The sequence below is a fragment of the Streptomyces sp. NPDC051217 genome (assembly GCF_044455465.1).
Taxonomy (GTDB): domain Bacteria; phylum Actinomycetota; class Actinomycetes; order Streptomycetales; family Streptomycetaceae; genus Streptomyces.
In genome coordinates this window covers 339,026-451,076 of sequence record NZ_JBITEV010000001.1, presented here as the reverse complement: position 1 = coordinate 451,076, position 112,051 = coordinate 339,026, and the positions used below count along the sequence as shown (strand labels likewise).

Annotated in this window: 103 protein-coding genes (2 of these 103 cut by a window edge); 40 read left to right on the top strand and 63 right to left on the bottom strand. The window is 71.3% G+C overall.

The genetic code is table 11. The features are described 5' to 3' along the window. From ACIBBB_RS02175 to ACIBBB_RS02140, 8 genes are all read right to left on the bottom strand, one after another. A protein-coding gene (locus ACIBBB_RS02175) for a substrate-binding domain-containing protein (protein WP_398977781.1) crosses the window boundary here: on the bottom strand, positions 1-775 show its 5' portion. Its footprint begins 260 nt before the window's first position; 775 of the gene's 1,035 nt are visible here — the first part of the coding sequence; its start codon is at positions 773-775; its stop codon lies beyond the left edge, outside the window. A gap of 92 nt (positions 776-867) precedes the next feature. Continuing rightward, positions 868-1,935, bottom strand: a complete 1,068-nt coding sequence (locus tag ACIBBB_RS02170; protein WP_398977779.1) for an ABC transporter permease — start codon at positions 1,933-1,935, stop codon at positions 868-870. Continuing rightward, entirely contained in the window at positions 1,932-3,464 is a 1,533-nt protein-coding gene (locus ACIBBB_RS02165) for a sugar ABC transporter ATP-binding protein (RefSeq protein WP_398977777.1), read from the bottom strand. Before ACIBBB_RS02165 ends, ACIBBB_RS02170 begins: the two co-directional genes overlap by 4 nt. A 222-nt stretch (positions 3,465-3,686) precedes the next feature. Beyond that, positions 3,687-4,868, bottom strand: a complete 1,182-nt coding sequence (locus ACIBBB_RS02160; RefSeq protein WP_354606233.1) for an ROK family transcriptional regulator — start codon at positions 4,866-4,868, stop codon at positions 3,687-3,689. Positions 4,869-5,128: 260 nt separating this feature from the next. After that, on the bottom strand, positions 5,129-5,812 hold the full coding sequence (locus ACIBBB_RS02155; RefSeq protein WP_384316674.1) for a GntR family transcriptional regulator: 684 nt from the start codon (positions 5,810-5,812) through the stop codon (positions 5,129-5,131). A 93-nt stretch (positions 5,813-5,905) separates the two neighbouring features. Further along, complete coding sequence (locus ACIBBB_RS02150; RefSeq protein WP_398977773.1) at positions 5,906-6,853, bottom strand: beta-ketoacyl-ACP synthase III; 948 nt, start codon at positions 6,851-6,853, stop codon at positions 5,906-5,908. Between the two features lie 197 nt (positions 6,854-7,050). Beyond that, positions 7,051-7,197: a hypothetical protein gene (locus ACIBBB_RS02145; RefSeq protein ID WP_398977771.1), complete on the bottom strand. Its 147-nt coding sequence runs from the start codon at positions 7,195-7,197 to the stop codon at positions 7,051-7,053. Next, positions 7,160-8,536, bottom strand: a complete 1,377-nt coding sequence (locus tag ACIBBB_RS02140) for an OFA family MFS transporter (RefSeq protein WP_398977770.1) — start codon at positions 8,534-8,536, stop codon at positions 7,160-7,162. Before ACIBBB_RS02140 ends, ACIBBB_RS02145 begins: the two co-directional genes overlap by 38 nt. A gap of 185 nt (positions 8,537-8,721) precedes the next feature. On the opposite strand from ACIBBB_RS02140, the gene ACIBBB_RS02135 reads away from it, so the two are divergent. From ACIBBB_RS02135 to fdhD, 5 genes are all read left to right on the top strand, one after another. Further along, on the top strand, positions 8,722-9,693 hold the full coding sequence (locus ACIBBB_RS02135) for a 2-dehydropantoate 2-reductase (protein WP_398977768.1): 972 nt from the start codon (positions 8,722-8,724) through the stop codon (positions 9,691-9,693). Positions 9,694-10,016: 323 nt separating this feature from the next. Next, on the top strand, positions 10,017-11,975 hold the full coding sequence (locus ACIBBB_RS02130; protein WP_398977767.1) for a molybdopterin oxidoreductase family protein: 1,959 nt from the start codon (positions 10,017-10,019) through the stop codon (positions 11,973-11,975). A gap of 6 nt (positions 11,976-11,981) precedes the next feature. Further along, positions 11,982-14,018, top strand: coding sequence for an NAD(P)H-dependent oxidoreductase subunit E (locus ACIBBB_RS02125; protein ID WP_398977764.1), 2,037 nt, complete (start codon positions 11,982-11,984; stop codon positions 14,016-14,018). After that, a complete protein-coding gene (locus tag ACIBBB_RS02120) occupies positions 14,015-14,872 on the top strand; it encodes a 2Fe-2S iron-sulfur cluster-binding protein (protein ID WP_398977762.1) in 858 nt (285 codons plus the stop codon). The genes ACIBBB_RS02125 and ACIBBB_RS02120 overlap by 4 nt, the downstream gene beginning before the upstream one ends. Before the next feature lie 56 nt (positions 14,873-14,928). Further along, entirely contained in the window at positions 14,929-15,768 is an 840-nt protein-coding gene (gene fdhD / locus ACIBBB_RS02115) for a formate dehydrogenase accessory sulfurtransferase FdhD (protein ID WP_398977761.1), read from the top strand. A gap of 145 nt (positions 15,769-15,913) precedes the next feature. Here the strand turns inward: fdhD and ACIBBB_RS02110 are convergent, their stop codons facing one another. Beyond that, positions 15,914-17,038 carry a bile acid:sodium symporter family protein gene (locus tag ACIBBB_RS02110; RefSeq protein WP_398977759.1) on the bottom strand — a complete coding sequence of 375 codons (1,125 nt, stop codon included), beginning with the start codon at positions 17,036-17,038 and terminating at the stop codon, positions 15,914-15,916. A gap of 185 nt (positions 17,039-17,223) precedes the next feature. Here ACIBBB_RS02110 and ACIBBB_RS02105 point away from each other — a divergent pair, with 185 nt between their 5' ends. The 3 genes from ACIBBB_RS02105 to ACIBBB_RS02095 all read left to right on the top strand — a co-directional run bounded on the left by ACIBBB_RS02105 (position 17,224) and on the right by ACIBBB_RS02095 (position 21,226). Further along, positions 17,224-18,120: a LysR substrate-binding domain-containing protein gene (locus ACIBBB_RS02105; RefSeq protein WP_398978781.1), complete on the top strand. Its 897-nt coding sequence runs from the start codon at positions 17,224-17,226 to the stop codon at positions 18,118-18,120. Between the two features lie 360 nt (positions 18,121-18,480). Beyond that, positions 18,481-20,280, top strand: coding sequence for an AMP-dependent synthetase/ligase (locus tag ACIBBB_RS02100; protein WP_398977757.1), 1,800 nt, complete (start codon positions 18,481-18,483; stop codon positions 20,278-20,280). 106 nt (positions 20,281-20,386) lie between these two features. Then, on the top strand, positions 20,387-21,226 hold the full coding sequence (locus tag ACIBBB_RS02095; protein WP_398977754.1) for an aldo/keto reductase: 840 nt from the start codon (positions 20,387-20,389) through the stop codon (positions 21,224-21,226). 279 nt (positions 21,227-21,505) lie between these two features. On the opposite strand, the gene ACIBBB_RS02090 is transcribed toward ACIBBB_RS02095, so the two are convergent. From ACIBBB_RS02090 to ACIBBB_RS02075, 4 genes are all read right to left on the bottom strand, one after another. Further along, positions 21,506-21,808, bottom strand: coding sequence for a 4a-hydroxytetrahydrobiopterin dehydratase (locus ACIBBB_RS02090; RefSeq protein WP_398977751.1), 303 nt, complete (start codon positions 21,806-21,808; stop codon positions 21,506-21,508). A 4-nt stretch (positions 21,809-21,812) separates the two neighbouring features. Next, the gene (locus ACIBBB_RS02085; RefSeq protein ID WP_398977750.1) at positions 21,813-23,132 is read right to left on the bottom strand and encodes an NAD(P)/FAD-dependent oxidoreductase; all 1,320 of its coding nucleotides are present in this window, start codon (positions 23,130-23,132) and stop codon (positions 21,813-21,815) included. 159 nt (positions 23,133-23,291) lie between these two features. Beyond that, on the bottom strand, positions 23,292-24,257 hold the full coding sequence (locus ACIBBB_RS02080; RefSeq protein ID WP_398977748.1) for a LamG-like jellyroll fold domain-containing protein: 966 nt from the start codon (positions 24,255-24,257) through the stop codon (positions 23,292-23,294). Beyond that, positions 24,247-25,644: a PQQ-dependent sugar dehydrogenase gene (locus tag ACIBBB_RS02075; protein WP_398977746.1), complete on the bottom strand. Its 1,398-nt coding sequence runs from the start codon at positions 25,642-25,644 to the stop codon at positions 24,247-24,249. Before ACIBBB_RS02075 ends, ACIBBB_RS02080 begins: the two co-directional genes overlap by 11 nt. Positions 25,645-25,975: 331 nt before the next feature. Here ACIBBB_RS02075 and ACIBBB_RS02070 point away from each other — a divergent pair, with 331 nt between their 5' ends. Further along, positions 25,976-26,596: an LAETG motif-containing sortase-dependent surface protein gene (locus tag ACIBBB_RS02070; RefSeq protein ID WP_398977744.1), complete on the top strand. Its 621-nt coding sequence runs from the start codon at positions 25,976-25,978 to the stop codon at positions 26,594-26,596. A gap of 173 nt (positions 26,597-26,769) precedes the next feature. Here ACIBBB_RS02070 and ACIBBB_RS02065 read toward each other — a convergent pair whose 3' ends face one another. From ACIBBB_RS02065 to ACIBBB_RS02050, 4 genes are all read right to left on the bottom strand, one after another. Next, positions 26,770-27,315: a bacterioferritin gene (locus ACIBBB_RS02065; protein ID WP_398977742.1), complete on the bottom strand. Its 546-nt coding sequence runs from the start codon at positions 27,313-27,315 to the stop codon at positions 26,770-26,772. A 6-nt stretch (positions 27,316-27,321) separates the two neighbouring features. Beyond that, positions 27,322-27,600: a DUF5133 domain-containing protein gene (locus tag ACIBBB_RS02060; RefSeq protein ID WP_398977740.1), complete on the bottom strand. Its 279-nt coding sequence runs from the start codon at positions 27,598-27,600 to the stop codon at positions 27,322-27,324. A 157-nt stretch (positions 27,601-27,757) separates the two neighbouring features. After that, positions 27,758-28,291, bottom strand: a complete 534-nt coding sequence (locus ACIBBB_RS02055) for a type 1 glutamine amidotransferase domain-containing protein (RefSeq protein ID WP_398977738.1) — start codon at positions 28,289-28,291, stop codon at positions 27,758-27,760. A gap of 91 nt (positions 28,292-28,382) precedes the next feature. Beyond that, a complete protein-coding gene (locus ACIBBB_RS02050; protein ID WP_398977736.1) occupies positions 28,383-30,227 on the bottom strand; it encodes a transketolase in 1,845 nt (614 codons plus the stop codon). 206 nt (positions 30,228-30,433) lie between these two features. Between ACIBBB_RS02050 and ACIBBB_RS02045 the strand changes: the two genes are divergently transcribed. Next, on the top strand, positions 30,434-31,276 hold the full coding sequence (locus tag ACIBBB_RS02045) for a helix-turn-helix domain-containing protein (protein WP_398977735.1): 843 nt from the start codon (positions 30,434-30,436) through the stop codon (positions 31,274-31,276). A 59-nt stretch (positions 31,277-31,335) separates the two neighbouring features. Here the strand turns inward: ACIBBB_RS02045 and ACIBBB_RS02040 are convergent, their stop codons facing one another. The 4 genes from ACIBBB_RS02040 to ACIBBB_RS02025 all read right to left on the bottom strand — a co-directional run bounded on the left by ACIBBB_RS02040 (position 31,336) and on the right by ACIBBB_RS02025 (position 34,737). Next, positions 31,336-31,497, bottom strand: coding sequence for a hypothetical protein (locus ACIBBB_RS02040; RefSeq protein WP_398977733.1), 162 nt, complete (start codon positions 31,495-31,497; stop codon positions 31,336-31,338). 91 nt (positions 31,498-31,588) lie between these two features. Beyond that, entirely contained in the window at positions 31,589-31,951 is a 363-nt protein-coding gene (locus ACIBBB_RS02035; RefSeq protein WP_398977732.1) for a hypothetical protein, read from the bottom strand. A gap of 147 nt (positions 31,952-32,098) precedes the next feature. After that, entirely contained in the window at positions 32,099-34,174 is a 2,076-nt protein-coding gene (locus ACIBBB_RS02030; protein WP_398978779.1) for a phage holin family protein, read from the bottom strand. Positions 34,175-34,332: 158 nt separating this feature from the next. Next, positions 34,333-34,737 (bottom strand): hypothetical protein, encoded by a 405-nt coding sequence (locus tag ACIBBB_RS02025; protein WP_398977730.1) that lies wholly within the window; start codon positions 34,735-34,737, stop codon positions 34,333-34,335. A 250-nt stretch (positions 34,738-34,987) separates the two neighbouring features. On the opposite strand from ACIBBB_RS02025, the gene ACIBBB_RS02020 reads away from it, so the two are divergent. Both ACIBBB_RS02020 and ACIBBB_RS02015 read left to right on the top strand, forming a co-directional pair. Next, positions 34,988-35,779: an MBL fold metallo-hydrolase gene (locus ACIBBB_RS02020; RefSeq protein ID WP_398977728.1), complete on the top strand. Its 792-nt coding sequence runs from the start codon at positions 34,988-34,990 to the stop codon at positions 35,777-35,779. Between the two features lie 11 nt (positions 35,780-35,790). Beyond that, complete coding sequence (locus ACIBBB_RS02015) at positions 35,791-36,504, top strand: DedA family protein (protein WP_398977725.1); 714 nt, start codon at positions 35,791-35,793, stop codon at positions 36,502-36,504. Here the strand turns inward: ACIBBB_RS02015 and ACIBBB_RS02010 are convergent. The 3 genes from ACIBBB_RS02010 to ACIBBB_RS02000 all read right to left on the bottom strand — a co-directional run bounded on the left by ACIBBB_RS02010 (position 36,484) and on the right by ACIBBB_RS02000 (position 39,542). Next, entirely contained in the window at positions 36,484-37,575 is a 1,092-nt protein-coding gene (locus tag ACIBBB_RS02010) for an MBL fold metallo-hydrolase (protein WP_398977723.1), read from the bottom strand. The two genes, ACIBBB_RS02015 and ACIBBB_RS02010, sit on opposite strands and share 21 nt — an antisense overlap. 80 nt (positions 37,576-37,655) lie before the next feature. After that, entirely contained in the window at positions 37,656-38,879 is a 1,224-nt protein-coding gene (locus ACIBBB_RS02005; RefSeq protein WP_398977721.1) for an aminotransferase class I/II-fold pyridoxal phosphate-dependent enzyme, read from the bottom strand. Positions 38,880-38,969: 90 nt separating this feature from the next. Further along, complete coding sequence (locus ACIBBB_RS02000) at positions 38,970-39,542, bottom strand: TIGR03086 family metal-binding protein (protein WP_398977719.1); 573 nt, start codon at positions 39,540-39,542, stop codon at positions 38,970-38,972. A gap of 103 nt (positions 39,543-39,645) precedes the next feature. Between ACIBBB_RS02000 and ACIBBB_RS01995 the strand changes: the two genes are divergently transcribed. The 4 genes from ACIBBB_RS01995 to ACIBBB_RS01980 all read left to right on the top strand — a co-directional run bounded on the left by ACIBBB_RS01995 (position 39,646) and on the right by ACIBBB_RS01980 (position 43,128). Then, on the top strand, positions 39,646-41,148 hold the full coding sequence (locus ACIBBB_RS01995) for a bifunctional phosphatase PAP2/diacylglycerol kinase family protein (protein ID WP_398977717.1): 1,503 nt from the start codon (positions 39,646-39,648) through the stop codon (positions 41,146-41,148). Between the two features lie 85 nt (positions 41,149-41,233). Next, on the top strand, positions 41,234-41,791 hold the full coding sequence (locus ACIBBB_RS01990) for a GNAT family N-acetyltransferase (RefSeq protein WP_398977715.1): 558 nt from the start codon (positions 41,234-41,236) through the stop codon (positions 41,789-41,791). An 88-nt stretch (positions 41,792-41,879) separates the two neighbouring features. Then, positions 41,880-42,689 (top strand): methyltransferase domain-containing protein, encoded by an 810-nt coding sequence (locus ACIBBB_RS01985; protein ID WP_398977713.1) that lies wholly within the window; start codon positions 41,880-41,882, stop codon positions 42,687-42,689. A 79-nt stretch (positions 42,690-42,768) separates the two neighbouring features. Further along, positions 42,769-43,128: a VOC family protein gene (locus ACIBBB_RS01980; protein ID WP_189109647.1), complete on the top strand. Its 360-nt coding sequence runs from the start codon at positions 42,769-42,771 to the stop codon at positions 43,126-43,128. A gap of 289 nt (positions 43,129-43,417) precedes the next feature. Here the strand turns inward: ACIBBB_RS01980 and ACIBBB_RS01975 are convergent, their stop codons facing one another. Both ACIBBB_RS01975 and ACIBBB_RS01970 read right to left on the bottom strand, forming a co-directional pair. After that, entirely contained in the window at positions 43,418-45,421 is a 2,004-nt protein-coding gene (locus ACIBBB_RS01975) for a DUF5107 domain-containing protein (protein ID WP_398977710.1), read from the bottom strand. Positions 45,422-45,529: 108 nt separating this feature from the next. Continuing rightward, on the bottom strand, positions 45,530-46,426 hold the full coding sequence (locus tag ACIBBB_RS01970) for an arginase family protein (RefSeq protein ID WP_398977708.1): 897 nt from the start codon (positions 46,424-46,426) through the stop codon (positions 45,530-45,532). Positions 46,427-46,493: 67 nt separating this feature from the next. Between ACIBBB_RS01970 and ACIBBB_RS01965 the strand changes: the two genes are divergently transcribed. Continuing rightward, on the top strand, positions 46,494-46,841 hold the full coding sequence (locus ACIBBB_RS01965) for a DUF6204 family protein (RefSeq protein WP_398978777.1): 348 nt from the start codon (positions 46,494-46,496) through the stop codon (positions 46,839-46,841). Here ACIBBB_RS01965 and ACIBBB_RS01960 read toward each other — a convergent pair. The 9 genes from ACIBBB_RS01960 to ACIBBB_RS01920 form a co-directional block, all read right to left on the bottom strand. Further along, on the bottom strand, positions 46,822-47,154 hold the full coding sequence (locus ACIBBB_RS01960; protein ID WP_398977706.1) for a hypothetical protein: 333 nt from the start codon (positions 47,152-47,154) through the stop codon (positions 46,822-46,824). The genes ACIBBB_RS01965 and ACIBBB_RS01960 overlap by 20 nt on opposite strands. A 29-nt stretch (positions 47,155-47,183) precedes the next feature. Continuing rightward, positions 47,184-48,155 (bottom strand): LD-carboxypeptidase, encoded by a 972-nt coding sequence (locus tag ACIBBB_RS01955; protein WP_398977704.1) that lies wholly within the window; start codon positions 48,153-48,155, stop codon positions 47,184-47,186. Beyond that, complete coding sequence (locus ACIBBB_RS01950) at positions 48,152-50,167, bottom strand: prolyl oligopeptidase family serine peptidase (protein WP_398977702.1); 2,016 nt, start codon at positions 50,165-50,167, stop codon at positions 48,152-48,154. The genes ACIBBB_RS01955 and ACIBBB_RS01950 overlap by 4 nt, the downstream gene beginning before the upstream one ends. Before the next feature lie 11 nt (positions 50,168-50,178). Further along, positions 50,179-51,531 carry a M20/M25/M40 family metallo-hydrolase gene (locus ACIBBB_RS01945; RefSeq protein ID WP_398978775.1) on the bottom strand — a complete coding sequence of 451 codons (1,353 nt, stop codon included), beginning with the start codon at positions 51,529-51,531 and terminating at the stop codon, positions 50,179-50,181. Position 51,532: 1 nt separating this feature from the next. Next, entirely contained in the window at positions 51,533-52,366 is an 834-nt protein-coding gene (locus tag ACIBBB_RS01940) for a M55 family metallopeptidase (RefSeq protein ID WP_398977700.1), read from the bottom strand. Positions 52,367-52,420: 54 nt separating this feature from the next. Further along, on the bottom strand, positions 52,421-53,140 hold the full coding sequence (locus ACIBBB_RS01935) for a class I SAM-dependent methyltransferase (protein ID WP_398977698.1): 720 nt from the start codon (positions 53,138-53,140) through the stop codon (positions 52,421-52,423). Between the two features lie 45 nt (positions 53,141-53,185). Continuing rightward, on the bottom strand, positions 53,186-55,663 hold the full coding sequence (locus tag ACIBBB_RS01930; RefSeq protein WP_398977696.1) for a SpoIIE family protein phosphatase: 2,478 nt from the start codon (positions 55,661-55,663) through the stop codon (positions 53,186-53,188). A gap of 146 nt (positions 55,664-55,809) precedes the next feature. After that, entirely contained in the window at positions 55,810-58,242 is a 2,433-nt protein-coding gene (locus tag ACIBBB_RS01925; RefSeq protein WP_398977694.1) for an MFS transporter, read from the bottom strand. 284 nt (positions 58,243-58,526) lie between these two features. Beyond that, entirely contained in the window at positions 58,527-58,985 is a 459-nt protein-coding gene (locus ACIBBB_RS01920; protein WP_398978773.1) for an SRPBCC family protein, read from the bottom strand. A gap of 130 nt (positions 58,986-59,115) precedes the next feature. Between ACIBBB_RS01920 and ACIBBB_RS01915 the strand changes: the two genes are divergently transcribed. From ACIBBB_RS01915 to ACIBBB_RS01900, 4 genes are all read left to right on the top strand, one after another. Continuing rightward, the gene (locus ACIBBB_RS01915) at positions 59,116-60,153 is read left to right on the top strand and encodes an Rv2578c family radical SAM protein (protein ID WP_398977692.1); all 1,038 of its coding nucleotides are present in this window, start codon (positions 59,116-59,118) and stop codon (positions 60,151-60,153) included. Positions 60,154-60,191: 38 nt separating this feature from the next. Beyond that, complete coding sequence (locus tag ACIBBB_RS01910) at positions 60,192-60,698, top strand: O-acetyl-ADP-ribose deacetylase (RefSeq protein ID WP_398977690.1); 507 nt, start codon at positions 60,192-60,194, stop codon at positions 60,696-60,698. Between the two features lie 215 nt (positions 60,699-60,913). After that, complete coding sequence (locus ACIBBB_RS01905; protein WP_398977688.1) at positions 60,914-61,318, top strand: RidA family protein; 405 nt, start codon at positions 60,914-60,916, stop codon at positions 61,316-61,318. A 5-nt stretch (positions 61,319-61,323) separates the two neighbouring features. Further along, on the top strand, positions 61,324-61,872 hold the full coding sequence (locus ACIBBB_RS01900) for a GNAT family N-acetyltransferase (protein ID WP_398977686.1): 549 nt from the start codon (positions 61,324-61,326) through the stop codon (positions 61,870-61,872). Here ACIBBB_RS01900 and ACIBBB_RS01895 read toward each other — a convergent pair. After that, positions 61,856-62,425: a HEAT repeat domain-containing protein gene (locus tag ACIBBB_RS01895; protein ID WP_398978771.1), complete on the bottom strand. Its 570-nt coding sequence runs from the start codon at positions 62,423-62,425 to the stop codon at positions 61,856-61,858. The two genes, ACIBBB_RS01900 and ACIBBB_RS01895, sit on opposite strands and share 17 nt — an antisense overlap. 514 nt (positions 62,426-62,939) lie before the next feature. Here ACIBBB_RS01895 and ACIBBB_RS01890 point away from each other — a divergent pair. The 9 genes from ACIBBB_RS01890 (at position 62,940) to pssA (ending at position 73,872) form a co-directional block, all read left to right on the top strand. After that, a complete protein-coding gene (locus ACIBBB_RS01890) occupies positions 62,940-64,727 on the top strand; it encodes a 3-hydroxyacyl-CoA dehydrogenase family protein (protein WP_398977684.1) in 1,788 nt (595 codons plus the stop codon). 94 nt (positions 64,728-64,821) lie between these two features. Next, the gene (locus ACIBBB_RS01885) at positions 64,822-65,640 is read left to right on the top strand and encodes a TetR family transcriptional regulator (protein WP_398977682.1); all 819 of its coding nucleotides are present in this window, start codon (positions 64,822-64,824) and stop codon (positions 65,638-65,640) included. 458 nt (positions 65,641-66,098) lie between these two features. Further along, positions 66,099-67,436 carry a crotonyl-CoA carboxylase/reductase gene (gene ccrA / locus ACIBBB_RS01880; protein WP_398977680.1) on the top strand — a complete coding sequence of 446 codons (1,338 nt, stop codon included), beginning with the start codon at positions 66,099-66,101 and terminating at the stop codon, positions 67,434-67,436. A 1-nt stretch (position 67,437) separates the two neighbouring features. After that, positions 67,438-69,501 carry a protein meaA gene (locus ACIBBB_RS01875; protein ID WP_398977678.1) on the top strand — a complete coding sequence of 688 codons (2,064 nt, stop codon included), beginning with the start codon at positions 67,438-67,440 and terminating at the stop codon, positions 69,499-69,501. Beyond that, a complete protein-coding gene (locus ACIBBB_RS01870; RefSeq protein WP_398977676.1) occupies positions 69,498-70,490 on the top strand; it encodes an HpcH/HpaI aldolase/citrate lyase family protein in 993 nt (330 codons plus the stop codon). Before ACIBBB_RS01875 ends, ACIBBB_RS01870 begins: the two co-directional genes overlap by 4 nt. 3 nt (positions 70,491-70,493) lie before the next feature. After that, the gene (locus tag ACIBBB_RS01865) at positions 70,494-71,006 is read left to right on the top strand and encodes a MaoC family dehydratase (RefSeq protein WP_398977674.1); all 513 of its coding nucleotides are present in this window, start codon (positions 70,494-70,496) and stop codon (positions 71,004-71,006) included. A gap of 3 nt (positions 71,007-71,009) precedes the next feature. Next, positions 71,010-72,215, top strand: a complete 1,206-nt coding sequence (locus ACIBBB_RS01860; RefSeq protein WP_398977672.1) for an acyl-CoA dehydrogenase family protein — start codon at positions 71,010-71,012, stop codon at positions 72,213-72,215. A 168-nt stretch (positions 72,216-72,383) separates the two neighbouring features. Next, the gene (locus ACIBBB_RS01855) at positions 72,384-73,031 is read left to right on the top strand and encodes a phosphatidylserine decarboxylase (protein ID WP_329392193.1); all 648 of its coding nucleotides are present in this window, start codon (positions 72,384-72,386) and stop codon (positions 73,029-73,031) included. After that, a complete protein-coding gene (gene pssA / locus ACIBBB_RS01850; RefSeq protein WP_398977670.1) occupies positions 73,018-73,872 on the top strand; it encodes a CDP-diacylglycerol--serine O-phosphatidyltransferase in 855 nt (284 codons plus the stop codon). The genes ACIBBB_RS01855 and pssA overlap by 14 nt, the downstream gene beginning before the upstream one ends. Before the next feature lie 79 nt (positions 73,873-73,951). On the opposite strand, the gene ACIBBB_RS01845 is transcribed toward pssA, so the two are convergent. From ACIBBB_RS01845 to ACIBBB_RS01825, 5 genes are read right to left on the bottom strand one after another with little or no spacing between them, the layout of a single operon-like run. Then, a complete protein-coding gene (locus tag ACIBBB_RS01845) occupies positions 73,952-75,235 on the bottom strand; it encodes an ABC transporter substrate-binding protein (protein ID WP_398977668.1) in 1,284 nt (427 codons plus the stop codon). Further along, a complete protein-coding gene (locus tag ACIBBB_RS01840) occupies positions 75,232-76,326 on the bottom strand; it encodes a branched-chain amino acid ABC transporter permease (RefSeq protein ID WP_398977666.1) in 1,095 nt (364 codons plus the stop codon). The genes ACIBBB_RS01845 and ACIBBB_RS01840 overlap by 4 nt, the downstream gene beginning before the upstream one ends. After that, positions 76,319-77,209: a branched-chain amino acid ABC transporter permease gene (locus tag ACIBBB_RS01835; protein ID WP_398977664.1), complete on the bottom strand. Its 891-nt coding sequence runs from the start codon at positions 77,207-77,209 to the stop codon at positions 76,319-76,321. The genes ACIBBB_RS01840 and ACIBBB_RS01835 overlap by 8 nt, the downstream gene beginning before the upstream one ends. Continuing rightward, on the bottom strand, positions 77,206-78,135 hold the full coding sequence (locus tag ACIBBB_RS01830; protein ID WP_398977662.1) for an ABC transporter ATP-binding protein: 930 nt from the start codon (positions 78,133-78,135) through the stop codon (positions 77,206-77,208). The genes ACIBBB_RS01835 and ACIBBB_RS01830 overlap by 4 nt, the downstream gene beginning before the upstream one ends. Beyond that, a complete protein-coding gene (locus ACIBBB_RS01825) occupies positions 78,132-78,932 on the bottom strand; it encodes an ABC transporter ATP-binding protein (protein WP_398977660.1) in 801 nt (266 codons plus the stop codon). Before ACIBBB_RS01825 ends, ACIBBB_RS01830 begins: the two co-directional genes overlap by 4 nt. A gap of 207 nt (positions 78,933-79,139) precedes the next feature. Between ACIBBB_RS01825 and ACIBBB_RS01820 the strand changes: the two genes are divergently transcribed. Further along, complete coding sequence (locus ACIBBB_RS01820; RefSeq protein ID WP_398977658.1) at positions 79,140-80,339, top strand: PucR family transcriptional regulator; 1,200 nt, start codon at positions 79,140-79,142, stop codon at positions 80,337-80,339. Here the strand turns inward: ACIBBB_RS01820 and ACIBBB_RS01815 are convergent. The 4 genes from ACIBBB_RS01815 to ACIBBB_RS01800 form a co-directional block, all read right to left on the bottom strand. Then, entirely contained in the window at positions 80,257-81,063 is an 807-nt protein-coding gene (locus tag ACIBBB_RS01815) for a CE1759 family FMN reductase (protein WP_398977657.1), read from the bottom strand. The two genes, ACIBBB_RS01820 and ACIBBB_RS01815, sit on opposite strands and share 83 nt — an antisense overlap. Beyond that, the gene (locus tag ACIBBB_RS01810; RefSeq protein WP_398977655.1) at positions 81,060-81,545 is read right to left on the bottom strand and encodes a MarR family winged helix-turn-helix transcriptional regulator; all 486 of its coding nucleotides are present in this window, start codon (positions 81,543-81,545) and stop codon (positions 81,060-81,062) included. The genes ACIBBB_RS01815 and ACIBBB_RS01810 overlap by 4 nt, the downstream gene beginning before the upstream one ends. Before the next feature lie 2 nt (positions 81,546-81,547). Next, on the bottom strand, positions 81,548-82,735 hold the full coding sequence (locus tag ACIBBB_RS01805; RefSeq protein ID WP_398977653.1) for a CE1758 family FMN-dependent luciferase-like monooxygenase: 1,188 nt from the start codon (positions 82,733-82,735) through the stop codon (positions 81,548-81,550). Between the two features lie 224 nt (positions 82,736-82,959). Further along, complete coding sequence (locus tag ACIBBB_RS01800; protein ID WP_398977651.1) at positions 82,960-84,114, bottom strand: glycerate kinase; 1,155 nt, start codon at positions 84,112-84,114, stop codon at positions 82,960-82,962. 188 nt (positions 84,115-84,302) lie between these two features. On the opposite strand from ACIBBB_RS01800, the gene ACIBBB_RS01795 reads away from it, so the two are divergent. The 3 genes from ACIBBB_RS01795 (at position 84,303) to ACIBBB_RS01785 (ending at position 87,066) form a co-directional block, all read left to right on the top strand. Next, on the top strand, positions 84,303-84,803 hold the full coding sequence (locus tag ACIBBB_RS01795; RefSeq protein ID WP_398977649.1) for an NUDIX domain-containing protein: 501 nt from the start codon (positions 84,303-84,305) through the stop codon (positions 84,801-84,803). Positions 84,804-84,972: 169 nt separating this feature from the next. Further along, a complete protein-coding gene (locus ACIBBB_RS01790) occupies positions 84,973-86,283 on the top strand; it encodes a hypothetical protein (RefSeq protein WP_398977647.1) in 1,311 nt (436 codons plus the stop codon). A gap of 57 nt (positions 86,284-86,340) precedes the next feature. Continuing rightward, positions 86,341-87,066 carry an SIR2 family NAD-dependent protein deacylase gene (locus tag ACIBBB_RS01785; protein WP_398977645.1) on the top strand — a complete coding sequence of 242 codons (726 nt, stop codon included), beginning with the start codon at positions 86,341-86,343 and terminating at the stop codon, positions 87,064-87,066. Between the two features lie 37 nt (positions 87,067-87,103). On the opposite strand, the gene ACIBBB_RS01780 is transcribed toward ACIBBB_RS01785, so the two are convergent. The 7 genes from ACIBBB_RS01780 to ACIBBB_RS01750 all read right to left on the bottom strand — a co-directional run bounded on the left by ACIBBB_RS01780 (position 87,104) and on the right by ACIBBB_RS01750 (position 95,700). Next, entirely contained in the window at positions 87,104-87,640 is a 537-nt protein-coding gene (locus ACIBBB_RS01780) for a methylated-DNA--[protein]-cysteine S-methyltransferase (RefSeq protein ID WP_398977644.1), read from the bottom strand. Between the two features lie 25 nt (positions 87,641-87,665). Next, positions 87,666-89,147, bottom strand: a complete 1,482-nt coding sequence (locus ACIBBB_RS01775) for an AlkA N-terminal domain-containing protein (protein WP_398977642.1) — start codon at positions 89,145-89,147, stop codon at positions 87,666-87,668. 102 nt (positions 89,148-89,249) lie between these two features. Next, positions 89,250-90,068 carry an alpha/beta fold hydrolase gene (locus ACIBBB_RS01770; protein WP_398977640.1) on the bottom strand — a complete coding sequence of 273 codons (819 nt, stop codon included), beginning with the start codon at positions 90,066-90,068 and terminating at the stop codon, positions 89,250-89,252. 306 nt (positions 90,069-90,374) lie between these two features. Beyond that, positions 90,375-91,793 (bottom strand): phytoene desaturase family protein, encoded by a 1,419-nt coding sequence (locus tag ACIBBB_RS01765; protein WP_398977638.1) that lies wholly within the window; start codon positions 91,791-91,793, stop codon positions 90,375-90,377. Positions 91,794-92,006: 213 nt separating this feature from the next. Next, a complete protein-coding gene (locus tag ACIBBB_RS01760; RefSeq protein WP_398977636.1) occupies positions 92,007-92,885 on the bottom strand; it encodes an inositol monophosphatase family protein in 879 nt (292 codons plus the stop codon). A gap of 102 nt (positions 92,886-92,987) precedes the next feature. Further along, entirely contained in the window at positions 92,988-94,799 is a 1,812-nt protein-coding gene (locus ACIBBB_RS01755; RefSeq protein WP_398977634.1) for a gamma-glutamyltransferase family protein, read from the bottom strand. Positions 94,800-94,917: 118 nt separating this feature from the next. After that, positions 94,918-95,700 (bottom strand): PIG-L deacetylase family protein, encoded by a 783-nt coding sequence (locus ACIBBB_RS01750; protein WP_398978769.1) that lies wholly within the window; start codon positions 95,698-95,700, stop codon positions 94,918-94,920. Positions 95,701-96,039: 339 nt separating this feature from the next. Between ACIBBB_RS01750 and ACIBBB_RS01745 the strand changes: the two genes are divergently transcribed. After that, on the top strand, positions 96,040-96,459 hold the full coding sequence (locus ACIBBB_RS01745; protein ID WP_398977632.1) for a hypothetical protein: 420 nt from the start codon (positions 96,040-96,042) through the stop codon (positions 96,457-96,459). A gap of 331 nt (positions 96,460-96,790) precedes the next feature. Here ACIBBB_RS01745 and ACIBBB_RS01740 read toward each other — a convergent pair whose 3' ends face one another. After that, complete coding sequence (locus tag ACIBBB_RS01740) at positions 96,791-97,252, bottom strand: DUF2269 family protein (RefSeq protein WP_398977630.1); 462 nt, start codon at positions 97,250-97,252, stop codon at positions 96,791-96,793. An 86-nt stretch (positions 97,253-97,338) separates the two neighbouring features. Between ACIBBB_RS01740 and ACIBBB_RS01735 the strand changes: the two genes are divergently transcribed. The 3 genes from ACIBBB_RS01735 (at position 97,339) to ACIBBB_RS01725 (ending at position 99,525) form a co-directional block, all read left to right on the top strand. After that, entirely contained in the window at positions 97,339-97,689 is a 351-nt protein-coding gene (locus tag ACIBBB_RS01735; RefSeq protein WP_398977628.1) for a helix-turn-helix transcriptional regulator, read from the top strand. A gap of 5 nt (positions 97,690-97,694) precedes the next feature. Then, positions 97,695-98,366: a permease prefix domain 1-containing protein gene (locus ACIBBB_RS01730; protein WP_398977627.1), complete on the top strand. Its 672-nt coding sequence runs from the start codon at positions 97,695-97,697 to the stop codon at positions 98,364-98,366. A gap of 106 nt (positions 98,367-98,472) precedes the next feature. Continuing rightward, on the top strand, positions 98,473-99,525 hold the full coding sequence (locus ACIBBB_RS01725) for a biotin/lipoate A/B protein ligase family protein (protein ID WP_398977625.1): 1,053 nt from the start codon (positions 98,473-98,475) through the stop codon (positions 99,523-99,525). 43 nt (positions 99,526-99,568) lie between these two features. On the opposite strand, the gene ACIBBB_RS01720 is transcribed toward ACIBBB_RS01725, so the two are convergent. Together ACIBBB_RS01720 and ACIBBB_RS01715 are read right to left on the bottom strand one after the other, a co-directional pair. After that, a complete protein-coding gene (locus ACIBBB_RS01720; protein WP_398977623.1) occupies positions 99,569-100,261 on the bottom strand; it encodes a response regulator in 693 nt (230 codons plus the stop codon). After that, positions 100,258-101,403, bottom strand: a complete 1,146-nt coding sequence (locus tag ACIBBB_RS01715) for a sensor histidine kinase (RefSeq protein WP_398977621.1) — start codon at positions 101,401-101,403, stop codon at positions 100,258-100,260. Before ACIBBB_RS01715 ends, ACIBBB_RS01720 begins: the two co-directional genes overlap by 4 nt. Positions 101,404-101,570: 167 nt before the next feature. Here ACIBBB_RS01715 and ACIBBB_RS01710 point away from each other — a divergent pair, with 167 nt between their 5' ends. Next, positions 101,571-102,599 (top strand): carboxymuconolactone decarboxylase family protein, encoded by a 1,029-nt coding sequence (locus tag ACIBBB_RS01710; RefSeq protein WP_398977619.1) that lies wholly within the window; start codon positions 101,571-101,573, stop codon positions 102,597-102,599. Here ACIBBB_RS01710 and ACIBBB_RS01705 read toward each other — a convergent pair. The 7 genes from ACIBBB_RS01705 to ACIBBB_RS01675 form a co-directional block, all read right to left on the bottom strand. Further along, entirely contained in the window at positions 102,577-103,578 is a 1,002-nt protein-coding gene (locus tag ACIBBB_RS01705) for a TIGR03842 family LLM class F420-dependent oxidoreductase (protein WP_398977617.1), read from the bottom strand. The two genes, ACIBBB_RS01710 and ACIBBB_RS01705, sit on opposite strands and share 23 nt — an antisense overlap. 20 nt (positions 103,579-103,598) lie before the next feature. Continuing rightward, positions 103,599-105,002, bottom strand: a complete 1,404-nt coding sequence (gene hydA / locus ACIBBB_RS01700; RefSeq protein WP_398977615.1) for a dihydropyrimidinase — start codon at positions 105,000-105,002, stop codon at positions 103,599-103,601. 333 nt (positions 105,003-105,335) lie between these two features. Then, positions 105,336-106,622, bottom strand: coding sequence for an aspartate aminotransferase family protein (locus ACIBBB_RS01695; protein ID WP_398978767.1), 1,287 nt, complete (start codon positions 106,620-106,622; stop codon positions 105,336-105,338). A 92-nt stretch (positions 106,623-106,714) separates the two neighbouring features. Further along, positions 106,715-107,557: a nitrilase-related carbon-nitrogen hydrolase gene (locus ACIBBB_RS01690; protein ID WP_398977613.1), complete on the bottom strand. Its 843-nt coding sequence runs from the start codon at positions 107,555-107,557 to the stop codon at positions 106,715-106,717. Between the two features lie 228 nt (positions 107,558-107,785). Further along, the gene (locus ACIBBB_RS01685; protein WP_398977611.1) at positions 107,786-109,387 is read right to left on the bottom strand and encodes a hypothetical protein; all 1,602 of its coding nucleotides are present in this window, start codon (positions 109,385-109,387) and stop codon (positions 107,786-107,788) included. A 226-nt stretch (positions 109,388-109,613) separates the two neighbouring features. Further along, positions 109,614-109,994, bottom strand: a complete 381-nt coding sequence (locus tag ACIBBB_RS01680) for a PPOX class F420-dependent oxidoreductase (protein ID WP_398977609.1) — start codon at positions 109,992-109,994, stop codon at positions 109,614-109,616. Positions 109,995-110,061: 67 nt separating this feature from the next. Then, complete coding sequence (locus tag ACIBBB_RS01675) at positions 110,062-110,313, bottom strand: helix-turn-helix domain-containing protein (protein ID WP_398977607.1); 252 nt, start codon at positions 110,311-110,313, stop codon at positions 110,062-110,064. Between the two features lie 42 nt (positions 110,314-110,355). Here ACIBBB_RS01675 and map point away from each other — a divergent pair, with 42 nt between their 5' ends. Beyond that, a complete protein-coding gene (map, locus tag ACIBBB_RS01670) occupies positions 110,356-111,123 on the top strand; it encodes a type I methionyl aminopeptidase (RefSeq protein ID WP_398977605.1) in 768 nt (255 codons plus the stop codon). Between the two features lie 264 nt (positions 111,124-111,387). Here the strand turns inward: map and ggt are convergent, their stop codons facing one another. After that, positions 111,388-112,051 carry the 3' portion of a gamma-glutamyltransferase gene (gene ggt, locus ACIBBB_RS01665; RefSeq protein WP_398977603.1) on the bottom strand. Its footprint extends 1,163 nt past the window's final position, so 664 of the gene's 1,827 nt are visible here — the last part of the coding sequence; its start codon lies beyond the right edge, outside the window — the gene reads right to left on this strand; it ends in the stop codon at positions 111,388-111,390.

The following is a 112,051-nucleotide window of genomic DNA, read 5'->3' as shown; positions in this document are numbered from 1 at the left end:
GGCCGGCCTGGTCGATGGCGCGCAGCGCGCCGACACCCTGGTCGTCGTCGTGGTTCCACAGGGCGTCGAACTTGGACTGCGCCTGGAGCAGCTGGGCCATCTTGGCCTGGCCGGACTCGACGGTGAAGTCGGCCGCCTGGCGGGCGACCTTCTTGATGTTCGGGTAGTTCTTGAGCGCGTCGTCGAAGCCCTGGGTGCGCTGCTTGGTCAGCTCCAGGCTGTCGGGGCCCGACAGTTCGATGACGGTGGCGCCCGCCTTGTCCTTCAGCTTCTCGCCGATGTAGTTGCCGGCGTTGACGCCCATGCCGTAGTTGTCACCGCCGACGTAGCAGCGGAACGCCTGCGGGTCGGCGAAGATCCGGTCCAGGTTGATGACGGGGATACCCGCGCGCATCGCCTTGAGACCGGCCTGGGTGAGGGCCTTGCCGTCGGCCGGCAGGATCACCAGGACGTCGACCTTCTTGTTGATCAGGGCGTCGATCTGGCCGATCTGGGCGGCGGTGTCGTTCGAGCCCTCGGTGATGTCGAGCGTGACGTCCGAGTACTTCTTCGCCTGCGAACGGGCGTTGTCGTTGATCGCGTTCAGCCAGCCGTGGTCGGCCTGGGGGCCGGCGAAGCCGATGGTGACCGGCTTGCCGGGCTTGTCGTCGGCCGCGGGCTCGTTGTTCGCCGCGGGCTCGTCGTCCTTCTCGTTGCTGGTGCAGGCGGTGAGGAAGGCACCCGCGGAAATCGCGGCGGTGCCGAACAGCAGGCCTCTGCGGCTCGTCTCTGGCATGGCGGTTCGTCCCCTTCAAGAGAGCGGATGGAGCGGTACGTCGGAAGCGGTGCGTAGGAAGCGGTACGAGGCGGAGCCCCGGGGCAACGAGGTCAGGCCTCGCCGTGGCGCGCCGTGCGGCGCTGGACCAGTACGGCGGCGACGATGATCGCGCCCTTGGCGATCTGCTGGACGTCGCTCTGCAGGTTGTTGAGGGCGAAGATGTTGGTGATGGTGGTGAAGATCAGGACACCGAGGACGGAGCCGACGATCGTGCCGCGGCCACCGCTGAGCAGGGTGCCGCCGATGATCGCCGCCGCGATGGCGTCGAGTTCGTAGAGGTTTCCGTTCGTGTTCTGGCCGGAGCCGGAGAGCACGATCAGCATGAAGGCCGCGATACCGCAGCAGAGGCCGGAGAACAGGTACAGGTACAGCCGCTGCCTGCGGACGTCGATACCGGCGAGCCGGGTCGCCTCCGCGTTGCCGCCGACCGCGATCGTGCGGCGGCCGAAGGTCGTACGGTTCAGCAGCAGCCAGCCGACCACCGTCACCACCGCGAAGATGATGACGAGCGGCGGGATCCCGAGGATGTATGAGTCACGGGCGCCGAGGTCGAGCACCGACTTCAGGGTGACGATCTGCGTGTTGCCGTCGGTGATCTGGAGGGCCAGACCACGGGCGGACGCCATGATCGCGAGAGTGGCGATGAACGGCGCCATGCCGCCGTACGCGATCAGTACGCCGTTGACCAGACCACAGGCCAGACCCACGAGGATCGCGGTGAACAGGATGCCGGCGAAGCCGTACTCCTGGGTCGCCACGGTCGTCGCCCACACCGAGGCCAGGGCCACGATCGCGCCGACCGACAGGTCGATGCCGCCGCTGGTGATGACGAACGTCATGCCGACGGTGACGACACCGATGATCGACGCCTGGGTGAGGACCAGCTGGAGGTTGCTGGTGTCCAGGAACTGTTCGGGCTTGGTGATACCGCCGACGACTATCAGCGCGGCGAGCACGCCGAGCAGCGAGAGCGTACGGAAATCGAGACGCATCCCGAGCGCCGGCCGGCCCTTGGACCCTCCCGGGGTCTTTCCGGCGGTCTTGGTCAGCGGCACGGCGTCGGCGGCGGGTGCGGCGTCGGGCCCGCCCTGCTGCGCCTCAGAGGCAGGCTGTTTCATGGCGTCGGGCTCCCTTCCATCACAAGGTCGAGTACACGGTGCTCGTCCAGCTCCTGGGCCGGTGACGTATGGACGACACGGCCCTCCCGGAGCACCAGCACCCGGTCGGCGAGGCCAAGGACCTCGGGGACCTCGCTGGAGACGAGAAGTACGGCGAGGCCTTCGTCGGCCAGGCGGCGGATCACGGCGTAGAGCTCGGCGCGCGCGCCGACGTCGACACCGCGGGTGGGTTCGTCGAGAAGCAGCACCCGGCAGCCGCGCAGCAGCCAGCGGGCCAGGACCGCCTTCTGCTGGTTGCCGCCGGACAGGGTGCGGATGACCGCGTCGGGGTTGTCGGGGCGCAGGGAGAGCTCCTGGGTCGCGGCCCTGGCGGCCTTGCGCTCCGCGGAGCTGTCGAGCCAGCCGCCCCGGGAGAACCGGGACAGCGACGACACCGACACATTGCGGGTGACCGACTCGATGAGCAGCAGGGCCTGGGCCTTGCGCTCCTCGGGGGCGAGGCCGAGTCCGGCGCGTACGGCGGCGCGGACGCTGCCGGGCTTCAGCTCCTGGCCGTCGACGAGCACCCGGCCGGCCGTGGGCTTGCGGGCGCCGAAGATGGTCTCCAGGATCTCGGAGCGCCCCGAGCCGACGAGTCCCGCGAGTCCGACGATCTCGCCGGGCCGCAGTTCGAGGTCGACCGGTTCGAACTCGCCTTCCCTGGCGAGTCCTTCGGTCCGCAGCACGGGCTCGCCGCGCGGGGCGTCGGCGACCGCGGGGCGGTCGGGAAAGACGTACGCGACCTTCCGGCCGGTCATCAGGGAGACGACCTCGCTGGTCGGGGTCTCCTTCGCGGGCAGCCCGACGGCCACGGTGCGGCCGTCCTTGATGACGGTCACCCGGTCACCGATCCGGCGGATCTCCTCCAGGCGGTGGGAGATGTAGATGACGGCGACACCGTCGGCGGTGAGCGTGTCGACGATACGGAAGAGGTTGTCGACCTCGTCCGGGTCGAGCGCGGCCGACGGCTCGTCCATCACGATGAGGCGCACGTCGTGGGAGAGCGCGCGGGCCATCGAGACGATCTGCTGGTGCGCGGCGGAGAGTTCACCGACCGGCCGGCCCGCGGGGATCTCGGGGTGGCCGAGCCGCGCGAGCAGCGCGGTGGCGGCGGTCCTGGCCTCGCCGCCCCTGACGATGAAACCGGCGGAGGTCGGCTCATGACCGAGGAAGATGTTCTCGGCGACCGACAGGCCCTCGACCAGGTCGAGTTCCTGGTAGATGGTCGCGATGCCGAGCTTCATCGCCGCGATGGGTGACTTGAGCTGGACCTCTTCGCCGCGCCAGGTGATGACACCGTCGTCGGGCTGGTGCGCGCCGGCGAGCACCTTGATGAGTGTGGACTTGCCGGCCCCGTTCTGGCCGAGCAGACAGTGGACTTCGCCTGCCTGGACCTCCAGGTCCACGCCGTCCAGGGCGCGGACACCCGGGAACAGCTTGGTGATGCCGGACATGGTGAGCAGGTGGCCTTCGGGTGGTGCTGGTGCCATGGCGTATCCCCTCGGCGGATGCGGCCGGTGAGCGGGCTTGCGGGCGTGCGGAACAGGGCGGTGCGGGGTGCGGGTGGTGCGGCTCGGTGCGGGTGGTGGTGCGCGTGGCGCCGGGAGCTGGGTGACGCCGTGACCGGTGATGCTTTTGTTATGTCTTTTGCTGTTATTTCGGTTGTGCGGATGAAGCGTGTGCCGTACAGCCCGGCGCCGGGGACACCGGTGTCAGGCCGGGGAGAAGAGATGGTCGCTGATCAGGCGGGCCGCCCCGGTGACTCCGGCGGTCGGTCCCAACTCCCCCAGCACGATGGGGAGATTGCCGGTGGCCAGCGGTAGCGACTGGCGGTAGACCTGGGTGCGGACGCTGGCCAGCAGGGTGTGGCCGAGGCCGGTCACCCCGCCGCCGATCACGACGAGGCCCGGGTTGAAGAAGCTGACGAGTCCGGCGATGACCTGGCCGACCCGGTTGCCGCCCTCGCGGATGAGGTAGAGGGCGGTGGGGTCGCCGGCCGCGGCGGCCACGGCGACGTCGGCGGCGGTGAGCCGGCCGGCCGCTTCGAGGCGCGCGGCGAGTTCGGCGGAACGGCCCGTACGGGCGGCGTCCTCGGCGTCCCTGGCCAGCGCGGCACCACTGAAGTGGGCCTCCAGGCAACCCCTGTTGCCGCAGACGCAGGCGCGCCCGTCGGGCTCGACCCGGATATGCCCGATGTCGCCCGCGCTACCGGTGGTGCCCCGGTAGACCTCGCCGCCGACCACGATGCCGCAGCCGATACCGGTACCGATCTTGATGCAGAGGAAGTCACCCACGGAGCGTGCGACGCCCGCGTGCTGCTCGCCCATCGCCATCAGGTTCACGTCGTTGTCGACCATGACGGGGCAGCCGAGGTCCTGGCTGAGGGCCTCGCGTACGGGGAAGCCGTCCCAGCCGGGCATGATCGGCGGCGCGACCGGTACGCCTTCGGGGAAGCGGACCGGGCCCGGGACGCCGATGCCGGCGCCGTCGTACCCGTCGGCGAGGCCCGAGGCCTTGAGCTTGGCGGCCATCGCGAGCACCTGCTCGAAGACGGCGACCGGGCCCTCGCGGACGTCCATGGGGTGGTTGACGTGTCCGAGCACTTCGAGTTCGGCGTTGGTGACGGCGACGTCGATGGACGTGGCGCCGATGTCCACCCCGAGGAAGCGGAGGGCGGGAGCGAGCCGGATGTTGTGGGAACGGCGGCCGCCTCGCGACGCGGCGAGTCCGTCGGCGACGACGAGCCCGGTCTCCAGCAGCCGGTCGACCTCCACGGCGAGCTTGGAGCGGGAGAGGTCGACCTGATCGCCGAGCTGGGCGCGGGAGTTGGGCCCACCGTCACGCAAGAGCCGGAGCAGTCGCGCCTGATGAGCGTTCGCGGGTCGTGCGGTCATACGTCTCACGCGCCCCTCCCCGCCTCTCGGCTGTGTGATGCGTCGCTACGTCGGTTTCGTTTCGACGGGCTTTCGAGGGGAACGTAGCAGCGCTTTCCCCGAGTGGGAAGAAGTTGAGCATGAATCGCTCCTAACTTTCTCCACAGTCAGGACAAAGGCGTTTCGCGTATCTGCCTCGACACGGGCCGCCGGGCATACGAAAGGCGCCTCCGCGACCGGCCGGAGGCGCCCTGCTGTTCATCTGCACACGTGCGAATCGGTCAGACCTGGGTGTCCCCGCGGTGGTGGTACGTGGTGCGCGTCTGCTCCGTGTGGGCGCGCATGACCTCGGTGGCCGCCCGCTCGTCCCGTGCCGAGATCGCCGCGATCAGTGCCCGGTGCTCGATCCAGGACTGCTTGCCGCGCTGCCGCGCCACCGGCGTGTAGTACCAGCGCACCCGGCGGTCCACCTGCGCCGCGAGCTCCGCCAGGACGACGTTCCCCGCCAGCTCCATCACCTTCGCGTGGAACGCCGCGTTCGTCGCGACCGTGAGATCCACGTCGTCGTCGGCCACCGACTGCTCGCCCTTGGCGCAGAGCGCCTCCAGCGCCGCGATGCCCGCCGACCCCGAATTCGCGGCAGCAAGCCTCGCCGCCTCGGCCTCCAGGAGCGTACGGACGGAGAGCAACTGGTCCGCCTCCGCCTCGGTCGGCTCGTGGACGAACGCGCCCTGAGCGGGGCGGAGATCGACCCACCCCTCGGTGTTCAGCCGCTGGAGCGCCTCGCGTACGGGCTGCCGGGAAACGCCGAGATGACCGGCGAGTTCGCTCTCCACCAGATGCTGTCCCGGCCGCAGCTGGCGGACGGTGATGAGCTCCAGCAGGGCCTCGTAGACGCGCTCGCGCAGCGGGCCGGGGCGTTCGAGTTTGGGCACTGAGCCCTGTGGCAGTCCTGCGGACAACATGCGGTCCCCCATCCTGGCTGATCTACGGCAAAGGCCCCGGCAACAGACGGCAACGATTGGCTATCGTCTACAGTCTACCGAGAACCGTAGCGGTCAGGGGCAGCGGATGACTTGGCCGGCGTAAGAGAGATTTCCGCCAAACCCGAAGAGGAGCGCCGGTGCGCCCGATTCCACCTCACCGCGCTCCACCAGCTTGGACAGCGCCATGGGGATGGACGCGGCCGAGGTGTTGCCGGAGTCCACGACGTCGCGCGCGATGACGGCGTTGACCGCGCCGATCTTCTGGGCGACGGGTTCGATGATCCGCAGGTTGGCCTGGTGCAGGACGACGGCGGCCAGATCCTCGGGGGCGACGCCCGCGCGTTCGCAGACCCTGCGGGCGATCGGCGGCAGCTGGGTGGTGGCCCAGCGGTAGACGCTCTGGCCCTCCTGGGCGAAGCGGGGCGGGGTGCCCTCGATCCGTACGGCGTTGCCCATCTCGGGGACCGAGCCCCACAGCACCGGGCCGATACCGGGCTCCTCGTCCGGCCCGACCGCCTCGACGACCGCCGCGCCCGCGCCGTCACCGAGCAGGACGCAGGTGGAGCGGTCGGTCCAGTCGGCGATGTCGGCCATCTTGTCCGCGCCGATGACCAGCGCGCGGGTCGCCGCTCCGGCCCGTACGGCGTGGTCGGCGGTGGCCAGCGCGTGGGTGAAGCCGGCGCAGACCACGTTGAGGTCCATCACGGCCGGTGAGCCCATGGAGAGCCGGGCGGCCACACGGGCGGCCATGTTCGGCGACCGGTCGATCGCCGTGGACGTGGCGACCAGGACGAGGTCGATGTCCGTGGGCATGAGGCCCGCCGCGGCGAGGGCCTTGGCGGCGGCGTGCGCCGCCAGCTCGTCCACCGGCTCGTCGGGCCCGGCCACATGCCGCGTTCTGATGCCGACGCGGCTCCTGATCCACTCATCACTGGTGTCGACCATGCCCGCCAGGTCGTCGTTGGTGAGCACCTTGGCGGGCTGGTAGTGCCCGAGCGCGGCGATACGAGTGCCGGTCATCCCCGGGACCTCCTTCTCGGTCGACGTCAGGAGATTCCCAGTCTCGTCAGCGACTCACGAGATAGGGGGCAGGCGACCCAACAGGATTCCCTGCCTCCTCTTGGAGACTCCGGATCATCAGGCGTCGTCCGAGTGCCTGTCGTTCGGATCGTGCCGGGGCCCGTGAGCCCGGCCTGATCCGAACGACAGGCCCTGGGTCACCCGGTGAACAGCTGGGTGGCCTTGCGGACCAGTTCGTACAGACCGTACGCGAGTGGGACGCCCACCCAGAGCCAGGCGAAGACGATCAGCGCGGTTCGCCGGGACTCAGGCACTGCGCTCCCGCTCTCCGGTGCTGTGCTCATCGGCGGCCTCCTTCGGTTCTGCCGGCTCCGTGCCGGTGCTGTTCTCCGGCCGGTGGTGGCGCGGGTGTACGGGGCGGACCAGCTCGTTCGCCACGAAACCGACGACAAGCAGCCCGATCATGATGGTCAGCGAGAGCCCGTAGAGGCCGGGCCCGCTCTTGCCCGCCTCCTCCTGGCTGTCGGCCACCCGGTTGACGATGAGCGGGCCGAGGACGCCGGCCGCCGACCAGGCGGTGAGCAGCCGTCCGTGGATCGCGCCCACCTGGTAGGTGCCGAACAGGTCCTTGAGGTACGCGGGGACGGTCGCGAAGCCGCCTCCGTAGAAGGAGAGGATCACCAGGGCGCAGATGATGAAGAGCGGCTTGGAGGAGTCGCCGAACTGCGCGATCAGCAGATACATCACGGCGCCGACGCCCAGATAGACGCGGTAGGTGTTCTTCCGGCCGATCACGTCGGAGGTGGACGACCAGCCGATACGCCCGGCCATGTTGGCCGCCGACAGCAGGGCGACGAAACCGGCCGCGGCCGAGACGGAGACCGGCGTGTCGGTGTCGGCGAAGAAGTCCGTGATCATCGGCGCGGCCTTCTCCAGGATGCCGATCCCCGCGGTGACGTTCATACAGAGGACGACCCAGAGCAGCCAGAACTGCGGTGTGCGGACAGCCGAGTTCGCGGAGACCTGGGCCGTGGTTATCAGGGCCGACGCGGGCGCGGGTGCCGCCTTCGGCGCCGCGTCCGGGCGCGGTACGCGGATCAGCAGGACGCCGAGCAGCATGAAGACCGCGTAGACCAGGCCGTGCACGAGAAAGGCCTTGGCTATGCCGTCGCTGGTGGAGCCGAACGACTCCAGCATCTGCGCGGACCACGGTGACGCGATGAGCGCGCCCCCGCCGAAGCCCATGATCGCGATGCCGGTCGCCATCCCCGGCCGGTCGGGGAACCACTTGATCAGAGTGGAGACGGGCGAGATGTAGCCGATGCCGAGTCCGATGCCGCCGACGAACCCGTAGCCGAAGACGATCAGCCAGAACTGTTCGGTCGCGGCGCCGAGCGCGGACAGCAGGAAGCCGGACGAGAAACAGATGAGGGCGACGGTCATGGCCCAGCGGGGGCCGTTGCGTTCGACGAGGGTGCCGCCGAACGCGGCCGAGAGGCCGAGCATCACGATGCCCAGCTGGAAGGGGAGGGCGCTCTGGGTGCCTGAGAGGTCGAGAGCGGATTCCAGCGGCGGCTTGAACACGCTCCATGCGTAGGCCTGACCGATCGAGAGGTGCACCGAGAGCGCGGCGGGGGGTACCAGCCAGCGGCTCCAGCCGACCGGGGCGAGTGGTGGGGTCATGGTCGCGAACTCTAGGAACCGTTCCCACCGTTTGGGAAGATCTTTTACCTGTTCCAGGTCGACCGTATGCCGACGGCAGACCTCTTGTCGGCAGTTATTCCATACTGTAGACAATATATCGTCGGCAAAGTGTGCCCCTTTCCGCGCTTCTCTCAACACCCTCAAAGCGAACGGAGAGCCCCACGGTGAAAGTCGCAGTCGTCGGCGCCGGTGCGATCGGCGCCTATGTCGGAGCCGCGCTGGATCGCGCAGGCGCCGAAGTCCATCTCATCGCCCGTGGACCGCATCTGGCGGCCATGAGGCAGCACGGAGTCCGGGTGTACAGCCCGCGCGGCGATTGGACCGCGCGGGTGCACGCCACCGATGACCCGGCCGACATCGGGCCGGTCGACCATGTGTTCCTGGGCCTCAAGGCGAATTCGTACGCGGCGTGCGGGCCGCTCATCGCGCCTCTGCTCCAGGACCACACGGCGGTCATCGCCGCGCAGAACGGTATCCCCTGGTGGTACTTCCACCAGCACGGCGGCCCGCACGACGGCCGCCGTATCGAGAGCGTCGACCCCGGCGGCTCGGTCAGCGCGGTCCTGCCGCCGGAGCGCGCCATCGGCTGTGTGGTCTACGCGGCGACGGAGCTGGAAGGGCCCGGAGTCGTACGGCACCTGGAAGGCACCCGGTTCTCCATCGGGGAGCCGGACCGGTCGCTCTCGCCGCGCACCAAGGAGTTCAGCGAGGCCATGCGGGCGGGCGGGCTCAAATGTCCGGTCGAGGCCGAACTCCGCAATGAAATCTGGATCAAGCTCCTCGGCAACATCTCCTTCAACCCGATCAGCGCGCTGACCCGCGCCACGATGCGGGAGATGTGCCTGCACCGCAGCACACGCGAGGTCATCCAGCTAATGATGACCGAGACGCTCCGGGTCGCCGAGGCACTCGGCTGCCACCCCGACATCTCCGTCGAGCGCCGGCTGGCCGGCGCGGAACGGGTCGGGGACCACCGGACCTCCACGCTCCAGGACCTGGAGAAGGGGAAGCCGATGGAGCTCGACGTGCTGCTCGCGGCGGTCGTCGAACTCGCCGCGATGTGCGACATCGAGGTGCCGACGCTCCGCACGGTCGACGCCATCTCGGACCTGCTGGCACGGGGCGTGGCCGCCTAGAACGTGTGGTGGAAGTAGCGTCGTCCGCCCGCAGGGGGGGTCACGGCGGCTGGTGCGAGCGATCGCAAGGCGGAGGATCGCTCTCGTACCGGGCGTACTCGGGCGACCGAAGACAACGCGGCGAGCGTGCGCGCCAGGCGTCGTGAGCCGGACGGGCTCGACCGAGCCCGTCCGGCGATCGAGGACGAACCGGCCCGCCGGACGGACCCGGCACTCCCCGGTCCCGCACAAAACCCGTACGCAAGACTTCCGCTTCACGACGGCCATCGGGATACTGTATGCAATGGCGCGGCCACAAGCCATGACTCATGAGGGAGCGCAGCGTGAAAAGCAGCGCAAGAAGGCGGGATCGCACGCCGAAGACCTACGCCAGGCTCGAACACCCGCTGGTACGGGACGAGAAGGGCGGCCCGTTCCGGCGGGCGACCTGGGAGGAAGCACTGGACCGGGCAGCCGCCGGGCTGGGTGCCGCGCGCGGCGCGTTCGGCATGTTCTCGTGCGCGCGGGCCACGAACGAGATGAACTACGTCGCGCAGAAGTTCGCGCGAGTGGTGATGGGCACCAACAACGTCGACTCCTGTAACCGGACGTGTCACGCACCGAGCGTCGCGGGCCTCTCCGCGGCCTTCGGATCCGGCGGCGGCACCTCCTCCTACGAGGAGGTCGAGCACACGGACCTGATCGTGATGTGGGGCTCCAACGCCCGTTTCGCGCACCCGATCTTCTTCCAGCATGTGCTCAAGGGCATCAGGAACGGCGCGCGGATGTACGCCGTCGACCCCCGCCGCACCTCCACGGCCGAGTGGGCCGAGAGCTGGATGGGGCTCAACGTCGGCACGGACATCCCGCTGGCGCACGCCGTCGCCCGGGAGATCATCCACGCCGGGCTGCACAACAAGGCGTTCATCGAGCAGGCCACCACCGGCTTCGACGAGTACGCGGCCGAGGTCGAGCCGTGGACCCTCGGCGTGACCGAGAAGGTCACGGGCGTACCCGCCGCGGCGATCCGCGACCTCGCCCACGCCTACGCCCGCGCCGAGCGGGCCCAGCTGTGCTGGACGCTCGGCATCACCGAGCACCACAACGGCACGGACAACGTCCGGGCGCTGATCAACCTGTCGCTGCTCACCGGGCACGTCGGGCGGTACGGCTCCGGGGTCCAGCCCCTGCGCGGGCAGAACAACGTGCAGGGCGGCGGCGACATGGGGGCCATCCCCAACCGGCTGCCGGGCTTCCAGGACATCCTCGAACCGGAGATCCGGCAGAAGTTCGAGACCGCCTGGGACACCGTGATCCAGCCCCACTACGGCCTCAACCTGACCGACATGTTCGAGGCGATGGAGACCGGGGACCTCAAGGCCGTCTACTGCATCGGCGAGAACCCCGCGCAGTCCGAGGCCGACAGCGAGCAGGCCATGGACCGGCTGAAGGCGCTCGACTTCCTGGTGGTGCAGGACATCTTCCACACCAAGACGGCCGACCTGGCGGACGTGATCCTGCCCGCCACCGCCGCGTGGTGCGAGACGGACGGCACCACCACCAACAGCGAGCGCCGGGTCCAGCGCGTCCGCAAGGCGATCGAACCGCCGGGCGAGGCACGCGAGGACATCGACATCATCTGCGACCTGGCCGCCCGGCTCGGGCACCCGTGGAAGTTCGCGGACGCCGAGACCGTCTGGAACGAGCTGCGCGACCTGTCGCCCGACCACTACGGCATGACGTACGACCGGCTGGCCGAGCACCACGGCATCCAGTGGCCGTGCCCCGACACCGAGCGGCTCGAACCCACCTATCTGCACGGCAGGTTGTGGGACTCGGATCCTGCCAAGCGCGGCAGGCTCGCCCCGTTCGGCATCGTCAAGCACGACCCGCCGGTGGATCTGACGGACGATCAGTATCCGATCAGGCTCACCACGGGGCGCCGGCTCGACTCGTACAACACCGGTGTGCAGAGCGGGAGTTTCGCCTCCCCGATGCGCCGCGGCGAGTACCTGGAGCTGTGCCCGGAGGACGCGGAGATGTACGGCGTCCAGGTCGGCGAGGAGGTCCAGATCTCCTCACGGCGCGGCACGGTGCAGGCGCCGGTGTGGATCGACCCGGGGCTCCGTCCCGGGCTGGCCTTCATGACCATGCATTTCCCGGACGAGGTGGACACCAACCAGCTGACGATCGAGGCGAACTGCCCGATCGCCGGCACCGCCGAGTTCAAGGCGTCGGCCATCCGGATCGAGAAGTTGCCCGGATACGTGACAGAGATGTCCGCGACAGCAGCGAGGAGCTGAGAATCAGTGGACCTGCACTTCGGTGACAGCAAACCGACGGACGAGGAGCGGGCGGCGGTCGACTCGCTGCTCGGCCCCGCGACGTCGGCGTGGGAAGGCGCGGAAGACCGCTCGGACGCGGATCTGCGCTGGGCCCGCGGTGGTCGCGAGGCACGCGAACGGCGCGACCTGCTGTTGCCGGGGTTGCATGCCGTCAACGACCGCGTGGGCTGGATCAGCGAGGGCGCGCTCGCCTACCTCTGCCGCCGGCTCACGGTGCCGCCGGCGGAGGCGTATGGCGTGGCCACGTTCTACGCGATGTTCGCGGTCAAGCCCCGGCCCGCCAAGGTGCTGCACGTCTGCACCGACCTGGCGTGCGCCGGGAACGGCTCCGCCAAGCTCTGCGCGGACCTGGAGGAACGGATAGGCGCCGCGGGCTCGGCGGCGGACGGCGTCGTCTGGCAGCCGAGCCCGTGCCTGGGCCTGTGCGAACGGGCCCCGGCGGCACTGGTGCTACAGGCGGGCACCCCCTCCGACACGGTCCCCGCGCAGCGGGATCCCCGGCTCAGGGACGTCCTCGCCCCGGCGCCCGCGCGCCTCCCGGACGAGGCGGACGACGACGGCGCCGAGGTCACCCCCATCCGGGCCGACCTCGCCCCCAACGGCGCGGTGGTCACGCCCCTGCGGGCGCACGCCAACGGCTCATCGGCCCAACCCGCGCCCCGGCGGCAGGCGTTCGCCGTCATCGGCCCGGCCACGGTCGACGCGCTGATCGAGGCCGCCACGGCGCCGGAGGACGCCCCCGAGGAGCCTTCCGCCGCCCTGGCCGTACCGCAGGCCGGGCAGGAGGGCCTGATGCTGCTCCAGCGGATCGGCGTCGTCGACCCGTACAGCATCGACGACTACCGGGCGCACGGCGGCTACCACGCCCTGCGGACCGCTTTCGACATCGGACCCGCCGGGGTGATCCGCGAGGTCACCGACGCCGGGCTGCTCGGCCGCGGCGGCGCGGCCTTCCCGACCGGGCGCAAGTGGCAGGCCACCGCCTCCCAGCCCGACCGGCCGCACTACCTCGTCTGCAACGCCGACGAGTCCGAACCCGGCACCTTCAAGGACCGGGTGATCATGGAGGGCGACCCGTTCGCCCTGATCGAGGCCATGACGATCGCCGGTTACGCCACCGGCGCCCACGTCGGCTACCTCTATCTGCGCGGCGAGTACCCGCGCGCCCTGCACCGCCTGGAGAACGCCCTCACCCAGGCCCGCCTCCGCGGCTTCCTCGGTGACGACGTCCTCGGCCAGGGCTACGCCTTCGACATCGAGATCCGCCGGGGCGCCGGCGCCTACATCTGCGGCGAGGAGACGGCCCTCTTCAACTCCATCGAGGGCTTCCGCGGCGAACCGCGCTCCAAGCCGCCGTTCCCGGTGGAGAAGGGGCTCTTCGGCAAGCCGACGGCAGCCAACAACGTCGAGACACTCATCAACGTGCTGCCCATCCTGACGATGGGAGCCGAGGCGTACGCGGCGATCGGCACCGGCAACTCCACCGGGCCCAAGCTCTTCTGCGTCTCGGGCAGCGTCGAGCGGCCCGGCATCTACGAGCTGCCGTTCGGCGCCACGCTCGGTGATCTCCTCGACCTCGCGGGCACCCCGACCGAGATCCAGGCGATCCTGCTCGGCGGCGCGGCAGGCGGATTCGTACGGCCCGACGAGCGCGACATCCCGCTCACCTTCGAGGGAACCAGGGCCGCCGGCACCACCCTCGGCTCCGGCGTGATCCTGGTCATGGACGACACCGTCGGCCTGCCCCGGACACTGCTGCGCATCGCCGAGTTCTTCCGCGACGAGTCCTGCGGTCAGTGCGTGCCCTGCCGGGTCGGCACCGTCCGCCAGGAGGAAGCGCTGCACCGCATCAAGGACCGTACGGGCGCCGAGGCGTCCGACGACGTCGCGCTGTTGCGCGAGGTCGGTCAGACCATGCGCGACGCCTCCATCTGCGGTCTGGGACAGACCGCGTGGAATGCCGTCGAGTCCGCCATCGACCGTCTGGGGGCTTTCAAGTGACCGTCATACCTCTTCAACTGCCGCGCAGGCTCCTTGAGTTCACGCTCGACGGCGAACCCACCCGGGTCCCCGAGGGCTCCACGATCCTGGACGCCTGCCGGGCCGCCGGCAAGGACATCCCGACCCTCTGCGAAGGTGACACGCTCACACCGAAGAACGCGTGCCGGGTCTGCGTCGTCGAGGTCGAGGGCGCCCGTACGCTCGCCCCCGCCTGCTCGCGCCGCGCCGAGGCCGGCATGCAGGTGAAGACGGACTCCGAGCGCGCCAGGACCAGCCGCAAGGTCGTCCTGGAACTGCTCGCGTCGTCCACCGACCTCTCCACGACGCCGCGCGCGGCCGAATGGATCAAGGAGTACGAGGCGAAGCCCGACCGGTTCGGGCCCGATGCGGCCCGGGTCAACGAGACACCGAAGATCGACAACGATCTCTACGTCCGTGACCTCGACAAATGCATCCTCTGCTACAAGTGCGTGGATGCCTGCGGCGACCAGTGGCAGAACACCTTCGCCATCTCCGTCGCCGGCCGCGGCTTCGACGCCCGTATCTCCACCGAGCACGCCGTGGCGCTCCCCGAATCCGCGTGCGTCTACTGCGGCAACTGCATCGAGGTCTGCCCCACGGGCGCGCTCAGCTTCAAGTCGGAGTTCGACATGCGCGAGGCCGGGACCTGGAACGAGGAGGAGCAGACGGAAACCACGACCATCTGCGCGTACTGCGGCGTGGGCTGCAACCTCACCCTGCACGTACAGGACAATGAGATCGTCAAGGTCACCTCACCGCACGACAACCCGGTGACCCACGGCAATCTGTGCATCAAGGGCCGCTTCGGCTACCAGCACGCGCAGCAGCACTAGAGCCGGTCACCCCGGCACCGGCAGAGCGCGACGAGCGAGGAACAGGAAGGATCGCCATGGGACGGGTCACCGAACGCCGCCGCACCATCCGCATCAGGGACGGTGTCGTCACCAGCCGCCCCGACACCCTCGTCGCCGAGGAACCCATGGAGATCCGGCTGAACGGCAAGCCGCTCGCCATCACCATGCGAACCCCGGGCGACGACTTCGCGCTCGCCGCCGGATTCCTGGTCAGTGAGGGCGTCCTCGGCTCGGCCGAGGACGTCCGGTCGATCGTGTACTGCGCCGGAGCGACGGACGACGGCAGGAACACGTACAACGTGGTGGACGTCCAGCTCGCGCCCGGCGTCCCGATGCCGGACATCACGCTGGAACGCAACGTCTACACCACGTCCTCGTGCGGCCTCTGCGGCAAGGCCAGCCTCGACGCCGTACGCACCACGGCCCGGTTCCCGATCGCCGACACTCCCCCGGTCCGGGTCGAACCGGCTCTGCTTTCCGGCCTCCCCGACCGGTTGCGGGCGGCACAGCAGGTCTTCGACCGGACCGGGGGTCTGCACGCCGCGGCCCTCTTCTCCGAGACCGGCGAACTCCTCGACATCCGGGAGGACGTGGGCCGCCACAACGCGGTCGACAAACTCGTCGGACGGGCGCTCCAGCAAGGTCTGCTGCCGCTCTCGCGGGTGATCCTGCTGGTCTCGGGCAGGGCGTCCTTCGAACTCGCCCAGAAGGCGGTGATGGCCGGAATCCCGGTCCTGGCGGCGGTCTCCGCGCCGTCGTCGCTCGCCGTCGATCTCGCCGCGGAGACGGGGCTGACCCTCGTCGGCTTCCTCCGTGGCCCCTCCATGAACGTGTATGCCGGCGACGACCGCATCGCCCTCCACAGCGAGGTGTGACGCGCTGCCGCTGCACGGGATACACGGGATAAGGACCCGGCCGGCGGGGAGCGCCCCCTGCGCCGGCCGGGTCCCTCCCCCATTTTTCTGGGGGGCTCGGTTCGCCTCCGGGGCGCTTTGAGCCGATGTCGACGGTCGACCGTGCTCAGCCCCTCGTTCCTCGGGACCTCTGCGCGCTCTCCCTTTCGACACCGACGCGCCCCTTCGGCTCACTCACCGGTGTGTCGTCCACGGCCGGCTCGGCCAGAAGGGGTTCGGCCGAGCGGTGCTTGGCGATCACCGCGCACACCACCAGCTGAAGCATGTGGAACAGCATCAGCGGCAGCACCGCCATGCTCGCCTGCGCACCGAACAGCACGCTCGCCATCGGCAGCCCGGCCGCGAGGCTCTTCTTCGAGCCGGCGAACTGGATCGCCACCCGGTCCGCCCTGTTGAAGCCGAGCCGCCGCGAGCCGTACCAGCTGATCGTCAGCATCGCCGCGAGCAGCACCACCTCGACCGCGAACAGCGCGCCGAGCCGCGCCGGAGTGACCTGGTGCCAGATGCCCGCCACCATGCCCTGGCTGAAGGCCGTGTAGACGACCAGCAGGATCGATCCACGGTCCACCCGGCCCAGCAGTGTGCGGTGCCGGGCGAGGAAGCCGCCGACCCAGCGCCGCAGCAACTGCCCCGCCACGAACGGCAGCAGCAGTTGCGCCACGATGCGCAGCAGCGAGTCGGGCGAGATGCCGCTCGCGCCGCCACCCAGCAGCAGGGCGGCGAGCAGCGGTGTCACCACGATGCCCGCGATGCTGGAGAAGGACCCGGCGCAGATCGCCGCGGGGACATTGCCGCGTGCCATGGACGTGAAGGCGATGGACGACTGGATCGTCGACGGGACCAGGCAGAGGAAGAGCAGCCCGTTGTGGAGCTCGGGTGTCAGGACGAAGGGCACGAGCCCGCGCGCGGCCAGCCCCAGCACCGGGAAAATCAGGAACGTGCAGGCCAGGACGGTCAGATGGAGCCGCCAGCTCTTGAGGCCGTCCACCGCTTCGCGGGTCGAGAGCCGGGCGCCGTACAGGAAGAAGAGCAGCGCGATCGCGCCGGTCGACGCCCCGCCGGCGACGTCCGCCGTGGTGCCGGACGCGGGCAGCAGTGCCGCGAGGGCGACGGTGCCGAGGAGGGCGAGAATGTATGGGTCGAGGGGCAGCCAGGACGGCAGCCGCCGGGGCCGGGGGGACCCTGGGGACGGGGTTGACGGGGACGGCGACGGGGTACGGCGGCGGTTCATGTGCTCCACTGGCTCTTGCTGTGTGCTCTGGATCTCGTACACGTTCCGGATCTTGGTCCGTGGTCCGGGACGGATCGCGCGCTCTCCATGATCCAGGGCCCGAGCTTGATCGGGAATCCCGCATACGGCTCTGACTGTCATCACGATGTGCGATGACGCGGGCTACCCTGTGCCGCATGTACGACATGTACGACCCCGCGCAGCTGCGCACCTTCCTCGCCGTGGCGCAGACCCTGAGCTTCACGCAGGCCGCGCGGCGCCTCGGCGTACGGCAGTCGACGGTCAGCCAGCACGTACGGCGGCTGGAGGCGGCGGCCGGGGACCGGCAGCTCTTCACGCGGGACACACACAGCGTGGAGCTGACCGAGGACGGCGAGGCCATGCTCGGCTTCGCCCGTACGATCCTCGCGGCCCACGAGCGGGCGGCGGAGTACTTCTCCGGGACCCGGCTGCGCGGCAGGCTCCGCTTCGGCGCCTCCGAGGACTTCGTCCTGACGCGGCTGCCCGAGATCCTGGAGTCGTTCCGCACGGATCACCCCGAGGTCGATCTGGAGCTGACCGTCGAACTGTCCGGGGTCCTGCACGAGCGGCTGGCGGCCGGCGAGCTGGATCTGGTGCTGGCCAAGCGCCGGGGCGGCGACACGCACGGCGAGCTGGTCTGGCAGTCCACGCTGGTCTGGATCGGGGCGCCGCGGCTGCGGATCGACCCCGAGCGTCCGGTGCCGCTGATCCTGTTCCCGCCGCCCGGCATCACCCGCGCCCGCGCGCTGGAGGTGCTGGAGGCGGACGGCCGCGCGTGGCGCATCGCGTGTACGAGCGCGAGCCTGAGCGGGCTGATCGCGGCGGCCCGCGCGGGGCTCGGCGTCATGGCGCACACCCGTGGGCTGATCCCGCCGGGCCTGGTGCCCGTACCGGCCCGCGCGGCGCTGCCGGAGCTGGGCGGCGTGGACTTCGTGCTGCTGCACGGGCGGCGGCAGGCCCGTGGAGCCGCGCGGGCGCCGGACCGGAGTCCGGCGGACGCGCTCGCCGACGCCATCCTGGCGGGCGGCGACCGGCTGCACCGCCCGGCCGAGGCGCGCTGAGCCGCGCCTCTCGCGGCACACCCCCACATCCGCCACATCCGCCACATCCGCCACATCCGCCACCGACGAAAACCCGACAGGCCGAGGTGCTGGTACAGGCCAAGCCCCCTCCCCGGGGCGAGGGGCGTAATCGCACCGTACAGATTCGGTGGAGATTCCCCCAAGGCACACTTACTCTACGGTCAGAAGACCGTCCGCAGTCCTTCTTCGGCGCGGCCTTTCAGCCTCTGACCTGCATCGATACGGCAAGGCGCGACTTCCGTCCGCTCCCTCCCGCCGGACTCTCCCTTGGGGTAGCGTCACGGCGCCGTGCGGAGCGCCACAAGGAGCAGGTCATTGCGCGAGTTCACTGTCCGACCCATGGCGTCTGCGCCCCATGTGGGCGGGCTGGCGGACGCCGTATTCGATCATGCCATGGACGATCCCGACCGGGTCGCGCTCGGCCGCAAGGACGCCGACGGCGTGTGGCACGACGTGTCGTCGGCCGAGTTCCGCGACGAGGTACTGGCGCTGGCGAAGGGGCTGCTGGCGCACGGTGTCCGGTTCGGCGACCGGGTCGCGATCATGTGCCGTACCCGGTACGAGTGGACGGTCTTCGACTTCGCGCTCTGGTCGGTCGGCGCCCAGTCCGTGCCGGTCTATCCGACCTCCTCCGCCGAGCAGGTCTTCTGGATGCTGTACGACTCCGAGGTGTCGGCCTGCATGGTCGAGCACGAGGATCACGCGATGACCGTCGGCTCGGTGATCGACCGTCTCCCCCGTCTCAAGAAGCTGTGGCAGTTGGACGCCGGCGCCGTCGACGAACTCACCCGCGCGGGCGCCGAGATCGACGACGAGGTCGTCCACCGGCACTGCCGGGCGGTGACACCCGACTCGACGGCCACGGTCATCTACACCTCGGGCACCACCGGCCGCCCCAAGGGCTGTGTGATCACGCACGCGAACTTCATGTTCGAGACGGACACGATGATCGCCCGCTGGGAGCCGGTCTTCCACTCCAAGCGCGGCGACGAGGCATCGACGCTGCTCTTCCTGCCGCTCGCGCACGTCTTCGGCCGGATGGTCGAGATCGCCGCGATCCGGGGGCGGGTGAAGCTGGGCCACCAGCCGGTGATGCGGGCGAATGAACTGCTCCCGGACCTGGCCGCGTTCCGGCCGACCTTCATCCTGGCCGTGCCGTACATCTTCGAGAAGATCTTCCACGCCGCGCGCCGCAAGGCGGAACGCGAGAGCAAGACGGGCCCGTTCGACAGGGCCGTGGACGTGGCGGTGAAGCACGCGGAGGCGATGGAGCACAAGGCGTTCGGGCTCGGCCCCGGTCCGTCGGCGGGGCTGCGGATCCAGCACCAGTTCTTCGAGAAGGCCGTGTACTCCAAAGTGCGCGCCGCGATGGGCGGCCGGGTGCGGCACGCGATGTCGGGCGGTTCGGGGATGGACCGGCGGCTCGGCCTCTTCTTCGAGGGCGCAGGCGTCACGGTCTTCGAGGGGTACGGCCTGACGGAGTCCAGCGCGGCGGCGACCGCCAATCCGCCGGAGCGCACCCGGTACGGGACGGTCGGCCAGCCCATTCCCGGCACCACCGTGCATATCGCCAAGGACGGCGAGGTGTGGCTGCACGGCGGTCATGTCTTCAGCGGCTATCTGAACGACCCGAAGGCCACCGATGCCGTCCTGCGCGACGGCTGGCTCGCCACGGGCGACCTCGGCGCGCTCGACGAGGACGGCTATCTGACCATCACCGGCCGGAAGAAGGAGATCCTGGTGACGTCGGGCGGCAAGAGTGTCTCGCCGGCCGGTCTTGAGGAGCGCGTACGGGCGCATCCGCTGGTCGCCCAGTGCATCGTGGTCGGCAACGACCGGCCGTACATCGCCGCGCTGGTCACCGTCGACCATGAGGCGGTGGAGCACTGGCTGGCGATGCGGGGAAAGCCGCCGCTCAGACCGGTCGACCTGGTGCGCGACCCGGATCTGGAAATGGAGATCAGGCGTGCGGTGGTGGCGGCCAACACGCTGGTGTCGCAGGCCGAGTCGATCCGTACGTTCCGGATCCTGGCCCATCCCTTCAGCGAGGAGCACGGGCTGCTGACGCCGTCGCTCAAGCTCAAGCGCAAGGCGATCGAGACGGCCTACACGGTCGAGGTGGACGCGCTCTACCGCTGACCGGGGGAGCACGCGGGAGCAGGAGTACGCGTGGGCGGGAATGCCCGCGCGGCCGGGTTGGTTGCGGCCCTGAGAAGTCAACCGACGACGTAAGGATCGACCGCACGTGAGTAAGGTCCCCTCCCTCACCCTCAACAACGGTATCGAAATGCCCCAATTGGGGTTCGGTGTCTGGCAGGTCCCCGACGACGAGGCGACGCGGGCGGTGAGCACGGCCCTGGAGGTCGGCTACCGCAGCATCGACACGGCCGAGATCTACGGGAACGAAGAGGGCACAGGCAAGGCCATCGGTGCCTCCGGGATCCCCCGCGACGAACTCTTCGTCACCACCAAGCTGTGGAACGCCAGGAACGTGACATGGACGCGTGACACCGTCCTGCGCGCGTTCGACCGCTCCCTCGCGAGGCTCGGTCTCGACCACATCGACCTGTATCTGATCCACTGGCCGCGCGCCGCGCGTGACGACTACCTCACCATCTGGCGTGCCTTCGAGGAGATCGCCGAGAGCGGCCGGTCGAGGGCCATCGGCGTCTCCAACTTCCAGCCCGCGCACCTGCGGCGCCTGTTGGACGAGACGTCCGTCGTGCCGGCGGTCAACCAGGTGGAGCTGCACCCGCAGTTCCCGCAGGCCGAGGTGCGCGCGGTCGACGCCGAGCACGGCATCGTCACGGAGGCCTGGTCGCCGCTGGGCTCCGGCAAGGGGCTGCTCGAAGTCCCGACGGTCCTGGCGATCGCCCGGAAGCACGGCAGGACCCCCGCGCAGACGGTGCTGCGCTGGCACCTTCAGCTCGGCAACGTGGTGATACCGAAGTCCGTGACGCCGTCGCGGATCAAGGAGAACGTCGACCCGTTCGGCTTCGAGCTGGACCCGGAGGACCTGGCGGCGCTCGCCGCGCTGGACTCCGGGACCCGGCTGGGCCCGAACCCGGACACCTTCGACAGCTGAGCGTGCCTGTCCTCGGGCGCCGGACGGGTTCAGACCGTCCGGCGCCGGAGGTCTCCCCCGCCGCTGCCCAGCTCACGGCCGAGCAGCGCCGGGCCCGCCGGCAGCCGTCGATCGGGCGCGTCAGCAGCCGGCCGCCGAGGCAAAGCGCGGGGGCCGCCGCGAAGAGCACGCGGGTGCTCGGGCCCCGGAGTTCGTCGCGCGCGTCGGCGCGGGCGTCGCGGATACGGGTGCGGGGCGGTACGGGCCTCCCGGCTCCCACGCACACCGGCCGTCGCCGGCTCAGAGCGCGCCGTGCGTGGGAGCGATCTCCTCGACCCGCGCCGCCAGATCGAAGTCACGCTCGGTGATCCCGCCCACGTCGTGCGAGTTCACCGCCACGTCGACGGTGTTGTAGCCGAGGGTGAGATCGGAGTGGTGATTCAGCTCCTGCTGGATCCGCGCCACGTGCACGACCATCGCCGTCGCGGCGAAGTGGTCGGTGAGCTGGTAACTCCGGGTGATCTTCCCGTCCTCCAGGGACCACTCCGGCAGCGCGGCCAGCCGGTCGTCGATCTCCTGCGGTGACAGTGATTCCTTCGCCATGAGGTCACTCCTTACGGGGCCCGCCGGGGACCCTGGCCAGTTCGGGGGACGCGGTGTCGAGCGGCACGTTGTAGGAGCGTACGAGGCCGAGCTGGACGGACTGCCGCGGCAGCACCGCGTCGAGCACCCAGTCCGCCGCCACGCGCACCCGGTTCCCCGGCATGGCCGCCAGGTGGTAACCGCGGGTGACCGCCCCGGCCACCGGTCCGGAGAGCGGCACCCCCAGGGGGTTGGCCGCGGCCTTGACCCCGCCGAGGTCCACGACGAATCCGAGATCGTGATGCCGGTACGTCTGCTGCTCCCCGTGGCCGAGGGACGCGGCCACGTTGCGGCCGGCCACCCTGCCCTGGCGGGTCGCGTGCTGCGCGGTCATGGGTGTGTACTCTCCGGGCCTGGTCAGGTCCGGTACGGCGGCGGCGTCACCGCACGCGAAGACCTCGGGGTGGCCGGGCACGTTGAGCCGGGGGTCGACGACCAGCCTGCCGCGTTCGACGGGCAGTCCGACGTCGGCGACCAACGGGTCGGGCCGTACGCCGACGCACCAGACGAGGGTCCGGGTCTCGATGAACTCCCCGTCGTCCAGGTGGACGCCCTTCGAGGTGGCCTCCTTGACGGACGTGCGGGTGCGGACGTCGACGCCGCGCTTGCGCAGTACGCGGTCGGCGGTGGCGGAGAGCCTGCGGTCCAGCTCGGGCAGGACCCTGGGCGCGATGTCGAGGAGCAGCCAGCGCGGAGCCGGTTTCCGTTTCCAGCCGGGCTGCTTGCGGATCAGGTCGTCGGTGAAGAGCTTGCCCTGGGCGGCGACCTCGGTGCCGGTGTAGCCCGCGCCGACCACCACGAAGGTGGTGCGCGCCGGGCTCTCGGGGCCGTCCCCGGCGGCGGCGAGTTCGATCTGGCGGGTGACGTGGTCGCGCAGGTAGAGGGCTTCGGGCAGGCCCCGGAAGCCGTGCGCGTACTCGGCGACGCCCGGGATCGGCAGCAGTTTGTTGACGCTGCCGACGGCGAGGACGAGCCGGTCGTACGTCAGCTCGCCCCTCTCGCCCTCGGGGCCCGTGTACCGCACGAACCGTTTCTCCAGGTCGACGTGGTCGGCCTCCCCGAGTACGAGGCGTACCCGGGGCAGCGCGCCGGGCAGCGAGACGGTCACCCGGCGTGGTTCCAGGATCCCGGCGGCCACCTGGGGCAGGAGCGGCAGGTAGAGGAAGTAGTCGGTCGGGTTGAGGAGGACGACTTCGGCCTTGTCCCGTACGCTCCGGCAGAGCGTACGGGCGGCCTCGAAGCCGGCGAATCCGGCTCCTACGACGACGATGCGGGAACGGCTCACGTTCGACTCCGGACTGTGGCGTATCGGGTCGTACGGACGGCTCCTCGTGTGCCCGGCCGGGGCCGGGGGCGGACGACGGTCACCCGACTTCTCATACCCTCATGCCACTGATTGCCCTGTGTTTCCCCTGAGGCCATCCGAAAGACAGGCCCTGCCCCATTATCCTCGCGTCCGCCGGTACTGCGACATGATCTCGGCGGGCGTGAGCGCCCGGTCGAAGAACAGCAGGTCGTCCATCCGGCAGTCGCAGGGGTTGCCCTCCTGGGTGTTCTGCGGATAGCTGCCGCCGATCTTGATGCCGCGCGGATCGGTGGGCGACGCGGCGTCGGGCTCCGGCGGCCCGTCCACCGCCCAGGGGTCGCCGGGCACGACGTACCGGCCGGGCAGCGGGCGGCCGTCGCGGTACAGCGCCATCGTGCCGGTGTCGAAGTCGAAGGTGGCGGCGAGGGACACCCAGGTGCCGGGCGGCAGGATCCGCCGCCAGTCGGCGTCGGCGGCGAACGTCTGTGAACTCCCGCCGTCCACCCGGCGCCCGAGGGCGACGACCTTCATCTCCCCGTCGACGGTGATGAGTTCGAGCAGGGCGCGTACGTCGTGGCCCTGCGAGGTGCCCGAGAGGATCCCGGCGAGGCCGATCGCCTGGTAACGGTCGTCCGGGTCGGGGGTGCCCGAGTTCGGTGCGGGATTCTCGCCGGTCATCCTGAACCAGCCCATGAAGGTGGCCTGCCGCGCTCCGTTGAAGGCGCTCAGGGTCGGCACCCCCTGTGGGCCGTACACGCCGGCCTTCCAGTCGTCGTTACCCGTGGTCGTGGGCGAGACCTGGCGCGTTCGCAGGACCTTGCCGCGCCGCTCGTCGTCCCTGACCCGTGACTGGGCGCCGCCGTTGACGAGTTCGAGCGTGGTGCCGGAGCGGCCCCGGTCGCGCTCGCGGGCCGGGTCACCGGAGACGGGGTGCTCGAAGTCGTAGGCGGCGACGGGGCGCGGCACACGTGAAGCGGCGTCGGCGGTCCCGACCACCGGCTCAACGACCACCGGCTCAACGGCCGGCGCGAAGGCCGTCACCAGCAGCGTCGTGGCCAGGGCGAGAGTCGGGGCGAGCCGGCGCCCCGGCGTGTCAGCGCGCATCGGTCACCTTCCAGATCTTGCCGTTGGCCTTCGCGAGGACGTACAGCTCCCCGGCGCGGTCCGTACCGAACCGCAGGTCGACGCGGTCGTCCCCGGCCAGCTCCGCCATCGAGGTCGTCGCTCCGGCCGCGTCGAGGACCCTGAACTGGTGGACCTCGGCGAGCGGCCCGCCACGGCGCATGTCCGCCACGTCGGAGTAGAAGATCCGGCCGCCGACACCTTCGCCGTAGACGTACTTGCCCCGCAGCGCCGGGATCTCGGCGCCCCGGTAGACGAAGCCGCCGATCAGCGCGTTGCCGCTGTCCGCGCACGGTGTGTCCGGTGGCGGTACGTGGTCGAAGGCCGCGACCGGATAGGTGTAGCCGTACTGCTCGTCGTTGTCCGGGAGTTGGTAGACACCACAGGTCGGGTTCCCCTCCTTGCGGTACTCGAAGGGCCCCTCCCGGTCGCTCCAGCCGAGATTGTCACCGGCCCTGACGTCGTACACGGACTCGATGCGGTGCTCCCCGATGCTTCCCACGAACATCTGCCCGCTGCCGCCGGAGTCCCAGCTGAACCGGTGCGGGTCGCGGAAGCCGTACGCGTAGATCTCGCCGAGCACGTACTGCCGGTCGACGAAGGGGTTGGACGGGGGGATGCCGTACTTGCCGCCGGGGCCGTTGTCGCCGGCCGGGTCGATGCGCAGGATCTTGCCCTGCGGGACGTACAGATCCTGCGGCACCGAGCTGCGCCAGCCCGCTCCGCCGTCACCGGCGGCGATGTAGAGCAGCCCGTAGTCCTCGTCCCCGGGGCGGGCGCGGGGGTTGAAGTTGATCTCCTGGATGTCGTGGATCGTGCCCTGGAAACCGAGGCGCATCACCTCGCGGCGCGAACCGGTGAAGGCCGTGGCGGCCGGGTCGTCGGCGGTCCACTCGGTGACCACGCTGTGGACGACCGTGACTCCGCCGGACGGCAGGTCCGGGCGCTTGCGGAGCGCGTCCCTGGCCTCGGTGTGGACGGTGTAGAACGTGCCGTTGTCAGCGAACTCCGGGTGGAACGCGACGAATCCGAAGCCGCTGCCGAGCCCCTGGTGGGACCAGAAGTCGGGGCCGGCCTCCGTGCCGACGTCCAGGTACTCGGTGGGCGTGCCCGCGCTGTCCAGCAGATACAGCTTGCCGTTGAGATCGGGGACGTACAACCGGCCCGTTCCGTCGGGGACTTCACCGATGAAGTTGATGCGGGCCCAGCGCTTGAGCCGGTCGTCGGTCGGCGGCGGCACCGGCTCCGACTTGGGCAGCGTCGAGAACTCGTCAAGAACCAGGCCAACTTCGGAGAGTGTCGGGTCGGGCAGCGGATCGGCGATCGGCCCGTCCTCACGCGCGGAGGCGGGCGGCACGAGAAGCGCCATGAGAAGCACCCCCGCCGCAACGGCCAGTCGTCTTCTCCCTGTTGTTCCGGGCTTGGGCATCCCGCTCACCTCATCGGCTCGGACGGTACGGCTCGGACAGACGGCGCCACCACGCAGAAAGCGCTTCCAGCGAAGCATCCGCGCCAAGTTACAAACGAGGCAAGGGCGCGGCAAGGGGGCCGGAGCGAGCAAAGTGGCGCGCGCACCGATTTCGGGCACAACAGCCCCATGAGACGGTCAAGTCCATAGGGGCGCGTGGGGAGTCGGTCCCGAGTGGCGATACTGTGCGCGCGCGCCGTCATCCGGCGGCGAAGTGAACGCGGAGGATTCAGTGACTGTATTCAACAGATCGTGGCGACGCCCCGGGGCGCTCGTGACGGTCGCGGCGGCGGGTGCGCTCGGCGTCGGCCTCTTCGCCGCTCCGGCGGTGGCGCACACCCCGGCCTGGGCCGTGACCTGCTCGGAGGTGAGCGTCGATCTCGTCAACTACACCGCCGACGCCGAGAACACGGTGACCCTGAGTGTCGACGGCAAGGAACTGCTGGCCACCGAGAAGTTCGGTGGAGAGTTCCACAAGAAGATCGAACTGCCCGAGCACGACAAGGAGCTCACGCTCCACCTCGTGGTGAAGGACGGTTCGGGCAACGACGGTTCGCTCGACGACACGAAGACCGCTCCGGTCTGCGAGGGCAACGAGCCCGAGCCCACGCCGTCGACGACTCCGCCGTCGGACGAGCCCGAGCCCACGCCGACCGAGGCCACGCCCGAGCCGAGCAAGACGACCGCCGCGGCGGCCGTTCCCTCCTCGCAGCCGAGCCCCGCCGGTGACGACCTCGCCGAGACGGGTTCCTCCAGCACCACGCCGCTGATCGCGGGCGCCGCCGCCGTCATACTCGTGGCCGGTGCGGGCATCACGTGGGCCGCGCGCAAGCGCCGCGCCGTGGGGAACTGACCCCCGCGCGACCACCGCTGACGACTGCCGACGGACGGCGGACCCGACCGCCGACGGACGCAGAACCGCCGTCGGCCGGAAGGCACTTGAGTGCCTTCCGGCCGGCGGCGGTGCCGTTTCCCGGGCCCGGCGGTTCCTCCGGTGCCGTTCTCCCCGGTCCGGCCGCACCCCCGTCAGGGCGTCACGCTGCGCGGAAGCCGCTCCAGCAACGCACGCAGATCGTCCGCGTGCTCCTCCTCCTGTGCGAGCAGATCCTCGAAGACCCGGCGCGTGGTCGGGTCGCCCGCCCCCAGCCACTGGGCGATCTCCGTGTACGACGTGATGGCCACCCGCTCGGCCACCAGGTCCTCCTTGATCATCTCGATCAGGTCCAGGCTCTCGTCGTACTCCGCGTGCGAGCGGTTGGTGAGGGTGTCGGGGTTGAAGTCGGGCTCACCGCCGAGTTGCACGATCCGCTCGGCCAGCTTGTCGGCGTGCGCCTGCTCGTCCCCCGCGTGTTCCAGGAATTCGGCGGCGACCGGCTCCGCGTAGAGCCCGGTCGCCGTGTAGTAATGCCTCTTGTAGCGCAGCGTGCAGACGATCTCGGTGGCCAGCGCCTCGTTCAGCACCTGGATGACCCGCCCGACGTCCGCCCCGTAGGCGTCCGTCACCGGGCCCTTGTCGATCTCCTGGCGGGCGCGGTCGCGAATCTTCTTGATGTCGGTGAGGAATTCGGCCATGACCGTTCACGTCCTTTCTCTGCGGCTGCTGTCGCGACGACGGTTGCGCAGAATTCCCTGGCCCCGCAGACCGCGGTCGCCACGCGGGCCTCTGCCGAGATACGACTCCGCCGCACGGATCGCCTCGTGGGCGGTGCGGTGCCCCATCAGCACGCACAGGGTGTAGGCGACGTCGTCCAGGCGCCGCCGTCGCACCGGGTTGTGCGGCTCTTGCAGGACCAGCTGCTCCCAGGTCCGGTAGCGGCGCAGCAGCTGGGCGAGCCCGGCCTTGTCCGGCAGAAGCATGCTCTTCTCCCGATTCCCGAAGCCGGCCCGGCAGGACCTGCTTGCTCGGCGACGTCTCGGCCCGCGGGACGGCGGTTCTCCGCCGTCCCGCGGGCCTTGCCCATCATCGTGCGCCGATCACCCGTTGTCCGCAAACGGACACGTTCCGTGGCTGTTGTCAGCTGTCGAAAACGTCGAGGAAGGCCGAGTTGAAAGCCTTGAGATCGTCGGGCTTCCGGCTGGTGACGAGGGTGTTCGGTCCGTCGGTGCAGATCTGGACCTGCTGATCTACCCAGGTGCCGCCCGCGTTGCGGATGTCGGTGCGCAGGCTCGGCCAGGAGGTCATCGTCCTGCCGCGTACGACATCGGCCTCCACCAGCGTCCACGGGGCGTGGCAGATCGCCGCCACCGGCTTCCCGGCGTCGAAGAAGCTCTTCGCGAAGGCGACGGCCCCCTTGTCCAGTCGCAGGAGATCGGGGTTGGCCACCCCGCCGGGCAGGATCAGGCCGTCGAAATTGTCCACGGAGCTGTCGGCGACGGTCGCGTCCACCGGGAAGGTGTCGGCCTTGTCGAGGTGGTCGAACGCCTGCACCGTGCCCGGCTTCGTCGAGATCAGTACGGGCTCACCGCCCGCGTCGAGCACCGCCTGCCACGGCTCGGTCAGCTCGACCTGTTCGATGCCCTCGGCTGCCATCAGAAACGCCGCGCGCATGCTTCTCACATCCTCTCGGTCCGCTCACCCGCTGCGGGTGAGCGCTCGTTTCGGGTACTTGCCCGCTTCGGCCGCTCGCTCGCGGTCCGCGTCAGCGCACCATCGCCGTTCCCGTCAGGAGCTTCACGGCGGCGGCGATCGAATCGGCGTCGATTCCGGCGGCGCGCAGCTGCTCGGCGGGGGTCGCGGACCCCGGCACATCCCGTACGCCGAGCCGCACCATCCGGGGCGCGGGCCGGCCGTCGGAGAAGACCTCGGCGACGGCGTCGCCGAGACCGCCCTGCGGGTGGTGGTCCTCGACCGTGATCAGACAGCCGGTGTCGGCCGCGGCGACCTGGAGGGTCACCTCGTCGGCCGGCTTGATCGAGTACATGTCGATGACCCGCACCGTGATGCCTTCCTCGGCGAGCAGGTCGGCCGCCTTCAGGCACTCGTGGACGGTGATCCCGGAGCCGACGAGCGTCATCCGGTCGTCGATGGTGCGCCGGAGCACCTTGCTGCCGCCGACCGGGAACTGCTCGTCGGCGCCGTAGATCACCGGTGTCCTGCCGCGCAGGGTGCGCAGATAGCTGATGCCCTCCAGCTCGGCCATCGCGGCGACGAGCCGGGTCGTCTGGTTCGCGTCGCACGGCTGGAGCACCGTACTGCCGTGCAGGGCACGGAACATGGCGAGGTCTTCGAGCCCCATCTGGGACGGCCCGTCCTGGCCGATCGAGACACCGGAGTGCGAGCCGACGACGCTGATCGACGCCCCGCCGATCGTGGCCATCCGCAGGAAGTCGTGCGCCCGCGTCAGGAAGGCCGCGAAGGTCGAGACGTAGGGGATCTGCCCGCAGGCCTGCATGCCGACGGCGGCGGCCACCAGCTGCTGCTCGGCGATGTAGCACTCGAAGTAACGCTCGGGGTGCTCCTTCGAGAAGAACTCGGTACGGGTCGAGTCGCCGACCTCCCCGTCGAGCGCCACGATGTCGCCACGCGCGAAACCGAGTGCCGTCAGCGCCTGCCCGTACGCGTCACGGGTGGCGATCTGGTCGCCCTCGTCGAAGCGCGGCAGGTTCAGATGCCCGACGCCGGGGTGGGCGTCGGTGGCGGTCGTCGTGGGCTTGCGCACCTCGACCCGCATGGACCGCCGGCCGCCCAGTTCCTCGATGGCGGCCGCCGCGTCCGGGAGGGGCTTGCCGTGCATGCCCTCGCGGTCCTCGACGGAGGCGACGCCCCGGCCCTTCATGGTGGCGGCGATGATCGCCGTCGGCTCCCCGAGGGTCGAGCGGGCCTCGTCGTAGGCCGCTTCGATCGCGTCGATGTCATGGCCGTCGACCTCGATGGTGTGCCAGCCGAAGGCGTGCAGCCTGCGGCTGTACGCGGCGAGGTCGTGCTCGTGCCGGGTGGGGCCGCGCTGGCCGAGCCGGTTCACGTCCACGATCAGCGTCAGCGAGTCGAGATGCTCGTGCCCGGCGTGTTCGGCGGCCTCCCAGATCGATCCCTCGGCCATCTCGCTGTCGCCGCAGAGCACCCAGACCCGGTACGGGACCTTGCCGAGCCGCTGCCCGGCGAGCGCCATCCCGACGCCCAGCGGCAGGCCCTGACCGAGCGAGCCGGTCGCGACGTCCACCCAGGGCAGCCGGGGCGTGGGGTGGCCTTCGAGCCTGCTGCCCTCCCGGCGGTAGGTGTGGAACTCCGCCTCGTCGATCGCACCCGCCGCCAGGTACATGGAGTACAGCAGCGGCGACGCGTGGCCCTTGGAGAAGACCAGCCGGTCGTTCCCCGGGTGGTCGGGCCGGTCGAAGTCGTAGTTAAGGTGGTTGGCCAGCAGGACGGCGCCGAGGTCGGCGGCGGACATCGACGAGGTCGGATGTCCGGACCCCGCCATGTCGGCGGCGCGGACCGAGTCGACCCTGAGCTGCTGCCCCAGTTCTGTCAGAAGTTCGCTACGCATGTCACTCCTCACCGGATGCGACCGGATGCGGCGGACGGGCGGACGGGCGGACGGGCGGACGGTGGACTTTCCGGGTGCCCGAGGGCGACGACAGCAAACGACAGCCGCCCGTTCTGCCCTCTACCCACCAGATTGCCCCACCTGAGGACAGCCCGCAGAAGACGGGACGGGCGCGGGCGTCCTTCAGGTCCGGCTACCGTCCACGTATGACATCTCGCACGTCGGGGACCGGGGTCGGGCCGCGGCTGAGAAGCTGGCGTGAACAGCGCCGGATCAGTCAGCTGGAGCTGGCCCTGCGCGCCGGCTCGTCGGCCCGCCACATCAGCTTCGTGGAGACGGGCAGGTCCCGTCCGAGCGAGGAGATGATCCTGCGGCTCTCGGAGCATCTGGACGTACCGGTGCGCGAGCGCAACGCCCTGCTGCTGGCGGCCGGTTACGCGCCGCGCTTCTCCGAGACCGCGATGGACGACCCGTCGATGGCGATGGTGCGGGAGGCGCTGGAGCGCCTGCTGCGGGGGTACGAGCCGTATCCGGCGCTCGTCGTCGACGGCACGTACACCCTGGTGGCTGCCAACCGGGGCCTCGCCCTGATCATGGAAGGCGTGCCCGAGCATCTGCTGGTGCCGCCGGTGAACGCGATGAGGGTCATCCTGCATCCGGAAGGGGCCGCGGGGCGCATCCGTAATTTCCGGCAGTGGCGCGCGCATCTGCTGGACCAGATGGAGCGGCAGATCGCGCTCGACCGCTCCGACGCGCTGCGGGCGCTGTACGAGGAGGTCGCCGCGTATCCCCCGCCGGAGGGGCGCGAGGAGTCGGACGGCGCCGAGGGCGGGGACGGGGGCGGGGACGCCGGTGACGCGGCGGCTTTCGCGCTCGGGAACTTCGCGCTGCCGCTGCGGATCGAGCACGGGGGCCAGGTGCTGACCTTCCTGTCGTCCATCTCGACGTTCAACACACCGATGGATGTGACGGTGGCCGAGCTGGCGATCGAGACGTTCCTGCCGGCCGATCCGGCGACGGCGAAATATCTGATGTCGGCGCTGGGCTGAGGACGGACCGGTCCGCCGGGCGGACCCGGTGGACCGGTCCGGTCACGTCAGGTCAGGGGTCAGGACCTGTCGCGGGCGTCCCGGCGGGGCTCGGAGGGCCGGGACGGGGCGGGAGCGGGTGTGGTGGAAGGGGTCGTCGGGGCCTTGGCCTCGTGCTCGCTGGAGCGCGCCGCCTCGGCGCGCAGAAGGGCGTTGAGTACGGCGAACGGGTCGATGGGCATGGCTGTGTCCTCGCGGTGCGATGGGGGTTGGCCGGCTGATGAGGTCGACAGGGTCGACAGGGTCGACAGGCACACGGACGTGCCGGACCTCTCAGCAGCGCAGCACCACACAGCGGGCGGCCGGCGGCGCGACCGGTCCCTTCCTCGACGCGGCGAAAGCTCCTCCGTACGGAGGGCGGGGCGCCCGGCGGCCGGTCCGGGGACCCGGGCCCGCTCCGCGTCGGGCCCTCGCCGACGCGGGCTGGGCGGCCATCGCGGTGTCGTGATGGCCCTCCCCCACGGGCTCGGGCACGGTCGACACGGCCGGGCGGGGTTCCGCTCCGCGCGCGGCCGACGCACAGGGGTCGAGCGACATCCCCAGGAGGGTGCAGAGCACCAGCAGCGTGGCCAGACGCACGGCCGACCGTCCCGCCGCGGCGGGACGGGCACTGTGCGGTTCCGGGGCGCTGTTCACTCGGCACGACCTCCTGATCGTGCATCCTGTGCCCGCGCGCGCCGCCGTGCCCGCCGGGAGGCCGAGAACCGCACTCACGGGGGACACGCGTTACGCCGACCCGTGCAGGAAGTCCTCCCTCACGGAGGGCCGGCACGGAGGACACACCTAGGGCGTCTCCTCCTGGGGAGCGGTGCCCGTCGCCGGTGTCGGACCGAGGGGGACCTGCGGTCCGAGGCCGTCGTACAGCCAGTGCTTCAGCACCGCGTGGACCTGCTCCGCGCCCACCAGCGCCCCGTCGCCGGGGACCGGCGCGGGCAGGGTCAGGGGCGACAGCAGGAAGGCGTTGGACTGCTCCCCGCCGAGTCCTCCGTGGGAGCCGATCTGCTCCTCGAACGCGTGCACCCGGCCCGTCGCCGGGTCGTACATCGAGTTGACCATGATGTCCGCGACATGCGGGAAGGTGTCGGTGCGCCGGACCGCGTCGGCGGCGCCCGGCCCCATCGTGGCCAGCAGCCCCGTGTCGTCCAGCTTGGCGACGGGGATCTCCGCCCCGGCGGGGCCGAGCACCACAGAACCGTTCGCCTCGCTGCGTACGAGGAGGAAGCCGATGCCCGGATGGTTGGCGAGGGTCCGCAGCAGCGCGGGGTGGCGTTCGTCTATCTGCTCGCGGCTCATCCGGTCCGGGACGTCGGGGAAGGAGATCAGCCCCAGATTCCCGGAGGCCAGCACGATCGGGTCGGACCCCCGCGCCGACCGCTTCTCGTCGGCCTCGCCCTCGTGGCCCGCCTCGACGGGGCGGTGGAGGGCCGTGCGTACGGCGTCACGTGCCGCGTCCCGCGCCTCCGCGCCGCTCTTCGTGCGCACCGCGCGGCGCGGCACGGGCAACCCGCAGCCTGCCCGTACGAGGTCCCGGAGCGTGAGCCCGTACACGCCCAGGAACGTTTCGCCGGGGCTCTGGCCGTGGTCGGAGAGGAGCACGAGCCGGTACGAGCGGGGCGCGTGGTCGGCAACCTTGGTCAGCAGCTCGATCGAGCGGTCGAGCCGCCGAAGGACCCGCGTGGCGTCGCGGCTGTGGGGTCCCGAGTGGTGGGCCACCTCGTCGTACGCGACAAGGTCGGCGTAGACGGCGGCGCGCCCGGCCAGCATGTCCCCTATGACGGCCGCGACCACGACGTCCCGCTCGACGACGGTGGCGAAGGCCCGGATGAAGGGGTAGAGCCCGCCCCGGCTCACCCTGGGCCGGTCACCGCGGACGCGGGCCCGCGTGGACTGGCCTATCTCGCGGCCGACCTCAGCGACGAAGGAACCGGCCGTACGGACGGCGTTGGCCGGGTCGGTGAAGTACGCGAAGTAGCCGGCCCGGGAGCGGGTGGACCTGCCGCGCCGGGCGGCCATCGACAGGACGAGCGCCAACTGGTCGGCGCCGCCGCTGAAAAGGTTGCCGCGGCTGGCGCCGTCGAGGGTGAGGAGCCCGGCGTCGCGGGTGCGTTCGACGGCGCGGCGCTGGAGTTCGGCGGCGCTGGCGGGCCGGTTGCTGACCATGATCCGCCCGCTCTCCTTCTCGTACCAACGGAAGGCGGGGACATCGTGGTTGCTGCCGTGCAGGATGCCGAGCTGGCTGGCGCCGGTCTGGCTGGACCAGTCGGTGCGCCAGGGGGTGAGCCGGTGTGTCGGGCGCTCCCCGAGCCAGCCGGCGACGGTGGGCATGTGGCCGTCGGCGACCGCGTCGAGGAGCACCTGGTGCCCGACACCGTCGAGTTGGAGGAAGAGCGTGCCGGGCGACGCCGTGTAGGCGCGGCGCGCGCTGTCCTCACCACTGCGGCGCCGGCGGCGTTGCGCGAGGCGCGACAGCCTGCGCCGGTAGGCGTCGTCGTCGCGTACGGCGAGGGCCGTGGAGGTCGCGGACGCGACGGCGGACATGACGGCGGCGACCACGACGGCGTTCTCGGGGTTGGCGGCGCCTCCGCCGTCGGGGGTGAGTTTGAGCGCGACCAGCAACAGTGACCCGTTGAGGAAGAAGACCAGCAGGCCGAGCACCAGGGCCGGCACGAGCAGCAGGGCGCGGACCAGGAAGGGCCAGACGAGGGCGCTGAGCAGACCGAAGGCGCCCGCTCCCCAGGCGGCGGTGATCGCCGTCCTGGTGAGGCTGTCGTCGGCGCCCTGAAGTTGGAAGTCGGGCAGGATGCCGGCGAGCGCCAGCAACGTCAGTGTGGCGACCGCCCAGACGACGACCACCCGCATCAGGGCCCTGCCGGCCGTCCGCCATCGCCCCTTGAACACCGCGTTTTCACCTCACGTCCAGGGCCCGCACACCGACACGGGCTCGCTCCACAGCCTCGCACAGCGGGCGGTGGGGCCGGTCTTCTTGAAGGAGAGGGGTCCGGAAGGCAGGGGCGGGGTCAGCAGCCGTCGTAGCCGGCCGTCGGCATGGAGAGCCTGCGGTGGACCTTGGCCTTGGACGTCGCGTCGTAGACAGGTTCGTCCATCCCCGCGGTCTCCAGGGGGACGCCGCGACGCTCGCACTCGGCGGTGAAGGCGGGCACGGACGCGAACGCCCGGTCGAGCACGCGTTCGTTGGGGACGACGAAGGCGTCGATCACGCCCGCCTCGACGTCGACCCAGAGCCCGCAGTGGTCGGAGCGCGTCCCGTAGAGGAGCAGCTGCCGTGTGACGACGTACCCCTTGTCGGCGGCCCAGCGCGCGCACATCGCCTGCTGGCCGCGGATGTCGACCAGGAACGGCTCGCGGTCGAGCTCTTCGAGCGGGGTGAGGCTGGCTATGGCCGCCACTCGTAACTCGCCCATGTCTCTGGTCCCCCGCTCAGCGCACCCGACCGCGTCCCCCGAAGCCGCCCCCTGTCCCCCGGTGTTCGACGACCCTACTCCGATCAAGCCCTCTTAAGGAGGCGCGTATCGGGCACATGCGGGCGCACGAATCTGCCACAGGCGCACGCCCTCGGGCGCGCGCCGTACGGGCCGCGAGCCACCTGCTGCCCGTACGGCGGCCGGCCGCCGTACGCTGAGAGCCGGATACGGACGGAGCTGAGGTCCCGCTTTGGGAAATGTCATCACCTGGTGGGGTCACGCCACCTGCACGGTCGAGGACTCCGGTGTCCGGGTGCTGACCGATCCGCTCTTCGCGCGCCGGCTGGTTCATCTGCGCCGTCGTCGCGGTGACGTACCGCCGCCGGAGGCAGCGGTCGCCGACGCCGTGCTCGTCTCGCATCTGCACTCCGACCATCTGCATCTGCCGTCGCTGGCGAAGCTCGCGCCGGGCACCCGGCTGATCGTGCCGCGCGGCGCGCGGCGGGCGGTGCCGGGACTGCGGCGGCTGGATGCCGTCAGACGCGGCGGCGGCCTGCGGATCACCGAGGTCGAGCCGGGCGACGAGGTGGAGATCGGACCGCTGTGGGTACGGGCGGTGCCGGCCTGCCACGACGGGCGGCGGCTGCCGGTGGGACCGCAGCGCTCGCCCGCGCTCGGCTATGTGATCAGCGGTGAGCGCCGGACGTACTTCGCGGGCGACACCGGGCTCTTCGACGAGATGGCGGACGTCGTGGGCACGGTCGATGTGGCGCTGCTGCCGGTGGGCGGCTGGGGGCCGCATCTGGGCCACGGTCATCTGAACGCCGACCGCGCGGCCGAGGCGCTGGCCCGGCTCTCGCCCGAGGCCGCGGTGCCGGTGCACTACGGCACGTTCTGGCCGATCGGCCTGGACGGCGTACGGCCGCACGAATTCCATTCACCCGGCGACGAGTTCGTCCGCCAGGCGGCCCGGCGCGCGCCCGGAGTCGCCGTCCACCGGCTTCGGCACGGCGAGAGTGTGCGGCCGGGGGCCACCCTGTGATCGACCAGCTCATGAGCCAGCTGCCGTCGGAGTCCGCGCAGCAGGCCGTCACCTACCCGTCGCTCTTTCTGCTGGTGGCGCTGGGGGCGCTGGTGCCGGTGGTGCCGACGGGCGCGGTGGTGAGTTCGGCGGCCGTGGTCGCCTTCCATCAGACGGCGCCACTCGCGCTGCTGTACATATTCGTGGTGGCCTCGTTCGCGGCGTTCCTCGGCGACATCACGCTCTACTGGCTGGGGCGGCGCGGAGTCAACTCGAAGAACGGCTCGCGCTGGCTGGCGGCGCTGGAGCGGCGGGTCTCCGACGACACGCTCGAACAGACGCAGCGCAGACTGCGGGAGCACGGCGTGACGGTACTGGTGCTCTCGCGCCTGGTGCCCGCGGGCCGGATTCCGGTGATGCTGGCGTGCCTGCTCACCAAGTGGCCGACGACGCGGTTCATCAAGGGCGCGCTGCCGGCGTGCCTGGCGTGGGCGGCGACGTACCAGCTGATCGGGATCCTCGGTGGTTCGCTCTTCGCCGAGCCGTGGGAGGGCGTGGTCGCGGCGGTGGCGCTGACGGTGCTGATCAGCGGCAGTCCCACGATCTGGCGCAAGCTGCGGGGGCGCGGCAAGGGCGCGGGCGCGGACGGCTCCGCGCGGCGGGACGGGAAGGGCGCGCCGGAGGGTCCGACGGAGCGGCCGACGGCGGCGGACGGGCCGGCGGAGTCAGACGGGCAGCAGGCGTGAGGCGCCGACCGGCAGGTCCCACAGCTGCTCGCGCGGTCTCCCGGTCCGCTCCCAGGCGGCCCTGACCCGCTCCAGCGGCTCCATCACGGGCTCGGCCGAGAGCACGAACGTCGCCCAGTGCATGGGTGCCATGTTCCGCGCGCCGACGTCCTGGCAGGCCTGTACGGCCTCCTCGGGGTCCACGTGGACGTCGCTGAGCCACCAGCGGGGGTCGTACGCCCCGATGGGCAGCAGCGCGAGGCCGATGTCCGGGTACCGGCCGCCGATCTCCCGGAACCAGTGGCCGTAGCCGGTGTCCCCGGCGAAGTAGACGCGCCGGCCGGTCGCCCCGTCGGTGAGCACCCAGCCGCCCCACAGCGAGCGGCAGGTGTCGGTGAGGGTGCGCTTGGACCAGTGGTGAGCGGGGACGAAGTCGAACCGTACGGTGCCGGTACCGCCGTCCCCGCAGGGGAGTTCGGCGGCCTCCCACCAGTCCAGCTCCGTGACCTGGGTGAAGCGGCGGCGCCTGCACCAGCGGGCGAGACCGGCGGGGACGAACATCGGGGTGTTTCTCGGCAGCCTTCGCAGCGTGGGCGCGTCGAGGTGGTCGTAGTGGTTGTGGCTGATGACGACCGCGTCGACGCGCGGCAGTTCCTCCCACCGGACGCCGACGGGAGTGACCCGCGCGGGCGTGCCGAGGATCCGGCGCGACCACACCGGGTCGGTCAGGACGGTGAGTCCGCCGATACGGACCACCCAACTCGCGTGCCCCGCCCAGGTGACGGCGACGGTGCGGGCGTCCACGGCCGGCAGCGGCCCCCGTTCGACGGGCAGCCGCGGTACGGCGTCGAGCGCGCCGGGACGCGGCCGTGCGGCGCCCTCCCTGGCGAGCCGGGCCATCGCGCGTACACCGGGGAGGGGGGTGGTGAGCCGGTGGGAGAAGGACCGGGGCCAGTGACGGCCGGCCTCGCCGAGGGGGCGGAGCGTGCCGCCGGGCCGGGCGGTCCGCTCGGAGGCCGTGACCCGGGAGGGGGTGGGGGCGGTGCCGTGCGCGCGTCCGGTGGGATCCGTCCGATCGGTGTGTTCCGTCATCGAAGCTCCGTTCAGGGCGGTGCGACGCGGTTCGTCGGGGCGGTACGCCGGGAGATGGGTCGGTTCGGCGGCCGGTGGGCTCAGGGCGGTTCCCCCAGAGCCGCCGTCAAAATGCTCAGCGCTTCGGCGACATGCGGCAATTCCAGGGGCTCCACATCGGTGAGGGACTCCATCCGCTGCTCCGGGGTTGACCCGAGCAGCGGTCCGGTGGCGAGTCGGACCCGCAGTGCGCCCAGTTCGTCCCCGAACCGGTGCCCGCCGGGCACCGGTATGCCCAGCCGTTCGCCCAGGAACTCTTCGAGCTCCATGGAGTCGCCGACCCCCCGCGCGGCGAGCCCCCGGCGCAACGGGCCGAAGTCCGCGTACAGATGACGGCCCGCCCGCGGCGGCCTGGCCAGCGCCCCGGCGGTGAGAACGATGTGGTGTACGGCCCCGGCCACGCGCGCGTGCAGCGCGGCGGCGGCGGCGACCCTCGCCGTCACGCCCGGCGGCTCGTCCAGCGCGCGGGCGGCAGCGGCGGCGACCGGCCCCGCGACGAGCGCGCCCAGCGCGGTGAGATGGTCCAGCGTCCTGGCCCGGCGCCTGGCGCCGACCTCGGTGGCGGGGAAACGCGCCACGGCGGCGGGCCAGGACGCCGGGGTGAGCGCGCCCGCCAGGTCGGAGAAGACGGTGACGTCGTCGGGCCACATCTCGGCCGGGCTGAGCGGCACCGTCTCGTGCGGCCGGTGCAGGGTGTCGCGCCAGGTCTCGTCGCTGATGATGTGCAGGCCCTCGCCGACGGCGGCCTCGCACGCCTCCCTGAGAAGCTCGGGCGGCGCGACTGTGCCGGTCGGGTCGTCGGCGATCGAGAGCAGCAGCAGCCGTGGGGCACCGCCCTCGGCCCGTACCCGGCGGACCGTCTCCAGGAGGGCGTACAGATCGGGTACGCCGCCGCACTCCGCCGGGGTCGGCACCGGAAAGAAGGCCCGGCCGAGGAGTCTGGCCTGCGGCGCCCAGGACGCCGGGTGCGGGCGGGGCATCAGGACGTCGCCGCCGTGCGCGGCGAGCAGGGCGAGGAGCAGCGGCTGGGCGCCGGCCGCCGCGGCGACCTCCTGGGGATGTGCCGGCAACCCGCGCCTGGACCAGTAGCCGCAGGCCGCCTCCCGCAGGACCGGGCCGCCGCCGGGCTCCTCGGGCGAGGTCTGTCCGGCGGCTGCGGCGAGTTCGGCGACGAGCTCGGGCAGCGCGGGCAGGCCCATGTCCGGGGCGAGCGGCCCGTACCGTACGGGGCCGCGCCCTTCACGCACCGTCCCCGTCGTCCCCATGCCCGCCTCCTCCCGCACTCACCGGCCGCCGGGCCGTCGTCCGGGCCCCTCGACCGGACCCGCGGCCGGACCCGCCGCTGGACCCCGCCGCTAGACCCCGCGGCCCAGCATCGCCAGCAGCCGCGTCTGGGCGTCGGCGCCCGGTGGCGGTGCCAGCGGGGCGTCGAACATGCCGCTCGCCGACAGGCTGTCCGCGTACGGCCCGACCTCCTCCAGCGCGAAGTCGACCAGCGGCCCGGGCAGCCGCTCGTTCACGCCGATCCCGCGCGACAGGTCCCAGGTGTGGACCACGGCGTCGAGCACCATCTGCGAGCAGTAGGCCTCGGCCCGGGTCGCCCCGTAGGAGAGCTCGACCAGGCGCTCCGACGCGCCCCGCCCGGCGAACGCGGCGCGTGCGCCCCCCGCCGCGCGGTCCCAGGCGGCGACCGGGTCGTCACCGAGCACATCGCCGTCGAAGGCGTCCCCCACGTCCGCCATGGTCCGGCCCTCGCTCACCAGCGGGGGCACCCAGAGCTGCTCGGACGTGAGGTGATTGACCAGGTCGCATACGGACCACGAGGCGCAGGGCGTCGGCGCGCCCCACTGGTCCGCGCGGACGGCGTGCACCCGGTCCGTGAACAGGTCGAGCGCCTCGTCGTGCCGGTCCAGCAGTGGATCATCCATGTCTCCCACTTTCCCCGGCCGACCGGCCGTACGCGAGTCCGGCCGGTCCACGGCCGGCTCCGGCCCCTGCTTGGGGTCACGGAGTACGGGGTACTCGCGTTCCATGTCTGACATCTACGCGGGCCGTACCCCGGCCGATCCCGGCACCCGGGCCCGGGTCGCCGCGCTGCTCACGGGCTGGGACCAGCGGATCTTCCGGTCGGCGGCGAACCGGCACTGGCCGGGCGCCGGACCGGTGCTGCCCCGCCTCAGCCGCTCCGCCAACCACGGTCTCCTCTGGTTCGGCGCCGCCGCCGGAATCGCTCTCCTCGGGCGCGATCAGCGCTCTCGGCGCGCCGCCCTGCGGGGCGTGGCCTCCCTCGCCGTGGCCTCGGCCACGATCAACACCGTGGGCAAGCGGTCGGTACGCCGCCGGCGGCCGGTCCTGGACGCGGTTCCGATGATCAGGCAGCTGAAGCGGCAGCCGATCACCACCTCCTTCCCGTCCGGGCACGCGGCGTCGGCCGCCGCCTTCGCCACGGGTGTCGCCCTGGAGTCGAAGGGCTGGGGGGCTCTGGTGGCCCCGGTCGCGTTCTCCGTCGCGGCGTCCCGCGTCTACACGGGCGTGCACTTCCCGAGCGATGTGCTGGTGGGCGCCGCGCTGGGGGTGGGGGCGGCGTACGCGGTACGCGGCATCGTGCCGACCCGCTCCCAGCTGCCCTCGCCGGGACGGCCGCACGCGCAGGCGCCGGAGCTTCCGGAAGGTGACGGCATGGTGATCGTCGTCAACCGCGCGGCGGGCTCGTCGGACACCGCGGGCGCGCTGCGTGATTCGCTGCCGCTCGCGGAGTTCGTGGAGTGCGAGCCGGAGGAGGTGAACACGGAGCTGGAGAAGGCGGCGGAGCACTGTGTCGCGCTCGGTGTGGTCGGCGGTGACGGCACGGTCAACCGGGCCGCGGTGGTCGCCGCCCGGCACCGGTTGCCGCTGGCGGTGTTCCCGGGCGGCACGCTGAACCACTTCGCGTACGACCTCGGGATCGAGAATCCGCAGGACACCTGCCGCGCGATGGCGGCGGGTGACGCCGTCCGCGTCGACCTCGGGCGCTTCACCGGGCCCGACGGGACGAGCGGTCACTTCCTCAACACCTTCAGCCTGGGCGTCTATCCGGAGCTGGTGCGGGTCCGGGAGCACTGGGCGCCACGGATCGGCGGCTGGCCCGCCGGGGTGGTGGCGGCGTCGAAGGTGCTGCGCGGCCAGCACCAGCTCCAGGCGGAGTTCGACGGCAGGCACCGGTCGCTGTGGATGCTGTTCGCCGGGAACGGCATCTACCAGCGCTTCGGGTTCACCCCGGGCCACCGCCTCGATCTGGCGGACGGACTGCTGGACGTCCGTGTCGTGCACGGCGGGAGCTTCCCCAGTCTGCGGCTGCTGGCCGCGGCGGCGGCCGGGCCGCTGAGCCGCTCGCCGGTGCACGCGGCGGAGCGGATGCGGCGGCTGCGGATCACGGGTATCGCGCCCGGTACGCCGCTGGCCTTCGACGGCGAAGTGGCCGAGTCGCCGGTCGAGTTGACGATCGACAAGGCGAACGAGGCTCTGACGGTCTACCGGCCGCGCGCGTTCCAGTGACCGTCGCCGGAGGCGGGCGGCCGGGCGGCCGGGCGTGGGAGATTTCGGTGGCGCGGTGCGGGCCTCCCGGCCGAAGCTCGTACGCATGGAATCCGTACCCGCCCCCTTCATCGAAACCCCGCGGCTGCGGCTGCGTGACTGCGTCGAGGACGACCTCGACCGGCTCCTCGCGCTGGACAACGACCCCGGCGTGAAGCGCTTCATCGACGGCGGCGTGCCCGCGGCGCCCGGGACCTTCCGGGCAGAGGCCCTGCCCCGGCTGCTCGGGCGCGGCTTCTGGGCGGCGGAGGAGCGGTCCACCGGCGAGTGGCTGGGCTGGTTCGAGCTACGGCCGCTGAACGACGCCGGCTGGGAGGTGGTGGAGCTGGGGTACCGGCTGCACCGGGCCGTGTGGGGCCGGGGGTACGCCACGGAGGGCGCCCGCGCGCTCGTGCGCAAGGCCTTCACCGAGCTGGGCACCGAGCGGGTCACGGCGAACACGATGACGGTCAACACGGCTTCCCGGCGGGTCATGGAGAAGGCCGGGCTGATCTTCGTCCGCACCTACGTCGAGGAGTGGCCGGAGGTCATCGAGGGCTCGGAGCAGGGGGATGTGGAGTACGCGCTCACCCGCGAGGAGTGGCGGCGAACGACCCTCACATGAGCTCACGACCACATAGCGAGACGCAGGTCTCATATTCCGACATCGCGGCGTACCGTGACGGGATCACTTCACGAGAGGGAGCCCGGTCATGCCGAGAGAGACCGCCGTCTACACCCACGGCCACCACGAGTCGGTCCTGCGTTCGCACCGCTGGCGCACGGCGGCGAACTCGGCGGCGTATCTCCTGCCCGAACTCCGCTCCGGGCTGGAGGTGTTGGACGTGGGCTGCGGTCCCGGCACCATCACCGCCGACCTGGCCGCCCTGGTGGCGCCCGGCACGGTGACCGCGGTGGACTCGGCGGCGGACGTACTGGAGCGGGCCGGGGAGGCGGTCGCGGCGCGCGGCCTGGACAACGTCCGTTTCGCGGTCGCCGACGTCCACGCGCTGGACTTCCCCGACGACTCCTTCGACGTGGTCCACGCCCACCAGGTGCTCCAGCACGTCGGGGACCCCGTACAGGCGCTGCGCGAGATGCGCCGGGTGTGCAGGTCCGGAGGCACCGTCGCGGCACGCGACAGCGACTACGGCGCGTTCACCTGGTACCCGTCGTCGCCGGCGCTGGACGGCTGGCAGGAGCTGTACCGGCGGGTGGCCCGCGCCAACGGCGGCGAGCCCGACGCGGGCCGCAGGCTCCGCTCCTGGGCCCTCCGGGCGGGCTTCACGGACATCACGTCCACGGCGGGCGCGTGGTGCTTCGCCACCCCGGAGGAGCGCGCGTGGTGGAGCGGTCTGTGGGCGGAGCGGACGACCGCGTCGCTCTACGCGGAACTGGCCGTACGCGGCGGCCACGCGGACGAGGCACGGCTCGCCGGGATCGCGGAGGCGTGGCGCGCGTGGGGCGAGGAGCCCGACGCGTGGTTCATGGTCCCGCACGGTGAAATCCTGTGCCGGGTCTGAGGGTTGGCCGCCCCGGGACTTCGAAGACAGGTCCCGGGTTCATGGTCGCGGAGATCGGTGCTTCGCTACCCTCATCCGTATGGAAATCCTGGGAACCACGCTGCGCATCTGCGTCGACGACCTGGAGACCTCGGTCGCCTTCTACGAACGGCTGACCGGTAGCCCCGCGCTCCGTTTCGAGCGCGGCGGGGTCTCCGTCGCCGCCGTGAGTTGCTTCCTGTTGATGAGCGGTCCCGCGGAGGAGATCGAGGTGCTGCGCAAGGTCACCGCGACGATCGCCGTCAAGGACGTGGACGAGGCGTTCGCCGCGCTCACGGGCGTCGGTGCCCAGGTCCTCGCGGGCCCGGTCCCCACCCCGGCCGGCCGCAATCTGATCGCCGTCCACCCGGACGGCTCGGTCTTCGAGTACGTGGACCGCAACCCGGTCCGGGGCGGCTGACGGCCAGGCCGTGTCCGGCACACGGCGCCGTCCGGCACACGGAACGGGCGCGCCCCCGCCCTCGGTGCGTGCGATCGCAAGCGGCGGATCGGCCTCGTACTGGGCGTACTCGGCCGACTCCGACAACTCCGACAACTCCGCGAGCGTGCGTGCCGACAAGTCATCAGCCGCTCCTCGGCGGGCGCGCGCCAGGCGGGACGTGTCACCCACGGCCCAGGGGCGCGTGCCCCGGACGAGCCGCGGGTGCGGCTCGTCCGGTGAGGCCGGCGGACCCGGCGCGAGGCCCCGGTCAGTCCCCCGGCCGCATCCGGTAGTCGTACGCCTCCGGCAGCGGGTCGTCCGTCAGGGACGCCCATACCTCGTTCAGCGTCTCCGCGCCCTCCCGCAGGTCCGCCACCTCGAAGCCCGCGTCGAACACCGCGCGTGCGGCGGTCTTCTCGCCCTCGGCGAGCAGCAGTTGGGCCTCGATGAGCCGGAAGGCCCCGCGCTCCCGGATGCCGGCCGGGAGCCGGTCCCAGATCCGGCGCGCGTCCCGCTCGCGGTCGGCGGCGAGCAGCGCGGCGATAGCCTCGCGGGCCAGTGCCACCGTGGCCGCCGTCCAGGACTCGGTGGCGTCCTCGGTCTCCCCGGTCTCCTCCCCGCGCTCGCGGCAGAGGTCGTCGAACGCCTCCAGGTACAGATCGGCGGCCCGCTCCGGGTTGCCGCCCTCCCGGTCCGCGACGGCCAGGCAGCGCAGCAACGGCCAGCGGGACGTGGCCAGTTTGAGGCCGCGTTCCCAGCTCCGTACGGCTTGGGCGAGATCGCCCGCGTGCCACTGGGTGACGCCGAGGTGATACTCCGTCAGAGGCTCGGCGGGCGCCGTCTCCAGCATGTCGCGCCAGTGCGGCGCGACGAGCGTCGGCCCCGGCGGCTCGGCCTTCCGCGCTTTCGGGAACGTACCCTGGGTGTACAGCTCGACCCACGGCGCCTGTTGCTCGCCGAGCATGGACTCGTCGAACGGCGTGCCGGGCAGTTGGTATCCGCCACGCATCGTGCCGCGCAGGACTTCGAGCGCGCCCCAGCCCGAGCCGGTGGCGAGCCGTTCGCCGGGCTCGTTGTCCGCGTACGGCAGCCAGGCCTCGTACGCGGCGTCGACATCCGCGCGCGGCAGGACCTGTTCGAGCCGGGTGTCGACCTCCGCGCGGGCCGCCGCCCAGTCGGCGCCGTGCACGGTGGCGGCGTCGGCTTCGAGCGGGCCGTACGACTCCAGCCAGCTGAAGTCGTCGTGACCGTCGAGCTTGACGTGTTCGAGCTGGGTACGGGCGAGCCCGGCCTGGATCTCGGCGTAACCGGGGGTGCCCGGCTCCGTGAGCCACTGCTGCCACCGCCGGCCGCCGCGCCCGGCTCCCCAGATGAAGAGCTTGCGCCCGCTCAGGGTGTCCGTGGAGGTCTGGACGAGTCCGTGGCCGTCCGCGTCGAGCGAGGTGATCCACTTCCGGGCCTCGCGCGGGACTTCGTAGAAGTAGTCCGCCGGGTACTGGCCGCGCAGCGGGTACGTACGGTCGGCGCCGTCGTACTCGGGCACCGGGACCCGGCGCAGGCTCCGTTCGTACCCGAAGTGCCAGGCCTCTTCGGCGGGTGCGAGGACGCGCGTGTGCTCGTCCTCGGGAACGGCGATGTTGGACCACCAGTAGACGGGCGCCGGACCCTGGTGCGGATTGCGTATCCGTACGCCGACATGGAGGAAGTCGGAGTCGTCGGGCAGCCAGAGGTCGACCTGGAACGGCAGGCCGCGCAGCGGCTCCCACTCCCAGAGCCGGACCATCTCGCCGCCGTCGGGGGCGGGGACGAGCGCGGCGTGCACGGGCGCGCAGGAGAGCGTGGTGTGACCGGTGGCGCCGATGTTCCACTCGATGCCGCCGGAGAACCAGGCGCCGTTGAGCGCGAAGTCGGCGGGCTGGAACACCGGGTTGCGGTAGAGCAGTTCCCGGTCGGTGGGCTTGTGGTGCAGGGAGTGGATACGTCCGCCGAGCCCCGGCAGAACGGTGGCCCGCAGCCGGTCGTTCTCGATGACGATCACGTCGAGGCCGGTGCTCACACGGTCGCGTCCGTAGCCGTCGAGGATCCGGACCGGGAGCAGGGTGCGCAGGGGCTCGTACCCGATCTGCCGCGCCATGTCGCGGGGCAGGTCCCGCTTGGCGCGTTCGTCGACGGAGTGCGTCTCGTCGAGCGGCCGAAGCGCGGGCAGGGGGTTCTCCGGCCCCAAGGGGGCGGCAGGCAGGGTCAGTACGGCACGTCGCACGCTCGTGGCCACAGGCAAACCTCGCTTCGCTCGCTGGGGCCGCCGACGGCCGGGTTGGCCGGCGCGCACCCGTTGACCATGGAACACGGTCGAGTGCGTGCCGAACAGAGCCTCTTGGGATCAGTCTTGGGTGAGGGCCGCCACAACGATGTCCGCGAGCAGTGCTCCGGCGGTGCCGTCGGGGTCGAGATCGGGGTCGTAGATCGTCAGGTTGAGCCCGGCGCAACGGTCCGAGCGGACCAGAACCGTGAGCAGTGACCGGAGTTCGTCGGGGAGCAGTCCCCCGGGGTCGGGGCTGTCGACGGCCGGCATCACCTCCGGGTCGAGCACGTCCGCGTCCAGATGCACCCAGAAGCCGTCGGTGACGGGCACCTCCAGCGTCTGGAGCACGGCGCCCGCGAGATCGGCGGCGCCCCACTCGCGGAACTCCCCCACGGACACGGTGGGGATCCGCAGCCGGGCCAGTTCCTCGCGGTCCTCGTCGTCGTCGCGGATGCCGAAGAGCCGTACGTCTTCGTCGCGGACGTACGGGCGCAGCCCCTCGATGTCGGTGAGGTCGCTCTGCCCGCGCCCGGTGGCGATGGCCAGCTCCTCGCCGCCCGCCGCGCCGACGGACGTCGAGTTCCTGGGGTGCCGGAAGTCGGCGGAGCCGTCGATCGCCGCGATGCCGTAACGCCCGAGCCGCCGCAGCGCGAGCGAGGCGCCGAGCTGGATGGAGCAGTCGCCGCCGAGGACGAGCGGGAAGTCACCGGCCCGCACATGCCCCTCGATCCGGTCGGCGAGGCGGCGGGTGTACGCGGCGATGGCGGCGGCGTTGAAGACACCGTCGCCTTCCTTCCAGTCGCCCCGGTCGTAGCGGGGCGGGACGACGACCCCGCCTTCGAACGCGCCGAGCCGCTGCACGATCCGCTGCTCACGCATCGCTCCGGCGAGCTTGTAGCAGCCGGGGACGGTTCCGGGGGCCGGTGGGCGCAGGCCGAGGTTGGAGGGGGCGTCGATCACCACGATATTCCGCATGGGGACCATCCTCGGCGTCGTACGCTCCTTCTTCAACGAGGATCTTCGGGAAGAAGGCGGCACGTCCATGACCACGCAGCACACCTATCGGGTGATCGTCCGCGGGACCTTCGAGCAGCTGATGGACGAGGCGCGTGCGCGGTTGCTGGACGAGCTCGCCGACCACGGGCTCAGCCAGATGCGGTTCACGCCCGAGGGATCGCTCACCTACGACAGGTCGCTCAAGCACTTCTCGTACCGCTTCGAGATCGTCTCCGACGCCGCCGACGGCGAGGAGATGGCCGGGGCGCTCGCCGAGGAACGGGCGGAGGCGGCGCTGCGGGCGTTCGGCGGGGGTATCGGTGCCGGATTCGGGGAGCTGCGGTCGACCGTGACGGACATGGACACGATGAAGATCAACCGGAAGGGGCGCTGAGCCCTCCGGACGCCTCGTCGCGGATCATGTCCGCGGTGATCGCCCAGCGTTCGTGGTCGCGCCAGGCCCCGTCGATCCGCAGGAAGCCGGGCGAGAAGCCCTCGTGGCGGAAGAAACCGGCCTTGGTGGGGTCCTCGATGACGCTGTTCGCGTAGTCGCGGTACGCCTCGGGGGTCTGGGGGGGGGAAGAGCCAGGGCGGTGCGGTTCCCTGCTGTCGCGGGCGAGCGCCGCGAACTCGCGGGCGTCCTCGTACCGGTACGGGCGTACGCGCGTACGTGGCCCCTCGCCTGCGGAGGAGGCGGTGTCGGGCATCGCGCCAGGCGGGATTTGTCAGACACGGCCTAGCTCAGAGCCGGTACGTCCAGCGTGAGCGTGGTGGTGTCGGCGGACGCGTCCAGGACCGCCGGGACGCCCAGCGGCACCGTCAGATTCGTCGGGCCGTGGCCGAAGCCCAGTTCCTCGGCCACGGGGACGCCGAGCCCGCCGAGCCGGTCGAGCATCAGGGTCCTGACGGCCTCGTACGGGCCGCAGCCCGCCCAGGAGCCGAGCGCGACCCCGGCGACCCCGTCCAGCCATCCGGAGCGCAGGAGTTGGGTGAGGATCCGGTCCATCCGGTACGGCTCCTCCTCGACGTCCTCGATCAGCAGCAGCCCGCCGGCGGCGGACGGGCGCGCGAGCGGGGTGCCGAGGTCGGCGGCGAGCAGGCTGACGCAGCCGCCGAGGGTGACGCCGTGGGCCCGGCCGGGGACGAGGGCGCCCGCCGTGTCCAGGCCGATGGTCCGGACCGCCTCCGGTTCGAGGAGCGTCGCGCGCAGCGACTCCTGGGTGGCGGGGTCCTTGAGGAACGTCAGGGCGGCGACCATCGGACCGTGCAGGGTGGAGACCCCCGCGCGGGCGGCGAACGCCTCGTGCAGCGCGGTGATGTCGCTGTAGCCGACGAAGACCTTGGGGGCCGCCGCGCGCATGGCGTCCCAGTCGAGCAGGTCGACCATGCGCTGGACGCCGTAGCCGCCTCGGGCGCACAGGACGGCGGAGACCGTCGGGTCGCACCAGGCGTCCTGGAGGTCGCGGGCGCGTGCCTCGTCCGACCCGGCGAGGTAGTCCAACTCCCGGTGCAGGTCCAGGACATGGGGCGCCACGACGGGGTCGAGGCCCCAGCCGCGCACGATGTCCAGGCCCGCTTCGAGGCGGTCGGCGGGCACCGGGCCGCTGGGAGCGACGACGGCGACCTTCGCGCCGGGCCGCAGCCTGGGCGGACGTACCAAGGGGCCCAGGGGCGCGGAGGCCGGCACGGGGCCGGTCGCGGGTGTCATTTCCCCAGCTCCAGCACCGGGACGTCGGGACGGCTGATCCCGAACGTCTGAGCGTACAGGGACAGTTCGGCCTCCAGCGCGCGGACCATCGTGTCCGCCCTGCGGAAGCCGTGGCCCTCCCCCTCGAACGTGAGGTACGCGTGCGGGATGCCGCGCCCCGCCAGTTGGGCGAGGAACCGTTCGCACTGGACCGGCGGACAGATCACGTCGTCCAGCCCCTGGAGCAGCAGGAACGGGGCGGTGATCCGGTCGACATGGTTGATCGGCGAGCGTTCGCGGTAGCGGCCCGGTACCTCGGCGAACGGGCCGACGAGCGACTCCAGATACCGCGACTCGAAGTCGTGCGTCCCGTCGGAGACCCAGCTCGACAGGTCGAGGATCGGGTAGATGACGGTGCCGCACGCGTAGACGTCGGTGGAGGTGAGCGAGGCGGCACTGGTCCAGCCGCCCGCGCTGCCGCCCCGGATCGCGAGCCGCGCGGGGTCGGCGGTGCCCTCGTCGGCGAGGGCGCGGGCGACGGCCGCGCAGTCCTCGACGTCGACAACACCCCACTGTTCACGCAGCCGTTCGCGGTAGGCGCGTCCGTAGCCGGTGGAGCCGCCGTAGTTGACCTCGGCCACGCCGATGCCGCGTGAGGTGAAGTAGGCGATCTCCAGGTCGAGTACGAGCGGTGCGTGGCTGGTGGGCCCGCCGTGCGCCCATACGACATATGGCGGCAGTTCCTCGCCGGGCGCGCTGTGGCCTGGGCTGTGCGGCGGGTAGATGTGGGCGTGGATCTCACGGTCTTCCGGGCCGGTGAACGTGCGGATCCGCGGTTCGGGGTAGTACACGGGATCGACCGGGTCGTCGTGCGCCGAGCCGATGACGCGGGCCCGCCCAGTGGCGGTGTCCAGCTCCACGATCTCGTACGCGCTGCGCGGGCCGGCGCCGACGCCGATCACCCGGGTGCCCCGGACTGCGAGGGTGGCGGCCCATTCGGTCCAGGGCCCGGCGGCGTCCGCGAGTTGACCGGTCTCGGGGTCGAGGATGCCGAGCGCGGTGGCGCCCTTGCCGTGGACGACGGCGATCATGCCGTCGGGCATCGGCCGGAACCACTGGAGGCCGATCTTCCACAGCGGTCCGCCGAACTCCTCGTCCACGGCCGGGCTCAGCCGGTTGGGCGCGGTGACGCCGGCCGGCGCCGACGCGTCGGGCCGCAGCCGGTTCAGCTGCCACCAGTCGCCGGGGTCGGAGACGTACAGGAGGGAGCCGTCGGCCGCCCAGTCGGCCTGTACGACGGCTTCCTCCGGTCCTCCGGCGACGGTGCGGACCCCGGTGAAGGCGCCCGTCCCGGCGGTGTCCGCGAGCAGCAACTCCGTGCCGTCCCAGGGCATCCGGGGGTGGTCCCAGCCGATCCAGGCGACGTGCCGGCCGTCGGGTGACACCCGGGGTCCGGTGACGAAACGGTGCCGGCCGTCGGAGAGTTCGGTCAGGGCGGTGCGGTCTTCGGCGGCCGAGCCGTCCAGGGGTACGGAGGCGACGACGCGGCGTACGTCGGTGGGCGACTCGCCGGTGAACTCCTCCAGTACGCACCAGACTTCGCCGCTGTCGAGGCGCAGCTGCGGATCGGCCCAGCGAAGGGTGCCGGTCCCCCGGCCGTCCCGTGCGGGGGCGGGGGTGAGCGGGCGCGGGGGCCCGTCGCCGTCCGGCTCGTAGGCGTACAGCCGCTGGTCCGGGAAGTGCGCGAAGACGACGAGGGTGGAGCCGTCGGCCCGTACAGCCCCGTCCCAGGGCCTGCCGCCGTACTCGATGACCCTGGTGCGGACGTTCCAGGGGGCGGGCAGGACCGATTCCTCGCGGCCGTCGGACCGGCGGCGTACGAGTACGCGCCGGCCTTCCTCCGTGGGCCGCGGCTCGGTCCACCACACCTCGTCGCCGACCGTGCCGACGTACTCCGGCCGCCCGTCGTGCGAGGCGGCCAGCGCGGCGTCGATCGGTGACGGCCATGATCCGTACGGCGCGATCTGCGGCATGCCCAACTCCCCTAAGCGGTCTGGAGATAGTGGTCGAGAACGCGGACGCCGAAGTGCAGGGCGTCCACCGGGACCCGTTCGTCCACGCCGTGGAAGAGGGCCTGGTAGTCGAAGCCGACGGGCAGCTTCAACGGCGAGAAGCCGTAGCCGGTGATACCGAGCCGGGAGAACTGCTTGGCGTCGGTGCCGCCGGACATGCAGTACGGCACGACGTGCCCGGCCGGGTCGAACCGCTCGACGGCCGCGCGGAGTTTGGCGTACGTCGGTGAGCCGACCGGCGCCTGGAGGGCCACTTCGCGGTGGTGGAACTCCCAGTCCACGTCGGGTCCGGTCAACTCGTCCATGGTGGTGCGGAATTCGTCCTCGCCGCCCGGCAGCATCCGTCCGTCCACGAAGGCGACGGCCTGACCGGGGATCACATTGACCTTGTAACCGGCTTCCAGGACCGTCGGGTTGGCGCTGTTGCGCACGGTCGACGCGACCAGGTCCGCGGCGGGGCCGAGCTTGGCGAGCAGGGCGTCGGGGTCGAAGTGCTCGGATTCGACGTCGACGTCGAATCCGTGGAGCGCGGCCAGTTCCCTCAGCGCGGCGCGGACGGTCGGGGTGAGCCTGAGCGGCCATTCGTGGTGGCCGATACGGGCGACGGCCGCGGCGAGCCTGCTGACCGCGTTGGCGCGGTTGACCTTGGAGCCGTGGCCCGCCCTGCCGTGCGCGGTGAGCTTGAGCCAGGCGGTGCCGCGCTCGCCCGCCCCGACGGGGTAGAGCGTCATGCCGGGCCCGGCGTGGAAGGTGAAGGCCCCGGACTCGCTGATGCCCTCCGTACAGCCCTCGAAGAGCTCCGGGTGGTGGTCGGCGAGGAAGCCGGAGCCGTCGATCGCGCTCGCCTCCTCGTCGGCGGTGTACGCGATCACGATGTCCCGGCGCGGCCGGACCCCGGCGCGGGCCCAGGCGCGGACGACGGCGAGCACCATCGCGTCCATGTTCTTCATGTCGACGGCCCCGCGCCCCCACACGACGCCGTCCCTGACCTCGCCGGAGAAGGGGTGCACGGACCAGTCGGCGGGCTCGGCGGGTACGACGTCCAGATGGCCGTGGACCAGGAGCGCGTCGGCCGTCGGGTCGGTGCCGGGGATGCGCGCGACCACGTTGGTGCGGCCGGGGGTCCGTTCGAGGAGCGTGGGCTCCAGTCCGGCGGCGGCCAGCCGCTCGGCGACGTACTCGGCGGCGGGTCGTTCCTCGCAGTCGCCGTTGCCCCGGTTGGTGGTGTCGATACGGATGAGGTCCGAGGTGAACGACACCACCTCGTCCAGCGCCACCATGTCGATCGGCTCTGCTCGCTCCGTACTCGCGTTCTCGGGCGTCATGTCAGCCATACTGCTCCTCCACCGCGGCCGAGACGATCGTGGTGACCGCCTTGAAGGTGCGAATGCCCTCGTACATCGTCCCGCTCGTGTATGCGACGCGCCGTTCGCCGGCGGGTACCACTCCGGGGACGACCGTGGCGGCGGCGGCCAGATGCTCGGCGTCGAACTCCAGCTCGACGGTGAACGGGCCGCCGGCGACCGGTTCGTACCGTACGGCCAGGGCGGTGGCCTCCTTGGCCGCCGCGCGGATGTCGGCGGCGGTACGCGCGGGGGTGCGGCAGACCGCGGCGTACCGCGAGACATGGTCCTTGACGGCGACCTTGCGGGCGCCCGCCGCGTAACCGTCGGCGTCCCGGCAGGTCAGGTCGTCGCCGGTGACGAGGACCACGGGGACGCCGTACTCGGCGACGACATGGGCGTTGAGCAGGCCCTCGCTCGCGCGGGCGCCGTTCAGCCAGACACCGGTGATGGAATTGGCGAGATAGGTGTGCGCGAGGACGCCTTCGGTGCCCGCGCCCGTGTGGTAGCCGACGAAGGCGATCGCGTCGACGTCGCCGTGCTGGACGCCCTCGACCATGCTCAGCGGCTTATGACGGCCGGTGAGCATCTGGGCGCGCTCGTCCAGCTCTTCGAGCAGCAGGTTGCGCATGGTCCAGTGCGCCTCGTTGATGAGCACCTCGTCGGCGCCGCCGTCCAGGAAGCCGAGGACGGCGGCGTTCACGTCCGAGGTGAACAGGGCGCGGCAGCGCTCCCACTGCGGCGTCCCCGGCAGGACGTCGGCCGGCCAGGTCACACCGGTGGCACCTTCCATGTCGGCGCTGATGAGGATCTTCATGCAGCGAAACCGTACGCGCCGCCGGACCCGACGACCACCCCGGCCCGGGGGCTGTCAGGCGGGGGCCAGGACGAACCAGCGGGCGGGGAGGTCGATCCTGGTGCCGTCGGCCAGATACTCCGTCTGGGGAAGCGTGGTGTCCCCGCTGTCGACGATCCGCAGGCCCGCCTCGGTCAGCAGCCTGGGCACCTCCTCGTCGGAGGCCCCGGCCGGCTTCAGACCGTGGTCGAAGACCCGTCGCAGCTTCGCGGGCGGTCCGCCGGGGTCCTGGGAGGCCCGCTGGAGCACCGCCTTGGACGCCGAGGTCAGCTCCACGACGAACGCCCTGCCGCGCGTCCCGAGCAGCGTGGCGACCGCTCCCGCGACGACGGGCCGGTCCTGCGGTTCGCTCTGGTGGATGACGGCGCGCATATAGACGTTCGTGTCGCCGACCCGCTCCGACAGCGCCCGGACCGCTTCCCGGTCCACGAGACTGAGCTGCTCGAACTCGGCCACCTTCTCGGTGTCGGCACGGCGCGCGTGCTCGATCGCCGCGTGCGAGAGGTCCACGCCCACCGCGCGGGCGAAGCGGGTGGCGAGATGTCGGGTCTGGGTGCCGTTGCCGCAGCCGAGGTCGACGACGGGCAGGGCCGGGTCGGCGTGCGGCAGGAGTATGTCGCAGTGCGGTACGGCGGTGAGGGAGGGGGCGGAGTCCCAGATCGCCTCGCCCGGCGCGTCGGAGGTCTCGCGCCAGTAGCTCTCCCACGAATCCAGGTAACGCTGTGACACGCCCATGGGACCTCCTCATCTCACGCCCGTCTAGGGCGAATTGACGACGCGTCAGATCCGCGCCACTCGCGAACCCTTTCCCGCCAGAGCCTGTTCGAACCACACCGTTTTGCCGTGCGGGGAGCTGCTGCTCCCCCAGCCACGGGCCAGCCGGCTCACGACCCGCAGACCCCGGCCGAACTGGTCGTCGGGCGTCGCGCCCAGCAGGCTCGCCGGGGCCGGTTCGTCGTCGGTGACCTCACAGAGCAGGGCGTCCGTACGGACCAGCCGGAGCCCGACATGGCGGATACGGGAGTGCCGTACGGCGTTGGTGACCAGCTCGCTGACCATCAGCTCCGCGCTCTCCACGGCCCCCGGCAGATTCCAGTCGTACAGCTTGCCGCGCACCAGCCGCCGGGCCCGCGCGACCTCGCGCGGGTCGAGGGCGAGCTGCCACTCGGCGACGTCGCCGTCCGGGATGCCGTTCAGCCTGGCCATCAGCAGCGCCACGTCGTCCTTGCGTCCGCCGTGGGTGTTGAGCGCGCGGATGATGGTGTCGCAGGCCTGGTCCATGGAGGCCGCGGGATGCGCGGCCGACTCGCAGAGCGCCGCGAGGCCGGCGCCGATGTCCTGGCCGCGCACCTCGACGAGTCCGTCGGTGCAGAGCACCAGCCGGTCGCCGGGGCCGACCCGGACCGTCGCGGTCTCGAACGGCACTCCGCCGACGCCGATGGGGGCGCCGGTCGGCAGGTCGAGCAGTTCGCTGCGGCCGTCGGCGGCGCGGACCACGACGGGCGGGATATGTCCGGCGTTGGCGATCTGGAGCTCGGAGCGGATGGGGTCGTAGACCGCGTACAGACACGTGGCGAGATAGTTCTCACCCAGACGCTGGGCCAAGTCGTCGAGATTGCGGAGCAGTTGGGCGGGCGGCATCTCCATGGTCGCCATCGTCTGCACGGCCGTACGCAACTGGCCCATCATCGCCGCCGAGTTGAGGCCGTGGCCCATGACGTCGCCCACGATCAACGCGGTACGTGAGCCGGGCAGTTTGACGGAGTCGAACCAGTCGCCGCCGATCCTGCCGAGCCGGGCACCGGGCAGATAGCGGGTGGCGATGTCGCAGCCCGCCATCCGGCTAGCGACCTGCGGCAGCATGCTGTCCTGGAGGGTGTCGGCGACATTCTCCTGATACGTGTACATCCTGGCGTTGTCCAGGACCAGACCGGCCCTCGCGGCCAGCTCGGCACCGGTGGTGCGGTCCATGTCGTCGAAGGGATGCCGCTCCTGACGCCGCATCAGCACCATGAAGCCCAGCACCACGTCGCGCGCCTTGAGCGGCACGAGCAGCATGGAGCGGTTGTTGATGAGCGGGCGCAGGTCACGCTTCTCGAACTGCGCGGAGATCCGGTCACCGTCCGCCTCGTCGAGCCGGGGGATGAGGACGGGCTCGCCGGTGATCATGCACTGGAAGAACGGGGTGTGTTCGGGGAAGGCGATGGCCTCGCCGACCGGCACCGTGTCGTCCCAGCGGCCCGGTTCGTCGTTGTGCTCGACCCAGACGCGGTGCCAGATGGTGGTCACGTCGGGCGGGCCGATGGGGAAACCCTCACCGGCGAGGACGGCGGCCCGCAGATGGGTGCCCGCGAAGTCGGTGAAGCGGGGGACGGCGGCGCTGGTGACCTCGCGGATGGTGCGCGCCAGGTCGAGGGAGGAGCCGATCAGGCCGCTGACCTCGTTCAGGAACTCCAGGCGTTCGCGGACTGCCGCGTATTCGAGGTCGAGTTCGGGGACGGGCACCGCGTGGCCCACGTGGCCTGTGTGGTCGGGGTGGGGCGCCCGGTCGGCGCCCGTCCCGTCGCGGTCCGCCGTACCGTACGGACGGCCCCGCCGTACGGCCGCGCGGCGCGGCACACCCCAGTCGGGGGTGACCGGGACCCGGTCGTGGCGGCTGAACTCCAGGACGGGATAGCCGAGTTCGAGGACCTGGGCGACGATGCGCTCCGAGTCCGCGACGCTCATGTTCGGCAGGATGTGCGGGAGTTGGCCGGCCAGCGACTCGGAGTCGGGGAATTCGGTGTGCAGCGAGAAGCTGGGCGCGATCCGCTCGCTGTCGGCGCCGGTGTCGATACGGAGCTGGTCGACGTCCGCGGCGAGTACGAGATGACGGCCGGGTCCCGGCCCCGCCAGCGGATAGGCCCACCACAGCACGTCGAGCCGGGGGCGTCCCACATCGGAGAGTTTCGCCCGGCCGGCGGTCGGATAGGAGCTGCGGCCGTGCAGGTCGGGACCCAGCTCGTCGTACACGTCGTACGCCTCGTACGCGCCGTTGACCAGCCCGGTCCGGTCCTCGGTGAGCGCCCCGGCGACCGGCATGAGATCGCCCGCGGGCTGCCCGACCGCGTCTTCCTTGGAATGGCCGAAAAGCCGCCGTGCGCCGCTCGACCAGTGCGATACGAGGCCGTCGGCGTCCACGACGACCACGGCGAGCGGAATCCGGCCGGCCACGGCGTGCTGCGGCCGTGACCGGAGCGGCGGAGTGCCACTGTCCATGGGTGGAAGGCTCCTTCCCCGCCGCCGGGATCTGCGGCTGTGCACCCACGGTACGGCTCCGAACACGCAGTGCGCGGGGCAATGAACTAATAGGTCGTGCGCCCGCGCACTGGGGAAAGTTGACTGAAATTCAGTCAGTAGGCGGCTCAGTCCTCGTGGCCCAGTTGCAGGTCCCGCTCGGTGCGTCCGCCGCCCGCCATCCGCAGCACCGTGGCCACCGGCGGATACCCGGCGGCGATGACCGTGTACTCGCCGGAGGACAGGTCGACGAAACGGAACGTGCCGTCCGCGCCCGTCGTGAGAGTGTCGACGACATTGCCCGCCGCGTCGAGCAGCGTGACACGGGCGTCCTCGACCGGACGTCCCCCGCCCGCCCGTACGGTGCCGCGCAGCACCGCCCCGCCGGCCAGCTCGATGTCCTGTCTGGTCTCACGCGAGGCCTGGACGCTGACGAGGAGCGCGGCGGGGCGGAAGGCGGGGGCGCTGGCCGCGAGGGTGTACTCCCCCGCCACCAACTCCGAGATGACGTAGCCGCCTTCGCGCCCGCTGCGGGTGGAGGCGACGACGTCACCGCGTACGTCGGTGAGGGTGACGGCAGCGTCGCGTACGGGCGTGCCGTCGGCGGTCAGTACGGCGCCGGCGAGCCGTCCGGCGCCGCCGAGGACCACGTCCAGCTCGACGGGGCGCTCGCCCACGGTCACGGTGACGGCCTGCGGCTGGTGCCCGCCGGCGGCGGCGATCATCACGTACGAACCGGCGCCGGGCACGCTCAGCGCGTACCGCCCGTCCTCGCCGCTTGCCCCGCGCCCGATCTGGGTGCCCTGTACGTCGATGAGGGTGAGGGCGGCGCGCGGGACCGTGCTGCCGTCGTGGTGCTGGACGGTGCCGCAGACGGCCACGCCCGGTGTGTAGGTGTGCGACGGGGCGGCGCCGTTCGAGGAGGCGGACGCCGACGGGGCGCTGCGGGCGGACGGAACGGCGGTGGACTCGGCGGCGGATGCGTTGTAGGACACCAGCGGTTTCTCCTTGAGGAAGCAGGCGATGAGCAGGCCGAGCAGGAGCACCGGCACGAGGTAGAGGAAGATGCGCGGCATCGCGTCCGCGTACGCCTGGATGTAGCTGTCCCGCAGCGCGGGCGGCATCGCGTGCACCATCTGCGGCGTGATGGATTCCGCGCTCGGCAGTCCGGCCCCGGACGGGATGCGGTCGACGAGCGCGTCGGCGAGCCGGTCGGCGAAGAGCGTGCCGAAGATGGCGGCGCCGACACTGCCGCCGATCTGCCGGAAATAGTTGTTGGCGCTGGTGGCGGTGCCGAGGTCGGAGGGCTGCACGGAGTTCTGCACGGCCAGGATCAGCACCGGCATGACCAGGCCGATGCCGATGCCGAGTACCGCCTGCCAGAGGCTGTATTCGAGCCGGGAGGTGTCCGTCTCCAGACGGGACAGCAGCCACATGCCGACGGCGGAGATCGCGGCGCCGAGGATGGGGTAGATCCGGTAGCGGCCCGTCTTGCTGATGAGCTGTCCGGAGATGACGGAGGCGGCGACGATGCCGCCCATCATCGGGAGCATCAGCAGGCCGGACTCGGTGGCCGAGGCGCCGTCGACCATCTGGAGGAAGGTCGGCAGATAGCTGGCGGCACCGAAGAGCGCGACGCCGATGACCGCGCCGACGAGACCGGTGATGTTGAAGATCGAGTCGCGGAACAGCCGCAGGGGGATGATCGGTTCGGGCGCGAAGCGTTCGACGACCAGGAACAGGACGGCCGTCACGACGGAGCCGGCGGCGAGTCCGACGATGACGCGTGAGCCCCACTCGTACTCCGTACCGCCCCAACTGGTCAGCAGCACCAGGCAGGTCGACGCGGCGGCGAGCAGCACGGCGCCCATGATGTCGAGCCGCGCCTTGCCTCGGTGCTTGGGGAGTTTGAGTACGACGCTGACGACGGCGAGGGTGACAAGGCCGAACGGCACGTTGAAGTAGAAGCACCAGCGCCAGGAGACATGGTCGGTGAAGAAGCCGCCGAGCAGCGGTCCGGCGACCGAGGCGAGGCCGAAGGCGCCGCCGATGAGGCCCATGTAGCGGCCGCGTTCACGGGGCGGCACGATGTCGGCGATGATCGCCTGGACGCCGATCATGAGTCCGCCGGCGCCGACGCCCTGGAGGGCGCGGAAGGCGATGAGTTCGTTCATCGTGCGGGACCAGCCGGCCAGGGCCGATCCGACGACGAAGACGACGATGGCGAACTGGAAGACGCCCTTGCGGCCGAAGAGATCGCCGAGCTTGCCGTAGATCGGCAGGCCGATCGTGGAGGTCAGCAGATACGCGGTGATCGCCCAGGGCATCCGGTCGAGGCCCTGGAGTTCCCCGACGATCTTCGGCAGGGCGGTGGCGACGATCATCTGCTCCAGCGCCGCGAGCAGCAGCGCGAGCATCAGCCCGATGAAGACCAGGCGCACCCGGCGCGGGGAGAGTTCATCGCCCGGGGTGGCGGCGCCGGTGGCGGGTGGGGGCGGGTCGACCGTGGCCGGAGTGGGCACGGCCTGCTCGTCGTCCTTCACCAGCGTGATGCCACCCACGAATTGCTCCCCTTCGTCGCGTCTGCGCGGCGTAATTCTTCACATTGCACGCAGAGCGGGAGCAAGTCGGGCGGTTCACCGAAGGCCGTACGGCGCATGGCGGCAGTTGGTTGCGAGGGGCCCCCGGGGGCGCTCATCAGCGGCTTTCCCGCGACGCGTGATGCGCGGGCGCACGTCACGCGTCGCGGGGAAATCCACTCGAATCGGTGACCCCGGGGCCGGTGTCTCCTGACGTCAGGACCGCCGTGGACTCAAGGGACTTGACGGGCCGGCGGGCGTGAGGCTCAGGACGCCTCGGACGCCTTCTCCGTCTCGGCCGCGAGCTTTTCGAGCAGCTCGTCGTAGATACGGGCGAGCCCCTTGGGCGCGAACGTCCTCTCGAAGAAACCGCCGATGCCGCCCGCGCCGTCCCAGACGGTGGTGACGACGGCCTTGGAACGGCCCTCGCCGGCCGGGGTGACGACCCAGGTGGTGACCATCGAGGAGTTGCGGTCCTTCTCCACGAGCTGGCCGTCCGTGGGCTCGGTGACTTCGAGGAGACAGTCGCGGACGCGCTTCTTGGTCGCCCGGAGCTTCCAGTGGACGAGCGTCCCCTCGCCGTCGCCGCCCTCGCGGACCTCGTACTCACTGAAGTGCGCGGGCAGCACCTTCGGACGGATCTCCTGGTAGTCCGCCAGCGCGTCGAACACCGTCTCCGGGTCCGCCGCGATGATCCGCTCCGTCGTGGCCTCGACCTGCGCCATGGCTTCCTCCAGCATTCGTTTCTCCGGACGGCCAGCCAACCATCTCCACGAGGCGCGCCCAAATCCGGGGTTGCATCGATCATGGGAACACGTGTTCTATTCTGTGGTCAGTACAACTGAGGAGGCGCACATGCGCTGGGACAATCTGACCGAGAACCCCACGTCGGCCCGCGACGCGGCGCTCTTCGGTACGGACGCGGTGACCACCAGGACCTTCGACACCCCCGAATTCCGCGGCATCACCTTCCACGAGATCCGCGCCCGTTCGATCGTGAACCGGGTACCGGGCGCGTCCCGGATGCCCTTCGAATGGACGGTCAATCCGTACCGGGGATGCTCACACGCGTGCGTGTACTGCTTCGCCCGCAAGACCCACAGCTATCTGGACCTCGACACCGGCATCGGTTTCGACTCGCAGATCGTCGTCAAGATCAACGCGCCGGAGCTGCTGCGCCGCCAGCTCGCCTCGCGCCGCTGGCAGGGCGCGCACATCGCGATGGGCACGAACGTCGACTGCTACCAGCGGGCGGAGGGCCGCTACCGGCTGATGCCGGGCATCATCTCGGCGCTGCGCGACCGCGCGAACCCCTTCTCCATCCTGACGAAGGGCACGCTGATCCTGCGCGACCTCGAACTGCTGCGGCAGGCCGCCGAGGTCACGGACGTCGGCGTGTCCGTCTCCGTCGGCTTCACCGACCAGCGGCTGTGGCGCACGGTCGAGCCGGGCACGCCCTCGCCGGAGCGCCGCCTCGACGCCGTGCGCACACTGACGGACAACGGCATAGGGTGCGGGGTCCTGATGGCCCCCGTCATCCCCTTCCTCGGCGACAGCGCGGACCAGCTCCGCGCCACGGTGCGGGCGATAGCCGCGTCCGGGGCGACGTCGGTGACCCCACTGGTGCTGCATCTGCGGCCGGGCGCGCGCGAGTGGTTCATGCAGTGGCTGCGGGAGCACCACGCGTATCTGGTGCCGCGCTACGAGCGGCTGTACGCGGAGGGGGCGTACGCGCCGAAGTGGTACCAGCGCCGCATCACGCGCCAGGTCCACGAACTGGCCGACGAGTTCGGCATCGGCCCGGCGGGCCGGGCGGCGCGGCGGCGCGTCCTGGTCCCGGAGACACCGGAGGTGGCGCCGGAACCGGGGCCGACGCAGCTGACGCTGATGTAATCCCGGCGCCACGGGGGCGCCGGTGCGATCATCCGGGAATGACAGTGATCGAGGTCGTTCAGGGCGACATCACGCGCCAGGACGCGGAAGCCATCGTCAACGCGGCGAACGAGTCGCTGCGCGGCGGAGGTGGTGTGGACGGGGCGATCCACTGGGCGGCGGGCCCACGGCTCGCGGAGGCGGGCGCGGCGATCGCGCCGTGCGCCCGTGGCGACGCGAAGGCGACACCCGGCTTCGACCTGCCGCCGCCGATCCGCCATGTGATCCATACGGTGGGCCCGGTCTGGAAGGGCGGCGACCGGGGTGAGGAGGACGTCCTGGCCTCCTGCTACCGCCGCTGTCTGGAGGTGGCGGACGAACTGGGCGACAGGAGCGTCGCGTTCCCGGCGATCTCCACGGGCATCTTCGGTTTCCCACCGGACCGGGCGGCCCGGATCGCGGTGGACACGCTCAGGTCCACGCGGACGGATGTCGAACGGATCAGGCTGATGGCGTTCGACGCCGAGACGCACCGCCTGCTGTCGGCGGCTGTCGCGGCGGAGTAGCGCGGTGCGCGCCGTTGCCCGGGGCGTTCGCCGGGTGGCGCGGCTCGTGGGCCGGACGAACCGCCGACCGGGCGGGCCCGGAGACACCGACCCGGCGCGCCGCGGGGACGGGAAGAAGACCCGCCGGGGTCGAGGCCCGGCCACCGCTCGTGGCCGGGCGCCCCGCCGCGGAAAAGCCCTCGTCCCACGGCGGGCGCGTCCGCGAGGATGGGCCCATGAGCCGACTCACCCATGCGCACTCCCCCGCCGGCGTCGCCCCCGGCACCGGTTACAGCCACGTCGTCCGGGGCACCGGGCGGTTTGTCGCCGTGTCCGGGCAGTGTGCCTTCGACGCCGGAGGCGAGATCGTCGGGGCCGGTGACGCCGGTGCGCAGGCACGGCAGGTGTTCGAGAATCCGCGGCGCTGTCTCGCCGAGGCCGGCGCCACCTTCGGTGACGTCGTCAAGCTGACGTACCTCGTGACCGACGTCGCGCATCTGCCCGCCGTACGCGTCGCGCGCGACGAGGTGATCGACACCGAGCGGCCCCCGGCCAGCTCCGCCGTCCAGGTGGCCGCGCTGTTCCGGCCCGAACTGCTCGTCGAGATCGAGGCGTTCGCGATCGTCGGCGAGGACGCCTGACCGCCATGGACCTCCCTGTACGTGCGACGACCCCCGGCATACGTGCGATGACCCTCGACGACTGCGAGGCCGTCGCCACCGTGCGGATCGGCGGCTGGCGGTGGGCGTACGCCGGGTTGATGCCGCAGGCGTACCTCGACGCGCTGAGCGTCGGGGAGGACGCGGCCCGGCGGCGCGGCCGGCTCGCCGACGGGGACGGCACGGTCGTGAACGTCGTGGCGGAGCGTGACGGCGCCGTGGTCGGATGGGCCTGCTTCGGGCCGTGCCGGGACGAGGACGCGCCCTCCGCCGCCGAGGAGCTGTACGCGCTGTACGTACGCCCGGAGCACGTCTCCACCGGCGTCGGCCGCGCACTGATGGACACCTGGCTGGAGCACGCCACCGCCGAAGGCAGCTCCCCACTCCTCCTCTGGGTCCTGAAGGAGAACGGCCGGGCCCGGCGCTTCTACGAAAAGGCTGGATTCACACCCGACGGCGCCGAGGAGCCGTTCGAGGCCGGCGGCGTCGATGTGCCCGAGGTGCGTTACGCGCGCTCCCTCACCCGAGCCGGCTGAGCGCCTCGAACGCGGCGCCGGACAGCCGGGGGTGCGCACGGGCGGCCCGGAGCAGGGGCAGCGCGCGTCTGTCGCCCAGCTGCCCCAGACCCTCGACACACGCCAGTGCCACCCGCCAGTGCGTCTCGTCCGGCGCGAGCAGCCGCTCCAGGGTCGTGAGCAGGGCAGGTACGGACTCCGGTGCCCGTAGCTCGGTGAGCAGCCGCACCGGGTGGAGCGCGTACGCGGTGCGCAGCACGTTCGTGGCGAGCGCGGCGGCGGCGCGTGGTGTACGGGGGTCGGCCAGCCGGGCCAGCGCGCGGGAGGCCGAGACGCAGCGTTCGGGGTCGCGGTGGTTGAGCAGCAGGACCAGCGTCTCGAACGCCCGCCGGTCCCCCGCACAGCCGAGCCGGAAGGCGGCCATCTCCCGTGCCCAGAGGGGGTGCTGGGGCGCGACGAGGACGTCGGCCAGCTCCTCGTGGTCCTCGGTGACGATCAGCCGCCGGTAGGTGGCCGAGCCGCCGGACTCGGCCCGCACCCGCTCGGCGAGTGAGCGCAAGTCCTCGTCGGTGATGCCCTGTTCGGCACGGGCGGTGACCGACGCGCGGGGTGGGGCCACCCCGGCCGTGTCGGCCACCCCCGCCGTCTCCGCAGGTCCTGCCTGCTGTTCCAGCTCGCTCATGCCGGGCAGGGTATCCGCGCTCCGTGTCCGCCAGGACGCTCTCCGTGACCGCCGGAGCGGCGAACGGCCGGTTTCCGCCGGTGACGCACCGCACATCTCCGCAGGGATGGCGCGCTCGTTACCCGCCGGTTAACCTCAAGTGAGCGGGAAACCCCCGCGGCTCCCGGTGGCCTGGTGACGCAGCCACCGTGAGTGTCCGTCGGTTCGGCACAACGCGGTCCGGCAGCACCGCGGCCGTCTGCACAACGGCCGTCCTCACATCTGCCGCACGGCGCGACCCCGGGACAGGGTCCGCCGGTTCTCGTTCCCCCACGCCATCGACCGCCGTCAGAACATCTGCGCGGCAAGCGACTCGCGACACGCAGCTGTCCCCTCTTCAGTCGTCACTCACCCCTGGAGTCCCCTGATGGACATCCCTCTCTCCACCATCGCCGTCGTCGGCCTCGGCACGATGGGGACCGGTATCACCGAGGTCCTCGCCCGCGCCGGCCGTGAGGTCATCGGCATCGACATCGACGAGAGCGCCACCGCCCAGGCGGTCGGCGTCTTCGAAGCGTCCACGGCGCGCGCCGTGGAGCGCGGGCGCATCACCGAGGAGGAGCGCCGCGCGATGCTCGCCCGCTTCCGTACCTTCACCGATCTCGGAGCCGCCGCGGACGCCGGTCTCGTCATCGAGGTCGTCCCGGAGTCGTACGAGATCAAGCAGCAGGTCTTCCGGGCGCTGGACGGGATCGTCTCCCCCACCGCCATCCTCGCCACCGGCACGAACGCCCTGTCGGTGACCCGGCTCGCCGCCGACTCCACGCATCCCGAGCGCGTGCTGGGTCTGCATTTCTTCAACCCGGCCCCCGCGATGAAGCTGGTCGAGGTCGTGTCGTCGGTGCTGACCGCTCCGACGGCCGTCACCGCCGTCACCGCGCTGGCGCGTGAGCTGGGCAAGGAGCCCGTCGCGGTGGGCGACCGGCCCGGCTTCGTCGCGGACGGGCTGCTCTTCGGCTATCTGAACCAGGCAGCCGCGATGTACGAGGCCAGGTACGCGTCGCGCGAGGACATCGACGCCGCGATGCGGCTCGGCTGCGGGCTGCCGATGGGCCCGCTGGCGCTGCTCGACCTGATCGGCGTCGACACCGCCCGTACGGTCCTGGAGGCCATGTACGCCGCGTCGCGCGACCGGCTGCACGCCCCCGCGCCGGTCCTTCGGCAGCTCAGCGAGGCCGGGCTCACCGGCCGTAAGGCGGGGCGCGGCTTCTACACGTACGAGGCGCCGGGCAGCGGCACGGTCGTGCGCGACGCGCTGACCCCGCCGGCCGACGTGCGCGGCGGCGGGAGCGAAAGGACCGTCAGCTCGGTCGGCGTCGCGGGGTCGGGCACGATGGCGAGCGGCATCGCCGAGGTCTTCGCCAAGGCGGGTTACGTCGTGGTGCTCGCGGCCCGCAGCCAGGAGAAGGCGGACGCCGCGAAGGCGCGCGTGGCCAAGTCCCTGGGCCGCTCCGTCGACAAGGGGCGGCTGACCGGAGAGGCGCGCGACGACGCGCTCGCGCGCATCACGCCGGCCGGTTCGCTGGACGCGTTCGACGAGGTGGACCTCGCCGTGGAGGCCGTGACCGAGGACCTGGAGGTCAAGCGGCAGTTGTTCGCGGCGCTCGACAAGGTCTGCAAGCCGGGTGCGGTGCTGGCCACCACGACGTCGTCGCTTCCGGTCGTGGCGTGCGCCCGCGCCACCACGCGCCCGCAGGACGTCATCGGCATGCACTTCTTCAACCCGGCTCCCGCGATGAAGCTGGTCGAGGTGGTCCGGACGGTCCTCACCTCCGACAAGGTCCACGCGACGGTCCGCGAGGTGTGCGCGACGATCCGCAAGCATCCGGTGGACTGCGGCGACCGGGCCGGTTTCATCGTGAACGCGCTGCTGTTCCCGTATCTGAACAACGCGGTGAAGATGGTCCAGGAGCACTACGCGACGCTCGACGACATCGACGCGGCGATGAAGCTGGGCGGCGGCTATCCGATGGGGCCGTTCGAGCTGCTGGACGTGGTCGGTCTCGATGTCTCACTGGCCATCGAGCGGGTCCTGCACCGCGAGTTCCGCGATCCGGGACTGGCTCCGGCACCACTGCTGGAACACCTGGTGGCGGCGGGCTGTCTGGGGCGTAAGACGGGCCGGGGTTTCCGCGAGTACGCCGCCCGGCGGTAGGGCCGGCGGCGGGGCCGACCCGGGCCCGGCGGCAGGGCCCCGGTGGCGGCCCCCACAGGCGCGCCGTCCTGCGCGGATGCAGTACGTTCGGGTCATGGCTCAGCCCGCTGACTCCGCCCGACGGCCCGCCCGTACGAACACGACGTCCGACGCGCCGGAGAGCGCGGCGGGCAGCCGCGCGGCGGCCCAGCGGCTGAAGATGCGCCGGGAACTGTCGGCGGCGGCGATGGAGCTGTTCTCGACCAAGGGGTACGAGGCGACGACCGTCGACGAGATCGCCGCGGCGGCCGGGGTCGCGCGCCGGACGTTCTTCCGGCACTTCCGTTCCAAGGAAGAGGCGATCTTCCCCGACCACGACGACACCCTCGTCCGCGCGGAGGCCGTCCTGAACGCGGCGCCCGCGCACGAGCATCCGCTCGACACGGTGTGCCGGGGCATCAAGGAAGTCATGCGGATGTACGCGGCTTCGCCGACCCTGTCCGTGGCGCGCTACCAGCTCACCCGCGAGGTGCCCGCCCTGCGCGAGGCGGAGATCGCCTCGGTGGCCCGCTACGAGCGGCTCTTCACCCGCTATCTGCTGGGCCATTTCGACGAGCACGACCACCCCGAGGGCAATGACGACCCGCTGCTCGCCGAGGTGGCCGCGTCCGCCGTCGTCACCGCGCACAACCATGTGCTGCGCCGCTGGCTGCGGGCCGACGGCCAGGGAGACGTGGAGGCGCAGCTGGACCATGCCTTCGCGATCGTCCGCGACACGTTCGGCTCGGGCATCGCCGCGGGCCGGACCATGGGCGACCGGCAGCCGGCGGCCACGGCGAGCACCAGCGGCGAGGTCCTGGTGGCGGTGGCCCGTACGGACGCGCCGCTGGACGAGGTCATGCGCACGATCAAGCAGGCGCTCAAGGACGCGTGACTCGCGCCGGTGACCGGCCCCGACCGGCCCTTCACCGACACGCCTGCGGTGACACGCCTCAGCTGAGCCACTCCGCCACCAAACAGCCACCTAAGGTGACATCTCACCTCACAGAGTGGACTGCTGGTGCTCATGCGTGCCACCCGGATGACAATTGAGACAGATTCTTGGCACGCAGTGCCTTGTCGTATGACACGGCGTGCCATACGTTATGGGTGTCCGGGCGGCCGGCGCACCGAGATCTCATCTGCGCCGGCTGTCCCCGTGAGCCACCCGGCCCGCGCGCCCGGACGCCTGCGTCACAGGCATTCCGCACGCCCACCCGGCGTGGCCACGCACCACCACGCGCCGAACCGACGGCACACCTCCACCGCCCCACGCGCACAGCGCAGCCCCACGTCCCATCCCTCAGGGACCTGTTCAGCGTTCCCGCAACACGCTCCGCCGGAGGCCACACCGTGAAGGACATCCTGGACGCCATCATGTCGCCGGACAGCACGCCCGACGACTTCGCCGCACTGCCCCTGCCCGAGACCTACCGCGCGGTGACCGTGCACAAGGACGAGACCGACATGTTCGCCGGTCTCGGCTCCCGCGAGAAGGACCCGCGCAAGTCTCTCCACATCGACGACGTGCCGGTGCCCGAACTCGGCCCCGGCGAGGCCCTGGTGGCCGTCATGGCCAGCTCGGTCAATTACAACTCCGTCTGGACCTCGATCTTCGAGCCGATGTCGACCTTCGGTTTCCTGGAGCGCTACGGCAAGCTCAGCGAGCTGTCGAGGCGTCACGACCTGCCCTACCACGTCATCGGGTCCGACCTGGCCGGGGTCGTGCTGCGCACCGGGCCCGGGGTCAACACCTGGCACCCGGGTGACGAGGTCGTCGCGCACTGTCTCTCCGTCGAGCTGGAGAGCTCGGACGGGCACAACGACACGATGCTCGACCCCGAGCAGCGCATCTGGGGCTTCGAGACCAACTTCGGCGGCCTGGCCGAGATCGCGCTCGTCAAGTCCAACCAGCTGATGCCCAAGGCCGCGCACCTGAGCTGGGAGGAGGCCGCGGCCCCCGGCCTGGTCAACTCCACCGCGTACCGCCAGCTGGTGTCGCGCAACGGCGCCGGGATGAAGCAGGGCGACAACGTGCTGATCTGGGGGGCGAGCGGCGGACTCGGCTCGTACGCGACCCAGTTCGCGCTCGCCGGCGGAGCCAATCCGGTCTGTGTGGTCTCCAGCGACCACAAGGCGGAGATCTGCCGGCGCATGGGCGCCGAGGCGATCATCGACCGCACGGCCGAGGAGTACCGGTTCTGGCAGGACGAGCACCATCAGAACCCGCGCGAGTGGAAACGGTTCGGCAAGCGCATCCGTGAACTGACCGGCGGCGAGGACGTCGACATCGTCTTCGAGCACCCGGGCCGGGAGACCTTCGGCGCCAGTGTGTACGTCACCCGCAAGGGCGGCACGATCGTCACCTGCGCCTCGACGTCCGGCTTCACCCACGAGTACGACAACCGCTACCTGTGGATGTCGCTGAAGCGGATCGTGGGCTCGCACTTCGCCAACTACCGCGAGGCGTGGGAGGCCAACCGGCTCGTCGGCAAGGCGAAGATCCACCCGACGCTGTCGAAGGTGTACCCCCTGGAGGAGACCGGCCAGGCCGCCTACGACGTGCACAGCAACCGGCATCAGGGCAAGGTCGGCGTGCTCGCGCTGGCGCCCCGCGAGGGCCTGGGGGTCAGCGACCCGGGGACCCGGGCCAAGCACATCGACGCCATCAACCGCTTCCGGGACGTGTGACATGCCGGAAGCAGACCCCGAACGGGCGGCCCCCCGCCCCGTCGGCGGCAGGCGGCCGAAGGACCGGCCGTGGCTCATGCGGACGTACGCCGGCCATTCGACCGCCGAGGCCTCCAACGCGCTGTACCGGAACAACCTGGCCAAGGGCCAGACCGGTCTCTCGGTCGCCTTCGACCTGCCGACGCAGACGGGCTACGACCCGGACCACGTCCTGGCGCGCGGCGAGGTCGGCCGGGTCGGCGTCCCCGTCTCCCATCTCGGGGACATGCGGCGGCTGTTCGAGGACATCCCGCTGGCGAAGATGAACACGTCGATGACCATCAACGCGACCGCCATGTGGCTGCTGGCGCTCTACCAGGTGGTCGCCGAGGAGCAGGGCGCGGACAGCGATCTGCTCCAGGGGACGACGCAGAACGACATCGTGAAGGAGTACCTGTCGCGCGGGACGCATGTCTTCCCGCCGGTGCCCTCGCTGCGGCTGACCACCGACATGATCACGTACACGGTGGCGCACATCCCCCGCTGGAACCCGATCAACATCTGCAGCTACCACCTCCAGGAGGCGGGAGCGACCCCGGTCCAGGAGATCGCGTACGCGATGTCGACGGCGATCGCCGTGCTGGACGCGGTGCGCGACAGCGGGCAGGTACCGGCGGAGCGGTTCGGCGATGTCGTCGCCCGTATCTCGTTCTTCGTGAACGCCGGGGTGCGGTTCATCGAGGAGATGTGCAAGATGCGCGCCTTCGGCCGTATCTGGGACCGGATCACCCGTGAGCGGTACGGCGTGGAGAACGAGAAGCAGCGCCGCTTCCGGTACGGCGTCCAGGTCAACTCCCTCGGCCTGACGGAGGCGCAGCCGGAGAACAACATCCAGCGCATCGTGCTGGAGATGCTGGGCGTGACGCTCTCCAAGGACGCGCGGGCCCGCGCCGTACAACTCCCGGCGTGGAACGAGGCGTTGGGGCTTCCGCGGCCGTGGGACCAGCAGTGGTCGCTGCGGATACAGCAGGTACTCGCCCTGGAGAGCGACCTGTTGGAGTACGACGACATCTTCGCCGGGTCGCACGTCGTGGAGGCGAAGGTGGCGTCCCTCGTCGAGGAGTCGCTGGCGGAGATGGACCGGATCGAGGAGATGGGCGGTGTGATGGCCGCCGTCGAGTCCGGCTATCTGAAGTCGCGGCTGGTCTCCTCGCACGCCGAGCGCCGGGCGCGTATCGAGTCGGGCGAGGAGAAGATCGTCGGCGTCAACTGCTTCGAGCCGACCGAGCCCAATCCGCTGACCGCCGATCTGGACACCGCGATCATGACGGTCGACCCGGCGAACGAGGCGCGGGTCGTGGCGGCTCTGCGGGAGTGGCGCGACAACCGGGACGAGACGCGGGCGAGCGAGTCGCTGGCCGCCCTGAAGCGGACGGCGGCGGGCACCGACAATCTGATGGCGGCGACCGTGGAGTGCGCGCGGGCCGGTGTGACGACCGGCGAGTGGGCCTGGGCGCTGCGGGACGTCTTCGGCGAGTTCCGGGCGCCGACCGGGGTGAGCGGCGCGCCGGTCGCGGTCACCGCCGAGGCCGGGACGCCGCTCGCCGCCGTACGGGAGAAGGTGTCCCGTACGGCCGCCGAACTCGGCTCGGGCCGGCTGCGGCTGCTGGTGGGCAAGCCGGGGCTGGACGGCCACTCCAACGGGGCCGAGCAGATCGCCGTACGCGCGCGTGACGCCGGGTTCGAGGTGGTCTACCAGGGCATCAGGCTGACACCCGAACAGATCGTGAACGCCGCCGTCGCCGAGGACGTGCACTGCGTGGGCCTGTCGATCCTGTCGGGCTCGCACGCCGCGCTGGTGCCCGATGTGCTCGGCCGGCTGCGCGAGGCGGGGGCCGGGGACATCCCGGTGATCGTCGGCGGGATCATCCCGAGCGCCGACGCCGAGGCGCTGAAGGCCGCAGGAGTGGCCGCCGTCTTCACCCCGAAGGACTTCGGGATCACCGAGATCATCGGCCGTATCGTCGACGAGATCCGTCACGCGAACAAGCTCGACCCCCTGGACCCCCTGGAGGTTTCCACATGACCACGTCGGCCAAGTCCGCCGCCCCGGACACGCCCGCGAACAGGCTCCGGCCCCGGCGCTCCTGCCTGGCCGTCCCCGGCTCGAACCCGCGCTTCCTGGAGAAGGCACAGGACCTCCCCGCCGACCAGGTCTTCCTCGACCTGGAGGACGCCTGCGCGCCGCTCGCCAAGGAAGGCGCGCGGCACACCATCGTCGACGCGCTCAACAAAGGTGACTGGACGGGAAAGACGCGGGTGGTACGCGTCAACGACTGGACGACGCACTGGACGTACCGCGACGTGATCACGGTCGTGGAGGGCGCGGGCCACAATCTGGACTGCGTCATGCTGCCCAAGGTCCAGGACGCGCAGCAGGTCGTCTCGCTCGATCTGCTGCTCACCCAGATCGAGAAGACGATGGGCTTCGAGGTCGGCCGTATCGGTATCGAGGCGCAGATCGAGAACGCCAGGGGTCTGGTGAACGTCGACGAGATCGCGGCGTCGTCGCCGCGGCTGGAGACCATCGTGTTCGGCCCCGCCGACTTCATGGCGTCGATCAACATGAAGACGCTGGTGGTCGGTCAGCAGCCGCCCGGTTACGGCGCGGACGCCTACCACTACATCCTGATGCGGATCCTGATGGCGGCCCGTACCCACGATCTCCAGGCGATCGACGGGCCGTTCCTCCAGATCCGGGACGTGGACGCGTTCCGCGAGGTCGCGGGCCGGGCCGCCGCGCTGGGCTTCGACGGCAAGTGGGTCCTGCATCCGGGGCAGATCGACGCCGCGAACGAGATCTTCTCGCCGTCGCAGGAGGACTACGACCACGCGGAGCTGATCCTCGACGCGTACGACTACGCGACGTCCGAGGCGGGCGGCAAGAAGGGGTCGGCGATGCTCGGCGACGAGATGATCGACGAGGCGAGCCGCAAGATGGCGCTGGTCGTCTCCGGCAAGGGACGGGCGGCCGGCCTGCGGCGGACGTCGAAGTTCGAAGCCCCGGAGGCGTGAGAGATGCGATTCGGGCGCACATTCGAGGAGTTCGAGGTCGGCGCCGTCTACAAGCACTGGCCGGGAAAGACCGTCACCGAGTACGACGACCATCTGTTCTGTCTGCTCACCATGAACCACCATCCGCTCCATCTCGACAGCAACTACGCGCGGAAGACGACCGACTTCGGCAAGAACGTCGTGGTGGGGAACTACATCTACTCACTGCTGCTCGGCATGTCGGTCCCCGACGTCTCCGGCAAGGCCATCGCCAATCTGGAGGTCGAGTCGCTGAAGCACATCGCGCCGACCTTCCACGGCGACACGCTGTACGGCGAGACGACGGTCCTGGACAAGACACCGTCGAGGTCCAAGGACGACCGGGGCGTCGTGTACGTCGAGACCACGGGCTACAAGCAGGACGGCACGGTCGTGTGCGTCTTCCGCCGCAAGGTGATGGTGCCGACCGCGACCTACATCGACAAGCGCGGCGGCGAACAGCCCGGCCGCCCCGAGCCGATCACGCAGGAGAGCTGACCCATGAGCCGTCTCGCCCAGACCGCGGACCTGACCGACATCCAGCGGGAGATCCTCTCCACGGTCAGGGACTTCGTCGACAAAGAGATCCTGCCGGTGGCCACGGAGCTGGAGCACCGGGACGAGTACCCGGCGCGGATCGTCGAAGGGCTCAAGGAACTCGGTCTGTTCGGGCTGATGATCCCCGAGGAGTACGGCGGTCTGGGCGAGTCCCTGCTCACGTACGCGCTCTGCGTGGAGGAGATCGCCCGCGGCTGGATGTCCGTGTCGGGCATCATCAACACGCATTTCATCGTGGCGTACATGCTCAAGCAGCACGGCACACAGGAGCAGAGGGACACCTTCCTGCCGCGCATGGCGACCGGGGAGGTGCGTGGCGCGTTCTCGATGTCGGAGCCGGGGCTCGGTTCGGACGTGTCGGCCATCACGTCGAAGGGCGTCAAGGACGGCGACGAGTACGTGCTCGACGGCCAGAAGATGTGGCTGACGAACGGCGGCACGTCCACGCTCGTCGCCGTGCTCTGCCGTAGTGACGAAGGCCACCCCGAGGGCACCGCGCGCCACAAGTCGATGACCACGTTCCTGGTCGAGAAGGAGCCCGGCTTCGGTGAGGTACGGCCCGGTCTGACCATCCCCGGCAAGATCGACAAGATGGGCTACAAGGGCGTCGACACCACCGAGTTGATCATGGACGGGCTGCGCATTCCGGCCAATCGGGTGCTCGGCGGCGCCACCGGCCGAGGGTTTTACCAAATGATGGACGGCGTCGAGGTCGGCCGGGTCAACGTCGCAGCGCGTGGCTGTGGCGTCGCACAACGCGCCTTCGAGCTCGGCGTCGCGTACGCCCAGCAGCGTCAGACTTTCGGCAAGGCGATCGCGGAACACCAGGCAATCCAGTTCAAGCTGGCCGAAATGGCCACCAAGGTCGAAGCAGCTCATGCGATGATGGTCAATGCGGCACGCAAAAAGGACTCCGGGGAACGAAACGACCTGGAGGCAGGGATGGCGAAGTACCTCGCCTCCGAATACTGCAAGGAAGTCGTCGAGGACGCCTTCCGGATCCACGGCGGTTACGGCTTCTCCAAGGAGTACGAAATCGAGCGTCTCTACCGCGAGGCACCGATGCTGCTCATCGGCGAAGGTACCGCCGAGATCCAGAAAATGATCATTGGTCGCCGACTGCTGGAGGAGTACCGATTCCAGGGTTGATCGCGGTCTATGGTCACATTTGACCGCCCACAACACCACACGCCGTCATCGTCTTCCGGCCGCCGACTCGGCTTCTGCATTGCCCAGTTGCACCTGGCAACCGATACCATCGACGGAAAGCCGCCGTCCCCGTTGCCCGTGCGGCATCATCCGCTACGAAGGTCATTCATGCCCCACAGCCAAACCTCTGCACGACGCGGCAGCGTCCGCCTTGCGCGCGGAGCATCGCCGTGGCTTCTGCCGACCGTCGCCACCGCAGCACTCAGTCTGGTCCGCGCCCGCGGCTCGAAGCGCGCCGCCGCCATCGCCGTGCCCGCCACCGCTCTCGCGGCAGGCATGCTGTGGTTCTTCCGCGACCCCGAGCGAGAGATCACGCAGGGCCGGGTCATCTCACCGGCCGACGGCGTGGTGCAGAGCATCATGCCGTGGAAGGACGGGCGCACCCGCGTCGCGATCTTCATGAGCCCGCTGAACGTTCATGTCAACCGCGCTCCCCTCGCGGGCACCGTGACGTCCGTGGAGCACATCCCCGGCGGTTTCGTCCCCGCGTTCAACAAGGAGAGCGAGAACAACGAACGCGTTGTCTGGCACTTCGACACCGAGCTCGGTGACATCGAGATGGTGCAGATCGCCGGCGCCGTGGCCCGGCGGATCGTCCCGTACGTACCGCAGGGGACCAAGCTGGAGCAAGGCGAGCGCATCGGCCTGATCCGTTTCGGCTCACGCGTCGACATCTACCTTCCGGAAGGTGTCGACGTCGCCGTCGAGGTCGGTCAGGCCACGACCGCAGGGGTGACTCGAATTGACCGTGATTGATCCCGACGCACCGGCCGGCTGGGTCGCCGAGGCCGAGGAGGAGGACGACGCGGAGGAAATGCCGTTGTCGATGCGGCTGTCGATAGCGGACACCCTCACCCTCGGTAACGCCACCTGTGGCTTCATGGCCGTGTACTTCACCACCACCGGCATCCTGATCCCGCACCTCACCGGCAGCGAAGAGTCCGGCATGGCGCGGCACTCCGCGGCCACCGCGGTGATCCTCATGCTCTGCGCCGCGGTCTTCGACCTCTTCGACGGACTCGTGGCCCGCAAGCTGCGCAGCTCGCCGATGGGCGCGGAGCTGGACAACCTCTCCGACCTGATCAGCTTCGGTCTGGCGCCCGCGTACTTCGTGCTCGTCTACGGCATGGTCGCCGACGACGCGCATCAGCGGGTCTCGGCGCTGGCCGCGATCGTCGTGCTGCTGGCGGTGGTCCTGCGGCTCGCGAGATTCTCCTGCGTCACGCTGAAGCACGGCATGTTCCAGGGCATGCCGAGCCCCTTCGGCGCGCTCACGGTCGTCTCGATCGTGCTCCTGGAGCTTCCCTTCGTACCGACGCTGCTCGCCATCGTCGGTGTGGCGTGGCTCATGGTGAGCCGGGTCGAGTATCCGAAACCGCGGGGCATCCTGGCGGTCGCGATGCTCAGCTGGATCGTGTCCGCGATGGCGCTGCTGGTGGCCTGGGCGTTCGACGCGCCGGGCGGGCAGCTGCTGCTCCAGACGGGCTGTGCGCTCCAGGTCGTGACCGGCGCGGTGATCCCGCTCTTCGCCACGGCGCGACGCGTGAACACGTTCCGTGACAACCGGCGCGAGGCGCGGGCGGCACAGCTGCCGTAGCCACCGCCTGTTCCGACCGGCATACGGAAGGGCCCGGACGCTTCGAGCGTCCGGGCCCTTCCGTGTGCGGGGTGGCCGGTCAGCCGCCGAAGGTGAACCCCTCGGCGGGCTTCGCCACCCGCGCCTCCTGGACGACCTTCAGACCGCCCGGCACCTTCGAGTCCGGCTTCATGATCACGGACTCCCGGGTGGAGGGCGCCGCCGGGTCCGAGAAGTCGTGGGTGATCCCGAAGCCGGTGGAGAACGCGTCGAGGCCCAGCAGCGCCTTGTCGACGCCCTCCCTGGTCAGGTCCTTCGACTCGCACGCCTTCTTCAGCAGCTCGCCGTAGAGCGAGGCGGCCGTGTAGCCGGAGACGACACCGTTGTCGAGACCGTCGTCCGGGTAGGCCGCCGCGTACTCCGTGGCCAGCTTCTTCGGTGCCGGTTCGTCCGAGCCGATGGGCAGGGTGGACGAGGCGATGTAGTAGTCCTTCATCAGCGCCGGGCCCGCCGCCGTGGCGAGCAGCTGCGGCGCGAACGCCGAGTTGTTGCCGACGACCGGCACATTGAACCCGCCGGCCGCCGCCACACCCACCAGTGAGGCAGCCTGGCGCGGTCCCGCGCTGATCACGATCGCCTTGACCCCCGCCTTCTTGAGGGCGGCGACCTGCGCGGACATGTCGTTGTCGGTCGGCTTGATCTTCTGCTCGACGACCGTGAGACCCGCCTGCTCGGCCGCGTACCCGGAGCCGACGAGCGCGTTCTCGCCGTAGTCGCCCTCGAAGTAGACATGGCCGATCTTGTCGCCCTCGGCGATGCGCTCGGTGCTGAGGAGGTAGTCGATCGCGTTGATCGTCTCGATGTCGTACGTGGCGCCGACGACCCGTACGTACGGGCTGCCGAGCAGATTGGCCGACCAGGCCTGCGGCAGGACCAGGCCCTTGTCCTGACCGTCGATGCGCTTCTCGACGGCGGCGACGAACGGCGAGCCGATGAACTGGACGAAGCCGAGCACGTCCGGCTCCAGCTCCGTGTAGGCGGCGACGGCCTTCTGCGGGTCGTAACCGTGGTCGCGTACGGTCAGCTCGATCGTACGGCCGCAGATACCGCCCGCCTTGTTCGTCTGGTCCGCCCACAGCTGCTGGGCCTGGGTGACGCTCTTGCCGAGCGAGGCGTAGACGCCGGTCATGTCGGTGAGCACGCCGAGCGAGATGGTCTTGTCGCTCACGCCCTGCCCGGTCTTCACTCCCCCGGCGTCCTCGTCGGTGGCCTTGCCGTCGCCCTCGGTGGCCTTGCCGCTGCACCCGGCCAGCGCGAGGGCCAGTACGACCAACAGCGCCGCGCCGGTCCTCGGTGCGTTCGTGTGACGTGCGCGTCGCTTCATGTCTTCTCCCGTGAGAACCGTCGGAACACTGACAGGCGGGTGAGTCCGCCGGGCAGGAAGAGCACCACCGCGACAATCGCGGCGCCGTACAGATAGCGGGACGCCTCGCCCGGGGTGACACCGCCCGCACCGGGGTCGGCGACCAGCGGAAGCGAGTCGCTGTAGTGGGTGAGGAGCTGTGGCAGCAGGGCGACGAAGGCCGCGCCGACGACCGCTCCCGCGACCGTGCCGAGACCGCCGATGACGATCATGGCGAGATATTCGAGGGCCAGGATCATGCCGAAGTAGTCGGGCACGGTCCGCTGGAAGATCAGTGCGATCAGTACGCCGGCCAGCCCCGCGTACATGGAGGACAGCACGAAGACGGCCGCGCGGTAGCGGGCGACCGGCACGCCCATCACACCGGCGGCGATGCGGTGGTCGCGGATCGCGTTCATGGCCCGGCCCGGCCTGCCGCGCAGCACACCGCGCGCGAAGAGGCCGCCGGCGAGGAGGGCGAACAGGCCCGCGTACCAGAGCTTCTCCGACGACCCGAAGGGGACGGCGGCGATCACGACCTCGGTGTCGTCGAAGTCGAAACCGAAGAGCGAGAGCACGGGGACGTCGCGGCCGTTGAACCCGCCGGTCAGATCTCCGGCGTTGAAAAGGACGTGCTGCCCGATGAAGATCAGCGCGAGGGTCGCGATACCGAGGTAGGCACCGCGCAGCCGGCCGGCGATGGGGCTGAAGAGGCCGCCCGCCGCGCCCGCGAGGAGTACGGCGAGTACGACCGCGAGCCAGGTGGGCAGACCGAGTCCGGTGAGCCGGCGGCCGTTCTCCTCGCCGCTCTCGCCCGCGAAGACGCAGTAGCCGTAGGCGCCGACTGCGAGGAAGAAGGAGTGGCCCATGGAGAGCTGGCCGGTGGCGCCGGTGAGGAGGTTGAGTCCGATGGCGCCGACGGCGGCGGCCATGGCGAAGAGACCGGCCTGGAGCCAGAAGCGGTCGAGGTAGAAGGGGAGGGCGAGGAGCAGGAGGGAGCCGGCGAGCCAGAGGTAGGCGCGGGGGGTGCGGTGCGGTGGGGCCTTGGTGGGTGCGTGGGTCGTGTCAGACACGGGCGAGCTCCTTCGTACCGAAGAGCCCGGCGGGCCGGATGAGCAGCACCGCGACCATCACGAGATACGGCGCGAGGTCGCCGAAACCCCGCCCCAGGAAGGTCAGATCGCTCTGGTAACCGGTGGCGAAGGACTCGGTGACTCCGACGATCAGTCCTCCGGCGAGCGCCCCGGTCGTGGAGTCGAGGCCGCCGAGTATCGCGGCGGGGAAGGCCTTGAGCGCGGCGAGGGACGTGGCGCGTTCGAGGCCGGGGGTCGGGAAGACCGTGAGGAAGAGCGCGGCCACGGCGGCGAGCGAGCCCGCGACGGCCCAGGCGGAGAGCGAGACGCGGCCGAGACGCACGCCCATGAGCGCGGCGGTCCCCGGATTCTCCGCCGCCGCGCGCATCGAGACGCCCCAGGTGGTGTAGCGGAAGGCGAGCAGGAACGCGGTGATCAGGAGGGCCGCGGCGACGAAGGCCGCGACGCGCGTCTGGGCGATGGTGATGTCCCCGACGGTGAGGAGCTTGTCGCCCCAAGGGTCGCCGAGCGCGAGGACGTCGGTGCCGATGCGGCGGGTGAGTTCGGTGGTGAGGAGGATGTCGACGCCGATGGTGACGATGGCGAGGACGCTGTGGTCGGCCCCCCGGTAGCGCCGCATGACGGTGTATTCGACGGCCGATCCGACGACGGCGGCGCCCGCGATGCCGACGGCGAGCGCGGGCCAGAAGCCGATGTCGTCGTGGAGTACGGCGGTGACGTACCCGCCGGCCAGGAGGAGCGAGGCGTGGGCGAAGTTGACGACCTCGGTGGCTTTGAAGATGACGACGAAGCCGAGGGCGATGAGGGCGTAGACGGAGCCCATCGACAGCCCGCCGAGGAGGAGTTCGACGAAGGTGGTCATGGCGTGGCCTCCTCGTTTGCGGCGGTGTCGGCGCTCTCCGGGCTCCCGGGGCTCTCCGGGCTCTCCGGGCTTTCGCCCAAGTAGGCGCGGACCACGGCCGGATCGCTCTGCACCTGGGCGGGCGTACCGCCGGCGATCCGGCGTCCGAAGTCGAGTACGGTCACGGCGTCGGCGAGCCGCATCACCACCCCCATGTCGTGTTCGACCAGCACGATCGAGATGCCGAGGCTGTCGCGTACGCCGGCCACGACGGCTGCCGTACGGCGCCGTTCGTCGGCGGTCATCCCTGCGACGGGTTCGTCCAGGAGCAGCACCGTGGGCTCCATGCACAGGGCGCGGCCCAGCTCGACGAGCTTCTGCTTCCCGTACGGGAGGGCCCCCGCCGGCCGGTCCAGATCGCCCGCCAGCCCCACGAACTCGGCTATCTCGCCGACCCTGGCGCGGTGTTCGCGCGCCTCGCGGGCGGCGGACGGCAGACGGAGCCCGGTGGCGAGGAAGCCGGCGCGGGTGAGGCGGTGGCGGCCGAGCAGCATGCTGTCGGCGACGGTGGCGTGCGGCGGGAGAGCGAGGTTCTGGAAGGTGCGGGCGATGCCGAGCGCGGCGACGCGGTGCGGGGCGAGGCCGGTGAGTTCGGTCCGGCCGAGGCGGACGCTGCCGGAGGTGGCGCGGTAGACACCGGACAGGACGTTGAAACAGGTGGACTTGCCCGCGCCGTTGGGGCCGATGACGGCGTGCACACTGCCGGGTTCGACGGTGAAGGAGACGGAGTCGAGGGCGGTGAGCCCGGCGAAGCGGACGGTGACGCCGGTGACGGTGAGGGGTGGTGGTGTGTGGGATTCCGGCGCGGGGCGGCCGACCGTCCGTTCGGGATGTCCGGCCGACGCGCTGCCTTCGGCGCCGACCGGTGTCTTCTCGGAGTCCGTCACGCGGTCCACCTCCGCAGCACCGGCGCGGACTCCTGGGCCCGGTCGGCGTCCTCGGCGGCCGTCTCGTCCACGACCCCCAGGTAGCGGCGGCGTACCTCGTCGGAGGCGGCGAGTTCGGCGGCGTCCCCTTCGAGCGTGACCTCGCCGACCTCCAGGACGTATGCGCGGGACGCCAGCCGCAGGGCCATGGAGGCGTTCTGCTCGACAAGAAGGACCGACGTGCCCGTGGAGTTGATGTGCCGGATCGTCTCGCCGATCCGGGCAGCCACGAGGGGGGCGAGCCCGAGCGACGGTTCGTCCAGGAGGAGCAGCCGGGGGCGTGCCATCAGGCCCCGGGCGAGTGCCAGCATCTGCTGCTCGCCGCCGGAGAGCAGTCCGGCGCGCTGGCCCGCCCGGTCGGCGAGTACGGGGAACAGCTCGTGCACCTCGGCGAGGGAGGCCGCGTACCGTTTGCGACCGCCGCGCGCGCCGAGCGCACCGGCCCGCAGATTGTCGGCCACCGTCATCCGCGCGAACACCTGCCGCCCCTCCGGGACTTGGACGACTCCGGCCGCCACGACCCCGGCGGCGCCGAGCCCGCCGAGCGGCCGGCCGTCGAAGTGGACGGTGCCACCTGCGGCCGTACCCCGGTGGAAGCCGAGCGTGCGCGAAATGGCTCTCAGCAGCGTCGACTTGCCGGCGCCGTTGCCGCCGAGCACCGCCGTGATCCCGCCGGACGGTACGTCGAGCGACACCTCGTGCAGGGCGCGTACGGGGCCGTAACCGACGGACAGGGCGCGCACTTCGAGCGCGGCCATGCGTTCTCCTCTGCGTCTGGGCTGCTTGGTCCGGTCTGCGTTTCCGGGTTGTCCTGACATGCCGTGGAGGGACACCTCAGCACCGGGCCGGGGCACCGTCCACGGCGCGGGGCCGAATCGCTGCCGATGACCAGCGATGCGGTGGCCGGATTGTGCACGCGCACAAGGGCTGTCGCACCGGGCCTTCCGGTGGCATCCTCACCAGCCATGGGTGGCCGCAGAGCGCGCACTGATCGCGAGTGGTCGGTCCTGGTGGCCGCGTCCCGGATGCTCCTGGAGCGCGTACCGGCGCTGACCGACCAGCTGATGGACGAACTCAACGACCATTCCGAGCAGTTCGACGCGGCCGTGCCGCGCGACGAGCACTGGCGGCAGATCAACGAGGCGATGCGGTACGGGATCGAGGCCATCGCGGCCCCTCGGTCGGCGCCGCGCCGCGACCTGGCGTACGCGGAGCGGCTGGGCAGGCGGCGGGCGGAGCAGGGGCTCGCGCTGGACCTGGTACTGCACGCGTACCGGCACGCCGGGTATCTGGTCTGGGACGAACTGCTGAGCATCGTCGGCGAGAAGGACCCCGAGGACGTCTCGACGCTCGTGCACACCGCGTCCCACATGTGGGCGGGTGTCGACCGGCAGGCGACGACCGTCGCGGAGGCGTACCGCAGCACGGAGCAGTCGATGCGGCGGCGGAGCGACGAACGGGTGCAGGCGCTGCTGGACGCGCTGTTGGAGGGCCGCTCGACGCCGGGTCTCGCGGCACGCGCGGCCGCCGGTCTCGACCTGCCCGAGCAGGGGCGTTACGTGGTGGTGGTCGTCCGGGTGGAGCGACGGGACGGGCGGGAGCCGTTCCAGCGGGTGGCGGCCGAGGACGGGATGCGCTTCTTCTGGCGGATGCGTACGGACTGCGAGATCGCGGTCGTCGCGCTGGAGGGCGACGCGGGTCTGGCGGAGCTGGCGGAGGTGCTGTTACGGCCCTGCCAGGGTCCCGGCGGCATCAGCCCGGTGGTGGACAGCCTGTCCGAGCTGGGCCGGGCGCGCCGACTGGCCGAGACGGCGCTGCGTACGCTGCCGCCGGACGCGCAGAGCATCGTCCGCCTGGACGAACGCCTCCCGACGGCCCTGGTGGTCAGCCAGCCGGAGCTCGCGGCCCGTCTGATCGCGGACGTCTTCGGCCCGCTGCTGGAACTGGACCCGGCGGACCGCGCGGTCCTGCTGGAGACGCTGGACGCGTGGCTGGAGTTCGGCGGCTCGGCGGGGCGGGCGGCGACGCGTCTGTACTGCCACCGCAACACGGTCTTCAACCGCCTGCGCCGCCTGGAACAGCTCACGTCGCGCTCGCTGTCCCGCCCCCGGGACCTGATCGAGATGACGCTGGCCCTGGACGCGTTCCGGCTGACGCCGGGGTGACGGCGCCCCCCGCGGCCAGGCGCATGAGGTCGGTGGTGAAGTCGACGTCGGCGCTGTCGCGTTCGGCGCGGGTGGCGTTGCCGGCGAACTGGTGCTGGTATCCGCTCCAGGCGCTGTCGGCGATCTCCTTGCTCGCTCCGCTGCGCAGCAGCACGACCAGTTCGGTGGCCGCGCGCCCGATCCGCTCCCCCAGCGCGGGCGATCCCCAGTCCTCGGACGCGGCGAACAGGGAGGTCGGCACGGGCATCGTGCGCAGGAAGGCGAAGAGAGGCCGCAGTTGGTCGTCGACGACCATCGCGTGCCGGGCGGTGCCGGCGGTCGCCGCGAGGACGACCGGCTTGGCGATGAGCAGATCGTTGTCGAGGATGTCGGCGAAGGACTTGAACAGACCGCTGATCCCGGCCTTGTAGACCGGTGTGCTCGCGATGACGGCGTCGGCGGACGCCAGCCGGTCGATCACCGCCCGCAGTTCGGCGTCGGGAAATCCGGAGACCATCGCCCGTGCGATGTGGGTCGCGAGCGGCGCCAGCTCGATGACGCTCGCGGTCGCGGGCACACCGGACTCACGGAGCAGGTCGAGGGTCTTCTGCGCGGTCCGGTCGGCGAGCAGCCGGGTCGAGGACGGTTCACTGACTCCGGCGCTCACGATCACGATGCGCACCGGCTCACCGGCACCGTCGTGCTGAGCGCCGTCCTGCGTCGTGGTGGGCGTCGGCGTGGTCATGGGTGGCTCCGTTCGGTGCGCCGTGCGGTGGTGGGGCGCTGGGGTGAGGGGGCGGCGTCGAGCAGCGCCCGGCAGAGGTCCTGAAGGGTCTTGAGCTGCTCGCGGTCGAGCGCCCGGCCCATCGCGCGGGCCACGTGCCGTGCGTGGGCGGTGCCGAGGCGCCGCTGGGTCTCGGCACCCGCCGGGGTGAGGCGGATGCGGCAGGCGCGCGCGTCGTCCGGATCGTCTCGGCGCTCGACCAGACCGCGGGACTCCAGCCGGACGATCATGCGTGACATTCCGGGCTGGGTGAGAAGCACGTCCTCACCCAGCTCCGTGATCCGCAGACCCTCCGGCGCGGTGGACAGGGCGTAGAGCACGCCGTAGTCCCGGGGCGGCATGTCGCCCCAGGTGTCGGCGTCGGTGAACTCGCGGGCGATGGTGGCCTGGGCCCGGAACAGGGTTTCCCAGGCCTCGTTCGCCAGTCGTACGTCGGCGTCCACGCTCAGACCACCTGCGGGAAGAGGGCCTGGACCTCGGGGTCGCTGTCCTGGTAGGGAGACGTCCCGGAGAGGTTGTCGCCCCGGTTCGGGTTCGGGCGCGGGGCGCGCGGCTCGGCGTCGCCGTACTTCGCCCTGACAAGGCTCTCGTGCGTGGGGGCCTCCGGCACGCCGGGCTTGCGCCGGGCGGCCATCTCCTCGCGCAGCACCGGGACGACCTCGGTGCCGAGCAGCTCGACCTGTTCGAGGGCCATCTCGACGGGAAGTCCCATGCTGTCCAGGGACCAGAGCTGGCGCTGATAGTCCCCGAAGCCCTCCTGGAAGGTGAGGGTCTTCTCGATGACCTCCTGCGGGCTGCCGACGCTCAGCGGGGTGCCGCGCGTGTAGTCCTCCAGCTTCGTGCCCCGGAACAACGGATAGTTCTCGAAATAGGGGCGGAAGGTGTTCACGGCGTCCTGCGAGCGCCTGGCGATGAAGCCCTGTCCGCCGAGACCGACGATGGCCTGCTCCTTCGTGCCGTGCTCGTAGTGCTCGAACCGTTCGCGGTAGAGCTCCACGAGCGGCTTGAAGTGGAAGTTCGGCGCGAGGACGTGGTTCGCGAAGTACCCGTTGCCGTAGTACGCGGCCTGCTCGGCGATCTCGGGGGTGCGGATGGAGCCGTGCCACACGAAGGGCGGCACGTCGTCCAGCGGGCGGGGGGTCGAGGTGAAGCCCTGGAGCGGGGTGCGGAACCGGCCCTCCCAGTCGACGACGTCCTCCCGCCAGAGCCGGTGCACGAGGTTGTAGTTCTCCAGGGCCAGGGCCAGGCCCTGGCGGATGTCCTTGCCGAACCACGGGTAGACGGGCACCGTGTTGCCGCGCCCCGTCATCAGGTCCAGCCGGCCTTTCGCGACGTGCTGGAGCATGGCGTAGTCCTCGGCGATCTTCACCGGGTCGTTCGTGGTCATGAGCGTGACCGAGGTGCTGAGGATGATCCGCTCGGTCAGCGCCGCGATGTGCGCGAGGAGGGTGGTGGGTGAGGAGGGGATGAACGGGGGGTTGTGGTGCTCCCCGAGCGCGAACACGTCCAGCCCGACCTCGTCGGCCTTCCGCGCGATGCGCACGATGTTGCTGATCCGCTCCGCCTCGCTCTGCGTGCAGCCGGTGACGGGGTTGGGGGCGATGTCGCCGACGGTGAAGATTCCGAACTGCATGATGTCCGCCTTTCCGCGGTGTCCTCACCGACAACAACATGACCAGTCATGTATTCCCGCGAGCGCGGACCGGGCGAGAACGAGTCTCGGCGGAAGATCGGTGTCCGGACGCCGGTCCTTGTGCGGGCGGGCGGGCGGTGGGAGAGCGCGGGGCCGATCCTCTGCGAGCCGCCGGGGCGATCGGCCCCGGCGGGCGCTCCCGTCGATCTCCCGCCCATCTCCCGTCAGGTCAGGAAATCGCGTGCGATGTTCGCCGCCACGCGTTCCAGCAGCGGGCCCGCCTCCGCCATGCAGCGTGCCGGGTCCGGTTCCAGGTCCGTCAGGGCGTACGCGCGGCGGATACCGGCGCGGCCCAGGGCCTCCGGGCGCAGGGCCAGCCGGCCGCAGACCGCGATCACCTCGATGTCCTTCGCGCGGGCCGCCGCCGCGACGCCCGCCGGGGCCTTGCCGTGCAGCGTCTGTTCGTCCAGCGATCCCTCGCCGGTGATGACGAGCGTGGCGCGGGAGAGCGCGGGGCCGAAGCCGAGTACGTCGAGCATGACCTCGATGCCGGGCCGGAAGCTCGCGGCGAGTCCGACGAGGGCGCCGTAACCGATACCGCCCGCGGCGCCCGCGCCGGGTGAGAGCGCGGCCTCGGCCGCCTTGGCACCGAGGGTCTTGTCCAGGACGCGCGCGTAGTGCGCGAGAGCCGCGTCGAGGGTGCCGACATCCTCGGGGGACGCGCCCTTCTGCGGCCCGTAGACCGCGGGGGCTCCCTTGGGCCCGGTCAGCGGGTTGTCGACATCGCTGGCGAGGACGATGTCCGTCCGAGCGATACGGGGATCGAGCCCGGACAGGTCCACCGTCGCGAGATCGCGCAGTCCGCCGCCGCCGGGGCCCACCGGCTGCCCGTCCGCGTCGAGGAACCGCCCGCCGAGCGCGGCCAGCATCCCCGCGCCGCCGTCCGTCGTGGCGCTGCCGCCGACGCCGAAGACGATGGTGCGCGCGCCCGCGTCGAGCGCGGCGCGCAGCAGTTCGCCGGAGCCGTACGTCCCGGCGGTGAGGGGCGCGAAGACCCCGGCGGGCAGGTGCTGGAGCCCCGACGCCTCGGCCATCTCCACGACGGCCGTGCCGTCACGGAGCGCGTACGCCGCGGTCAGCTCGTCACCAAGTGGTCCGGTGACCCGTACCTCCCGGCGTTCGAACCCGGCCGCCACCGCCGCGGCGACGGTGCCGTCACCGCCGTCGGCGACGGGCAGCGCCTCGACGTCGAGGCCGGGGACGACCACGCGCAGCCCGGCCGTCACCCGCTCGGCGACCTGTACGGCCGTGAGCGAGCCCTTGAACTTGTCCGCCGCGACGAGCACATGCGCGGCCTCGGTTACTGCTCCGTCCGTCACCTTGTCATCCCTTTGCTTTCGAACAGGCAGTCGCGCCGCACCGACCCTATCCGGCCGGGTGGCTTCCTGCCCACGGGCACCGCCCCGGCCTGCGCACCACCAGGAGAAGGACAAAGCTCCCATAGTCGGAGGAACGGCATTGGGCCGGTTTCGGCACCCCGAAGGTGCCTCTGATCTACGCTTTCCGCGTGACGACCTCTCGCGACGCCGACTACCTCACCTATATCGCCGGTCTCCCCCGCGTCCTGTGCGGGGCCGCCGCGCTCTTCCGGGACGAGGAGGGGCGGGTACTGATCGTCGAGCCCAACTACCGGCCGGGCTGGGCGCTCCCCGGCGGGACCGTCGAGTCCGACGGGGGCGAGACACCGCGTCAGGCGGCGCGGCGCGAGACGTACGAAGAGATCGGCCTGGACGTCGAGTTGGGGCCCTTGCTCGCACTGGACTGGTCGCAGGCGCCGGACCGGCCGGCCATTGTCGCGTATCTGTACGACGGCGGGGTCCTGGACGAGGAGCGGCTCGGCGCGATCCGGCTCCAGCACGAGGAGTTGCTCTCCTGGCGGCTGGTGAGCCGCGCCCAGATTCCCGATCTGATGATCGGATCGCTCGCCGGTCGCATTCTCGCGGGGCTCGATGCGCTCGAAACCGGCTCGGGGCCCGTGGAGTTGGAGAACGGCCGCCGGGCTGGATGATCCGCGGGTGAGCGGTGGTGACGGGTGCGGCGGGAACTGTTCTCATATGTCATGTACGCGCCGCCCGGTGGGCCGCTTCCGGTCGACACCCCTTCACCCCGCGTTGGCCCGCCGTGCACGAGTGCCCTGCATGATCCAGAATCCCAGGCCCAGGACACCGGAGGGGAACATGCGACGTCAGATTCACGGCTTGCTGACAGCCTTGCTCACGACGGCGGTTGTGGCGGCGGGCGCGGGAACAGCGGCGGCGGACACGGTGGGGGCCGACAGCGGCTCCGAACCGGTGTCCACGAAGCCCGCCGGCCCCGGCCGGCTCCCCACACTCCCGGCCACCGTGGACGGCGGCGCCTGGAAGTCGGGCCATGTCCAGGGCATGGCCGTCGACCGCCGCAAGGGCTTCATGTACTTCTCGTTCACCAACCTCCTCGTCAAGACCGACCTCACCGGCAGGCCCGTCGGCTCGGTCACCGGATTCACCGGGCACCTCGGGGACCTGGACTTCAACGCCGAGGACGGCAGGGTCTACGGCTCCCTGGAGTACAAGGCGGCCAAGGCCTTCTACATCGCGATCTTCGACGGTGACCGCATCACCGGGATGGACATGGACGCCGAGACGACCGGTGTCGTCTCCACCGTCCATCTGAAGGAGGTCGTGGACGACTACACGGCCGACATGGACGGCAACGGCGTCTTCGACGGCGACACCGCGAAGACCGCCGACCACCGCTACGGATGCAGCGGCATCGACGGCGTCGCCTTCGGCCCGGCCTTCGACGACAAGCGCCGCGGCGCCGGGCGCGGCCCCTCGCGTACGCAGCTGCTCACCGTCGCGTACGGCGTCTACGCCAACACCACCCGGCAGGACAACGACAACCAGGTCCTGCTCCAGTACGACATCCGGCGCTGGAAGAAGTACGAGCGCCCGCTCACCGAGGCCGACCCGCACACCAGCGGCCCCGGCTCGCCCGACGGCAAGTACTTCAGCTACACCGGCAACACCACCTACGGCACGCAGAACCTCGACTACGACGCGTACACCGGCAACTGGCTGCTGGCCGCGTACAAGGGCACCAAGGCTCAGTTCCCGAACTACTCGCTCTTCGTCCTGGACGGTTCCGAGCACCCGGTCTCCGGGCCCGTCGCCGGCCAGCCGGGGCCCGAACGCGGGCGGCTGCTGCCGCTCCTCGCACGGGGGCTGCACCACCCCGCGTCCGGTACGTACGGCTGGGAGTCGACCGGCCAGTACGGTCTGGTGTCCCTCGACGACGGCCGGTACTACCTCGCGGAGGCGGGCACGGTCGTGGAGGACGGCGTCACCAAGCAGACGGGCAAGGCCGTGATGAACCGCTGGACGGGCGACGTGCCGACCCCCTTCGCCCCGGTCCCCACGGCCGTCGCCGACGGCACGACCGAACCCTCCGACTACCCCGGCCACGCGCCCCACCCCGGTCATATCGGTCACATCGGCCACGTCCACTAACTCCTGTCGGCGCTTATGGGGTCGCTCCGTCCCGGCTCCGCTGCGTACCCTCGCGGCATGACTCTCGTCGCGATTTTCAGCGGCGCCGGGATCTCCACCGACTCCGGCATTCCCGACTACCGCGGTCCGCGCGGCGTGTGGCGGCGCGATCCCGAGGCCGAGAAGCTCGTCACCTACGACACATACATGAACGACCCGGACATCCGCCGCCGCTCATGGCGGATGCGCCGGGACAGCCCGGCCTTCCGCGCCCGGCCGAATGTCGCGCACCACGCCGTCGCCGAGCTCGACCGGACCGTCGACGGGGCGGTCCGGGTGATCACGCAGAACGTCGACGGGCTCCATCAGCTCGCCGGGACGCCCGCCCGCAAGGTGCTCGAACTGCACGGCACGGCGCGGGCGGTGGTCTGCACCGGGTGTCACGCCCGCTCCACCATGGAGGAGGCGCTGGCCCGGGTCGAGGCGGGCGAGGAGGATCCGCCGTGCACCGTGTGCGGTGCCGTCCTGAAGTCGGCGACGGTCATGTTCGGCGAACGGCTGGATCCGGAGGTACTCGGGCAGGCCCTGTCGATCGCCAAGGCGTGCGACGTCTTCATCGCCGTCGGCACGACGCTCCAGGTTCAGCCGGCCGCCTCGCTCGCGGGGATCGCGGCGGAGCACGGCGCGCGGCTCCTGATCGTGAACGCCGAGCCGACGCCGTACGACGAGCAGGCCGACGAAGTCATCCGGGAGCCGATCGGTACGGCGCTGCCCGCGCTGCTGAAGCAGTTCCACACGAGCTGACGGGGCGGGGCGCGAGGCGGGCGCGTGCCTGCGTACGTCAGAAGAGCGTGCCCGCCGCGCCCGCCTTCGTGCCGGCGGGCGCCGCGCCCGACGTGCCCGTCGCGCCCTCGAAGACCAGCAGGCGCCGCTTGCGGTCCAGCCCGCCGCCGTATCCGGTGAGGCCGCCCGTCGATCCGATCACCCGGTGGCACGGCACGATGATGCCCACCGGGTTCTTTCCGTTGGCCAGTCCGACCGCGCGCGACGCCCCCGACTTGCCGAGCGCGCCCGCCAGTTGACCGTAACTGCGGGTCTCGCCGTACGGGATCTTCAGCAGTTGCTCCCAGACGCCGCGCTGGAACGGCGTGCCGTGCAGCCGCAGCGGCAGGTCGAACTCGGTGCGCTCGCCCGCGAAGTACTCGTCCAGCTGGTCGATCACGTCGCCGAACGGCCGGGCGTCGACCTCGCCGAAGCTCTCCTGGGGCGGGCGATGGCGTTGCTCGGTCATATAGAGACCGCACAGCACCCCGTCGGTGGCCACGAGCGTCAACGGCCCGTACGGACTGTCGGCCACGGTGTGCGATCTGCTGGTCATGCCGCTGGTCATTCGGTGAACTCCACTATGCGGGAAGGACATTGATGGCGTGGTCCTCGGTGGCCCAGAGGTACTGGACCGCGTACGCACGCCAGGGCCGCCAGGCGGCGGCGCGCGCCGTCAGCGCGGCGGGTGTGGCCGGCAGCCCAAGTGCCCGCGCGGCCCGGCGCACACCGAGATCCGTCGGCAGGAAGGCGTCGGGGTCGCCGAGCGCGCGCATCGCGATCGCCTCGACGGTCCACGGTCCGAAACCGGGCAGCGCCTGGAGGCGGGCCCTGGCCTCGTCCCAGTCGCTGTCCGCGCCGAGCGGCAGCGTGCCGTCGGCCAGTGCCTCGACCAGGGTCATGAGCGTGGTGCGGCGGCTGCGCGGCAGCGCGAGGGCTTCGGGGTCCAGCGCGGCGAGCTCCCCGGGCGTGGGGAAGAGATGGGTGAGGCCGCCCTCGGGATCGTCCACGGGTGTGCCGTGCGCGCTGACGAGACGGGCGGCGTGCGTGCGGGCCGCGGCGGTCGAGACCTGCTGGCCGAGTACCGCGCGTACGGCGAACTCGGCGGCGTCGACGGTGCCCGGCACCCGGCGGCCGGGCGCCTTGTCGACCAGCGGGGCGAGCAGCGGATCGGTACGCAGCTGTTCGTCGACGGCGACCGGGTCGGCGTCCAGGTCGAGCATGCGGCGGCAGCGGCTGATGGCGACGGTGAGATCGCGCGGGTCTGTGAGCGCGAGCCGGCAGCGGATGTGGTCGGGCTTCGGCGTCAGGGCGACGATGCCGTGTCCGTACGGAAGGGAGAGCGTGCGCCGGTACGCGCCGTCCCGCCACTCCTCGACCCCGGGGACGGCGGTGGCCGCCAGATGTCCGAAGAGGTTGTCGGGGTTGAGCGGTGCGCGGAAGGGCAGCCGCAGGCTGATCACCCCGGGTGTCCCCGCTTCGGGGGCGGTGTCCGAACGCCTGGCTCCGCGCGTCCGCAGGTCGGTCGGTGAGAGCGCGAACACCTCACGGACAGTGTCGTTGAAGGTGCGGATGGACGAGAACCCGGCGGCGAAGGCGACCTGCGCCATCGGCAGCGCCGTCGTCTCGATGAGCAGCCGCGCGGTCTGGGCCCGCTGGGCGCGGGCCAGCGCGAGCGGCCCCGCGCCGAGTTCGGCGAGGAGCTGACGCTCGATCTGGCGTTCCGAGTAGCCGAGGCGCACGGCGAGGCCCGTGACGCCCTCGCGGTCGACGATCCCGTCCTGGATGAGACGCATGGCGCGGGCGACGGAGTCGGCGCGGGCGTTCCACTCGGGCGAGCCGGGGCTGGTGTCCGGCCGGCACCGCTTGCAGGCGCGGAACCCTGCCTGCTGACAGGCGGCCGCGCTCGGGTGGAAGACCATGTTCTCGGCCTTCGGGGGCACGACCGGGCAGCTGGGACGGCAGTAGATACCGGTGGTCAGGACGGCGGTGAAGAACCATCCGTCGAATCGCGCGTCCTTGGACCGGACGGCGCGCAAGCAGCGCTCGGTGTCGGTGTGCATGCGTCAAGCATCCGGCACACGGGGTGCTGGAAGCTGGCGAGAATCCGACATCGACCTCGTGCTGCCCGCGCTCACGCGGTCGACCGACGCAGGCCTCGCGCCTCAGCTGATGAAGCTCATGAGGTCGGAGTTGAACTCCTGCTCGTGGTCGCCGTACAGACCGTGCGGCCGGCCCGGATAGACCTTCAGCGTCGCGTCCTTGATCAGTTCGGCCGACTTGGGGCTGGCGGCCACGATCGGCACGATCTGGTCGTCGTCGCCCTGCGCGAGGAGCGTGGGAACGTCGAAGCGCTTGAGGTCCTCGGTGAAGTCCGTCTCGGAGAACACCTTCACACAGTCGTACGCCGCCTTGAGGCCGACCTGCATGCTCCACAGCCAGAAAGCGTCGCGCGTACCCTTCGAGACCGCGGCGCCGGGGCGGTTGAAGCCGTAGAACTGGTCCGTGAGGTCCTCGTAGAACTGCGAGCGATTGGCGGCCAGGCCCGCGCGGATGCCGTCGAAGACATCGATGGGCGTACCGTCGGGGTTGGCGTCGGTGCGCAGCATCAGCGGGGGTATCGCGCTCAGCAGCAGCGCCTTGGAGACCCGGGACGTCCCGTGCCGGCCGATGTAGCGGGCGACCTCGCCGCCGCCCGTCGAGTGCCCGACGAGGACGGCGTCACGGACGTCCAGCGTCTCCAGGAGCTGGGCGAGATCGTCGGCGTAGGTGTCCATGTCGTTGCCCTGCCACGGCTGGCCGGAGCGGCCGTGCCCCCTCCGGTCGTGCGCGATGCCGCGAAAGCCGTTCTCGGCGACGAGACGGAGCTGCCCGTCCCAGGCGTCGGCGTTCAGCGGCCAGCCGTGGCTGAACACGACGGGGCGGCCCGTTCCCCAGTCCTTGTAGAAGATCTCGGTGCCGTCGGTGGTGGTGATGGTGGTCATGACGGTCCATCCCTTTCTTCGGCTGTGGTGGCGTCGCACGTTCGCGTAACGGCCCGGCGGCGGTCGGTGTGCGGCCGGTCCGCGTTTCGGGATCACGTACGCACGGCGCTCTCGCGACGCGACGCGGCGCGGCATCGGCGTCCGCCTCGACCTCGATGGGTGGGGAGCTCTCGCCCTCACCGTGCGGGGCGCGCCGACCGTGGACACCGGACGCCAACAGCGTCTCAGCAATCGGCGGGTCCCGCCCGATGGGGAAACCCCCGGCCGGCGACGGGCCGCCCGGACCGGGCGTGGGGCCGTGCGATGTCAGGCGGTCGCGCGGAGCTTGCGCCAGACCGCCTTCGCCGCGTTCTGCCCCGACATGCCGTGCACGCCGGGGCCCGGCGGGGTCGCCGACGAGCAGATGAAGACCGCGGGGTGCTGAGTGCTGTACGGCGACAGCGAGAGCTTGGGCCGCACCAGCAGCCGCAGCCCGGCGACGGAGCCACTGGCGATGTCCCCGCCGACGTAGTTGGCGTTACGGGCCGCGAGCTCCGGCGGGCCCGCGGTCGCGCGGGCCAGGACGCGGTCCCGGAAGCCGGGCGCGAAGCGCTCGATCTGCCGCTCGATCGCCTCGGTCAAGTCGCCCTCCCAGGCATGCGGGACATGGCCGTACGCCCAGAAGACATGCTTGCCCTCCGGTGCCCGGGACGGGTCGACCAGGCTGGGCTGGGCGGTGATCAGGAACGGCGTGGCGGGGGCGCTGCCGCCGTACGCCAGGTCCAGCGCCGTGCTGATCTCCCCCTTCGTGGGTCCCACTTGGACGGTGCCGGCCCGGCGCGCGGCCTCGGCCGTCCAGGGCACGGGGCCGTCCAGCGCGTAGTCGATCTTGAAGACACCGGGGCCGTACCGGTAGGAGTCGTACGCCCGGCCGAGGCCCGCGATACGGGCGAGCGCGGTCGGCGAGGTGTCGAAGACGTACGCGCGGGCCGGCGGCAGATCGTCGAGCCTCTTGACCTCGAAGCCGGTGTGGATCGTGCCGCCGAGGTCACGCAGATACGCGGCGAGCGCGTCCGAGATGGCCTGGGAGCCGCCGCGTGGCAGCGGCCAGCCGTTCTCGTGCGCGGCGAGCGCGAACATCAGGCCCACGCCGCCGGTGGCGATCCCGCTCAACGGGGCGATGACATGGGCGACGAGACCGGCGAACAGTCCCTTGACCTTCTCGTCGTGGAAGCGCCTCATCAGCAGGTTCGCGCTCGGGAGCCCGGCGAGGCCGAAGCGGGCGAGCGTGAGGGTGTCGTGCGGCAGGCCCCTGGGGGGCAGCGCCATGAAGTCCCGCGCGAACGCGTCCCACTTGCCGAGGAAGGGGGCGAGCAGCCGGCGGTACGCCCCCGCGTCGCGCGGGCCGAAGGAGGCGGCGGTCTCGGCGACGGAGCGGGACAGCACGGCGGCCGTGCCGTCGTCCCAGGGGTGGGCCATCGGCAGCTCGGGGTGCAGCCACTCCAGGCCGAACCGGGCGAGGGGCATGTCGTTGAACGCGGGCGATCCCGCGCCCAGCGGGTGTACGGCGGAACAGGGGTCGTGACGGAAGCCGGGGAGGGTGAGTTCCTCGGTCCTCGCTCCCCCGCCCACGGTGTCGCGGGCCTCGAACACGGCGACGGAGAATCCACGTCGGGCCAGCTCGACAGCGGCGGTCAGGCCGTTGGGTCCCGCACCCACCACGACGGCATCGAGCATCGACGGCACCTTGGGACTCCTTCGTCAGCCGATGGCCAGAGGAACCAGGATATTCCTGGCCCCTGACACTCTGTCGGCGGGGCGACGGATACGGCCGGCGGCCTGGTCGCCCGGTCGTCCGCCGGGGCCGGGGCGCCTCGGGCCGGGGCGCCTCGGGCCGGGGCGCCTCGGGCCGGTCGTCCGCCGGGGCCGGGTCCCGTGGGCTCGGGGGCGCCGGGGCCCTCAGGCTCCCGAGGCCGGTCCCGCTCCCGCGCCCGCCTCTTCCTCCGTCCGCGCGCCCGCCAGCAGGCGCTCCCGTACCCGCCGCGCGGTCGCCTCGTCCCGCGCCGCCGTGAAGGGCACCGCGTTGCCGCCCGTGACACGGAACGGCTCACCCGTGAGCGTCATCTGCGCGCCCCCGGCCTCCGTCACCAGCAGCAGGCCCGCCGCGTGGTCCCAGGCCAGCTCCCAGCTGAAGGCGACCGCGTCGAGCCTGCCGACCGCGACGGCCAGATACTCCAGCCCCGCCGAGCCGCACGGCCGGGCGGCGATGTCGCCCGCGTCGCGTACCCCCAGGAGCGCGCGCTTCTCCTCGGGCGAGGTGTAGTCCGGGTGGGAGATCGCGACGTCCAGCACCGCGCCGGGCTCGGGCGTACCTGAGCGCAGCGGCACACCGTCCAACCGGGCGCCTCGTCCTCGTACGGCGGTGGCCATCTCGTCCCTCGCGGGCGCGTACGTCCAGGAGGCCAGCACCTCGCCGCCCTGGGCGAGCGCGACGAGCGTGCAGAAACCGGGCTCGCCCCGGACGAACTGACGCGTGCCGTCGACGGGGTCGACGATCCACACGGGCGCGTCGCCGCGCAGCGCCCCGTACACGGCCGGGTCGGCGTGGACCGCCTCCTCGCCCACCACGACCGAGCCGGGCAACAGCGCCGTCAGGGCGGCGGTCAGGTACTCCTCGGCACCCCGGTCGGCGCTGGTCACCAGGTCGTGGGGGCCGGACTTCTCGACGATCTCGTGTGCGGCGAGCTGCCGGTAGCGCGGCATGATCTCGGCGGCGGCCGCGTCACGCATCGCCGCCTCGACAGCGGAAAGGTCACCGTTCAGGAAGTCATCGATCATTCCTCAAGAGAACCACAGGGATACGACAAGGCAGGTGGGAGCGGAGATGACGGCTCGGTGGCCGATCGGCGTCCCCGCGCTGACCGGCCGACCGGACAGGACCTAGCGCCCCACCGCGTACCCCTGCATGCCTCGCGGATTGGCCGCGGCCGACAAGACGCCTGTCCGCGGGTCCCTCGCGACCGCGCAGAGCCGCCCTTCCGACCAGGCTTCGCCGACGGTGACGTCGTGGCCCCTGCGGCGCAGCCCTTCTACTACGGCCGCGTCCATGGACGGCTCCACCGTGAGGCTGCCCGGCCGCATCCCCCGCGGATAGAAGGAGCTGGGGAAGCTGTCGTTGTGCCAGTTGGGCGCGTCGATCGCACCCTGGAGGTCGAGTCCGCCGCGTACTGGCGGGCGCAGCGCGACGGCCAGGAAGAAGTGGAGCTGCCACTGGTCCTGCTGGTCACCGCCGGGGGTGCCGAAGGCCATGACGGGCGTGCCGTCGCGCAGGGCGAGGGACGGCGTGAGCGTGGTGCGGGGCCTGCGGCCCGGGGTGAGGGAGCCCGGCAGTCCGGGCTCCAGCCAGGTCATCTGGAGGCGGGTGCCGAGCGGGAAGCCGAGTTCGGACACGACCGGGTTGGACTGGAGCCAGCCGCCGCTCGGTGTCGCGGCGATCATGTTGCCCCAGCGGTCCACGACGTCGAGGTGGCAGGTGTCGCCACGGGTCGAGCCGTTCCGGGCGACGGTCGGCTCGCCCGCGCCCGCCGCCGGGAGGCCGAGCGCGTCGAATCCTGCCTCACCGGCGGCGACGGCGGTGGCGTGGGCGCTGAGGACGGGCTCGCGTCCGTCGGGACTGCCCGGACGCAGTTCGTAAGAGGCCTTGTCGCCGAGAAGGGCGCGGCGCGCGGTGTTGTACGGCTCCGAGAGGAGGGCGGCGAGCGGTACGTCGGCGGCGTCGCCGTACCAGGCCTCCCGGTCGGCCATGGCCAGCTTGCAGCCCTCCGTAAGAAGGTGGACGTACTCCTCGGAGCCGTACGCCGGAAGCTCGGGCGCGGGCGGAAGCAGGGCGAGTTGCTGGAGGAAGGCGGGGCCCTGGCTCCAGCCGGCGGCCTTGCAGAGGGTCCAGCCGTTCCAGTCGTACGTGGCGGGCGCCTCGTACGCCGCGGACCATCCGGCCAGGTCGGCGGCGGTCAGGGTGCCGGTGTGGTGGGAGCCGCTGGTGTCGAGGGTGGGCCGGTCCGACCCGCGTATCAGCGCCTCGGCGATGAATCCCCGGCGCCAGATGTCCCGCGCGGCGTCGATCTGCGCGACGCGGTCGTCACCGCCGGCGGCCTCGGCCTCGGCCGTCAGCCGGCGCCAGGTGGCCGCCAGCGCGGGGTTGCGGAAGAGTTCTCCGGGCGCCGGGGACCGCCCGCCGGGGAGGTAGACGTCGGCGGACGAGGTCCACTCGGTCTCGAACAGCTCACGGACGCTCTCCACGGTCTCGCCGACCCGCTCGACGGGGGCGTGGCCGTCCTCGGCGTAGCCGATCGCGTAACGCAGCACCCGCGCGAGGGATTGGGTGCCGTGATCGCGCAGCAGCAGCATCCAGGCGTCGAAGGCCCCGGGCACGGCGGCGGCGAGCGGTCCGGTGCCGGGGACGAGTTCGAGGCCGAGGGAGCGGTAGTGCTCGATCGTGGCCCCCGCGGGCGCGGGTCCTTGGCCGCAGAGCACCTGGACCTCGCCTCCGGCGGGGGCGAGGATGATCGGCACCTCGCCGGCCGGACCGTTGAGGTGCGGCTCCACGACGTGCAGGACGAACCCGGCCGCGACGGCGGCGTCGTAGGCGTTTCCGCCGTCCTCCAGCACAGCCATCGCCGACTGCGAGGCGAGCCAGTGGGTGGAGGACACCATGCCGAAGGTGCCCTGGAGGGTGGGACGGGTAGTGAACATATGGCCTCTCACCTAGCCTTTCCGCCCATCGGCCAGACCGATGAGTGCTCAGGAACGGTCCTGGGGAGAATCTGGGGAGTGTGGACCAGCCCCCTCCTCCATCCGCGCCTCCAGCAGGTTATCGATCGCCCTGCGCCCCTTCTTCCCCGCCTCTGGCATGTGCCGCTCGCGGCGCGTCAGCTTGTCCGCCGCGAAGAACTGTCCGGTACGGCCATCGGCCACGGCCCCGCCTCGACAGGTGGCTGCTCCGCGTCTGCGCCCTCGGTGCGGAGGCGGAAACGACACATGGGGGGGCACCGACAACCGCGAATGCCTCCACATGGTCTCCCTGGCCCGAAGTGACGCCGCGATAGCGCGCAAGACCAAGCGCCCCTTCGGACCACTCGTTGATGCCCATCCGAGACGGACAGCAGTTCAGCGCGGCTGCCTTGCGCTCCACATGTCGGCTGATGTCGACGAACGCCGTAGGCCTGGCCAACGGAGTCCACACCTCGAACTCGTAGACGATGGGGGCGAAACCCTCGGCCGGCTCGCCCGCCTCCGGCAGCGCCGGGTGGCCTGCCAGCCATCGCGCTTCGCGCACGAGAGCCGACGTCAGTTTGTGGGTGGGATCGGCATCGGCCTCATGGGGTACGTAGACAATCTGTGGCCGGTGCTGTCGGAAGGCCATGACGAGTTCCAGCAAAAGCTCTCTCGTCGGTGTCGGCTGTCCCACCCGGCACGAGAGGGTACTGATCTCGGAGACGCCGAGGATGCCTGCGGCGGAACGCGCCTCGGCGAGACTGGCTCCTCCCTCACCGCATATGTGGACGACCGCTCCGTGGTCCCCACGCTCCGTGTGGGCACAGATGGTGCCCCCGCAGCCGATGGTTTCGTCGTCGCGATGTGGGCTTACCACCATGACTCGACTGCTCACGAATCCGACCCCTTTTCCCGCCACCAGCACAAAGAAGTGAGTAGTTCGGTTCCATAATCAGAAATCCGCGTCGGCCTTGAAGCCGACGGATGCCTCAGCCACGTGCGCCCATACTTCGATTTGAGCGGCACGAACGCTCCGGGCTCTGCCGGCCGAGAGTCCCGAGCGAGTGCCGGCACGGCGATCCGTCCTGGAGGCAGCGACCGCCACGGAAGCGGATCGCTTCAAACGCGTCCGCATCACGTCACAACTCCATCACCGCCGCAGGCCCGGCGCCCCACCTGTCGCACCATGTTGTCACTCGTGTCATATCAGGGGGGAATCATGCGCATCCGCACCACCACCGCGGCCATCGTCGCCATACTTGCCGTCACCGTCGTTGGCTGCAGCAGCGACAAGGGCAGCGACAGCAAGGCCGCCACCGTCAAGAGCGCCGTACCCGAGGCGTCGAGTGCCGCGGACAACAGCGGCGCCGCCAAGAACTCCGGCATACCGCCGGAGCCCACAGGCGCCGAGCGCGACGCCGTCCTCGCGACCATCCATGACGTCAACGGCAACCTCACCCATGACGAGGACAAGGCCATCGACGCGGCCCGCAACCAGTGCGCGTCCCTCGACGGCGGCGCGACGAACCCGGACCACAGTGCTGCGCAGCGGTTCTCCTACGACGGCGTCACGCTGACCGATGACGACGGAAGTCACATCAACTTCGGCCTGCGCAAGACGCTCTGCCCCGAGTCCTGATCACCCACCAACTCCGACCCGGCCGCGACCGTATGCGGCCGGGCCCCACCATGCCAGGGGGTGAGCGTGGCCACCGAGCGCGGCCAACTCACCAGCTACGAATACCGGCAGAGCCGGCCAGGGGTGGAACCGGGAATCCCGCACAGGCTGTCGGCCGTAGGGCCACCCCTGGTCGTCCGGCCGGACGGGCGCGGGCTGCCCGCGCGGGTCCGGGCGGCGGTGTGCCACCGGCCTCGATCGCCCGCGCGCCCACGACCCACGGGCGCGGTGCCGCGTCCAATGTTCGTCCGCGCCACCACCGGCCGTGCGCCGCAAGGGAACTGACGGTGCGTCAGGCACTTGTCGTCGACCCCGGGCGCACGATCATCAGGACGACGACCACCGCCCAGAGCAGGTTGAAGACCCCCGTCAGGCCCGCCAGCCGGGCCGCGGTGCGTGACGTTTCGTCGCCGGGGGCCCCGGCCGCCGATGTCTCGATCATCCTCTCCTGGCCGGGCAGGATGGCCAGCGCCAGTATCGCGGCGGCGATCGATGTCAGGACGATCGACGTGATCAGCCAGATGTCGGTGAGGACACCGAGCTGCGCGCCCGTGGCGATCCCGAAGACCGGGACGGTCACCCCCACGATCGCGTAGCCGCCGCAGATCCGGTGCAGCAGCGCCGCGGCGCCGGCTGAGCGTCCGTCCTCCCCGGCCATGCGCGCGTAGCGGGGGAACAACGACGCCGCCACGGCGATCGGCCCGACCACCAGGATCGAGGCGAGGACATGGATGGACAGCAGCAGCTTGGTCACCGCGGGGCCCCTTCAGGCAGATGCGTGAATATGTTGGCTGCCAATAGGTACCACGCCAACGCGTTCTATGAGTAGGCTGCCTACCTATGAAGGCAGACGCGGTGCGTGGGCACCTGGACGGACTGTTGCTGGCCGTGCTCGAACCCGGCCCGCTGCACGGCTACGCGATCATCGCGGCGGTCCAGCAGCGGAGCGAGGGCGCGCTCCAGCTCCGTACCGGCACGATCTATCCGGCCCTGAACAGGCTTGAGCGGCTGGGACTGCTCGGCAGCAGCTGGGAGTCCGTCGGCGAACGGCGGCGGCGCTGCTACCGGCTGACCGACGCCGGGCGCGGGGGCCTGGAGAGCGAGCGGACGGCGTGGCGCGAGTTCACGACGGCGATCGGCTCGGTCCTGAACCCGGTCGCCACCGCCCCGGCGCCCCGGCCCGCGTCATGAGCGGCATGAGCACCGGCAACGGTGCGAGCACGCCCGACCCCGTCGCGGCCCACATCGCCGCACTGTCCGACGCGCTGCACGGCCCCCTCCGGGCCAAGTCCCGGATGATCCAGGAGATACGGGACGGGCTCACCGACACGGTGGAGGCGCACACCCGCGACGGAGTGCCCTACGAGCAGGCCGCCCTCCTGGCGGTACGGGAGTTCGGCACACCCGAGGAGCTCGTGCCGAGCTGCCAGCGGGAGCTGACCATCGCGCAGACCCGGCGGACCGCCCTGTCCGTCACCCTCACCGTCCCGTTCCTGATCGCCTGCTGGCATCTGATCTGGACCTCGGGGCAGGACTGGCAGCTTCAGCAGACGGCGCAGCTGGTCGCCGTCCAGCTGGCGGCCGTCGCGGCCGTCGCCACCCTGCTCGCGGGGGCGGCGCTCGCTTCCACCGGCGCGCTCGCCCGCAGGCTGCGGACACCGCAGCGGCTGCCACTGGCCGTCGCGTGGGCCGGTACGACGGCCTGTGTGGCGATGGTGGTCGCCATGGTCGCGCTCGCGGTGGTGTCGCCGCTGGCCACGAACTGGCCGGTGGTCACGCTCGCGGCCATGGTCACCGCCCTCCTCCACGGCATGGTGGCCTCCTCCGCCCGCGCCTGCCGCCGCTGCGCGCGCCTGCCCGTCGGCTGAGCCCCCGGGCGCACGGGCCCGGGATGATCCCCCCGGGCCCGTGCGTTGCAAGCACCAGACCCGCGTTCACGCGTGAGGTGACGCGGCAGGAGCTGGAGGCACAACGGTGCACGGTGAGTACAAGGTGCCGGGCGGCAAGCTCGTCGTCGTGGATCTGGAGGCGCGGGACGGCGTGCTGCGCGATGTCCGGGTCGCCGGGGACTTCTTCCTGGAGCCGGACGAGGCCATCCACGCCATCGACCGGGCCCTCGAAGGCGCGCCGGCCGACCTCGACGCGGCCGGTCTCGCCGCCCGCGTCGAGACGGCGCTTCCGCCCGGCACCCAGATGTACGGGCTGACGAGCGACGGTGTCGCCATCGCCGTGCGGCGCGCACTGGCGCACGCCACGGACTGGACGGACTACGACTGGCAGCTCATCCATATGGAGCCGCAGTCGCCCGCGCTCCACATGGCCCTGGACGAGATTCTGACGACCGAGGTCGCGGCCGGCCGTCGCCCGCCGACGCTACGGGTCTGGGAGTGGGCCTCCCCCGCCGTGGTGATCGGCAGCTTCCAGTCGCTCCGCAACGAGGTGGACCCGGAGGCCGCCGGGCGGCACGGCGTCACGGTCGTACGGCGGATCTCCGGCGGCGGCGCCATGTTCATCGAGCCCGGCAACACCATCACGTACTCGCTGTCCGTCCCCGACGCCCTCGTACAGGGCCTGACGTTCGCCGACAGCTACGCGTATCTCGACGACTGGGTGCTCGGCGCGCTCGGCGACATGGGCATCAAGGCCTGGTACCAGCCGCTCAACGACATCGCCACCGAGGCCGGGAAGATCGCGGGCGCCGCGCAGAAGCGGGTGGTGGGCGGCGGCGCCGTACTGCACCACGTGACGATGGCGTACGACATCGACGCCGGCAAGATGCTCGAAATCCTGCGCATCGGCAGGGAGAAGCTCTCCGACAAGGGCACGCGCAGCGCGAAGAAGCGGGTGGACCCGCTGCGCCGCCAGACGGGCCTGCCGCGCGAGGCGGTCATCGAGCGGATGATCGCGTCCTTCCGGGGGCGGTACGGCCTGACGGAGGGCAAGGTCACCGACGAGGAGATGGCGCGGGCCCGGGAGCTGGCCGAGACGAAGTTCGGTACGGCCGAGTGGACGGCCCGGGTGCCGTAACCGAGCACTGGACGCCCCACCGAAACGGCGGCGCCCGAATGACTCAGCCCGCGGCGCCTCGCGGTGCGACCAGCCCCGACTCGTAGGCGAACACGACCAGTTGGGCCCGGTCCCGGGCGCCCAGCTTGGTCATCGCCCGGCTGATATGGGTCTTCGCGGTGAACGGGCTGATGACCATGTGCGCCGCGATCTCCTCGTTCGTCAGTCCGCGCGCCGCCAGCCCCGTCACCTCGCGCTCGCGCCGCGTCAGCGGTTCCAGGCCCGGCGCGGTCGAGCGGTCCGGCGGCCGGGACACGAACTCCCCGATCAGCCGGCGCGTGATGGACGGCGACAGCAGGGCGTCCCCGCGCGCGGCGACGCGGATCGCCTGGAGCAGTTCGACCGGTTCGGTGTCCTTGAGCAGGAACCCGGCGGCCCCGGCGCGCAGCGCGTCGAACACGTACTCGTCCAGGCCGTAGTTGGTGAGGATGACGACGTGCACACCGGCCAGCGCGGGGTCGGCCGCGATGTGCCGGGTGGTCTCGATGCCGGTCATCACCGGCATCTGTACGTCGATGAGCGCCACGTCCGGGACACACCGCCGCACCAGGTCGAGCCCCACCTGCCCGTCGGCGGCCTCGCCGACCACCTCGATGCCGTCCTCCGCCTCCAGCAGCGCCCGGAACCCGGCGCGCATCAGGGCCTGGTCGTCGACCACCACGACCCGTAACGCGTCCTGAACCACCTCGCGAATCACTCGCTCTCCAGGGGGAGTTCGGCCCGTACGGTGAATCCGCCGGTCACGCCGGGCGCCGCGTGCAGACTGCCGCCCAGCGCCGCGACGCGCTCGCGCATCCCTGTCAGCCCGGTGCCCTCGGCGACCGGATCGCCGGGTGCGGCCGGGCCCGTGTCCTCGACCTCTACCAGCAGGTGGCGCGGGCGGTGGGTGAGCCGTACCTCGGTCTTCGCGCGGTCGGCGTGCCGGGCCACGTTGGTGAGGGATTCCTGGACGATGCGGTACGCGGTCCGGTCGACGGCCGGTGGCAGGAGCCGGGGGGCGTTCTCGCTGTACGTGACCGAGACGGCGACGGCGATTCCCGCCGTCCTGGCCCGCCCGACCAGCTCGTCCAGCCGGTCCAGGCCCGTCCCCTCCGCCACGACATCCGTACGGAGGACTTCGAGCGTGGAGCGCAGCTCCCGCATGGCCTCGCCGCTCGCCTCCTGGATCGCCAGCAGTGCGGCGGGCACCTCGTCGCCGCGCTTGCGCGCCAGATGCACGGCGACTCCCGCCTGGAGCTTGACGATCGAGATGGAGTGGGTCAGGGAGTCGTGCAACTCACGGGCGATCCGCAGCCGTTCCTCCCCCGCCCTGCGCAACGCGGCTTCCTCACGCGTGCGTTCGGCCTCCCGCGCCCGCTCCTCGGTCTGCCGGAGGTAAGCCTGCCAGTTCTTGTCCGCGAGTCCGGTGACGCCCGCCGAGAGGAACCAGCCGACCAGCAGCACGGTCCGTTCCACGATGTCGTCGCCGCCCGCGCCGACGGCGAAGAACACGACGAGGAAAACCGCGCCCGCCACGATGCCGAACGCTCGCCGCCCGCTGCGCGCCGCCGCGTGGACGGCCGCGAGGACCGGGAAGGCGGCCCACGAACCGGGCTGCCCGTGCAGGACGTACGCGAGCATGCAGAGCGTCGTCACGGCCAGCACCACGACCGGCGCGCGCCGGTGCCCGGCCAGCGCCAGGGCGCCGGCGGCGATCAGCAGCCCGTCGAGCGCGTCGGGGCCCGGCCTGTCGGCGGCCACGGCGGCGAGCAGCACCAGAGCGCCGGTCACGGCGGCGAGCGCCGTGTCCAGCAGCCATGCCCGCCGGCCCGCCGACGTGCCCTTCGATTCGCCCCCCATGGCGGCACTGTAGCCAGCGAGCGGCAGACCGCGCGTCGTCCCCGGCGACTGCTTCCGCACTACTCCCGGCGCAGTAGTCACTTCCCGCCGCGACCCGGCGGGCGCAGGCCCGAATGCCACCGGCGGTACGACGCCCCGGGGCCCTGACCACGGCGAACATCGGTGCCATGACTCGAACGTACCGATACACCACACCCGCCCCGCCGAAGGCCGCGACCGGAGTGACCGCCGAGGTCTTCGCCCAGCTCTCCACCGACTTCGGCTTCGAGGGCGCGCCGGCCTTCGTCGTCCTGACGGCCTCGCCGCCGCTGCTGACGGGCACCTGGGCCGTCCTGCGCGAGTCCCTGCTGGCGGGCTCGGCGTCCCGCGTCGACAAGGAGGTGGTGGCCGCCGGGGTGTCGCTCGCCAACCGCTGTCCGTTCTGCGTGGACGCGCACACGGTGCTGCTGCACGCGACGGGCGAGCACGGCCTCGCCGAGACCGTCGGGCGCGGCGAGGAGCCGGCCGATCCCCGGCACCGGCGGCTGCTTGCCTGGGGGAAGCGGATGGACGAGGAGCGTCCGTTCGCGGCGCAGCACACGCCCGAGTTCATCGGGACGGGCCTCGCCTTCCACTTCATCAACCGGATCGTGTCGGCGCTGCTCACCGAGGACATGCTGCCCGGCGGCGTACAGAAATACCGGGCCCTGCGCAGCATGGCGGGCCGCACCCTGTCCCGTACGGTGCGCCGCGAGTTGCCCCCGGGCGACAGCCTCCGCCTGCTGGAGACGGCGGGGCCGGCGCCCGCGTGGGCCGGCGACAGTCCGGTCGGCCCCGCGTTCGGCGCGCTGCGCACGGCGGCGCACATGGGCGCGGGCCTGCTGAGCGACGAGGACGCCGCGTACGTACGTCGGACGGTGGCCGCGTGGGACGGGGTGAGCCCGCTCCCGTTGTCCGGCGGCGGCCTGCCGGGGCGGGACGAGCGGCCGGGCGTCCGGCTCGCGCTGCTGGCGGCCCTGGCCCCGTACCGCATCACGGACGAGGACGTGGCGGCGTGGCTCGTCCCGCCGCGCTCCGAGCACTGTCTGGTCCATCTGATCGCGTTCGGCGCGATCTGCGCGGTCGAGCGTGTCGAGTCGGCGCTCACCGGAGCCGCCCCGCACGGGGACGGGGCGCCCGTGCGGGGTGACCGGCTCAGTCCGCCAGCGCGGGAATGATCTCGGAGCCGTACGTGTCGATGGTCGCTTCCTTCGCGTCGTGCATGTCGTAGACGGCGAACTGGTCGACACCCAGGGCCTTGAGCACCTTCAGCTTCTCGATGTGCGCCTCCACGGGGCCGAGCAGGCAGAAGCGGTCCACGATGTCGTCGGGCACGAAGTCCGTGGAGGGGTTCCCGGCTCGGCCGTGGTGGCTGTAGTCGTAGCCCTCGCGCTGCTTGATGTACGTGGTGAGGGCGTCGGGCACCAGGTCGGAGTGCTCGCCGTAGCGGCTCACCAGATCGGCGACATGGTTGCCGACCATGCCGCCGAACCACCTGCACTGGTCGCGCGCGTGCGCGAGATCGTCGCTCACGTAGGCGGGCGCGGCGACGCAGATGGTGATCGAGTCCGGGTCGCGTCCGGCGTCGGACGCGGCCGTGCGGACCGCCTTGACCATGGTCTCGGTGAGATACGGATCGGCGAGCTGGAGGATGAAGCCGTCGGCCTGGGCGCCGGCCATGGCCAGCGCCTTCGGTCCGTACGCGGCCATCCACACCGGCAGCTTCCCGTCCCGCACCCATGGCAGCCGGAGCGGCTTGCCGTCCACCAACGCCTCGCGGCCCTCGGCGAGTTCACGGATGACGTCGATCGACTCACCGAGCCGCTTGAGCGTGTTGGGCGCCCGGCCGGCGACGCGCATCGCGGAGTCGCCGCGGCCGATGCCGCACACGGTGCGGTTGCCGTACATCTCGTTGAGCGTGGCGAAGGCGGACGCGGTCACCTCCCAGGTCCGGGTGCCCGGGTTGGTGACCATCGGCCCGACGATCAGATGGGTGGTGTGTTCGAGGATGCGGCTGTAGATGACGAACGGCTCCTGCCACAGCACGGCGGAGTCGAAGGTCCAGCCGTAGCGGAAGCCGTTGCGCTCGGCGCGCCGCATGAGTCCGACGACAGCCGACGCCGGCGGGTCGGTCTGGAGAACAAGTCCGAAGTCCATGGCCGGGCCACTCCCAACTTTCAGGTGAGGTACTGACAGGTGGCGCGGGGGGTGTAGATGCCGTGCCCCGGGCGCCCGGTGTACTTCCGGCGGTCGATGACGACCTCGCCGCGCGACAGGACGGTCTCGACCTGCCCGGTGATCCGCTTCCCCTCGTACACCGAGTAGTCGACGTCCATGTGGTGCGTCTCGGCGGACAGGGTCTGCTCGGCGTGCGGGTCGTAGATGACGATGTCGGCGTCGGCGCCGGGCGCGATGGTGCCCTTCTTGGGGTAGAGGCCGAACATCCTGGCCGGGGTCGCGCAGGCGATCTCGATCCAGCGGCGCCGGCTGATGTGCCCGTCGACGACGGCCTGATGGAGCAGATCCATCCGGTGCTCCACACCCGGCAGCCCGTTGGGGATCTTGGAGAAGTCGCCGCGGCCCATCTCCTTCTGCCCGGTGAAGCAGAAGGGGCAGTGGTCGGTGGAGACGACCTGGAGGTCGTTGGTGCGCAGTCCGCGCCAGAGGGCGGCCTGGTGTTCACGGGGCCGCAGCGGAGTCGAGCAGACGTACTTGGCGCCCTCGAAGTCCGGCTCGGCGAGATTGTCGGTGGACAGGAAGAGGTACTGGGGGCAGGTCTCGCCGAAGACGGGAAGTCCCATGTCGCGGGCCGCCGCCAGCTCGGCGACGGCCTCCTCGGCGGAGACGTGGACGACGTAGAGAGGGGCGTCGGCGACGCGCGCGAGCTGGATCGCGCGGTGCGTCGCCTCGGCCTCCAGCAGGACCTTGCGTACTTCTCCGTGGTAGCGCGGATCGGTGCGTCCGGCGGCCAGGGCCTGCTCCACGAGGACGTCGATCGCGATGCCGTTCTCGGCGTGCATCATGATCAACCCCCCGTTGTGGGAGGCCCGTTGCATGGCGCGCAGGATCTTGCCGTCGTCGCTGTAGAACACACCGGGGTAGGCCATGAACAGCTTGAAGGAGGTGATGCCCTCCTGGACGAGGAGATCCATCTCCTTGAGGGACTGCTCGTTGACGTCGGCGAGGATCATGTGGAAGCCGTAGTCGATGGCGCAGTTGCCGTCCGCCTTCGCGTACCAGGCGTCGAGCCCTTCGCGCAGCGCCTGGCCGGGCGACTGGATGGCGAAGTCCACGATGGTGGTGGTGCCGCCCCACGCGGCGGCGCGGGTGCCGGTCTCGAAGGTGTCGGCGGCGAAGGTCCCGCCGAACGGCATCTCCATGTGCGTATGGCCGTCGACGCCGCCCGGGATGACGTACTTGCCGGTGGCGTCGATGACCCGGTCGGCGGTCCAACTGGCGGCGACGTCGGAGCCGTTGGAGGCCAGCGCGACGATGCGGCCGTCCTCGGTCAGGACGTCGGCGTGGACTTCGTCTGCGGCGGTGATGACCAGACCGCCCCGGACGAGCGTGCGATTACTCATGACATGGCCTCCGTGACATGACGGGCGTGGCTGAGCGACCTTGCGTGGCTGCCGTCCTCGGTCGCCTGACCGGTGCGGGCGGTGCGGGCGGTGCGTGAAGATACGGGCTGTGCCGGGGGCACGGGCGGTGCCCGGACTAGGCCGTGTCTGACACGTAGCGCCGTCCGCCCGCGGGGCGGGCGCGTGCCCGCCGCGGAGCGGCTGATGACTCGTCGGCGCGTGCGATCGCAAGGCGGAGGATCATTCTCGTACTGGACGTACGTGAATGAGTCCGACAACGCGGCGAGCGTGCGTGCCGGGCGTCGCGCGCCAGGCGGGATTTGTCAGACACGGCTAGACGCTGCCCAGGGCGCGTTCGAGGATCGCCGCGCCCTCCTCGGCCTCGGCGACCGTGAGGGAGAGCGGTGGCGCGACGCGCAGCACGCTGGTGTCGTGGCCGCCGCCCTTGCCGATCAGCAGGCCGCCCTCGCGGGCCGCCTCCGTCACCGCCGCCGCTGCCTCCGGGTTCGCCTCGTCGGTGCCGGGCTTCACCAGCTCGATGCCGATCATGAGGCCCCGGCCGCGTACTTCCCGTACGGCCGGGACGGAGGCCCCCGCCGCGCGCAGCCGCTCGATCAGCAGACCGCCGACGCGGCGCGCGTTGCCGGGGAGGTCGTGCTCCAGGAGGTACGTGAGGTTGGCGACGCCCGCGGCCATCGTGACCGGGCTGCCGCCGAAGGTCGAGATGGAGTTGGCGTCGAGGCAGTTCATGATCTCGGCGCGGGCGACGACTCCGCCGACGGACATGCCGTTGCCGATGCCCTTGGCGAAGGTGAGGATGTCCGGCGGGCCGTTGTCGGCGTGCGCCTGCCAGCCCCAGAAGTGCTCGCCGGTGCGGCCCCAGCCGGTCTGCACCTCGTCGCTGATCCACAGGATGCCGTGCCGGTCGAGGACTTCGCGGAACGCGGCGTACAGACCGTCGGGCGGTGAGGTGAATCCGCCGACGCCCTGGATCGGCTCGGCGATCAGCGCGGCGGGTGCGCGGGTGTGCCCGAGCAGGTCCTCCAGATCGGCGACGCACGCGGCGATGAACTCGGCGTCGGACAGGTGCGCGTACGGGCCCCTGGTGCGGACGCCGCCGTGCACGTAGAGCGTCTGGAGCGGCGAGAGGCTCGTCGGGGACCAGCCGCTGTTGCCGGTGATGGATACGGTCGAGAAGGACCGGCCGTGGTAGCTGTTGCGCATCGCCAGGATCTGGTTGGAGCGGCGGTACGCGGTGGCGAGCAGCAGCGCGGTGTCGTTGGCCTCGGTGCCGGAGGTCGTGACGAAGACCCGCGCGTCCGGGATGCCGGAGAGGTGGGCGACGCGCTCGGCGAACTCGACCATCGGGCGGTTCAGATAGAGCGTGGAGGAGTGGATGAGCCGCCCGGCCTGCTCGCTCACCGCCTTGGTGACCTCGGGGAGGGCGTGGGCGGTCATGGTGGTGAGGATGCCGCCGAAGAAGTCGAGATAGCGGTTGCCGTCGGCGTCCCAGACGTGCCGGCCCTCGCCGTGGGTGAGTTCGATGGGCCGCCGGTAGTAGAGCGCCAGCCAGTCGGGCAGGACGGCGCGGTGCCGGCCGTACAGATCGGTGGCCGGCAGGTGCACCGGTCCGTCGTGGGACGGGGCGGCGGCGGTCGAACCGGCGGCGGGACCGGCGGCGTGCGCGGCGGCCGGACCCGCGGGCGCTTCGGTCACGGCTGCACCAGCCCCTCGTACGCGTCCGGGCGGCGGTCCCGGTAGAACGCCCACTGCTGGCGCACCTCGTCGATGACCCCGAAGTCCAGGTCCCTGACGACCAGTTCCTCGGCCTTGTCGCTCGCGGTCTCGCCGACGAACTGGCCGCGCGGGTCGACGAAGTACGACGTCCCGTAGAAGTCGTTGTCGCCGTACTCCTCCTGGCCGACGCGGTTGATCGCGGCGATGAAGTACTCGTTGGCGACGGCGGCCGCGGGCTGCTCCAGCTGCCACAGATAGCTGGAGAGTCCGCGCGAGGTGGCCGACGGGTTGTAGACCAGTTCGGCGCCGTTCAGGCCGAGTTGGCGCCAGCCCTCCGGGAAGTGCCGGTCGTAGCAGATGTATACGCCGATCTTGCCGACGGCGGTGTCGAAGACGGGCCAGCCCGCGTTGCCCGGCTTGAAGTAGTACTTCTCCCAGAAGCCTTTGACCTGCGGGATGTGGTGCTTGCGGTACTTGCCGAGATACGAACCGTCGGCGTCGATCACGGCCGCGGTGTTGTAGTAGAACCCGGACTGCTCGACCTCGAAGACCGGTACGACGATGACCATCCCGGTCTCCTGCGCGAGGGCCCGCATCCGGGTCACGGTCGGTCCGTCGGGGACCGGTTCGGCCCACCGGTAGTGCTCGGGCTCCTGCACCTGGCAGAAGTAGGGGGCGTTGAACACCTCCTGGAAGCCGATGACCTTGGCGCCTTGCCGGGCCGCCTCGCGGGCGTGGTCCTCATGCTTGGCGATCATGGATTCGGTTTCACCGGTCCAGGTCGCCTGGACGAGTGCGGCGCGTACGACTCTGGCCACGAGCTGCTCCTTCGGCGGGAAGGTCGGGCTTTTTCTCAGGCTTTCTACGCCCGTAGATACGGTGTGTAGGAGGAGAACCTAAGCCCGCCGTCCCACCGGGGCAAGACCATCGCTGTCAAGCCGCTGAGTCGATCATGTTTCGCACCCGGCCGGTCCACAGAAGCCCCGGGACCGGTCGCGAGGCGACGTCGCGCGCGCCGGACGCCCCCCGTACGGACGCGTCCGAGGTCAGCCGCTGATCCCCGCGCTCCGCAGCGCACGGGCGAGATCACGCTCGTGGGTGGTGGAGACACCTCGGGCCGCTTCGATCAGCCGCGGTACCAGCCGGGGCGGGTCCACGGCGGCGATCAGCGCCGCGTCCTCGGGCGTACGGGCCCGGACGAACGCCCCGAGCAGCGCCTGGACCTCCTGGGTGCGGCCCGCGTCCCCGAGGGCGACGACCGCGTGGGCGATGTCCTGCGCCGACCGGGAGACGCCCTGGCGCAGCAGTACGCCGCAGTCCGCGTCACGGCCCGCCATCGCGAGCGCGCCCGCCGCCGCGGCGAGTCTGTCGGGCGGCAGGGACGACACCTCCCAGAGCACCGACGCCCAGTCGGCGCCCAGTTCGGCGCGGTGCAGTTCGGCGGCGAGGAAGGGAAGTTGCTCGGCGGGTCCGGAGGCGGCCTCGCAGAGCACGACATGCGCCTCACCGCTGCGGCCGGCCGCCCGCAACCGTACGAGCACGGCCACCGTGTCGAGCGCGGCGCGGCGCGCCTCGGACTGCTGCCGCGTCATCCCGGCCTCCGGTCTCTCACTCTTCGCCCGGTCGGAGCCCGGCGCACCGCCGAAGCGGGCGCCGCGGGGCGGTTCGGTGGCGGCGGGCGGGACGAGGGGCGTGACCTCGGGATCGGCGCCTTCGGTGAAGGCGAAGCGCGAGCCCCGCTGTTTGCGCAGCTTGCGGCGCTGGCCGGGCACCTGCGCCATCTCCTGTGAATCGTCCGCGCCCACGGCGGGGTTGGACCCGGTGTCGCCCGCGTCGCCCGAACCGCGGCGGCCGTCGGGGCCGCCCCAGCCCTCGGACGTGACGCCGCTGTCGGCGCCTGGGTTGCCGGAGCCCGCCGCGCCGCCGCGGCCCGGCTCCGGCCGGAACCACTCGTCGGGCGGGGCCGGGCGGGCGCCGTCGGGACGGCCGAAGACCGACTGGTCGTCGGCGGCCGGCTCCTCGGCCCGATACCACCCGTCGGCGGACGTGGGTCTCGTCTCCGGTGCGGCGTGCGCCGGAGACGGGGAGCGCGGAGCGGGTGCGCCGTGGCCGGAGTGCGCGTCCGCCGGTACGTTCGGCTTGGCGGCGACGGCCGCGAGGCGTTCCCGCAGTTCGGCGCAGCGGGACGTGGCGCGGGCGTAGTCGTCGCGGACCCAGGCCAGGTCGTATTCGAGCTGATCCGCCTCGGGCGACCCCTCGCCGACCAGCCGGAGGCGGCGCATCACCTCGTCGGCGCGGCCCGCCGCCGCGGCCTGTTCGTGCTGCATCAGCCGCAGCCGCTCGTGGAGCGCGTCGGGGCCGCCGGGGAGCCGGTCGTGCGCGGCGGCGGACGCGGCGTGCAGCCTGCTCGCGCGGGCGGTCTCGCGGTCGACGGGACGGTTCTCGTGGCCGGCGGCGAGATCGTGGAGCAGCGACTCCACCACGTCCCAGGGCGGTACTTCGGCGCCGTCCAGGCAGGCCCTGAGCCCGTCGGGGTCGCGCTGCCTGAAGACCGCGTACCAGCCGCCGTCCGGGTCGAGGAGCGCCGTCATCCCTCGGAAGTACCGCGCGAAAGCCCCGATCTCCGCCGGAAGTTCATGTCTGGTCATCGCTGTCTTTCCCGCCCCTGCCCTGCTGCGCACTGCCGTAAGGGAACCGTCCGGCCCGCCGGCATGAAACCGCAGCCGTGTTACGTGACGGCTACGCGGGGTTGTCGCGCACGGTGCGGTGCGATCACTCAAGTATGGCTTCAGCGGGTGTCCGACGTCACGTTTCCGAGGAAAAAATGTGGCGACCCGTCAAGGTTGTTTCACAAGTCGGCGCGCCGGACAGACGTCAGAAACTGATGGCGATTCCGGTGTGCACGCGCTTGCCGCGCCGTACGAGCGCGGCCGGGCGCGCGACGAGCCAGAACTGCCAGGTGTACTTACGGGCGAGGAGTTTGTTCACGCGGGCGACCTCGTCGCCCTCCAGCAGCCGGGCCGTCCCCTTGGCGCTCGCCGCGCCCGGCGCGATCCGTCCTCGCACGTCGCACGCGGTCACGACGACAGCGCTGTTGTCGCGTATCCGCTTGATCTTCCAGGCGTCGCTTCGGCTCCATATGAACAACTCACCGCCGTCCACGGCGTGCCAGACCGGAGTGTCGACTCCGGTGCCGTCCTCGCGATACGTGGTGAGGCTGGCATAGCGGCTGTGTCCGAGCGCGTCGAGGGTCACGGCGCCGAGCCTACGCCGTGGGGCCACGACGCCTACGCGGTCACCAGGATCCGAAACGCCTGAACTCTCAGGCGGGCAGCGGCGAGCAGGCCACCGCGACCTCGTCCATCGACAGCCCCAGGGCCCCGGCCAGCGCCGCGACGGTGAAGAAGGCGGGTGTCGGGGCGCGGCCGGTCTCGATCTTGCGCAGCGTCTCGGGCGAGAGCCCGGCGACGGCCGCGATCTCCACCATGCTGCGCGGTCCGCGCGCCTCGCGGAGCAGCCGGCCCAGCCGCTCGCCGCGCTCGCGCTCTTCGGGGGTCAGTGGGGTGCGTACCATGCCGTCATTGTAATACCGCAAGCAAGCGGTATAGTTATTGGAATGGTAGAGATCAAAACGGACGCGTCCCTGGACGCCATGCGCGTCGCGGGCCGGATCGTCGCACAAGCGCTCACCGCGGTACGGGAGAAGGCCGCCGTCGGCGTGACCCTGCGCGAATTGGACCTGGTCGCCCGCGCGGTACTGACCGAGGCGGACGCAGGCTCCCCCTTCCTCGACTATCGCCCCTCCTGGGCGCCGGTGCCCTTCCCGGCCGTCATCTGCGCGTCGGTCAACGAGACGATCGTGCACGGCATCCCCGACGACTACGCGCTGCGCGACGGCGACCTCGTCAGCATCGACTGCGGTGCCTCGACGGGCGGCTGGGTCGGCGACTCGGCGGTCAGCTTCACCGTGGGCCGGGCCCGCCCCGAGGACACCCGGCTCATCGACACCGCCTTCGAGGCGCTGGAGGCGGGCATCGCGGCCGCCGTCGTCGGCAACCGCATCGGTGACATCGCCCACGCGATCGGGCGCGTCTGCCGCACGGCCGGCTACGGGATCCCGGACGGCTTCGGCGGCCACGGCGTGGGCCGCACCATGCACGAGGACCCGGGCGTGCCCAACGAGGGCAGGCCCGGCAGGGGCATGCCGCTGCGCCACGGCATGGTGCTCGCGATCGAGCCGATGCTGATCGCGAGCGGGACCGACGACCACTACACGGCGCGCGACGGCTGGGCGGTCGTCACGTCGGACGGCAGCCGCGCGGCGCACGCCGAGCACACGGTGGCGATCACGGACGAGGGCCCCCGGATCCTGACGCAGCTCTGACCGGGGCCCCGGCCACCGAGCGCTCGTGCGGCGCCGCTCCCCTCCCGGGGCGTGTGGTGAAAGTCCCGTCCGGCCCACGACGCCCGGCACGCACGCTCGCGGCGTTGTCTTCAGTCGCCCGAGTACGCCCGGTCCGTCCACCACGCCGATCCTCCGCCTCGCGATCGCACGCACCAGCCGCCGTGAGCCCCGCCCCTCGGGCGGACGACGCCACTTTCACCACACGCCCCAGGGGCGGCGCCGCACGCGTTGTGGCCTCGCGCGTTACGGCCGTCCGGCCGGGCGCACCACCATCGCGGAGCCGCCGCCCCTGCGGTCCTTCTCCGCAGCCGCCAGCCAGCGGCCGTCCGGCAGCCGCTGGACGCCCGTCGCGGCACCGATCTCCGGGTTCCTGGTGAACGCGTGCCCCAGTGCTTCGAGTTGGGCGCGCAGCGGACTGTCGTAAAGACCTGGCTCCAGTTCCGTCGTCGCGGCGTTGCGCTGGCTCGCGCGCGGCGCGGCGATCGCGTCGACCAGCGGCAGGCCACGGTCCAGATGACCGGTGAGCGTCTGGAGGATGGTCGTGATGATGGTCGCGCCGCCCGGCGAGCCGAGTGCTAGGACGGGCCGGTCATGGTCGTCGAGCACGATCGTCGGGGAGATGGACGACCTCGGCCGCTTGCCGGGGCCGGGCAGGTTCGGGTCGTGGACGGCCGGGTTCGCCGGGGCGAACGAGAAGTCCGTCAGTTCGTTGTTGAGGATGAAGCCCCGCCCGGGAACGGTGATGCCGCTGCCACCCGTCGACTCGATCGTCAGCGTGTACGCGACGACGTTGCCCCACTTGTCGGCGGCCGTCAGATGAGTGGTGTTCTCCCCCTCGTACGTCGTGGGCGCCGCCGTACCGCCCGCCGCGCACGGCACCGGCTTCGACGGGTCACCGGGCGCGAGC

What these genes read in the sequence shown, in the direction of transcription:
- ACIBBB_RS02080 (WP_398977748.1), bottom strand. Translation starts at nt 24,257, where the DNA reads ATGCGCGCTGACACGCCGGGGCGCCGGCTCGCCCCGACTCTCGCCCTG.
- ACIBBB_RS01750 (WP_398978769.1), bottom strand. Translation starts at nt 95,700, where the DNA reads ATGGTGGTAAGCCCACATCGCGACGACGAAACCATCGGCTGCGGGGGC.
- ACIBBB_RS01945 (WP_398978775.1), bottom strand. Translation starts at nt 51,531, where the DNA reads ATGACGCCCGAGAACGCGAGTACGGAGCGAGCAGAGCCGATCGACATG.
- ACIBBB_RS01910 (WP_398977690.1), top strand. Translation starts at nt 60,192, where the DNA reads ATGACAGTGATCGAGGTCGTTCAGGGCGACATCACGCGCCAGGACGCG.
- ACIBBB_RS02060 (WP_398977740.1), bottom strand. Translation starts at nt 27,600, where the DNA reads ATGCTTCTGCCGGACAAGGCCGGGCTCGCCCAGCTGCTGCGCCGCTAC.
- ACIBBB_RS02145 (WP_398977771.1), bottom strand. Translation starts at nt 7,197, where the DNA reads ATGAGCACAGCACCGGAGAGCGGGAGCGCAGTGCCTGAGTCCCGGCGA.
- ACIBBB_RS01835 (WP_398977664.1), bottom strand. Translation starts at nt 77,209, where the DNA reads ATGACCACCTTCGTCGAACTCCTCCTCGGCGGGCTGTCGATGGGCTCC.
- ACIBBB_RS01815 (WP_398977657.1), bottom strand. Translation starts at nt 81,063, where the DNA reads ATGACCACGCCGACGCCCACCACGACGCAGGACGGCGCTCAGCACGAC.
- ACIBBB_RS01790 (WP_398977647.1), top strand. Translation starts at nt 84,973, where the DNA reads ATGCGACGTCAGATTCACGGCTTGCTGACAGCCTTGCTCACGACGGCG.
- ACIBBB_RS01855 (WP_329392193.1), top strand. Translation starts at nt 72,384, where the DNA reads ATGCCCCACAGCCAAACCTCTGCACGACGCGGCAGCGTCCGCCTTGCG.
- ACIBBB_RS01960 (WP_398977706.1), bottom strand. Translation starts at nt 47,154, where the DNA reads ATGCCCGACACCGCCTCCTCCGCAGGCGAGGGGCCACGTACGCGCGTA.
- ACIBBB_RS01845 (WP_398977668.1), bottom strand. Translation starts at nt 75,235, where the DNA reads ATGAAGCGACGCGCACGTCACACGAACGCACCGAGGACCGGCGCGGCG.
- ACIBBB_RS01905 (WP_398977688.1), top strand. Translation starts at nt 60,914, where the DNA reads ATGAGCCGACTCACCCATGCGCACTCCCCCGCCGGCGTCGCCCCCGGC.
- ACIBBB_RS02055 (WP_398977738.1), bottom strand. Translation starts at nt 28,291, where the DNA reads ATGCGCGCGGCGTTTCTGATGGCAGCCGAGGGCATCGAACAGGTCGAG.
- ACIBBB_RS02140 (WP_398977770.1), bottom strand. Translation starts at nt 8,536, where the DNA reads ATGACCCCACCACTCGCCCCGGTCGGCTGGAGCCGCTGGCTGGTACCC.
- ACIBBB_RS01755 (WP_398977634.1), bottom strand. Translation starts at nt 94,799, where the DNA reads ATGTTCACTACCCGTCCCACCCTCCAGGGCACCTTCGGCATGGTGTCC.
- ACIBBB_RS01940 (WP_398977700.1), bottom strand. Translation starts at nt 52,366, where the DNA reads ATGAAGATCCTCATCAGCGCCGACATGGAAGGTGCCACCGGTGTGACC.
- ACIBBB_RS02005 (WP_398977721.1), bottom strand. Translation starts at nt 38,879, where the DNA reads ATGGGGACGACGGGGACGGTGCGTGAAGGGCGCGGCCCCGTACGGTAC.
- ACIBBB_RS02155 (WP_384316674.1), bottom strand. Translation starts at nt 5,812, where the DNA reads ATGTTGTCCGCAGGACTGCCACAGGGCTCAGTGCCCAAACTCGAACGC.
- ACIBBB_RS01875 (WP_398977678.1), top strand. Translation starts at nt 67,438, where the DNA reads ATGCCGGAAGCAGACCCCGAACGGGCGGCCCCCCGCCCCGTCGGCGGC.
- ACIBBB_RS01745 (WP_398977632.1), top strand. Translation starts at nt 96,040, where the DNA reads ATGCGCATCCGCACCACCACCGCGGCCATCGTCGCCATACTTGCCGTC.
- ACIBBB_RS02040 (WP_398977733.1), bottom strand. Translation starts at nt 31,497, where the DNA reads ATGCCCATCGACCCGTTCGCCGTACTCAACGCCCTTCTGCGCGCCGAG.
- ACIBBB_RS02170 (WP_398977779.1), bottom strand. Translation starts at nt 1,935, where the DNA reads ATGAAACAGCCTGCCTCTGAGGCGCAGCAGGGCGGGCCCGACGCCGCA.
- ACIBBB_RS01825 (WP_398977660.1), bottom strand. Translation starts at nt 78,932, where the DNA reads ATGGCCGCGCTCGAAGTGCGCGCCCTGTCCGTCGGTTACGGCCCCGTA.
- ACIBBB_RS02000 (WP_398977719.1), bottom strand. Translation starts at nt 39,542, where the DNA reads ATGGATGATCCACTGCTGGACCGGCACGACGAGGCGCTCGACCTGTTC.
- ACIBBB_RS01730 (WP_398977627.1), top strand. Translation starts at nt 97,695, where the DNA reads ATGAGCACCGGCAACGGTGCGAGCACGCCCGACCCCGTCGCGGCCCAC.
- ACIBBB_RS01805 (WP_398977653.1), bottom strand. Translation starts at nt 82,735, where the DNA reads ATGCAGTTCGGAATCTTCACCGTCGGCGACATCGCCCCCAACCCCGTC.
- ACIBBB_RS01735 (WP_398977628.1), top strand. Translation starts at nt 97,339, where the DNA reads ATGAAGGCAGACGCGGTGCGTGGGCACCTGGACGGACTGTTGCTGGCC.
- ACIBBB_RS01935 (WP_398977698.1), bottom strand. Translation starts at nt 53,140, where the DNA reads ATGGGCGTGTCACAGCGTTACCTGGATTCGTGGGAGAGCTACTGGCGC.
- hydA (WP_398977615.1), bottom strand. Translation starts at nt 105,002, where the DNA reads ATGAGTAATCGCACGCTCGTCCGGGGCGGTCTGGTCATCACCGCCGCA.
- ACIBBB_RS01900 (WP_398977686.1), top strand. Translation starts at nt 61,324, where the DNA reads ATGGACCTCCCTGTACGTGCGACGACCCCCGGCATACGTGCGATGACC.
- ACIBBB_RS01715 (WP_398977621.1), bottom strand. Translation starts at nt 101,403, where the DNA reads ATGGGGGGCGAATCGAAGGGCACGTCGGCGGGCCGGCGGGCATGGCTG.
- ACIBBB_RS01760 (WP_398977636.1), bottom strand. Translation starts at nt 92,885, where the DNA reads ATGATCGATGACTTCCTGAACGGTGACCTTTCCGCTGTCGAGGCGGCG.
- ACIBBB_RS02010 (WP_398977723.1), bottom strand. Translation starts at nt 37,575, where the DNA reads ATGACGGAACACACCGATCGGACGGATCCCACCGGACGCGCGCACGGC.
- ACIBBB_RS01705 (WP_398977617.1), bottom strand. Translation starts at nt 103,578, where the DNA reads ATGGACTTCGGACTTGTTCTCCAGACCGACCCGCCGGCGTCGGCTGTC.
- ACIBBB_RS01770 (WP_398977640.1), bottom strand. Translation starts at nt 90,068, where the DNA reads ATGACCACCATCACCACCACCGACGGCACCGAGATCTTCTACAAGGAC.
- ACIBBB_RS01995 (WP_398977717.1), top strand. Translation starts at nt 39,646, where the DNA reads ATGTCTGACATCTACGCGGGCCGTACCCCGGCCGATCCCGGCACCCGG.
- ACIBBB_RS01890 (WP_398977684.1), top strand. Translation starts at nt 62,940, where the DNA reads ATGGACATCCCTCTCTCCACCATCGCCGTCGTCGGCCTCGGCACGATG.
- ACIBBB_RS02045 (WP_398977735.1), top strand. Translation starts at nt 30,434, where the DNA reads ATGACATCTCGCACGTCGGGGACCGGGGTCGGGCCGCGGCTGAGAAGC.
- ACIBBB_RS02015 (WP_398977725.1), top strand. Translation starts at nt 35,791, where the DNA reads ATGAGCCAGCTGCCGTCGGAGTCCGCGCAGCAGGCCGTCACCTACCCG.
- ACIBBB_RS02050 (WP_398977736.1), bottom strand. Translation starts at nt 30,227, where the DNA reads ATGCGTAGCGAACTTCTGACAGAACTGGGGCAGCAGCTCAGGGTCGAC.
- ACIBBB_RS01950 (WP_398977702.1), bottom strand. Translation starts at nt 50,167, where the DNA reads ATGCCGCAGATCGCGCCGTACGGATCATGGCCGTCACCGATCGACGCC.
- ACIBBB_RS01970 (WP_398977708.1), bottom strand. Translation starts at nt 46,426, where the DNA reads ATGCGGAATATCGTGGTGATCGACGCCCCCTCCAACCTCGGCCTGCGC.
- ACIBBB_RS02090 (WP_398977751.1), bottom strand. Translation starts at nt 21,808, where the DNA reads ATGGCGAAGGAATCACTGTCACCGCAGGAGATCGACGACCGGCTGGCC.
- ACIBBB_RS02025 (WP_398977730.1), bottom strand. Translation starts at nt 34,737, where the DNA reads ATGGGCGAGTTACGAGTGGCGGCCATAGCCAGCCTCACCCCGCTCGAA.
- ACIBBB_RS01675 (WP_398977607.1), bottom strand. Translation starts at nt 110,313, where the DNA reads ATGGTACGCACCCCACTGACCCCCGAAGAGCGCGAGCGCGGCGAGCGG.
- ACIBBB_RS02150 (WP_398977773.1), bottom strand. Translation starts at nt 6,853, where the DNA reads ATGACCGGCACTCGTATCGCCGCGCTCGGGCACTACCAGCCCGCCAAG.
- ACIBBB_RS02160 (WP_354606233.1), bottom strand. Translation starts at nt 4,868, where the DNA reads ATGACCGCACGACCCGCGAACGCTCATCAGGCGCGACTGCTCCGGCTC.
- ACIBBB_RS02110 (WP_398977759.1), bottom strand. Translation starts at nt 17,038, where the DNA reads ATGAACCGCCGCCGTACCCCGTCGCCGTCCCCGTCAACCCCGTCCCCA.
- ACIBBB_RS01785 (WP_398977645.1), top strand. Translation starts at nt 86,341, where the DNA reads ATGACTCTCGTCGCGATTTTCAGCGGCGCCGGGATCTCCACCGACTCC.
- ACIBBB_RS01775 (WP_398977642.1), bottom strand. Translation starts at nt 89,147, where the DNA reads ATGCACACCGACACCGAGCGCTGCTTGCGCGCCGTCCGGTCCAAGGAC.
- ACIBBB_RS01990 (WP_398977715.1), top strand. Translation starts at nt 41,234, where the DNA reads ATGGAATCCGTACCCGCCCCCTTCATCGAAACCCCGCGGCTGCGGCTG.
- ACIBBB_RS02105 (WP_398978781.1), top strand. Translation starts at nt 17,224, where the DNA reads ATGTACGACCCCGCGCAGCTGCGCACCTTCCTCGCCGTGGCGCAGACC.
- ACIBBB_RS01965 (WP_398978777.1), top strand. Translation starts at nt 46,494, where the DNA reads ATGACCACGCAGCACACCTATCGGGTGATCGTCCGCGGGACCTTCGAG.
- ACIBBB_RS01685 (WP_398977611.1), bottom strand. Translation starts at nt 109,387, where the DNA reads ATGACCAGACATGAACTTCCGGCGGAGATCGGGGCTTTCGCGCGGTAC.
- ACIBBB_RS01780 (WP_398977644.1), bottom strand. Translation starts at nt 87,640, where the DNA reads ATGACCAGCAGATCGCACACCGTGGCCGACAGTCCGTACGGGCCGTTG.
- ACIBBB_RS02165 (WP_398977777.1), bottom strand. Translation starts at nt 3,464, where the DNA reads ATGGCACCAGCACCACCCGAAGGCCACCTGCTCACCATGTCCGGCATC.
- ACIBBB_RS01820 (WP_398977658.1), top strand. Translation starts at nt 79,140, where the DNA reads ATGGGTGGCCGCAGAGCGCGCACTGATCGCGAGTGGTCGGTCCTGGTG.
- ACIBBB_RS01865 (WP_398977674.1), top strand. Translation starts at nt 70,494, where the DNA reads ATGCGATTCGGGCGCACATTCGAGGAGTTCGAGGTCGGCGCCGTCTAC.
- ACIBBB_RS01860 (WP_398977672.1), top strand. Translation starts at nt 71,010, where the DNA reads ATGAGCCGTCTCGCCCAGACCGCGGACCTGACCGACATCCAGCGGGAG.
- ACIBBB_RS01920 (WP_398978773.1), bottom strand. Translation starts at nt 58,985, where the DNA reads ATGGCGCAGGTCGAGGCCACGACGGAGCGGATCATCGCGGCGGACCCG.
- ACIBBB_RS01870 (WP_398977676.1), top strand. Translation starts at nt 69,498, where the DNA reads ATGACCACGTCGGCCAAGTCCGCCGCCCCGGACACGCCCGCGAACAGG.
- ACIBBB_RS01885 (WP_398977682.1), top strand. Translation starts at nt 64,822, where the DNA reads ATGGCTCAGCCCGCTGACTCCGCCCGACGGCCCGCCCGTACGAACACG.
- ACIBBB_RS02030 (WP_398978779.1), bottom strand. Translation starts at nt 34,174, where the DNA reads ATGCGGGTGGTCGTCGTCTGGGCGGTCGCCACACTGACGTTGCTGGCG.
- ACIBBB_RS01930 (WP_398977696.1), bottom strand. Translation starts at nt 55,663, where the DNA reads ATGGACAGTGGCACTCCGCCGCTCCGGTCACGGCCGCAGCACGCCGTG.
- ACIBBB_RS01710 (WP_398977619.1), top strand. Translation starts at nt 101,571, where the DNA reads ATGACTCGAACGTACCGATACACCACACCCGCCCCGCCGAAGGCCGCG.
- ACIBBB_RS01955 (WP_398977704.1), bottom strand. Translation starts at nt 48,155, where the DNA reads ATGACACCCGCGACCGGCCCCGTGCCGGCCTCCGCGCCCCTGGGCCCC.
- ACIBBB_RS01915 (WP_398977692.1), top strand. Translation starts at nt 59,116, where the DNA reads ATGCGCTGGGACAATCTGACCGAGAACCCCACGTCGGCCCGCGACGCG.
- ACIBBB_RS02065 (WP_398977742.1), bottom strand. Translation starts at nt 27,315, where the DNA reads ATGGCCGAATTCCTCACCGACATCAAGAAGATTCGCGACCGCGCCCGC.
- ACIBBB_RS01980 (WP_189109647.1), top strand. Translation starts at nt 42,769, where the DNA reads ATGGAAATCCTGGGAACCACGCTGCGCATCTGCGTCGACGACCTGGAG.
- ACIBBB_RS01985 (WP_398977713.1), top strand. Translation starts at nt 41,880, where the DNA reads ATGCCGAGAGAGACCGCCGTCTACACCCACGGCCACCACGAGTCGGTC.
- ACIBBB_RS02100 (WP_398977757.1), top strand. Translation starts at nt 18,481, where the DNA reads ATGGCGTCTGCGCCCCATGTGGGCGGGCTGGCGGACGCCGTATTCGAT.
- ACIBBB_RS02075 (WP_398977746.1), bottom strand. Translation starts at nt 25,644, where the DNA reads ATGGCGCTTCTCGTGCCGCCCGCCTCCGCGCGTGAGGACGGGCCGATC.
- fdhD (WP_398977761.1), top strand. Translation starts at nt 14,929, where the DNA reads ATGGGACGGGTCACCGAACGCCGCCGCACCATCCGCATCAGGGACGGT.
- map (WP_398977605.1), top strand. Translation starts at nt 110,356, where the DNA reads ATGGTAGAGATCAAAACGGACGCGTCCCTGGACGCCATGCGCGTCGCG.